Origin of the sequence: Thioalkalivibrio sp. ALJ12 (assembly GCF_000378305.1) — a bacterium.
In the GTDB taxonomy this organism is placed as follows: domain Bacteria; phylum Pseudomonadota; class Gammaproteobacteria; order Ectothiorhodospirales; family Ectothiorhodospiraceae; genus Thioalkalivibrio.
Window position 1 is genome coordinate 95,854 of record NZ_KB899539.1, and the last position, 115,343, is coordinate 211,196.

The window sequence follows — 115,343 nt, forward strand, 5'->3', positions numbered from 1 at the left end:
CCCGCCGGTAGGAGCGCAGCCCTCTGCGCGATGGGGTGGTGGGTGATGCCGATCGGCCGGCGTCGGTTGATTTGGGACTTTGGTGGCACCATTTGCATGAGCCGCGTCATCGCAGCCTGCTGTATTGCTGTTGATATCCGTGACCGGGCCGACAAGATCGGGATTTTCGAGCTGTCAGGTGCCATGAGGGGCGTAGTATCCTTGTCTCCTTTTCGCACACAGGAGCCGAGCCCCCTCGACGATCCTGTCTCCTTGATCCCGGCAGCGGTTGAACAGCTTGATTCGCGACATTCTGGACAGCCTGAGATGGAATAGCCGCCTGGGAGCCAAGTTTTTCTGGGCCGTCCCAACGGCTACCAGTGGGGTGGTGCTGTTTACCCTGGTATCGCAGCTGTCCATGCTGCTCGCCTTTTTCCTTCCGCTGAAGGTCATCATCCTGCTGGGTTCGGACGGCATCCCGCGGTATTTCCCGCCGGCCTTCGAGCAGTTTGACCGCGATGCGCTGATCGTCTGGCTGAGTATTGCCACCGTCGCGTTCTACGCCCTGTATCTGGTGGCGGAACGGATCGTGGAGTTTGGCGGCGAGCGGGGTTCCCGGGCCCTGCTCGCGCGCAGCCGCAAGATGGTCCTGTTCGAGAACCAGGACGAGCTCGCCGCCCGCGCGTACAAGCGCCATGCCGAGGTGATTGCGGGCGCCGTGTTCCTGCTGCTGGCGGTGGTGGTTCTGTTCTGGCTGTATCCGGGTGTGGCGTTCCTTGTCTCCGGCTACCTGGCCCTGGTAACTGCGGTGCTCGTGAGCATGCTTGCCACGAACACGGGTTTCCGCAACCGTTTTCAGGAGAACCTGAACGCTTGGCTAAGCGTCCTTTCGGGTACGGGTTTCATGCTGGCCTTTGCCTACCTGGTCATCGACTTCCTGTATCTGGATCCACCGGGGCTGATCCCCGCCATCATCGCGTTGTTGTTGTCGCGCCAGAGCTTTGGGCGGCTGTCGAGTGTGGTCTCGGGGTTGGTGGGGCAGCACAGCCAGAAGGCCAAGCTGAGCGCGTTGTTCTTCCACTCGACTGCCTTCAGCCCGGAAGGGGACGACAAAAAGGAATCGATCTGGACGCTGCTGGCGCCAAAAGCCCGACGGGAATGGGTGCCGGACCTGGTCGCGGAAATGCTTGGCGAGACTGTGCCCGCCGAATTGGATATCCAGTGGTGGCAGACAGACGTTTCCAATGTGGGTGTCCTGCGCTGCGTCGTGCCAGGGCAGCGGAGCCTCTTCATCAAGCTGTTCGCGCCTGGGCGCGCCTCGTACGCCCAGCACGAAGCGACCTTGCTGGCGGATTCGCCAGAAGGCCTGCCCGGGCTGAAATGGGTCGGCGCCACGCAGGTTCGAGGCTTTCATTGCCACGTGCTTCAGGCTCCCGAAGAGCTTCCGGAACGCCAGGGCGATGCCTCCCGGGGAGTAGAGGAGATTCGCAAAGCCCTGCTCCTGGTGCGTCCGCCGCAGTCCCTGCTGACCCGTTACCAGCGTTCCCGGCTGATGCTCTGGCAGCGCCTGCACGAAGGCATGCTGGATCGCCTGCAGATCGCCGTAACCGATCCGGCAACACAGACGAAACTGGATGCGCTTCGCGCCCAGCTGCAAAACTGGCGCGACCAGCTTGCGGCGCTGCCTCCTGCGCTCACAACCGCTGGCATAGGGCCTGGCAACATCGTGCTGACCCGCTCGGGGCAGGCGTGCCTGATCCACTGGGGGCAATGGGTGATCGAACCCGCAGGGGCCTCCTGGCCGGGCAAGCCGAAAAGCCTGCAGGCACTCGAGGAGATGAGCGACGAGCTCCGCTGCCCGCACCGCGGTTTGATACTCGCCGCCTTGAGCTATGAGTTCGAACGGCTCTTCGACCGGCAGCGCTATGCCCGGGCGCTCAGACTGGTGCCGCGAATCGCCGGGCTGCTGACAGCGGAGCACGAGGCCGCGGTTCTTGAGGTTGAGCCGTCATGACCGGGGCTCCTGCCGTGACTGCAACCGACGTGACATGTCAGTGCGAGGGGAAGCAGCCAACCCGCCCGGCTTACTCCGTCATTGTGCCGGTCTATGATCACTGGTCGCTTGTACCCGAGCTGCTGGATTGCCTGCGAGCGCAGACCCTGCCGCAAGACGAGTTCGAAGTCATTCTGATCAACAACGGCTTGAAGGCCTTCACGGCGCCCAAAACGCTTCCCCGTAACGTTCGTATCCTGCAGTGCGACAGGCGGGGTTCCTACGCCGCCCGAAACGCCGGGGTGTCGGCAGCCGCCGGGGACTGGCTGGTATTCACGGATGCGGACTGCCGCCCGGTGCCCGAGTGGCTCGAAGCCATGAGAGACGCAAGCAGAAAAGAGCCCGGAAACGTTCTGCTGGCCGGCCCCGTCGAGATGTATGCGGACACTCTTCGGCCCAATGCCTACCAGATCTATGACCTGATTCGCGGCATCCCGCAGGAGCACTACGTGCGCCGCGGGTATGCCGCCACCGCCAACCTTCTGATTCCACGACCGGTTCTGGAGGAATTGGGTGGTTTCGACGCCACGCGATTTTCGGGTGGTGATGCTGATCTTTGCCGCCGCGCGGTTGCCCGCGGGTATCCCATCCGCTTTGTCCCCGAGGCGCTGGTGTACCACCCGGCCCGCGAGTCCTGGGAAGAAGTGGTAGCCAAGGCGCGTCGAATCAAGGGTGGACAGATCTTGTGCGGCTCGAGCACCTCACGCACGTACTGGGTGTTACGGACACTGCTTCCGCCCGTAGCCCTGTATTACCGGTATGCGCTGGCGAGCCAATACCCCGTCCGGTATCGGCTGGTCAGCCTGGCTGTTCAGTCCCGATTGTGGGGCCACGAACTGATGGAGACGCTGCGCCTGCTGATGCGCCTGTCGCGCCGTCAGCGGTCATAGGGCGCTCGGCGCAGCCCCGCCGCGCCGAGTCGGTGTATAACCCAAAGTAACAACCGCAAAAGGATTCGCCACACAATGCCGACAGAAGCTCATCCTTCCGGTCCAGCCGAACAAGGTGGCGGTTTCGTCTCCATCGAGAAGGCGATTCTTCTGGACGTGTGTCTCGGTGTGCCGCTGGGCTATGTCTGGTTTCGGGTTCCCGCCGCTTATGAGGCCGACGTCTCGCTGGTCAAGCCGGATACCTGTCTGTTTCGGGGTGAGCAGCTCGCGTTCATGAAAGACCGGTACGAAGCCGGTGATCCCGAGATCGGCCGGGCAGTGGACAGCCTGTGCGAAAAAGCCGACCAACTGCTGGAGCGTGGCCCCTTCTCGGTGACGAACAAGCAGGGGAGGCCCGCATCCGGCGACCCACACGACTACCACAGCCTGGCCAAATACTGGTGGCCCAACCCGGACACCCCCGATGGTCTGCCCTTCGTCCGGGAGGACGGGCGGATCAACCCGGACTGCTATTCCGACACCTACGACTTCTCCGAGCTAGAGGCATTTGCCGAGGCCGTACTCGCGCTTGCGCTGGCGGCCTTCCTGACCGGCGACCGGCGTTATGCGGACCAGGGGGCGCGCTTGCTGCGCGCATGGTGCGTGGATGAAGAAACCCGGCAGAACCCGCACTTCGAGTATGCGCAGTCTGTACCCGGCGAGAAGGATGGCGGCTGGCAGGGCATCATCGAGGCCCGGCGTCTGATCTACATCACCGAGTCGGCCCGGCTGCTGGAGGCGGCGGGTGGCCTTGCCGCGGACGACGTGCACCACATCCAGAAATGGTTTTCCGAGCTGCTGCAGTGGATGATGGAAAGCGAGTTCGGAAAGGCCGCCGCCAGCCGCAACAACAACATCGCCTTCTGGTGCGACCTGCAGCGGATGGTGTACGCCGACTTCTGTGGCAAGGACGACCTGGCGACCGGCATCGCCCGCGATGTCTCCATCCCGCGCCTGCAGGAGCAGATGCTGGAGGACGGCAGCCTGCCCGCGGAGCTGGAGCGCGCGTACCCCCAGGACTACGTGGCATTCACGGTCATGGCCATGGCGCTGATCAGCCGCGTGGGAGAGAAGCACGGGCTCCAGCTATGGGAACCGCAGGAGGCCGATGGCCACGGCTTTCGGGTGGCGCACGACTGGCTGCGCCGCGTGACCCGCAGCCATCACCTGCTGGAGAATCTGTGGCAGCCGGACGGCAACGCGCTGTCCGGCGCGGCGGCCGCGGACGGCGGCCAAACCACGCCGCACTGGGACGGCGAGCAAATCGCCCGGCTGGAGGATCTGGGCGTTCAGTTGCGATCCCTGGCGCATATCGCCCAGGCGCGCGGTCAGCAACTCGCGACCGAACGCAAACGTGCGGCCGAACAGACAGACGCGACCTTTCGCGACATCCGGGAAGCGCACGTCCGCGAACGCCAGGGCTTTCAGGCTCAGCTGGACGCGGCCACTGCCACCGGAAACCGCCATGCCGAACAGGCAGAGGCCCTTGAGCAGCAGCTCGCGGACACCCGCAAAGAGCTGGAACAGCTTCGCGCAGAGCACAAAGCCGCACTGGAGGAAACCGAAGCCTCCAAGCTGCAGGAACTGCAAGACCTCCAGGACGCGCACGAGAAGGAAAAGCGCTATCTGCGGGCCCAGATCGAGGCCGCCAACACCATGTGGGGCCACCACGGCGAACAAGAGTCCGAGCTGAAGCACAAACTCGGGGAGCTGCGCAACGAGCTCAATGCCAGCCGCAAGGAGTGCGCCGATGCTCGCAAGGCGCTCAAAAACGCCCAGGAACGGCTGGAGGAGGCCCGCACGGAGCATCAGCAGTCCATCGAGGCGGCCGAGGCAGACAAGCAGCGGGAGCTTCAGGAATACCGGGATGCACACGAACGGGAGAAGCACTACCTGCAGGCCCAGATCGAGGCCGCCAACACGATGTGGGAGCGCAATGCCGAGCAGGAAAACGAGCTCAAACGGCAACTCCGGGATGCGCGCAAGCAACTGACCGAGCTGCGCAGCCGCCCGCCTGCCCCGGCCGAGCCCGGCCGCCAGGAGCCGGCCGAGGCCGATAGCCTGCAACAGGAGCATGAGAGGCAGCTGCAGTACCTGCAGGCGCAGCTGGATACCGCCAACGCGATGTGGGGGTGGTATGCCGCTCGCGCGGGCGATGCGGGCCCATCGGCCGATACTGTGGTGGCTCCGTCCACCGTCCACAATGACGCGGCCCCGGCAGGCCAGGGTGACGCGGCAGCGCCCCGGCGTGCGAAGCCGGCAAGTGCGAAGCAAGACGCCAAGCAAATCGCCAGGGCGAAAAAGGACCGCCGGGAGCGCGCACGCCACTACCTGGAAATGGTCCGCTATGCGGAGAAACTGGAAAAGCAGTACACCGCCCTGTTAAGCAGCCGGTCCTGGCGTACGCCCGGTGCGGGCCGGGTGCTCCATCGGCGGCTCAAGGGGCTGGTCGGTGGCCGGGTGCCCGGGCACAACCAGTGGCCTTCGCGCCCCGACGCGATGAACGCGGAATACGCCCGTTTAGGGCGGGACGAGCTCGCCAGGCGGATCACCGAAGGCGATATCCAGGCCATCCGTCGCTACGCCCTGGCGCTGGAAAAAAAGATCACCGCCCTGGTGAACTCCACGAGCTGGAAGGTAATGGCGCCGGTTCGGATAGCCGGCCGGGCCTATCGTCGGGTTATCATGCGCCGGCCAGCCGACCGCACGCGGCTGCCCAAACGACCCAAACGCTTCTGAACTGAGCTGGATCAATAGGTCCCATTGTGCCTGGCCCCATGGTTTCCGGGGTCATGCCTCGGTACGTGCGGACTACGGGCACGCCGGGCGCCGTGGGGAGACCGGCTTGGCACGATTTGCATACCTGGTTGCGCAAGTGTTACTGCGTGCCCGTACCCACTGATGAAAGGGTTTTTTACAGCCCCCGAACGGATTGAACGAGCAACAGAACCATGGACCTGGATAGCCTTCCTGACGAACTGAAAGCCCTGTACGCCCACCGCTGCCCGGCGGATGCGGAGCGGAAAGCTGCCTACGAGGCTTCGCCACTGAGTGAAGAGGCGGACACCTTTGTGCTGTACCGCATCATCGGTAACGACCTCTACCCGCGCCATGCCAAGGGCCAGTCGCGTCAGAACGTGCGCTTCATCCTGGAAAACGAGCCCGAGCTGGCAGGCTGCGAAAAGCGCTGGGTGCTCAACCGCATCTTCGATGCCGGCGAACGCCAGGCGATTATTGAACTGCTGGAGCAGCACGGCCAGTCGTACCTGGAGATCCCGTTCGACGCCGCGGCGTTCGCGCAGATCGGGTGGGACTACTCCGCCTATCCGGAGCCGGGCTTCCTCAGTTCCGCGGCCTTTCACAATCTGGAGCCGCTGCAGCAGGATCGAGTGCTCACCGCGGCCTACCGGAAGAAGAACCTTTACCTGATGAACAACAACGGGGCGCGCAATGCCGCGCTGGAGGACGGGCGCGGCCGCGCCAAATGGGTGCTGCCCTGGGATGGCAACTGTTTCGTCACCCCCTCCGCCTGGGATTCCATCCGCTCGGCCGTGCGCGCCGCGCCGTACCTGCCGTATTTCGCCGTGCCCATGCAGCGCATCACGGATAATGCCGAGCTGCTGCGGGACAACTTTAGCCCCAGTCCGGTGGAAGAGCCGCAGCTGCTGTTCCGTCGCGATGCCCGCGAACGCTTTGGCGAAAACCACCCCTACGGTCGACGCCCCAAGGTGGAACTCTTCTGGCGCCTGGGCATCCCGGGCAAATGGGATCGCTGGAAAGATGCCTCCTGGGACCAGCCGCGAGCCGAGCCTTCACCCGAGGCCGGTGCCTGGGGCGTGGCCGGCTGGGTGGCGCGCCTTGCCAGCGGAAAGGCCCATCTCGAGGCCTCTACAAACGAGAGCTTTCAGAATCGTGGTGTAGAGCGCCAGAAGGCGATTCGTGCCGCCATCAACCATGTGACGCGGCAAGTCTCCGCGCAGCCCGATCCCATCGGTCTGACCAGCTACCGTTTTGAAGCGATCGAAGCCCTGCGCGCCGAGTACCAGGAGCAGAGCGAGGCCGGCCCCCGGGCCGGGCTGTTGCAAACCCTGCTGCAGAATGCGGCGGATGCGCTGGAACGCCAGCCGGAATCGCCGGTGGACAAACCCGAGCCGGGCCCCTCCGGCGACCCGCAGGACTACTACCACCCCGCGCCCTACTGGTGGCCCAACCCGGACACGAAGGATGGCCTGCCCTACGTGCGGCGCGACGGTGAACGTGTGCCCGGTACCCGCATGTACGAGCCTGAGAGCCACCGCTACGACCGCACCCGGCTGCAGCGGCTGTTCGACGACACCACGACCCTGGCCCTGGCCGCCTTCGTGACCGGAGACCAGCGCCACGCCACTCATGCCGTTCGCTGGCTGGAGCGCTGGTTCATCGACCCGGCCACGCGCATGAACCCGCATCTCACTTACGCGCAGGTGCGTTGGGGCCGAAACGGGAACCGCGGTGCACAGACCGGCATCATCGAGATGAAGGACCTGTATTACGCCCTGGATGCCGTGCGCCTGTTGCACCATATCGGCGCGCTCTCCAGCGACCAACTGGAGCGCCTGCGCGCCTGGTTCCGCGACTATCTCGACTGGCTTCTCACCAGCGAGCAGGGCACAAAGGAAGCCCAGGCCCGAAACAACCACGGCACCTATTACGACCTGCAGGTGGCCGCGGTCGCCGCATTCCTGGACGAACACGATACCCTGTACGCCACGCTGGCCCGGGCCGAAGAGCGGATCCCGCTGCAGATCTCCCCGACCGGCATCCAGTACGAGGAGATGACCCGGACCATCACGGCCCATTACTGCTGCTTCACCCTGCAGGGCTGGCTGAACCTGCTGAACCTGGCCGCCCGTTTCGACGGCAGCTTTGTTGCGCGTGCCGCCGAACCCGACCATCCCTTACGCAAGGCCGTCGAGTGGCTGTTGGCGCACGAAGGCTTCCCGTGGCCTTATCCTCAGATCGACGAGTTCCATGATCTCCGCTTTTGGCCGTTGAAAGTTTTGGCAAAAGAACTAGGACTCGTGCTCGCCAAAATCTCGATTAACGAGCGTCCTGTGCGTGTCTCCTTCCCACCCCATGATGGGGTACAGGCCTACTGGCCGCTTTCCATTTCGTCCTTGCTAATTTCACGCCTCCCATCCACAAAGGTAAATACGCCATCGAACCACAGTGTCTTCGAAACGAAGTGCCGGAGACACAAACAAGACGAAAGATCGGCGATACCCCTGACAATTGCGTTTCCTCACCGTGGAGCAAAGAGGGTTCTTAAACCAAGCGGTTCTACAATCTCCATGATGCTACTAGCATCGGGCCTTCGTGCGGCTGGTATAAATGCTGTCGTCCTCTTGCACAAAGATGGAGCTTCTACCGCGGAGTGTTCTGGTGAGCTTCGTAAGACCGTTGGTCCGTGGGCAGAATACTGTAGTTCGTACGGCGTCCCTTGTTATACCGTCGATTCGCCCTATATGGGAAAGGATATGCCTTCTGATTCGGAGCAAGAGAAGAAAGTTCAAGAGTTTATCCCGGCATGGCGAAAAGCACTAAATACAATTGGGGTGGACGCCATACATACTAACGATGCCTCTATGCACTCGACTTGGGGCGTGCTTCTAGAACGATTGATGCTTCCTCACGTCTGGCATGAGCGTGGCTTATTCAAGCACAAGAGAGCTCACCTTATCCGGCAGGCTAGCGTAGTCCTCGCTATATCCGATTATGTACGTGGCCTAGCCGCAGAAGGCGAAAAAGAAAGGATCCTAGTAGTTGAGAATCCCGTCGATGTGCCGTCTGAGATCAATCCTGAAGAAGCTCACGCTCGCCTTCGGAGTGAGCTGGGACTTGAGTCAGGTGCGGTGGTTTTTGGCGCAGTCGCAAGTGCTAACCAAAGAAAGCGTTGGGATCGATTTGTCGAGCTCGCTCGACGCGTTTTTCTCGAATGGTCCTCTAGTAATCTGCGCTCGCCCGTTTATTTCGTGGCAATCGGGGGTGGGTGTGCAGAGGTGGCAAGAATCCTGCAATCCGAGAATTGTGGTGGAGAAAAACCATATAACATCGTTCTGGCCGGCTATCGGTCGCCTGCATTCGAGAGCATCGCAGGACTGGATTGCCTGTTGGCACTAGCGGACGAAGAACCGCTTGGGCGAACCTTGGTCGAGGCGGGCCAGTTAGGTGTCCCAGTCTTCGCGAATAAATCTGGTGGGCATGTCCATGTTCTTGAGCCTTACGCGCCGGACTGGTTATTTTCTCTTGATGATGGCCTGGACGATTTAATTAAAAGTTGTATAAGCCTTATCCGAGATCCCAATAAATTCAAGGAAAGGGCGACGCGGGAAGAATCTTCCTTAAAGCATCGGTTTAGTCCAAGTACCCATGTAAGGAACATTTTTGATATCTACAAAGAGCGCTTGGGGAATGGAAAAGGCTCTTCTGGGTCAGTCTTTAACAATATGTTAGCGAGGAAACATACCAATGATTGCTACGGTCAACTGGTGGGCCCTCAACCTGAGCGCGGCTTGGATGCGTTTGAGCATGGCACTGCCTTGATCGGTCGGAATGGATTCGAGGTTTTTGTTAATCCTGAGGATTCCCGGGTTGCAATGATGAAGAGAAAGGGCGGCCTGGGGCAGAAGGCCGTTTATAGGGTGTGGGATTGGGCGGCCCGAGAGAATTTCTCGACACATTTTCTGGATGTCGGAGCAAATTATGGGGAGATTGCGCTTGGCGTTCGTTACCCTGAGGGTGCTACGGTAAGGCTCTTCGAAGCGAATCCGGAATTGAGTGGATACTTGGAAACCTCTATCCGAAAACACCCAGATGGATTGAAGATGGCAAGATATATGGTTGCCATAGGAGATCAGGCGGGAACCGTGGAATTTGCAAAGAGTGAGCGATCGTCTGGTGTCTCTTCAGTTGTTTTTGATCGGAGCGAGGGAGAAGTAAAGGGATTTGAGGTAATTGAAGTTCCCATTGCCCGTTTGAGTGATTTGGCGCAATCATGTATGTGGTCGGATGATAGCGCTGTCTTGAAAATTGATGTGGAAGGGGCGGAGGTGGATGTTCTAAGCGGTGCATGCGATTGGCTGGAGAGGATGGAGAACTATCTTGCGATTATTGAGTTTAATCCGGAATGCATGAGGAAGGCGAGAGGCTCGTTGGAGAAATTTATTGGCGACATAGAGGAATTTGGAGAGTTGTTCGAAGTTTCTGGGAGTGGGCTTATTCCGTTTAGGGCCGAGAAGTTTCTGGCAGATGAGAAGAATCGGGATGTCGTTTTGGTGTCTGGGGCGGATTGGCTTGATCGTATCTCGCGCGCTCGATTATAGTGGCCGTATCCTATTATTGTTGTGCATAATTGAGGAGTTACCTGTCACGTCCCGGATGATTGCATTGATGCGACGCGACGTGCATTGTTTATAGGGGCGGGGTGATGGGAGACTTCTTGGGGAGCTAAACAGGTTCGCCTGATGGAGATCCGATTACACAAGAGCGGCACGACTACGCCGACCGTGTTAAAGGGGGCGGATTTAGTTTTCACTTGAATAGATGGGGTTCGGTGGCGCGACACGATGAAATGCAAAAAGTGTATGAGTGGTAGCGGTGCTGCAGGGGCGCAACGTTGCCTGGAGTGAAATATCTGCGTGCGAGAGTTATCGGCATAGGGGGCTGCATCAGGCGTTGGTTCAATATAGTCGGGCAGTCGCGGTTTGCCAGGGGTTGGGCATCCGATGGGGGCGTGCCGGGCGGGATGTATGCGGCGGTACTGTTCTTGACTGTGGGAGTCGTGAGTAGCCCTGCGGCGGCGGATAGCGAGGCGGTGCTTGAAACGCTGGATGGCCTGATGGCCGAGGTGGTCGAGCAGGGCCCGGAGGCGGAGCTGGACGGCGAGCCGGTGTTTACCGGGCGGGACCGTTTCCTGCCGGGCAAGGTGGCTCTGGGGTTTGGCTGGTTGCTGTGGGCAGACGAGGCTCCGGACGGGGAGGCGTTCGATGCGCGCCTGGGGCAGTATCGAACGCTGCTGGAGTGGACGCAGGATGAGCCGAATCGGAGCTGGGGGATCTATTACTCGCTGAGCGCGCTGAACCGGCTGCGCCAGGCAGGGCTGCTGGAGGACGCAGTGCCGGCGGAGGTGCTGAAGCAGATGCGCGCCGATCTGGACTGGCGGGGGCTCGTGGATGCGGAAACCTACGAGCTGAAGCGCTACCCGGCGAACTATTACGGGGTGGCGTTCAGCATCGCCCGCTTGCGGGCGACACTGGGATGGGACGATCCCGAGCATTCGGATGCGTTGCTGGAACGCAAGGTGCGGCACGACACGGAACACGCCGGAGATTCGGGCTTCTCGGACGAGGCGACCGATGGCGAAGGCCGTGTCGACCGACACAGCGTGGTGTTGTCGGCCGAGATGGCGCAGCGCTTTCGCGAGACCCGAACACCCCTGGACGATTGGGTGCGGCACCGGCTGGAGCGTTCGGGCGGGTTGGTGCTTGCAGATCCCTAGGGTACGCGGAAACCTGTTCATGAGCTGCGTAAGCTGAACCGAGACCTGGGTGAAATGCGATTATGTATAACGACGTAAAGGCGGACCTGCACGCGGCTGCGGACTCTTTCCTACAATATCGAGAAGGAATGTCAACCTCACGCCTCTACAAAGTTTTCGCGGACCTAGTGGCAAATGAAAGGCTGTGGTTCGGTACTGGCCTTTGTCCAGGTTCTAGAACAGACGTCCCTTTTGTATCCTTTGAGCGTGCGTGTAGATCGGAGGGTTCGTGTATCGAGATCGCGGAAAAGATCATCGGCGTTCGGCATGACCATGCTGGGCGCGGCGCGGTTCTTTTTGTGTTGGCAGCGCGTGCCATTCTTGCTCACAACAAGCCGGAATTAGCGGATCATTTAATTACTCGATGGAATGAATCGTGCGGGACGCCGCACAACGCCGATATTGACCGACTGTTCTTGCGGATCCGATGCCGTGTATGTGATTCCGAGACAGACAACATTTTCTACAAGCTATTGCAATTGAGGCCTCCAACGTTGGGCGACATTGTAGTGGAGTGGGTTTCCCACAAGTGGCGTTACGAAGGTCCCACCGAGAGTCTTTTCCAGTTTTTGTTTGACGTAATGGAGGACGAAAGGCTCCGAAACAAGCGGATGTTAGCCTTGGCTGTTGCGCTTGCTTTTCGTCTGGACTCACATTGGGGCGTTGATGCTGTGCTTTCAGCAAGTCCGGTCGCGGAATCACTGTACGATAAAGTCCTTCCCCTCGCTGCATATTTGGGCAGTCAAGGGAGAGCGACTCAAGAGACGCGACCGTTTGCTGATTTGAGCGAATCAATCGCCCAGACGAGTACCCATATGGAACAGCTCGTTAGTGAACGGGAACGAAGTATTGCTATTGTGGGAAACTCGGGGATAGAGCTGGGCCAAGGGAAAGGTGAGCTTGTCGATGGGCACGAAGAAGTGGTCCGTTTTAATTGTTTTAGCATGGACGGAAGATTTAAAAAAGACTATGGCGAAAAGTTCACCATCCATGCGCGCGGAGCACGTAATGAAAATGCTATGAATGCACGCAGCGAGATGGCGCGTTTAGCCGTTATTTGCTCTTACGATTTCGTTAATGTGCCGAGGGATTGGAAGCCCTTTGTTAAGCTATCCCTAACGGGCGCTAGGTTGGCCTGCCTTCCGGTAGGGTTTCATTTGCCAATTCAAAGAAAGTTAAACGCGGATCCAAGCATGGGGTTGGCATTTAGCGCCTATCTCAAGAGTGTGAGAGGTGAATTGCGCCGAGAATCCTGTTTTGGCTTCGGGTTTGTGGATCAGATAGGCGCCGGCGCGGCCTCTGCACATTATTTTGAGGACGCCAGACCAGCGTTGACCCATCGCTGGGAAAAAGAGCAGGAACTGTTTGTCTCCATGCTCTCATAGGAAGGGTCTAGAGTGCGTAATGTTTTCGGTAACTTATTAACGAACGCTTCAGGTTCAGTTGCCTTTCGATACCGTCAGTACTCGTAACTCCAGACGTTGGAGGTACCATGATTGCTTCGTTTTTAAGGAATTTCGTGTTTATCAAGACCAGAAAAACAGCGGGTACTAGCGTCGAGATTGTTCTTTCGCCGTTTTGCGCGGGCGACGATATCGTGTCGCCAATGGTTCCCGAGGACGAGCTGTTGCGGGCCGAGTGGGGAGGTCTCCCCATGAATTATTGTGAGCGGGCTAGCGAAGAGCAAGCCTACCGGAATGCAATAATCGAGGGCGACATGGGGTTGGTGGGCAAGATTCATCGCGAGCAGAGAAAAAGACTCCGTGCGAACGGCTACTACGGTCATATGCCCGCCGAGAGCGTTGCTGCGAAACTTCCCGAGCTCTGGGAGAATGCGCTCACGTTTACCGTCGAACGACACCCTTATGAAAAGGTCGTTTCTAGGGCGTACTGGTGGACACGGTCAAGGAACGATGATCGGAATATTGATGATATCATAGAGGACGTTATAGCTGATCCGCGTTTAAGCGATAAATACCTGTATGCCAGGGGCGATAGAATTCTGGTAGACCGTGTCATTATGTTTGATCGCTTGTGGGAAGAAGTTTCAGAGATAATCACCGCTTTTGGAGGGTCGGTATCACAACGAAGGCCGGCGGCCAAGGGATACACGCGCAAAGATCGGAGGTCCGCAGCGGAGATTCTAAGTGACTCGCAGAAACGAAGGGTGCGGGACAGATGCGCGTTTGAATTTGAGGTCTTTGAATTCGCTAGGTGAGGGGAATGATATGCGTCTGGTTCTGCATGCCGGAACTCATAAAACGGCTACAACATCGCTTCAAAGAGCGTTGCATGACAATGTGTCATGGCTTCGGACTTCCGGGGTGGAATATGCGCAGTTTTCGGATTGTAAGCGGAGCCACAATATGTTGGCCCATCGATTGGCGCAAGTGCTGCCAGCGGAAGTGGCGGATGTGCAACAAGAGATCATCAGGCAAGCGGAACGCGCAGATGTACTAGTTTTAAGTGCCGAGGAGTTTTCGGTGAGGGCGCTGGGTAAAGAGCACTGGCATGGTTTCGGTCGGGAGGATCATCGTGAAAAGAGGCTTCGTTACCTGGACCGGTTGGCGATGCTGGCCGATTCGTTTGATGATGTGTCGGTATACGTGTGCTTCCGTGAGCGGGAGCAATATGCGAAATCGCTCTACGCGACCAATCTGTTAAGCGGGCTTTTTAATTGGTCTTTGGACGAGTTTGTTTCGCGATGTGTGTCTATATTTGATTACGAGACTACGATCAAGGACTTTCGCGAGAGGTTTTCGAATGTGAATGTTGCTCGCTTTGAGGATGTGCGAAAAGGCAACGTAGTGAGTTGGTATTGCGATTGGTTTGGCATTCCTTGTCCGCCGGGTAGTCATCGGGTCGAAAAGGTCACTCCCGATTCACGGTTGGTAATGTGGGTCTACGAGCGCTCTAGAGATGGGGAGGCGGAAGCGCAGCGGTTAAGGGGGCGTTTTGCACGTTCAAAGTATGCGAAGGGGTTGTTTAGCGAGAATGGGGGCTGCACGCTTTGGTTGCGGGAGGATGAGCGCGTGCGGTTTCTTAGCAGTTTTCCGGTTTGGGAGGACGAGGCGAGTATATCGCGGAATGGTTGGGCTACTCGGTACGTCACCGAGGCGGAATTGAAGTGTATTGATGAGTCATTTGAAAGGTGGTGTTCGGGAAGTTCGCGATCCGCTCGATGATTGGTGACCCGAGAAGGCTTGGAGATGTCGCGGTGGTGATGAGGGCCTCGCGTTCGTGGTGCTGTGAACGTCCGGTGTATGCGCTTGTGGGTCCGTTTGTGAATGCAACGTGGCTGGTGTTCGGTTTGCAGGGCTTTGGCGGTCCGGCTGCGGCGGGCGATGCGGGGCGGGGGCCGGGGAGGACCGGCGCGCTGGGGCGAATCGGCAGTGGCGAGAGGGCGTGACCTTGCCCTTTGCGCCATTGGATAAGGGGCGATGGACGGGCTTTGAGTCCCCCAGGGCAGGTAGCAACCGCATAAGAGAGCGTGCGCGGTTTCGAAGTGCTCGGGGTGGATTCCTGAGTCTTTTCCGATGTCTCTGGCGACCCGCTCTACCGGAAGCCGCAGGGGACGAATGCAACCCGAAGTCGCTGCGAACGTGCGATGGGTGCGCCCGATTAGCACACGGTGGAATTGGGGTGGGGGTTTCCCTACGAGCATGCAGGGTGACAGGCCGAGCGTTGGCAGGTGAGACGGGCTTTGAAGAGTACAGGCCAAATGCACCCGTGGCAGTCCCGGACCAAGGATCGTGGGATCGTTGAACAGCCCATAGCTATCCTGCTGGATCCTGCCAAGACGAAAAGCGGGCGTTCGCGGTTCTTTTGCGATCTGGCGGGAATCCTGCGCGGGCTTGGGTATAGCGTTGGATTTGGTTATCCCGGCAGTGCCGTTCAGCGGCGTGAGTATCCGTATCCTCCAGAAGTTTTTGAGCGGACCCTGGAACGGCGCAGCACCACACCCGATGGTGGGGAGGGCTGGCTGAAGTGGGTGCCAGCCAAGTCTCATGTCATCACGCGCAGAAGCCTTTTCGCTGCGATTCATGATGCGGCCCTGGTCATCGTACCGGCGACGGTGGATGCCGAGATTGGGGCGGCAATCCGGTCCGCTCCGGAGTTCGCCGGTCGGTTGTTGTTGACCGATCACACGGGTTCGCGCTTGACGACGGGTACTGCCGAGGGCAGGCCTCTGGAGAGCTATCGGGCCTGGATGGATCTGGCGGATGGTGTGCATACGGTGAACGACGGGCTGGCCGAGATCGCCCGGCGCTACGGTGCGCGCCGCGTATTTACTATCCCGCCTGCAATCGACAACAGGGCGTTCGTCTCCCGCTGGCGTGTTGGTTTCGAGCGACTCCTGCCCCGTCGACGCGCGATTCTGGTACCGGGTGCTCTATCGGAATCCAAGGGCTGTGTGACAATGCTTCGCGCGTTTGCGGGTGTTAGCGCGCGGTATCCGAGCTGGCGTATGGAGTTTTTCGGCGAGGGACCCGAGCGATCGACCATGGAGACGCTCATTCGTGAGTGGAAGCTGGGCGATGTTGTACGTCTTCGCGGTTTTGATCCCGACCTTGTCACGCGCTACCGGGGTTACCCTATCGTGGCGTCGGCTACTGCGTTCGAGGCGTTTCCACTGGTTTTGACGGAAGCCATGGCGTCCGGTTGTATCGCCGTGTTTCCCGCTACGTCAGGCGGGCCGGCTGCGATTATTGGAAATGGGAACAACGGCCTGTTGGCGCAAACGGACAATGAGGCGGATGTGGCAGTGGCACTGATGGATGCGATCGAGCGATTCGAGTCGCGCTCAGGATCGTGGCGGGAGATGCAAGCACAGGCGATGAAATCTGCGCAGGTAGCCAAGCACTCGACGGTCACCGAAGCCTGGCGTGCGCAGCTAGGCGCACTGGGGTGCGGGGCAGAATGAACTGGCGCAGATCCGTTTCGCGGGCCGCGATGGCGGTCCGGTTTTCGCGTGCGTGGCCGTGGGTGCGTCCGGTGTATGCGCTGATGGGGCCGTTTGTCGATCTGAGGTCGCTGGTGTTCGGGTTGCAGGCCGGTGGCGGACCGGCGGCGTCGGCGATGCCGCGAGCGCGGGATCGGGGAGCACCGCCGCTCTGTGGCGAGCCGGCAGGGGGTGGCCGTGCGGATGCGCGGACAGGCAGCGACTTTGTGCTGTACCGGATCGTGGGCAATGACCTCTGGCCCCGGCACCGGGTGGGGCAGTCGCGGGAGAATGTGGCCTGGATCCTGGAGCATGAGCCGGAACTGGCCGGCTGCGAGAAGCGGTGGGTGGTCAATCGCATCGTGGATCCCGGCGAGGAGGAGGCGATCCTGCGGCTTCTGGAAGAGGCTGGGCAGCCGTATGTGCACATCCCGTTTCGCTGGGACGAGTACCGGGTGGTGGGCTGGGACGTGTGCGGGGTGCCGCCGGAGTACACGCCGGGGACGCGGGGCTTTCGCCAGCTTTCGGAGCTTATGCAGGGGCGGGTGCTGATGCGGCTGTATCGGCACAAGAACAACTATGTGATGAACAACAACGGGGCGCGCAACGCGGCGCTGCGGGATGGTCGCGGCCGAGCCGATTGGGTGTTGCCCTGGGACGGCAACTGCTTTGTAACGCGCGAGGCCTGGAGCGAGATCGTGGAGGGCGTGCGTGCGCGCTCGGAGCGGCCTTACCACATCGTGCCGATGGCGCGGATTACCCGAAACGAGGACCTGTTGAACGACGGCTTTCGCCCGGAGGCGCTGGAGGAGCCGCAGGTCGTCTTTCGCCGGGATGCGCAGGAGCGCTTCGACGAGGCGTTTTGCTATGGCCGCCGGCCGAAGGTCGAGCTGCTGTGGCGGCTGGGCGTGACGGGGCCGTGGGATGACTGGCCACAGGAGCCCTGGGACCTGGATTTCCCCGCGTTTGCGGCCGAGGCGGGTTGCTATACCGAGTGTGGCTGGGTGGCGCGGCTGTTCTCTGGCCGGGCGGAGCAGGAGGTTTCGAAAGGAGACGAGGCGTTCCAGAGCCGCGGACTTGCGCGGATCGAGGCCGTGGGGGCGATGCTGGAGCGTGTCGACGAGCTTGCCTTTGATGAGGGACGCGATCGGCTGGCGCTGTGCGTGTTCAACGAGGACCGGCTGAACGACGAAAGCCTGGCGCAGTCACTGCGCGAGCCGCTTCTGGCATACGCGGACGAGGCACTCGGGCGCGGGCCGTTCAGCGTGGTGGACAAGACGACACTGCCGCCCAGTGGCGATGGGCATGATTACTGGCATCCGGCGCCTTACTACTGGCCGCATCCGCTGCGTATTCCGGGCCTGCCGTATGTGATGCGGGACGGTGAACGGGTCCCGGGGACACGGTTGTACGAGCCGGAAAGTGATCGTTACGACCGCACGCGGCTGCAGCGCCTGTTCGACGATGGGCTGGTGCTGGCGATGGCGCACCACGCCACAGGAGACAAACGTTACGGCGAGCATGCGGCCAGGCTGGTGCGGCGCTGGTTCCTGGATGCCGACACGGCGATGCATCCGCACCTGGAATATGCGCAGGTGCGGCGGGGGCACAACCGGAATCGTGGTTCCAGTTCCGGCTTGATCGAATTCAAGGATCTTTACTACTTCCTGGATGGCGTGCGCCTGCTGCTACGGGGCGGCGTGCTGGGCGAGAGTGATCGCGCGAGGCTGGAAAACTGGATGGGCCGTTATCTCGACTGGCTGCGGACCAGTCCGCAGGGACTGGACGAGCGGGCATCGCAGAACAACCATGGCACCTACTATGACCTTCAGGTGGCCTCGATCGGGGCGTTTCTGGGGGAGTGGAAGGTCGTTCGCGAAACGCTGCGCGACAGCCGTTCGCGGATTCTGGGACAGTTCGCGCCCGATGGCAGCCTGCCCAAGGAGTTGGCGCGTACCACTTCGGCCCATTACGAGTGTTTTACGATCCAGGGCTGGATTCATCTGGCGCGGCTGGCCGAGTCCATTGGCGAGGATCTCTGGTCCTTCGAGGGGCCGGAAGGGCAGGGGCTGCGTCGAGGCATGGAGTGGCTGCTCGCGCACATGGGGAAGCCGTGGCCGTATCAGCAGATTGATGCGTTCGACGAGGCGCGCTTCCACCCGATTCTGTTCGCCTATCAGGAGAAGTACGGTGATCCACCGGTTGAGCTCGACGAGCTGCCAGCGCCCGGTGCGATTAAACCCGTGTTCTTCCCGCACGACGGGATCCCGCCATTCTGGCAGTACACGCTCAGATCAGACTCGTAATGTCGGATGGCCGAATGACGATGTAGCGGTCGTGATTCTGCTAGACGACCCGGCTGATCAGATGGTGGAGCGTGTGCTAATGCCTCTGAACATTAGGGCGTTGGCCTTTGGGTCCTGGTGTTGGGGATTAGATGTGGAAGCCGCATATTCGGCGGCTAACTGACTGCAGTTGATGCCTTGGTAAGCTACTTGGCGTGTGGCGGCTGGGTAGGGTGCACACTTTTGATCATGTGGGCCAGCGGGCGTGGGAGCCGTTGGCCTCGTCCGCATCGAAGAGCGCGTGCGAGGGATCTCCGTGAGAAATGGGGACAGACTTATTTGCTTACGTCCATCATCACGCCGGGCGTAAGCAAATAGATCTGTCCCCAGTTTCGCTGATCGTCGTACCGACTGGGCGGCTTGAGAACTGCGTTGCAAACATGCTCCAATCCGCCTGCGCGTCTTGGACGCGTACCCTTGCAGGAGGCCAGCCCCTGGCCGATCAGACGCCAAACCAGCCCCATCGACCTGAGGGCGGGCCTCCTGCGCAGGATCACGCCAACGGAACCCGCTCCTCGTGAACATCCCCACCAATGGCGCTGCTCTCTACCGCGCCGCGACCTTCCTGGTCAGCGCAATGTGGTGCGGCCTGCGCCCGATCCGCCAGGGCGCGCAAGCCCGTGGCTATGGCGCTGTAGGAGCGCAGCCCTCTGCGCGATGGGGCGTGTCTTGCGTCCAATCGGCCAGGGGGCTGGCCTCCTACGGTGTCCGGGGCCGCTACCCCTTTAGGAGCGCAGCCCCCTGCGCGATGCGGCGTGTCTTGCACCCGATGGTCCAGGTTGCGCAAGCCCGTGGCTATACCGCTGTAGGAGCGCAGCCCTCTGCGCGATGGGGCGTGTCTTGCATCCAATCGGCCAGGGGGCTGGCCTCCTACGGTGCCCGGGGCCGCTACCCCGGTAGGAGCGCAGCCCTCTGCGCGATGGGGCGTGTCTTGCGCCCGATGGTCCAGGTTGCGCAAGCCCGTGGCTATACCGCTGTAGGAGCGCAGCCCTCTGCGCGATGGGGTGTGTCTTGCGCCCAATCGGCCAGGGGGCTGGCCTCCTACGGTGCCCGGGGCCGCTACCCCTGTAGGAGCGCAGCCCCCTGCGCGATGCGGCGTGTCTTGCGCCCGATCGGCCAGGGGGCTGACCTCCTACAAAACCGGGCGTACCAGCGGGCGCTGGCACGATGAACACTTGGCGCAAAACGCTGGCGCTGCTCACCCCGAAGGAAAAACGCCGTGGTGGGCTTGTCCTGGGAATGGTGATCGTGATGGCCGTTCTCGAGACGGTCGGTGTCGCTTCGGTTATGCCGTTTCTGAGCGTGTTGGGCAACCCCGACGTGGTGCAGACCAATCCTGTGCTCAACACGGCCTACGAAGGCCTTGGCTTCACCTCGGTGGACGCCTTCATCCTGACGCTTGGCGCGGTGGCCTTCGGGCTCATTCTGTTTTCCGCTTTCTTCCGCTCGCTCACGCACTACGCGATGAATCGCTTCATCGAGATGCGCCGCCACAGCATCGGCAAGCGGCTGCTGGAGACCTACCTGCGCCAGCCTTATGCCTTCTTCCTCGACCGCCACAGCGGCGACATGGCCAAGAACATCCTCTCCGAGGTTGACCAGCTCGTGCAGAACGTCTTCCGCCCCGGCATGCAGATGGTTGCCTACGGTGTGGTGGTGATCGCGCTGGTGATTCTGCTGATCGTCGTGGACCCGTGGCTGGCACTGGGCGTGGCGGTAGTGATTGGTGGCATGTATGCGCTGATCTTCGGCACTGTACGGGGCGTTCTCGGCCGCGTGGGGCGTGACCGCGCTCGTGCCAACCAGGAGCGCTTCACCGCCGCCAGCGAGGCCCTGGGCGGTATCAAGGACATCAAGCTGTTGGGCCGCGAACACGCCTACCTTTCCCGGTTCGACGGCCCCTCGGCCCGCCAGGCCCGCCACCAGGCCACCAACCAGACACTCGGCGAAATCCCCAAGTTCATCATCGAGGCGATCGGTTTTGGCGGTGTGATCGCACTTACGCTGGTCCTGCTGGCCACCCAGGGCGGAACTGGCAGCAACGCCCTGGGCGACATCCTGCCCATTCTTGGCCTCTACGCATTTGCGGGCTATCGCCTGCTGCCAGCGGCCCAGCGCATCTATGCCGGCATGGCAAAACTGCGCTTTGGTGGGGCTGCGGTCGACAACGCCTACTACGATCTGCATCAGCGCGCGGCGTTGGCCGAATTGTACAAACGCGCGCCTCAACCGTTAGTACCCAGGCGGAACATCACGCTGCAGAAGGTCCACTACACCTACCCGAACGCCGAACGCGCGGCCCTGCATGGGATCAACCTGGAAATCCCCGTGGGCAGCTCCGTGGGCATCGTCGGCGCCTCCGGCGCAGGCAAGACGACGCTGGTCGACGTGCTACTCGGCCTGCTGCGCCCCACCGAAGGCGCCATCGTGGTGGACGGCAAGCCGATCACCGACGACAACCTGCGCGCCTGGCAACAGGCGCTTGGTTATGTGCCGCAGGACATCTTCCTGACCGACTCGACCGTGGCCGAAAACATCGCCCTGGGCGTGCCGCCCGAGCAGATCGATCACGAGCAGGTGGAACGCTGCGCCCGCATGGCCCAGGTGCACGACTTCATCGTCCAGGATATGCCGCAGGGCTACGAAACCCTAGTGGGTGAGCGCGGCGTCCGCTTGTCGGGCGGGCAGCGCCAGCGGATCGGCATTGCCCGGGCGCTCTACCATGATCCACCCGTACTCGTGTTCGACGAGGCCACCAGCGCACTGGACCACGAGACGGAAACTGCAGTCATGGAGGCCGTTGCCGTGCTGTCCAGCACCAAGACGATCATCATGATCGCCCATCGGCTGGGCACTGTCTCGCGATGCGATTCCATCGTGAAATTGCAGCAGGGTGCGGTGCAGTCATGTGAAGCACCCGTCACTGCGCCACCGGATGGTCAGGTCGTGGACAAAGACACCACCAAGCGAGCCCCGTGAGACGGGCCGGATAAGGAAAGCAAAACTGCCATGCAATACAGCCTTCGAAAGAAAGTCCTGGTCACGGGTGGCGCCGGGTTTCTGGGGTCCCGCTTGTGCGAGCGACTCTTGCAGGAGGGGCACGAAGTGTTGTGCGTGGATAACTTCTTTACAGGCTCCCGCGACAATATTCGAGATCTTGTTCCCAACCCGCTATTCGAAGTGGTGCGGCACGATATTACGCAGCCCCTGTATGTCGAGGCGGACGAGATCTACAACCTGGCATGCCCGGCTTCACCCGTGCATTATCAGTTTGACCCCGTTCAGACGACCAAGGTGTGCGTGCATGGTGCGATCAACATGCTGGGTCTGGCCAAGAGGACCGGTGCCCGGATCCTCCAGGCATCGACCAGCGAGGTGTACGGCGACCCGGAAGTGCACCCCCAGAAGGAAGACTACTGGGGCCGCGTGAACCCCATTGGCCCGCGCGCCTGCTACGACGAAGCCAAGCGCTGTTCCGAAACCCTGTTCTTTGACTATCGGCGCCAGCATGCGATGCCGATCAAGGTGGCTCGCATCTTCAATACCTACGGGCCAAGGATGCAGCCGCGCGATGGTCGAGTCATTTCCAATTTCGTCGTTCAGGCGCTGCAGGGCGAGCCCATCACGATCTACGGCAGCGGTGATCAGACGCGCTCATTCTGTTTTGTCGATGACATGGTCCAGGGCCTGATGGACCTGATGAAAACGGACGACGGCTTTACCGGCCCAATCAATCTGGGCAACCCGCAGGAAGTGTCAGTACTCGATCTGGCACGCCAGATTATCCGACAGACGGGCTCGAACTCACCGCTGGTCCACGAAGACCCGCCAGAGGATGATCCGCGGCAACGCCGGCCCGACATTTCCCTGGCGAGGGACGAACTCGGGTGGCAGCCTACCGTTCCACTCGAGGCGGGCCTGGAGCAGACGATCTCATGGTTCCACGACCTGCGCGCGCGAGGGTTGGCTTGAGCATGAAGATTGTCGACAAGGGGCCCGTTGGATGACACAGCACTTGAATCCCGTGCGTCTGGCCAAAACTGCAGCGCGCAGAGCACTGCATGCGCTGGAGGACATCACGTCGGTTCGGCCTGGTGACACTGGCCCGGTGCGCTGGATCGACGCGGAGCCGTCGGGCTGGGCCCCTGGTACAGGTTCGTACGCCCCAACCCGTGATCAGGACACACTCCGATGGGATGAGCAGCATTCCATTGGGCTCGCGGGAGTCTGTCACGTCGAAAGAGCCGATGTCCTCATGCTCCAGCCAAGTGCGACGGGGCGGCATCCACTGGATCGGCGGGCTGCCGTGCGCGTACACCCCTTTCGCAGAGTGAACTATCCAGGTGCTCTGTACCTGTCTTCCCGACGGATTAGAAGTGTCTTCCACAAGAGGCAGCGGCTTCCGCAAAACAGCCACCACCTTAAGGGCCGGGTAGCCTTGTTGGGCAATGAAGTGAGTGATGCCTGCAACTACTACCATTTCTGGCTGGATACGGTCGGAGACTTGCTGATGCTGCGCGATACGCTCCCTTCGAGCCTGCAGCCGGATCGCTTTTTGGTGTCCCATGCCGGAGCACCCTGGCAGGATGAAATACTGCACCGGATGGGCATCGCGCCGGAGCAAGTCACTCGATATGCCGACCACGAGCGGTTAACGGCTGATGAGCTTCTTGTGCCTCTCCGGGGCAAGGGTGCCGTAGGTGTCACGCCTGGGCTCGTCAACCGTATCCGCCGCGAGGTCAATCCGCGCATTGACGCGCCACAAGCCGGCCGCTTGCTCTATATCTCCAGGGGCGACAGCCCTCGCCGAACGGTCACAAACGAAGCGGAGGTTCGCGATCTGGTTCGGCGTTATGGCATAGAGGTGCTGGAGCTATCCGGCATGAGCGTAGCCGACCAGATCGACCTGTTCGCCTCGGCACGGCTAGTGGTCGCCACACATGGCGCAGGTCTAACCAACCTGATGTGGTGCCAGGAAGGGACCACCGTGATCGAACTGCTGCCGGACCGTCATCGAAACCCATGCTTTCGCGATATTTGTGCACAACGGCAGCTCAGGCATGACGCTATCCTTTGTCCGCAGGCCGGGGCCACGAAGGGACTTGATGCGCCTATGACGGTCACGCTTGACGAATTGCACGCGTTGTTACTCCGCTATGGACCACATGACTGCCGTTAAGGAAACGGGGACAGATTTATTTTCGCCTCAGTGAGCAGGTGGGTGATTTAGGGAGGAAGGTATGCCAAGGATGGCGCGACTGGTGCTGCCGCATATGCCGCACCATGTAATGCGGCGCGCACAACCGGCAGGTGTTTTTTGCCGGGGCGAGGATTGCGAGCGGTTCCTTGAAGGTTTGCGCGAGCTGAGCTGTGCGCTGGAAATTCGGGTGTATGCATACTGCCCGATGACTAACCATGTGCATCTGTTGCAGGGGCCGGGCGAGGAGGTCGCGGCGATAGGGTGGCTGACTAAGGTTCTGGCGGCGAGTACCACGCGGTATTGCAATCAGATCGAGGGGCTGATCCGGTACGTTGTGGGAAGGACGTTATAAATCCAGCCCGGTACAGACAGACACGTAGCTGCTCTCCTGCACGAGGTACATCGAGCTGAACCCGGTTCGGGCCAGCATGGTAGCGGCTGCCAACGAGTATCCATGGTGCAGCTACCGCAAGCGAACGGGCGAGACGGAGTCCTGGGTTGCTCTCGACCCGGCGTATCTCGACTTGGCGGCCCAAGAGGCCGAACGTCATGAATGCTACGCTCGCTTCGTGGAGCAGGGCGTCCCGCAGCAGGAGCTGACGCTGATGCGAGAGGCCCTCCAGCGCGGCCAGCTGATCGGAAACCGATGCTCCCTGGACAACGTGGAACAGATCATCGGCTGCCGAATCGAGCGACCCCGCACGGGCCACCCGTCGTCGCGTTGGACGTGAGAAAAATAAATCTGTCCCCGTTTTTTCCGTTTTTTGGAACCGCGATGCGATTACATCGTGAAACTGCAGCAGGATGCGGTGCAGCCATATGAAGCACCCGTCACTGCGTCACCGGGTGATCAGGCCAAGGAAAATGCAACGGACAAACAAACCATGTGAGAACGGCCGGCCAAGCAACGCAAAACTACCACGCCCTACAGACATCGGAAGAAAGTGCCGGTCACGGGGCCGCTAGGTTTTCCGGAGTCTCGCTGGTCTGACCGAATCTTAGACGAGGGGCATGACGTGTTGTGCGTGGACGGCATCTTTACAGGCTCCCGCGACGACACTCGAGATCTCGTTCACGACCCACTATTCCAAGTGGCCCGGCACGATATCATCCAGCCCTTGTGCGTCGAGGCGTACAAGATCTACACCCTTGCGGACGCGGCGTTCTCCGTGCATTGTCAGTTTGCTCCCATGCAGAAGACAAAGTTGTGATTGCATGGTGCGATTGACATGATAGGCGGGCACAAGAGGACCGGTCCCCGGATCCTCCCGGCATCGCCCGGCGCTTTGACGCCGAGAATTGATTTATCTGAAAATGGTTATCGAGTATGCCACCAAAAAGAATATTTATCGTAGGGCCTCCGCGTAGTGGCACTACACTGGTGCAGAGCCTTCTGGCAACGTCGGGTGCATTTTTAGCCTGCACTGAGTCTCACTTTCTCAGAAAGCTTCCGCACACATCCAACGCTGTCTCAGCTGTTAGGTGTTCGAAATCTTTCCTTAGTCTGCGATCATGGGCAAAAAGAAATCGATTCAAGGCCCGCCCGGAGATATTTTTCAATAAGAAAAGGGGGTTCGTGGTCTTTCAAGAGTTGCTTGATTCGGAAACCCGTATTCGCAAACTGAGCGGCTGGGTTGAGAAGACCCCCTCGCATCTTCATCAGGTTCAGTCTATAAGGGACAATATCGACAGCCCACTTTTTATTTTTACAAGAAGGTCCGCGCCTGGGAATATCGCATCGCTACATAAACTGCAACACGATTGGTATCGTGCTAACCCGGATAAACAAGATGTAGCGTATGCTGTTGGTCGTTGGGTATACGACACTGCTCTATCGGCTTGTCGTTATGGCCAAAACGATTCTTTCTGGTTCGATTATGATGAGGCGATATTAAACCCAGCGGATGCGATCGAAAAGCTAGAAACTTGGCTCAACTTAAAAGATGGTTATAAAATAAAAGAAGAAATGCTCGGCGAAGCTGCAAAACAACTTATAGATCGAGGAGAATATTGGAAAGACAATAACCTTCACTATATAATTAAGAAGAGAGAGCAATCAGGGATTGATAAGGTTGTGCAAGCCCAGTCAGAAAAAGCGCTAGATATGGTGTGTTATCTTCGTCAGGAGATGTAATGCGAATGATCTGTAACGAAACATCCCCCCCCCTCCTCCCTTTCTTGGTGCGTTAAGCATTGTCCGCGAATCCAATGAGCATTTGAGGGTATAAAACGCCATGTCGCAAGCTTCACACTACCCCTTCTCCACCTTGAATCCGTATCAGCGCCTGATGTTTGCGGGCCTCGCGGTTCATGGCTTCAGCGCCACCGGGATCGATAACGGACTCCGTGGGTTGATTGCCGAAGCCCGCTCCGGGTGCGCCAAGGTCGTTCATCTGCACTGGATCCATGGCGCGGTGACGTTTGACAAACCTTGGGGGGCATTGGCTAGGTTAAGCGTGTTTCACATTGCGATTTTAATTGCGCGTTTGCGCGGGAAACGCATTGTATGGACGGTTCACAACTTGATCAACCACGAGCGTAAGCGTGGCTGGCTCGACCGCTGGAACGCGAAGCTTGTTGCCCGAGAAGCGCATGCTATCCTCGTTCATGGCGAAAGTGCCATTGATGTAGCTGTGGCTCAGCTTGGCGTTAACAAGGAGAAGATCTACGTTGTTCACCATGGGAACTACGCAGGCGTAGTTTGTCCGCAGCCCCCACGTGCGCCCGCGGAAGGGGTGCGCTTCCTATTCTTTGGCATGATCCGGCCGTATAAGGGCGTAGAGGATCTGCTCGTCGCTTTCCGCCAGACGCCTGGGCCGCACGAACTGCATATTGCTGGGAAGGCCAGCTCGGGTGAGCTTCAGCAGGCCATCGAGGATTATGCCGCTCGAGACGCTGAGCGTGTGACTACGGAGCTTTGTTTCGTTCCGGATGGGCGACTACAGGAGCTGCTTGGCTGGAGCGATGTCGTCGTGCTGCCGTACCGAGATATCTTCACATCCGGAAGCCTTTTGATGGCGATGACCGCTGGGCGGCCGGTGGTCGCCCCCCGCGCTGGACTCATTCCTGAGTACATTGATGGTCGGGCCGCCTTTCTCTATGACCCCAACGAGCCAAATGCATTGGAGTACGCGATCGCCGAAGCTGCGCAATGTAGTCAACTGGATGACATGGCCCGGCAAGCGGCAGAGCGGGCCAAATACTTCGACTGGTCCTTGATTGGGGCCAAGTTGTCGGCGATTTACAGCGGACGGATGTAATACCAGGGGAGACCGGAAGCGCAGAATCTGCCGCAGAGTGAGTTTGGACGCATGGAGCATTTGAGATGATTCGCGGAGGCGCTATGCCAAGGATGGCGCGAGCGGTATTGCCGCGTATGCTGCACCATGTGGTGCAACGCGGGCACAACCGGCAGGTGGTGTTTGTCGGGGTCGAGGATTATGGGTGGTACATGGAGGGCCTGTGCGAGCTGAGCAGTGCGCTGGAGATTCGGGTGTACGCGTATTGTCTGATGACCAACCATGTGCATCTGCTGCTGGGGCCGGGCGAGGAGGTCGCGCCGATGGGGCGACTGATGAAGGCGCTGGCGGCGTGTGCCTCGCGGTGTCGCACTCTGCTGGAGGGGCGCTCGGGCACGTTATAGGAGGGGCGTTACAAGTCGAGCCCGGTGCAGACGGAGACCTGTCTGCTGGCCTGCACGCAGTACGTCGAGTTGAATCTGGTGCGCGCGCGTATGGTGGCGGCCGCCGGCGAGTACCCTTGGTCTAGCTACCTCCAGCGGATGGGGGAGACGGAGTGCTTGATCGACTTCGACCCGGCGTATCTCTACCTGGCGGACGAAGGGACCGAACGTCGTGAATGCTACGCCCGTTTCGTTGAGCTGGGCGTACCTCAGCAGGAGCCGACGCTGTTGCGTGAGGCCCTGCAGCGCGGCCATCTCACTGGGAACCAGCGTTTCGTGGACAAAGTGGAGCAGATCATCGGCGTGCGAATCGAGCCTCGCCGCTAGGGCCGCCCGTCATCGCGCTGGACGTGAGAAAATAAATCTATCCCCATTTCTCGATGTGCCGTTGGATTGTGGAAACATCCAGACCTATGAACTAACTGCGGAAAATAGGAAGGTTAATGTCGGGCATTTCTGTCGTGATACCGCTTTATAATAAGGCAATGACGATTGAGAGGGCGGTTCGTTCAGCACTGGCGCAAAGCGTTTCTCCAATGGAAATAATAGTGATTGATGATTGTTCTTCTGACGACAGCGCTGCGCGTTTAAAAAGAATCCCCGATCCGCGCGTTCGTTTGGTTGGTCGAACATCGCCCGGGCCAGGCGGCTACGCAGCGCGGAATCTGGGGTTAAGGTTGGCTTCCGGTGAATGGGTCGCATTCTTAGACGCCGACGATTATTGGGACGAAAATCACCTGGCGTCGCTATTGGAAGCTGCCGAAGCTGACACTCCTGTGCGCGTGGTGGCGTCTGGCGTGACGCGTGTTCGCGACGGTGAGGCACCGACGATCGATCCGTTTTCACAGGCGATGAAGACGGATGTGGAGACCATAGAGGTAGGCGCATTTCTAGCGGCGGCGTTTAGGAAAAGAAACCCCATGAAAACGTCTGCGGTGTTCATTCATCGCTCATGCGTGTTGGATTCCCAGTTGTTTCCAGAGCAGCGTACGGAGCGATCCGGAGATTTGTATGCGTGGGTCAAACTTGTTGCGAATTGTGGCCCGTTACGCCGAATTCGGACGCAGACTTGCGTTTCTGATAGGGATTCATCAACGGTTTCCCGTATGTGCGTGGCTTCACTAGACCTTCCGAGAGACATGGTCGAAGAGCTTTGTCCCAAGATGTCGGAGAAGGAGTGCTATTGGGTGCGTCGGTATGCAAATAAGATGATAAAAGATGCGTGGCTGGAGGGTGTCCGTTTGGGCCTGTATCGTGGAATGCTAATTGGTCGATGGGTTGAAGGCGGAGGGCGTCTGTACAAGATCGTTTGGAATGTGGTTTCCCTTTTCCCCGCTCGGTGGATTAATGGGCTTCGGGCACTGCGTGGCATGAGGTTTTGATGCGAGCAATCGGCTCCGATAAGGATAGATCCGAAGGGAGAGCCGTGGTTAACACTTCAGTGGCCGAGCGTTAGTGATGGAAGTTCGCTACGTTTTTATGCAATTCCCGGCGCCGTCCGAGGCGTTCGGTGCTGCAGAGATTGAGGCCTTGCGTGATGCTGGGATTGGGATCTCTGTCGGATGTATGAGGCGAAAACCGCGGAACTCGAACGGCCTGCTGGCAGAGAGGGGTTTGGCGGATCTGAGCGTCACGTACTCAGGTGTGGCGGCATTTGGTAGGGGTTTGGCTGTAATGGTGCGGAAGCCCGCGTCTGCGCTTAAGGTGATTGGCAAGTGTCTGTTGGGGACTTGGCGCTCGCCGAAAGAAATGGTGATTTCTCTTGCATTGCTGCCCAGGGCGTTCGGGATAGCGGAGGAGGCGGATGTTGAAGGCGTGGATGTGGTGCACCTGTTTTGGGGGCATTATCCGAGTTTAGTTGCCCTCGCGATTCGTGAGATGCGGTTGGGTACGAGTGTCAGCATATCGTTAGGGGCGTACGATTTGATCCGGGAATATCCACTTTCAAGGGTGGTGTCAAAAGCGGGATCGATCGTTACGCAGGCCGAGGCCAATCGTGGATGGGTTGCGCGAGTGTGTGGGGTCGGGGGCGACGATGTCCATGTCGTGTATCGAGGCGTGGCTGTCCCGCCGGACCCAGGTCCTGTAGGGAAGGAGGCTCTAATCTTGGTTGCTGAACGGTTAATCGCTCCCAAGAAAACCATTGATGCATTAAAAGTATTTGCCAAGATAGCACGGGGATATCCGGGATTGCGCTTGGAGGTGCTTGGGGATGGACCGGAAAGAGCAACGTTGGAATCGTGGGTAGAGAGAGCCGGGCTTTCGGAGCGAGTGCAATTTTTTGGACACGTTCCACACCATGAGGCGCTTTGGCGCATGGAGGTGGCTGGGGTGCTGTTAAGTATGTCGCAGTACCCGGGGGAAAGACTACCGAACGTAGTTAAAGAAGCAATGGTCCGTCGGTGCGCCTGCGTCGTGACACGAACGCCTGGTATCGAAGAGTTGGTGCGGCCGGGCTATACCGGGTTTATCGTGGAGCCGGGAGATGTCGATACGGCTGCGGTCCGGCTAAGGGAAATTCTCGGCGACGAGGCTGTCTTGGCTCGGATGGGAGGTTGTGGTCGCCGCCATATCAAAGAGTGGTTCGATCTTGAGAAAACAACGAAGCAGCGGATAGAGACTTGGGAATCGGTATTGGCGAACCGGAAATGCGGCGCAGGTATCAAGTGAACGCGGGAGGGACCGCCGCGCTGCGTCCCCTGAGCCCGCAAGCCTGAGGCGTGATGTATCGCCGTGTTGGAGCGATGAACACTGATGGCCTTGACCAAAGACTGGTGGGCTGGCTGCAGTTGAGGTTGCGACGTGGACCGGCGCAAGTGGGCCTAGAAGGCATCGGGGTCCTATGGGGCGTAACTAAGCGGCATGAGCCGAATTGGTGCATTGTCGGCTGGCACCGACGACGCAGGTGGACATCGCCGCCAAGATCCCTGGAAATTGGAGACTTCCGGGCGACAATGGTGCCGCCATGGGGGCGACCGGGCCGGAGTACATAGGTCGCGCGACACCCGAGTTAAAGCCGGGCGCAGGCCGTGCGGCGGTGCGGCGTGCCAACAGTGAATGGAACAGACCCACGAATGCGAATCACCTATCTGCATGCGTATTGGAGCACCCTCTGCCTGGCGGGTGGCGTGCGTTCGTACGACATGGCTCGGCGGATTTCCGTTCTAGCGGCGGTATTCGCATGACGCCGTTGGTGTCGGTTGTGACGCCTGTGCACAACGGGGCGGCGTTTATTCGAGAAACGATTGCCTCTGTCCAGGCGCAGACGTGGGGTGATTGGGAGCTTCTTGTTGTGGACGACGCTTCTGAGGACGATTCGGCTGAGGTCGTGGAAGCGCTGGCGGCCGAGGACGAGCGGATACGGCTGTTTCGGCTTGAGCGAAATGGAGGAGCAGCTGTAGCTCGTAATACGGCTATTGCGGCCGCGCGTGGTCGGTACATCGCGTTTCTGGATGGGGATGATTTGTGGTTGCCTCACAAGTTGGATCGGCAGCTGGCGTTCATGCGCGAGAAGGAGGCGGCATTCTCGTACGGGGCTTATGAGCGCGTTGATGAGAAAGGACGGCATCTCTCGCCAGTGGGGGTGCCTGACCGGTTGCGCTACGGAGAACTTCTGAAGACTTGTTACGTCGGGTGTTTGACGGCGATGTATGACACGAACGTGTTTGGAAAGCGGTATATGCCGTTGATTCGACGGCGGCAGGATTATGCTCTGTGGCTGGATTTGTTGCGTGACGGCGAGACGGCGATGGGCCTTAACGAAGTGTTGGGCATCTATCGAGTACGGTCTGGGTCGATTTCGGCTAACAAGGCTTCTACATCGTTGTACACATGGCGCATGTATCGGGAAGTTGAGGCGCTTTCTCTGGCGCGAAGTGCATGGTGTTTTACCCATCAGACTGGTCGAGCGGTGGTGCGACATCGGATGCCAGGGTTGGCGCGCCGGCTAGGGTGGTTACATTCGGTTGATGGGGCTTCGGCTGGCGATTGCCGCAGGCCTTGCGGGCCCTCGCAAGGACGGGATACGGAGTGATGGTAGGTCGGGTTCTGGTAACCGGAGCGACAGGCTTCGTGGGCGGCGCCGTGATTGAGCGGCTGGCGGTGGATGGCCGTCGGGTGCCGGTCGCAGCGTGTCGGCGCGGTGTCTCGGTGCCGGCGGGTGCGGAGCTGGCGGTAACGCCGTCGCTTGGCCCGGAAGCGGACTGGAGCGGCGCGCTGCAGGATGTAGAGGCCGTGGTGCATGCGGCGGCCCGCGTGCATGTGATGGACGAGGACGCCGCCGATCCGCTGGCGGAGTATCGACGCGCCAATGTGGAGGGCACGCTGGCGCTGGCGCGGCAGGCGGCGCAGGCGGGTGTGCGGCGGTTTGTGTTTGTCAGCTCCATCAAGGTGAATGGGGAGCAGACTGCGCCGGGCAGTGTGTTTTCCGTGGCGGATGCGCCGGCGCCGGTGGATCCGTACGGCGTCTCCAAGGCGGAGGCCGAGGCGGCGCTGTTTGCGCTGGGGCGCGAGACGGGGATGGAGATCGTGGCGGTGCGGCCGCCGCTGGTGTACGGCCCGGGTGTGGGCGGGAATTTCGCAAGGATGATGCAGTGGGTGGCGCGTGGTGTGCCACTGCCGCTGGGGGCGGTGGACAATCGGCGTTCGATGGTGGGTCTGGATAACCTGGTGGATCTGCTGGTGACGTGCCTGGAGCATCCGGCGGCGGCGAATCGGGTGTTTCTGGCGGGGGATGGGGAGGATCTTTCCACCACCGATCTGCTGCGCCGGGTGGCGGCGGCGATGGATCGGCGCGCGCGGCTGCTGCTGGTGCCGCCGGTGCTGTTGCGTGCCGGGGCGCGTGCGGTGGGGCGCGGGGAGATGGCGCGGCGGTTGCTGGATTCGCTGCAGGTGGATATTTCGCATACGCGGGAGACGCTTGGGTGGGAGCCTCCGGTAAGTGTGGATGAGGGGTTAAGGCGGGCGGTGGTGTCGTTGGTTGGGTAGGTTGGTGGTTTTTCCGGCTTTGGCGGGGGCTTCGCGGGCGAGCCCGCTCCCACAGGGGGTGTGATTTGGTGTAGGAGGCCAGCCCTCTGGCCGATGGGGCCTGTCCAACATCCAATCGGCCAGGGGGCTGGCCTCCTACACGGGGGGCATTGGTGTTGTGGTGTTGGGGTTAATGGGCGGCGAGTTCGTTGAAGAAGCTGGGGTTGTCGCGGATGGTGGCCAGGACCTTGGCGGCGAGTCCGGTGGGGTTTCGTCGTTTGGCTTCCCAGCTCTTGATGGTGTCGACGCTGGTTCCCATGGCCTTGGCGAGCTCGGCTTGCGAAACGTGCAATTGGGCGCGAATGGCCTTCACGTCCGCCACTTCGTGTCGGGTGATACGGCTGGCTGCTTTCCTGCCCTGTTTGATGTCGACCGCTTCTTGCAGTGATGTCTGGAGCTCGTCGTAGATGTTCATTCGAGAACTTCCTCTTTTAGTTGGGCGGTGAGTTTCTTGAGCGCAGCCTTCTCGGTGGCGGTGAGGTCGTCTTTCACATTCTTGGGGTAGGCTAGGATCAGGTAGATCGTCTCTGTGTTCGCGAGAAAGTAGATGACACGGCCGCCGCTACGCTTTCCTTGCCGCCCCAGCCCAATGCGAATCTTGCGTAATCCTCCCGTTCCCTGGATCAGGTCGCCTTTGTCGGGTTGGGCGATCAGGATGCGCTGTAGTTCCTTCAGCTCATCATCGCTGGCGATTGCCTGAAATTGCCGGGTGAATGTTGGCGTTTCAATAAATTCAATGGTATCGGGCACGTGAAGACATGTCCTTATGTCTGCGGTCCTTGGGGTACAGTGTACACCTGTTGGGGCGTGTGTCGAGTTCGATCGGGTTGGGGTGGGGCTGGTGGGGGTGATCGCGTGCGGGCCCCGCCTCTACAACGGGTATTCGGTGTAGGAGGCCAGCCCTCTGGCCGATCACCCACGCCAGCTCAATGCCCCATCGGCCAGAGGGCTGGCCTCCTACAGGGGTGGGTGGTTTTGTGATGGGGTTTGGATTAGCGTGCGGGGGATTGTGAATTGGAGGGGCTGTGATGGACGAGTGGGCCGAGCGTTTGGCGGGGTTGGGGACCGCGAGTATTGGGCGTGTGGTTGAAGGCTTGTTGCGCGGGATGGGGTATGTGCTGGTGGATGCGCCGGCGGATGGTCGCGATGTGTGGCAGGAGTATGTGGTGGCCCCGGCGCGCGGTGGCGACGATGCGCCGCGCTTGATTGTGGGGGTGGCGCGTGATCGCGACAGCGAGGTGGAGCCGCCGGAGCTGGAGGCCTTTGTCTCGGGACGCGAGGGTAGCGATCGCGGGATGTATGTGAGCCTGGCCGGGTTTGCGCCGGAGGCGCGTGAGCAGGCGGCGGAGCTGGCGATGCCGGTGATCTTGCTGGAGCCGGCGGATTTGGCGGAGCGGCTGCGCAGCCACTGGGGTGCGCTGGATGGCGAGACGCAGGCGCTGGTTGAGGGGCGTGGTTAGCGGTTTGTGTTTTCTTGGTCGAGTGTGAAGAGGGCCTTTCCTGTTGGGATGGGCCCTTTTTTGTGGGGCGGGTTTGGTGCGGTATTCGGGCGTGGGTATCGCCGAGGGGGCTCGGCTCCTACAGGGGCGGGTGTTGGCATGTGGATGGGTGGTCTTCTGGCTGATGGGGGTTATGTCTAATGCCGCATCGCGCAGGGGGCTGCGCTCCTACAAGGGGCGGGTGTGGTTGGTGTAGGAGGCCAGCCCTCTGGCCGATTTGGGTCTGTCCGGTAGCAGCGTGCGATCAGCCGGCAGGTTCCAGAAGGAGCGCGGTCAGCGGGGGCAGGTGGAGGTAGAGCGTGGCGGGGTGGCCGTTGCGCTCGATGGGTTCGGCGTGGGCGTGGGCGGGGCCGCGCGATTCGCCGCCGTAGGCCTGGGCGTCGGTGTTGAGGGCAACGCGCCAGGGACCGGGGTGCGGGGCCGGGACGGGGTGAGCGCCGCGTTCGATGGGGGTGAGGTTGAGCACGACGACGCATTCGCGGCCGTGGATGTCGCGGCGCAGGAAGCTGAGGGTGGAGTGCGAGGCGTCGTCGCAGTCCAGCCAGGAGAAGCCGTCGGGTTCGAATTCGCGGCCGTGCAGGGCGGCGTGGTCGCGGTAGACCTGGTTAAGGTCGCGCACGAGCTGCTGCAGGCCCTGGTGCAGCGGGTATTGCAGGACGTACCAGTCCAGTTCGCCATCCTCGGACCACTCCGGGCCCTGGCCGAATTCCTGGCCCATGAACAGGAGCTTCTTGCCGGGGTAGAGCCACTGCCAGGCATAGAGCAGGCGCAGGTTGGCGTGCTGTTCCCATTCGTTGCCGGGCATGCGGCCGCGCAGGCTGCGCTTGCCGTGCACGACTTCGTCGTGGGAGAAGGGCAAGACGAAGTTCTCGCTGTAGGCGTAGATCTGGCCGAAGCTGAGCTGGTTGTGGTGGTAGTGGCGGTAGATCGGGTCCATGCCGAAGTAGGTCAGGGTGTCGTGCATCCAGCCCATGTTCCATTTCATGGTGAAACCGAGTCCGCCCATGGACGGCGGGCGGCTGACGCCGGGCCACGCGGTGGATTCCTCGGCGATCATCACCACGCCCGGGTGCGCGGTCTGCACGGTCTCGTTCAGGTGGCGCAGGAAGTCGATCGCCTCCAGGTTTTCGTTGCCGCCGTGGATGTTGGGCAGCCAGTCGTGCGGTTCGCGGTCGTAGTCGCGATAGAGCATGGAGGCGACGGCGTCGACGCGCAGGCCGTCGAGGTGGAAGTCCTCGACCCAGCACAGCGCGCTGGAGAGCAGGAAGTTGCGCACCTCGGGGCGGGAATAGTTGAAGATCAGCGTGCCCCAGCCGCGGTGCTCGCCGATGCGCGGGTCTTCGTGTTCGTACAGTGCGGTGCCGTCGAAGCGGGCGAGGGCGAATTCGTCGCGCGGGAAGTGGCCGGGCACCCAGTCGAGCAGTACGCCGAGCCCGGCCTGGTGCGCCTGGTCGACGAAGTAGCGGAAATCGTCCGGGTCGCCGAAGCGCGAGGTGGGGGCGAAGAAGCCGGTGCTCTGGTAGCCCCAGGAGCCGTCGAACGGGTGTTCGGTGATCGGCAGCAACTCGAGATGGGTGAAACCCATGTCGCGGGCATAAGGCACGAGGCGCTCCGCCAGCTCGCGGTAGTTGGGCCACTGGCCCTCGGGGCTGCGCTGCCAGGAGCCGAGATGCACTTCGTAGATGCTCATCGGGCGGTGCTTCCAGCCCTCGGGATCTCGGTTCTGCAGCCAGTCGTCATCGCCCCAGGTGTAGTCGCTCTGCGGCTGGATGCGCGCGGCCGTCTCCGGGCGCAGCTGGTAGGCGCGGGCGTAGGGGTCGGTGCGGACGTGGATGGTGCCGTGGTCGCGGTTGCGGATCTCGAATTTGTACAGGGTGTCGCGGTCCAGCCCCGGGATGAACAGCTCCCAGATGCCGCTGCCCGGGTGCACGGTCATCGGGTGGCAACGGCCATCCCAGCGGTTGAAGTCGCCGACGACGGAGGCGCGCTCGGCGTTCGGGGCCCATACGGCGAAGCGCACGCCGTCGATCCCGTCGCGGGTCTCCGGGTGGGCGCCGAGCATGCGGTGGGCGTGCCAGTGCCGGCCTTCGGCGAACAGGTGGCGGTCGAACTCGGGGATGTCCGGGGTGAAGCTCCACGGGTCAACGGTTTGTAATGTCTGCGTGCCACCCTCGGGCTTCCAGCGGAGTTCGGGGTGCGCGGGGAGGGCATTCAGCTTGCCCTGCCAGGTGAAGAGCCCCGGGATTTTGGTACTGGGTGTGAGCGGTTCGTCGGATCCGCCCGAAAGTGTGATCGAGGCCTCGCTGGCGTGCGGCAGCCAGCCACGGTAGCAGGCAGTCTCTTGATCCAGCGCATGAAGGCCCAGGACGCTGTGTGGATCATGGAGGCGCGCCTCCGGCAAACGCGCGAGGGTTTCGGCAACGGGTGTGATGCATTTGCTGGAGGCTGTTGTCATACTCGAATCACGCTCGGTGTTTGATCGGGGTCACAGCCCCGGAGAGGTTTAATGGCAAGGATGGGTGCATGAATCCGCAACCGCAACGTTTTGTTAGTCGTCTGACCCGCGAGACCCTGGCTCTGATCCTCGCCGGTGGGCGCGGATCGCGGCTGAAGCAGCTGACGCTCTGGCGGGCCAAGCCGGCCGTACCGTTCGGCGGCAAGTTCCGCATCATCGACTTTCCACTGTCCAACTGTATCAACTCGGGCATCCGTCAGGTGGCGGTGCTGACGCAGTACAAGGCGCATTCGCTGATCCAGCATATCCAGCGCGGCTGGAGCTTCCTGCGCGGGGAGTTCGGCGAGTTTATCGAGCTGTTGCCGGCGCAGCAGCGCATCGAGACGTCCTGGTACCAGGGTACGGCGGACGCGGTGTACCAGAACATCGACATTATCCGTCAGCACGCGCCAAGTTACGTGCTGATCCTGGCCGGGGACCACATCTACAAGATGGACTACGGCCAGATGATCGCCTTCCACGTGGAGAGCGGGGCGGACATGACGGTGGGCTGCCTGGAGGTGGAGCGTGAACGCGCCAAGGCCTTCGGGGTGATGGGCGTCGATGCCGCGAGCCGCATTACCTCGTTTGCGGAGAAGCCGGATGACCCGGCGAGCATCCCGGGCAAGAGCACCCATTCGCTGGCCTCGATGGGGATCTACGTGATCAACACGCAGTTCCTGTTCGAGCAGCTGATCAAGGACGCGGATGACACCTTCTCCACGCACGATTTCGGCAAGGACATCATCCCCGGCATCATCGATCGCTATCAGGTGATGGCCTACCCGTTCCGCGACGAGCAGGGCGTGCGCCAGGGCTACTGGCGTGATGTCGGCACGATCGACTCCTACTGGCAGGCGAACCTGGAACTGATCGGGGTGACCCCCGAACTGAATCTGTACGACTCCGACTGGCCGATCTGGACGTATCAGGAGCAGCTGCCGCCGGCGAAGTTCGTGTTTGACGACGACGATCGCCGCGGCATGGCGATCGACTCCATGGTGTCGGGGGGCTGCATCATCTCGGGCAGCACGATCCGCCACTCGCTGCTGTTCTCCAACGTGCAGGTGAACGCCGGTTCGACGGTGGAAGACTCGGTGATCCTGCCCAGCGTGAAGGTGGGCGAGGACTGCGTAATCCAGAAGGCGGTGATCGACAAGGGTTGCAGGGTGCCCGACGGGACCCAGATTGGTGTGGACGACGAGGCGGATGCCCGCGACTACTACATATCGCCCGAAGGTGTACGGGTGGTAACCCCCGAGATGCTCGGACAGGCCACGCATCATGTGCGCTAGTACTGCACTGGTGCCGATCCCACCCAAACTCGATGTGGTGCTGTGCTGGCACATGCACCAGCCACAGTACTTCGAGAGCGGCGCGGGTGAATACGCGCTGCCCTGGACTTACCTCCATGCGCTGAAGGACTACACGGACATGGCCGCCCACCTGGAGGCCTGCCCGAAGGCGCGCGCGGTGGTCAATTTTGCGCCAATCCTGCTGGAGCAACTGGCGGACTATGGCGAGCGCCTGGACGCTTGCGTGCGCGAGCGCCAGCTTGTTGGCGACCCGGTGCTCGACCTGTTGCACATGGATGCGGTGCCGACGGACTCTGCGCAGCGCGAGGAGATCCTGCGGGTATGCCTGCGGGCGCATGCCCCGCGCATGATCGAGCCGTTCCCGCTGTTCCAGCGCCTCGCCGATATCGCGCGCAAGGCGATGGAGGAGCCGCTGCTGCTGGGGCATCTGGATGACCGCTTTTTCCAGGATCTGGCTACCTGTTACCACCTGGCCTGGCTGGGCGAGACCATTCGCTGGGCCTATCCCGAGGTGCGCGGCTGGCTGAAGGCGGATACGAACTTCGACCCTGCCATGCGTCAGCGTCTGTTGACGCTGATCCGCGACGAGGTCAAGGGCATCCTGCCGCGCTATCGGGAATTGGCGGAGAGTGGTCGGGTCGAGTTGTCGTTTACCCCGTATGCCCACCCGATCATGCCGCTGATGATTGACCTGGCCTCTGCCCGCGAGGCGATGCCGGAGGTGGAACTGCCCAAGGCCCCCGCCTATCCGGATGGGGAGGCCCGGGTGCGCTGGCACATCGATCGGGGGATCGAGGTCTTCGAGAAGCATTTTGGCTTCCGCCCGCGCGGGTGCTGGCCCTCCGAGGGCAGCCTGAGCGAGGCGACCATACGCCTGCTGGACGAATACAAGCTGTGCTGGACGGCCAGCGGCCAGACGGTGCTCGCCAACAGCCTGGCGGCGGCGGGCGAGACGGCCGAGTCCAACACCGGCTCCGCCGAAGAGGAAGGCTGGCTGCACCGCCCCTATCAACTGCAGGGCAGTGACATCGAACTGTTTTTCCGTGACGACGGGCTGTCCGATGCGATCGGGTTTCGCTATGCCGACTGGCATGCGGACGACGCGGTGGGGGACTTCATCCACCACCTGGAGAACATCGCCGCCGTTTCGCCCCAGGGTGGGGTGGTCTCGGTGATCCTGGATGGCGAGAACGCCTGGGAGTACTACCCCGAGAACGGTTATCACTTCCTCAATGCGCTGTACGAGCGCCTGGCGCAGCATGCCACACTGAATCTTTGCACCTTTGCCGACGTCTGCCGGCGCAGCGGCAAGGATCGCGATCGTGGCGAGCTGCCGGGGCTGGTCGCGGGCAGCTGGGTATACGGCACGTTCTCCACCTGGATCGGCGACCCCGACAAGAACCGGGGCTGGGACAGCCTGATCGCGGCCCGCAAGGCGGTAGACCAGGCCGTGGCCGAGGATCCCTCGCTGGATACACCGGAACTGCGCGAGCAACTGGCCATCTGCGAAGGGTCGGACTGGTGCTGGTGGTTCGGGGCGTATAACCCGGCCGGTTCGGTCAGTGACTTCGAGCAGCTTTATCGTCGACATCTGGCGCGGCTTTATCAGCTTGCCAACCTCACGGTCCCCGAATCGCTGGGCGAGGTGCTCTCGGTCGGCGGGGGTGATCCGTCCGCGGGCGGCACGATGCGCAAGGGGCAGGGCGACTGATGGTCGGCGAGGGCCATGCCAACCCGCTGATGCAGCGCCGGCGGGCGGGCGTGCTGCTTCATCCCACCTCCCTGCCCGGCAGCGAGCCGGTCGGGACGCTCGGCGGCGAGGCCTACGCCTTTCTCGATTGGGCTCGTAGGGCAGGCTTCACGCTGTGGCAGATCCTGCCGCTACACCCCCCGCATGAGGATGGCTCGCCCTACGCGTGCATCTCCGCCTTTGCGGGTGATGCGCGCCTGATCGATCCCCGGTTGCTGGCCGAGCGGGTTGGGCTGTCGGCGGACAGCGGCACCGGGGAGGCCATGCTGGCCCGGGCGCATGCCCGATTGAATGACACCCCGGCCGTCTGGCGAGAGGCCTATCAGCGGTTCTGTCAGGAGCAGGGGCCGGTCTGGCTGGACGACTACGCCCGCTTCGTGGTGATCCGCGCACGCGAGCAGGATCGGCCCTGGTGGGAGTGGGACCCGGTGCTGCGCGACCGCGACCCGGACGCAATGGAGCGGATCGAGGACGAGGCGCGCGACGAGCTGGAGCGGGTGCGCTTCGCCCAGTTCGTGTTCTTTGACCAGTGGCAGGACCTGCGTCGTCAGGCGAAGGATCTGGATATCCTCATCCTGGGCGATATGCCGATCTTCGTGGCGCACGACTCGGCCGATGTCTGGGCTCATCGCGACCTGTTCGCCCTGGACGAGACGGGCCATCCGGTCACCGTCGCCGGTGTTCCTCCGGACTACTTCTCCGAGACCGGGCAGCGCTGGGGCAACCCCCAGTACCACTGGGACCGGCTGGAGGCCACCGGTTACCGCTGGTGGGTCGATCGCATGCGCTGGGCATTGGAAACCCTGGATGCCGTCCGCATCGACCATTTCCGTGGCTTCGAGGCGAGCTGGGGGATCCCGGCCGAGGAACCGGACGCGACCAATGGCCGCTGGGTGCCGGGCCCGGGCGAGCCGTTCTTTCGCCGCCTGGAAGACGAGCTGGGCACGCTGCCGCTGCTGGCCGAGGATCTCGGGGTGATCACGCCTGAAGTCACCGCGCTGCGCGAACACTTCGACCTGCCGGGTATGCGTATCCTGCAGTTCGCCTTCGAGGGTGGCGAGGACAACCCGTACCTGCCGAACAACCACAACGAGGCCAGCGCCGTCTACACCGGCACGCACGATAACGACACCACGCTGGGCTGGTTTCAATCGCTCGCCCCCGAGATGCAGGAGCACGTGATCAACACCCTGAACGAGGGCGGGGCCGAGGAGATCCCGTGGCCGTTGATCCGCGCCGCCTACCGCTCCGTAGCACAGCTGGCCATCCTGCCGATGCAGGACGCACTCGGCCTGGACAACCGGGCCCGCATGAACCGACCCGGCACCATGGATGACGGCAACTGGCGCTGGCGCTTCTCCTGGAAGCAGGTGCCCGAGGACCGCGCCGCCGAACTGCAGGCCCTGGCGCGCGAAACGGACCGCCTGTAGCGACTTCCCGCCCGCCATTGCCAGCCCGCCCCACATCCCGGAGAATGCCGGCCACCGGAGGGGTGGCAGAGCGGTTGAATGCACCGGTCTTGAAAACCGGCAGGGATTCACGTCCCTCGTGGGTTCAACAAGGCGGCGCAGCCGCCGCAGGACGTCGCCGCGAGCGGCGACGCCCGAAGGGTGAGGGCGCGAGCCCGAATCAATCCCACCCCCGGGCGCCCGCAGGGCGCCGTGCGCGTACCCGGGCGCCATCATTGCCAGCTTGCCCCGTATCCCGGAGAATGCCGGCCACCGGAGGGGTGGCAGAGCGGTTGAATGCACCGGTCTTGAAAACCGGCAGGGATTCACGTCCCTCGTGGGTTCAAATCCCACCCCCTCCGCCATTTCCCAGGTGTTTCAAGCTTGTACGCGCCAGCCCGCCGCGGGATCGAGTGCGACACTCGTAGGGTGCGGTTGAGCACCGCGAAACGCACCATCCCCTGCGCCGAGCGAAACCCCGATGCGATTCGCTATGCTCATCGCATCCTACGGTGCTGCGGCGGGTTTACTCTCTTGGTAACTGTTCTCCCTTGACGCGGAACCCCGCTGGACGTAATCTTGCCGCCGTTCTGGGCGGTTAGCTCAGCGGTAGAGCACTGCCTTCACACGGCAGGGGTCACTAGTTCGAACCTAGTACCGCCCACCAGAAAATGACGCAAAAAAGGCGACCCACGGATTCCGGGGTCGCCTTTTTTGTGCGCAGGGGCTTCGCGGGCAAGCCCGCTCCCACAAGTCCCCCTCAAGATACTTCCCACAGGCTTCGGTTTCGAATTCCAGAAGGCTGGGGCCAGACATTCGAAAGGGGCCACTGGGCCCCTTTGCTTGAATCTGGCGGAGAGGGAGGGATTACGGCGACGTTGTCGCCGCCCTACGGGCCGCCTCCGCTGCGCTGCGGCGTTCCGATGTCGCGATGCGCCATCGGTCGAACCATCGTTTCGGATTCCTCGGGTTCGAATCCCGGAACGCTGGGGCTAGAAATGCAAAAGGGGCCACGCAGGCCCCCATGCTGAATCTGGCGGAGAGGGAGGGATTACTCGGCACGATGTGCCTCGCCCTGCGGGCCGTCGCCTGAGGCGACGTTCGGGTGCCGCTTCGCGTCACCCGTCGAACCATCATTTTCTATCCCTCGGGTTCGAATCTCGACACCTTAGGGGACAGACATGCGAAAGGGGCCACTTGGGCCCCCTTGCTTGAATCTGGCGGAGAGGGAGGGATTCGAACCCTCGGTACTCGCGAGAGTACAACGGTTTTCGAGACCGCCCCGTTCGACCACTCCGGCACCTCTCCGAATTGTTGCACCGTGCGGGGTCGAGCCGCGACGGCGGAGCGAATCCTAGCAGATTCGGAGGCTGTAGCGGTAGCGCGTCAGGGCATCAGGCGAGTGATGTGCCAGCCGTTGTCCGCGCGGTGGTACTGGAAGCGGTCGTGCAGGCGGCCGGCGCGCCCCTGCCAGAACTCGAACAGCTCGGGCTGCAGGCGGTAGCCGATCCAGGCGGGATCGCGGGGGATCGCGCCTTCGGGGTACTGCGTTTCCAGCGTCTGGACACGGGCCTCGAGCTCGGCGCGCGTGCCGATGGGCTGGCTCTGGATGGAGGCCGCTGCAGCCAGCTGGCTGGCGCGCGGCCGCTGGGCGAAGTATTCGTCCGCGGCCTCGCCGGGCAGGGCGGTTACGCTGCCTTCGACGCGGATCTGGCGCTCGGTCTCGGGCCAGTAGAACAGGAGTGCGGCGCGCGGATTCTCGGTGAGGTCCTGACCCTTGCGGCTGCGGGAGTCGGTGTACCAGCAGAGGTCTTCGCCCTCCACGTGCTTGAGCAGAATCGTGCGCGCGGAGGGCTGGCCGTCGGCGTCGGCCGTGGCGAGGATCATCGCGGTGGGGTCCGGGTTTCCGGCTTCGCGCGCGTCGACCAGCCAGCGGTCCAGCAGGGTCAGGGGGTTGTCGAGCAGGTCGCGGCGGTGGAGCTCGCCCTGGGTGTAGTCGCGGCGCGTGTGGCGGTGGTCGGTGGTGCTCATCGGGTCTCCCGGAGGCCTTTGTGTCCATAATAAAGGCTGCTATCGCGAACGGCACGGGAAATTTGCGGTGGCTTTGTTGTCACAGGGACAGTACACGACCTGTGTGCCCAAACAGCAAGGAGCGGATGATGGCTGGAGCGAAGATCGCGGCAGTGGAGCCCAAGGGTGTCGAGCTCAAGAAGGGGGAGGAGTACTACTTCTGCCGCTGCGGGCGATCCAAGGACCAGCCATTTTGCGACGGCTCGCACGAGGGTACGGGGCTGGAGCCCATCGCCTTTACTCCCGAGGAAGACGGCGAGGCGTTTCTCTGCCAGTGCAAGCAGTCGGGTGATCTGCCGTACTGCGATGGGACGCACCAGCAGTTCGACGAAGACGATATCGGCACGGAGCCGGAGGCGGACAAGGGTTCCAGCGAGGATGATAGTGACGGTGCACCGGACCCGCGTAACACGGAGACAGAGCCTCATGTCGAACTGATCCATCGCATGGCCCGTTCGGGGCTGGACGAAGTGGGCCACTACGGGCCGACAGTCGCCATGGGCGTGCCGCGCAGCCGGCTCCCGATCTGGGACGACCTGCAGCTGCTGGCGGCGCAACTGGCGAGTCGGCCGTTGCCGGATGGCGCTCCGGTCGAGACGGGGCTGGTGATCGGGCCCGAGGCGAAACGCCCGCTGCAGCTGGATATCCCGATGCTGGTATCGGACATGAGCTTTGGCGCGCTTTCGCGCGAGGCGAAGATTGCGCTGGCACGCGGGGCCGAGCAGGCCGGGACGGGAATCTGTTCCGGCGAGGGCGGGATGCTGGATGCCGAACAGGCGGAGAACTCGCGCTATCTGTTCGAGCTGGGGCCGGCGCGGTTTGGCTATTCCGACGAGGTGCTGGAGAAGGTACAGGCCTTTCATTTCAAGGCCGGCCAGGCGGCCAAGACCGGGGTGGGTGGTGTGCTGCCCGGGGCGAAGGTGAGTGACGAGATCGCCCGGGTGCGCGGGATCGACGCGGGGCAGGACGCCATCTCGCCACCCAGCCTGGACGGGTTCGAGACGCCAGCGGATTACCGGCGTTTTGCCGACGAGGTGCGGGAGAAGACCGGGGGCATCCCCGTCGGCTTCAAGCTCTCGGCCAACCACATCGAGGCGGATCTGGCCTTCGCCCTGGAGGCGGGGGCGGACTACGTGATCCTGGACGGTCGCGGTGGCGGGACCGGGGCCTCGCCTGCGCTGCTGCGCGACCACATCAGTGTGCCCACGATCCCCGCCCTGGGTCGCGCGCGGCGATTCCTGGACGCCAATGGCGCCAGTGGCCGGGTCACGCTGCTGGTGACGGGCGGGCTGCGTACACCTGCGGATTTCGTGAAGGCCCTGGCGCTGGGGGCGGACGGCATTGCGTTGGCGAATGCCGCGATCCAGGCGGTGGGCTGCGTGGGTGCGCGGATCTGCCACACGAATCGCTGCCCGTCCGGTGTGGCGACACAGGACCCGAAGCTGCGTGCGCGGCTGGATCCCCAGGAGGGCGGGGAGCGGCTGGGCCGCTTCCTGCAGGCCTCGAGCGAGCTGATGTGCGTACTGGCGCGGGCTTGCGGCCACAACCGTCTGGAGGACTTCGGCCCGAACGACCTGACGACGTTCGACCGCGAGCTGGCGGAACTGGCCGGCATTCAGTATGCGGGGGTGTATCCGAAGTCCTGACAGGGAGCACCCCGGCTGGCACGATGGGCCGCGTTAGCATGCGTTATCGCGGGGCATCGGCAGGCTGCGTAGCATCGCGGGTTTTGGAACGGAGTTCCGTATGTTCTTCCCCGATGTTCGCGCGAGCCATGATCGCTGCATGCGAACCGATGCCTTCCTGCGCCATTTCCGGCTGTTGTTGATGGCGGCGGACCCGCGGATCCCCGAAGTATTTGGCGACAGCGAACCCACGCACCAGGAGCATATCCTTAACGAGTCGGTGCTGGCGGCGCTGGATTTTGCCGAGCGTCGCAGCGATGGTCGGGCTCCGGTGCACACCATGGCCATGGTGCACGGCGCACATGGCCGTGTGCCGGTTGCGCCCGCGCTGAACGATTGTTGGGTCGAGGCCCTGATCGAGGCCGCACGGGATACCGACCCCGAGTGGCAAGACGAACTGGCCTCGCGCTGGCGCGCGGCGACGGCGCCGACGGTGGATCTGTTTGCCCAGTTGCACTGGGTGGACGCGACGGCTGCCAGGGAAGCTTGATCTGGCTCAATCGCTCGGTCTCCGAGAGGCTCTATCCTTGCGTCTTCTTACGGCGCAGGGATAGTCATGAATTTCTCCGACGTGCACCAGAGCTACGGGCGATGCCGCCGGGCGGGCGACTTCGTTACGCGTTTCTACGAACACTTCCTCCAGGCCGACCCACGGGTGAAGGCCGCGTTTGGCTCGACGGATCTCTCGCAGCAAAAACGTGCACTCGGGCAGGCCATCTCGACGGCAATCAGCTATGCCGAGGGCGAGAGCTTCGTGGCTTCCACCATGGAGCGCATGGGCCAGGTCCATTCCCGCGAAGGGCGTGTACCCGTGGAGCCGGATCTGTACCCGATCTGGCTGGACTGCATGGTGCGCACGGCTGCCGAGATCGATCCGCGCTGGGAGCCGGATCTGGAAGAGCGCTGGCGCGGTGCGATGCAGCCGGCGATTGATCTGTTTGTAAAGCTTTACTGAGGCTGGCCGTACTCGATGAGATTTCGGCCCCGCAAGCGCCGGGGCCGTTTGATTTGGCGGCGTTTCCGGCGTGTAATGCGCGGGTTTGAATCCACCGGCCCCGCGCCGGGAGCCCGAGCCCATGTCCGCTGTCCCTGATTTCCCGCCTTCGCTGTTTGCGCACAAGCCCTACTGGGCCAAGCGCTTCGGTACGGCCCCGTTTCTGCCGACCACCCGCGAGGAGATGGACGACCTCGGCTGGGACAGCTGCGACATCGTGCTGGTCACGGGGGACGCTTATGTTGACCACCCGAGCTTCGGCATGGCGATCATCGGGCGGCTGCTGGAGGCACAGGGCTTTCGCGTCGGCATCATCGCGCAGCCGGACTGGACCTCCGCCGAGCCGTTTCGCGCGCTGGGCCGCCCCAATCTGTTCTTCGGCGTCACTGCCGGCAATATGGACTCGATGGTCAACCACTACACGGCTGACCGGAAGATCCGCTCCAACGACGCCTATACCCCCGGGGATGTACACGGCCACCGGCCGGACCGTGCCGTGATTGTCTACGCCCAGCGCGCCCGCGAGGCGTACAAGGACGTGCCGGTGGTCGCCGGCGGCATCGAGGCGAGCCTTCGTCGCATCGCCCACTACGATTACTGGCAGGACAAGGTGCGCCGCTCGGTGCTGCTGGATGCGCGTGCCGACATCCTGCTGTTCGGCAATGCCGAGCGCGCCCTGGTCGAGCTGGCCCATCGCGTGGCGGCTGGCGAGCACCCGCGGGAGATCACCGACCTGCGGGGTACGGCGTTCCTGCGCGATGCGGTGCCGGGCGGTTATGTGGTGCTGGACTCCAGCGAAGTGGATACCCCGGGGCCGGTGGATGCCAACCCCGACCCGTACGCGATGGTCTCGCCGTCGACCTGTGCCGAGGCCGACACGAAGCAGGAATCGAAAGGTGCCGCCGAGGAGGGTGGCGCTCAGGTCGTTCGCTTCCACCGCGACATCCCGCGCGGGACCCCGCGAGACCAGACGGTCATCCGCATCCCGGCCTTTGAACAGGTCAAGGGCGATTCCGTGCTGTACGCCCATGCCTCCCGCGTGCTGCATCTGGAGACCAACCCGGGCAATGCCCGCGCGATCGTCCAGCGCCATGGCGACAAGGAGGTCTGGCTGAACCCGCCGCCGATCCCGCTGACCACCGCGGAGATGGATGCGGTGTTCGACCTGCCGTATGCGCGTGCGCCGCATCCCTCCTATGGCGATGCGCGTATCCCGGCCTGGGAGATGATCCGCTTCTCGGTGAACATCATGCGCGGCTGCTTTGGCGGCTGTACGTTCTGCTCGATCACCGAGCACGAGGGCCGCATCATCCAGAGCCGCTCCGAGGAGAGCGTGCTCAAGGAGATCGAGGAGATCCGCGACAAGGTCGACGGCTTTACTGGCGTGGTCTCCGATCTCGGCGGGCCGACCGCGAACATGTACCGTCTGGCCTGCAAGGACCCGGAGATCGAGCGCAGCTGCCGCCGGCTGTCCTGTGTCTATCCCGGGATCTGCAAGAACCTCGATACCGACCACACGCCGCTGGTGAACCTCTACCGCAAGGCACGCGCGCTGCCCGGGATCAAGAAGATCCTGATTGCCTCGGGCCTGCGCTACGACCTGGCCGTGGAATCACCGGAGTACGTGAAGGAACTGGTTACCCATCATGTGGGAGGTTACCTGAAGATTGCGCCGGAACATACGGAATCCGGGCCGCTTTCTCGCATGATGAAGCCGGGCATGGGCGCCTACGACCGCTTCAAGGCGATGTTCGAGAAATACTCGAAGCAGGCGGGCAAGGAGCAGTACCTGATCCCGTATTTCATCGCCGCGCACCCGGGTACGTCGGACGAGGACATGCTGAACCTCGCGCTGTGGCTCAAGCGGCACAACTTCCGCGCCGACCAGGTGCAGGCCTTCCTGCCCAGCCCGATGGCGCTCGCAACCGCGATGTGGCACTCCGGGCGGGACCCGCTGCGCGGTATCAAACGCAAGGCCGGGGACCGGGTGCCGGTCGCGCGCGGCGCACGGGCGCGGCGCCTGCACAAGGCGTTCCTGCGCTATCACGATCCGAACAACTGGCCGCTGCTGCGCGATGCGCTCAAGCGCATGGGCCGCGCGGACCTGATCGGCAATGGCAAGCAACACCTGATCCCCACCTGGCAGCCTGCCGGCACCGGCCAGGGTACCGGTGGTGCGAGGGCGGCCACCGGCGGCCGTGTGACCCGCGGCGGCAAGGCCCTGAATAAACGCGGCCAGACTTTCCAGACCCAGCACAAGGGCGTGGAGACCGCCGCCCGCCCGGCCGGACCCGGGCCGAAGAAGGGCCCGCCCCGGGCCAAATCCCGCCCGGGCAAGCGCCGCCCGCAGCGTCCGTAGAGCTCCACCTCCGCTACCTGAATTGCGTAGGAGGCCAGCCCTCTGGCCGATGGGGCATGTCCGACACCCGATCGGCCAGGGGGCTGGCCTCCTACAGGGGGTGAGGGCCGGGCCGGGGAAATGCGCTTATTCTGGCCGTTGGGGGTGTCCACCCTTGCCATCCTGCCGCCATGACCCGCGGTCCTAGTCATCGTGTTGCTCTGCCTCCCTGGCATCCCGGATAGCCGCTGCACGGTTGTTGGGGCGCCGGGAGAAGCAATGTCTTGTAGGAGGCCAGCCCTCTGGCCGATGGGGTCTGTCCGGCATCCAATCGGCCAGAGGGCTGGCCTCCTACAGGGGGGGCGCCCCGGGTTGTCAGGGGCGGTGGTTAGCCCTCCTGGGGCTGGCGGTGCGGGCGGGGCGCCGGCTCGGGTACGTGGCCTTCCAGCGACAGGTGCAGGCCGGTGTGTTCCGGGTCGGTGGTGTCCAGCAGGTAGAGGTACGGGCCGACGACGTCTTCCGGGCGTGGCAGTTTCTCGGCGTTCTCGGCCGGGTAGTGGCCGGCGCGGAAGCGCGAGCGCACGGGGCCGGTATCGATGCCGTTCACATGGATGAAGTGCTTCTCGTTGCGGTGTTCGCGCGCGAGGATGTCGATCATCGCGTCCTGCGCGGCCTTGGCCATGCCGAACGCACCCCAGAAGGCCTTGCGGCAGTCCTGGGTGGAGACGACCAGGCTGCCGTGCGGGCTGTCTTCCAGCAGCGGGAGCACGGCCTGAGAGAGGAAGAACGGGCCGTGCAGGTTGCTGTTGATGACCTTGAACCACAGCTCGGGGTCGTATCCCTTCATCGGCGTCAGCGTCCCGGCCCAGCCGGCGTGCAGCACCAGCCCGTCCAGGCGCCCGAGGGAGTCGCGGATGTTCTCGGCGAGGTCGCCGTAGTCCTTGACCGTGGCGCCCTCCAGATTGAGCGGATAGATGGCGGGCTGCGGGTGGCCTTCCTGCTCGATCAGGTCGTAGGTCTTCTCCAGCCCCTTGATGTCCTTGTCCAGCAGCACGACGACCGCGCCTGCCGCCGCGCAGGCCTGCGCGATCGCACGTCCGATGCCCGCGGCCGCGCCGGTCACCAGGACCACGCGGTCGTTGAAGGCGCCCGGTTCCGGGCGATAGTCCAGCAGGGCGGGGATGTCGAGATCGGTCAAGGCAGCGTCTCCAGTAGCTTGTGGGCTGATTCTAATCCAGACCGCACGGCGGCTTCGAGGGTCGAGGGCAGGCCCGGGGTCACATAGTCGCCGGCCAGGAACAGTCCGGGCCAGGGGGTGCCGGCCACCGGGCGCAGTGCGTCCAGATCGACGCGGGCATCGATCGTGGCGCGTCTCTCGCACACGACATGACCGGTCTGGGGGATTCCCAGTTCGCGGAAGGTCCGTTCCAGTTCTTCCGCGACGCGACGCCAGCGCTCCTCCGCCGTCATCGCCGGCAGGTCGTCCGCGGTGGAGATCACGACGGCCAGCCAGTGCGGCTCGCCGGCCACCCGGCGGGGAATGAGCCATTGTCCGTGCTGGTCGATGAGCCCCTGTAGCGGCGGGCGTTCCAGGATCGGGCCGGGGTAGCGCAGGTACACCGTGCAGATGCTGCGCTCGCCCATGGCCACCAGGGCCCGATGGTGGGGTTGCAGCTCGGGGGCCTCGGGCAGGAGCCGAGCGGCCGCGCTGGGCGCGGTGGCGAGGATCACCGCGTTGGCATGGGTGACGCGATGGTTGCGGTCGCGGAGCTGGTAGCGGGCCTCCGTGCCCCCGGATTCGATGGCCACAATGCGCCGCCCGGTCTCGACCGTGGCGCCGCGTTCGCGCAGTTCGCGCAGGGCCGGTTCCGGGTACAGCGATCCCAGTGGCCGGGTCGGGATGAGCAGCCGGGCGTCGTCCGGCCCGTGGTTGAGGGCCAGACGCAGCACGTTCTGGAAGATCTGTGCCGAGGCGCTGCGGGTCGGCGTGTTCATGATCGCGAGGCACAGCGGTTCCCAGAGCTGGCGGATCAGCGTGTCCGGCTGATGCCGCGCCTGCAGCCATTCGAGTACGTCGAGGTCCTCGTCCAGCGGCCGATGCAGGATCGAGGCCGCCCCCAAAAGGGCCGGGAGGCGCCTGTGCAGCGGGGTGCCCGCGAGGCTTTGCCACAGGCCCCTGGCGAGGGCGGGCAGGCGTGGCGACCGGGGCTCCAGGGCAAAGGCCGGATGAGGGCGGCCCGGTGCATGCATGCGCAGGCCGAACGGCAGCGCCGCAAAGGCGCGGTCCGGTTCGGTGCCGACCGAGCGCAGTTGTTCCAGGGTGGCGTGACAGGCGCCGACCAGCACGTGCTGGCCGTTGTCCAGTAAGGCGCCATCGCGGTTCAGGCTGCGGGCCCGCCCGCCCGCGGTGGCGGCGGCCTCGATCAGGTGGACCGCGATGCCGGCCCGGGCCAGGGTCAGCGCGGCGGTCAGACCGGCCCAGCCGGCGCCGAGCACGACGACCGGATGCGATGCGGGAACGGCAGCCATGGGGCGGGCCGGTCAGCCCGCGCGGCGGTAGTCGCGCTTCAGGCGGCGCGCGGTGCGCCAGGCGATCCACAGCTTGCGGATCGGGGTCAGGCGGACGCGGTGCTCCAGCACGCGATAGCCGTCGTCCTGGATCTCGTCGAGCAGGGTGCGGTAGATCGCGGCCATGATCAGGCCCGGGCGCTGGGCGTAGCGGTCCTCGGCGGGCAGGTGCTCCTCCGCGCGCTGATAGTAGCGGCGGGCCCGTTCGGCCTGCTCGGCGAACAGGGCGCGGTGGCGGTCGTCTGTAACGTTAAGCTGGAATTCCTCGGGCTTTACGCCGTGCTTTTTCAGCTCGTCCAGCGGGATGTAGACCCGGCCGCGCATCGCGTCTTCGTGGACGTCGCGCAGGATGTTGGTCAGCTGCAGGGCCATCCCCAGGTCATGCGCGTATTTCAGCGTGCGCCGGTCCGAGAAGCCGAAGATATGGGCGGACAGGATCCCGACTACGCTGGCCGCGCGGTAGCAGTACAGCGACAGTGTGGTGAAGTCGGGATAGCTGTCGTAGTCGAGATCCATCTGCATGCCGTCGATGATCTCGTCGAAATACTCGCGGCTGAGATCGAACGGCGCCAGATGCGGTTGCAGGGCCTGGGTGATCGGGTGGCGCGGCTGATGGTCGAACAGACGCTCGATCTCCTCGCGCCACCACTGGAGCTTGGTGCGCGCCACGCTCTCCTCGCTGACCTCGTCGACGATGTCGTCCACCTCGCGGCAGAACGCGTACAGCGCGGTGATCGCACGGCGCCGGTCGGGTTCCAGGAACCGGAATGCGTAGTAGAAGCTGGAGCCGCTCTTCGCGGCCTTCTCCTCGCAATATTCGTCGGGGGACATACGCGCTCGGGATCGGGGTTCCGTCTTGGGACGGCAAGGCTAGCACAGCGGGGCCGGGATGCGGATGGCGGCGGTGATCGAAGCCACGTTTGACATACATCAACCGTACCCGGCTGGAGGCCGCGTAGGGTGGGGGTGTCAGGGTGGCGCAAGGGCCCGCCCTCCCGTTGCGGAGAGTCGTATGGAACAACGTCTGGTATTCGATCCCGAGGTGCTGCGCCGCTATGACGTGAGCGGACCTCGTTATACGTCCTACCCAACGGCTCCGCAGTTCCATGAGGGGTTTGACGCGCAGGCCTATGCGCGGGTGGCGCGGGCGACGAATGCCGAAGGTGAAGCGCGCCCGTTGTCGCTCTACGTCCACGTGCCCTTCTGCGACACGGTGTGTTTCTACTGTGCCTGCAACAAGGTGATTACCGGCAATTATCGGCGCGCGACGAGCTATCTCGACTCGCTGGAGCAGGAGATCGCCCTGCAGGGCGGGCTGTTCGATCGCGATCGGCCGGTACGCCAGCTGCACTTCGGGGGCGGGACGCCGACGTATCTGTCCGACGAGGACCTGACCCGGGTCATGAAGGCCCTGGGCCGGCATTTCACGCTGGAGACCGGTCCGGAGCGGGAATTCTCGATCGAGATTGATCCGCGTGCCGTGCGCCCCGGCACCCTGCCGCTCCTGGCGTCGCTGGGCTTCAACCGCATCAGTGTCGGGGTGCAGGATGTCGATCCGGCCGTGCAGAAGGCCGTCAACCGCATCCAGCCGTTCGAGGTCACCGAGCAGGCGGTACGCCAGGCGCGCGAGCAAGGCTTTACCTCCACCAACCTGGACCTGATCTACGGGCTGCCCCTGCAGACGGTCGACACGTTCTCCGCGACACTGGACCGCGTGCTGGAACTGCGCCCGGAACGGCTGGCCGTGTACAACTACGCGCACCTGCCGGAGCTGTTCAAGACGCAGCGCCAGATCCGCGACGGCGACCTCCCGCCGGCCACGGAGCGGCTCGCGATCCTTGAGATGACCATCCAGCGACTGACCGACGCGGGGTATGTGTACATCGGCATGGATCACTTTGCGCTGCCCGATGACGAACTCGCGATCGCCCAGCGCGCGGGCACACTGCAGCGAAACTTCCAGGGCTACTCGACGCGCGCGGAGTACGACCTCGTGGCACTGGGGCCGACCGCCATTGGCAAGGTCGGGGACAGCTACAGCCAGAATCTGCGCGAGGTCGATGCCTATCAGGAACGGCTGGCATCCGGCCGGCTGCCCGTGTTCCGCGGCCTGGAGCTGAGCGCGGATGACCGCCTGCGGCGCGCCGTGATCAGCGAGTTGATGTGTCACTCGAGGGTCGACTTCGGCGGCATCGAGGCCGCATTCGGCATCGACTTCCGGGAGACCTTTGGCGATGCCCTGGACCGTCTGGCCGAGATGGAGGCCGACGGCCTCGTCACCATCGGCAGCGACTGCCTGGAGGTCCAGCCACGCGGCCGGCTCCTGCTCCGCAACATCGCCATGGCCTTCGACGCCTACCTGAACCGCGAAGCGCAGCGCCGCTACTCCAAGGTCGTCTAGCTAGTGTTACGCCTGCGGCGGCGGGGGCGCAGGCTGTGGGCGAGGATGATCCAGGCGTCGCGGGCGCGCAGGCGCGGGCGGGCGAAGACGTCGTCCTGCTGGCGCAGGCGCCAGAGTACGCGGGCGCCGCCGTTGATGATGGCGCGGATCTCCAGGCCCATGCGTCCGCGCAGCATGCCGCCGAGCGGTGCCCCGGCGCGCAGCAGGCGATCGGCGCGTGCGTACTGGAACTGCATCAGGTTGCGTAACTGAAAGGTCGTCTGGCCGCCCGTGATCATCTCCTCGCTGACGCCGTACTGTGCCATCTCGTTCTGCGGCAGGTAGATCCGGTTGTTCTCGGTGATGTCCTGGTGCAGGTCCTGATAGAAGTTGATCAGCTGCAGGGCCGAGCAGACCGCGTCGGAGTAGCCGATCATCTCCTCGGTCGGGTTGCCGTCGAGGTACAGCATCAGCCGCCCGACCGGGTTGGCGGAGCGCCGGCAGTACTCCATGACCTCGCCAAAGGTGGTATAGCGCGTCTGTTCCAGATCCTGGATGAAGGCGTCGACCAGATCGACGAACGGGGCGGCGGGCAGGCTGAAGCGCTGCCGTGCATCGGCCAGCGCGATCCATTCCGGTTCGGATTCCGCGGCCGGGTCTTCGAGGATCTGCACGCGTTCCTGCATTGCGATCAGGTCGGCCCGCCGCTCGTCGACGGTGCGCTGATCCTCATCGGCGAGGTCGTCGGCATCGCGAGCGAAGCAGTAGATCGCGGCGACCGGCCCGCGCAGGCGCGCGGGCAACAGCCAGGAGGCGACCGGAAAGTTCTCGTAGTGCTCCGCCGCACGGCGCTGGCAGTGGCGGTACGCGGCGCGGATGTCGGGGCGGCCCGCCATGCGGCTCAGTCCCGCGAGCCCGTGTCCGGAGCGGTGTCGCCGTCCGGGTTGTCGTCCGGGAGGTTCGCGTCGACGGGCTGGCGGGCGCGATTGTTCAGGGTATCCGGCGCCTCCGGGTTCTTGCGCGCGCGGATACCCAGCTCCTGGAACCGTCGGGCGCTCGGCATGACCTGGCGCTCCAGGCTGCCCACGGTCTTGTTGAAGGCGTCGGTGCTCTGGTCCAGCGCCTTGCCGAGGCGCGCCAGGTGCTCGGTCATGGTGCCCAGACGGTGGGAGAGTTCCGCGCCGAGGTCGCGAATCTCCAGCGCATGTTCGGTGAGCTGCGCCTGTTGCCAGCCGTACTCGACCGTGCGCAGCAAGGCGATCAGCGTGCTCGGGGTGGCCAGCAGCACCTGGCGCTCCAGCGCGTACTCCAGCAGACCGGGTTCGTGCTCCAGCGCGGCGGCGAGGAACGGGTCGCCGGGCAGGAACAGGACGGCGAATTCCGGGGATTGCTCGACGCTGGCCCAGTATTGCTTGCTGGAGAGCTCGGTAACACGCGAGCGCAGGTGCTGGGCGTGACGCTTGAAGGCCGCTGCGCGCGGTTCCGGGTCAGCCGCGGCGACGGCGTCGAGATAGGCATCCAGGGGGGTCTTGGCGTCCACGACCAGGGCGCGGTTGCCGGGCATGTGCACCAGCAGGTCCGGGCGCTGGCGGCCGCCGTCGCCGTCCAGCGCTGGCTGTTCGGTGAAGTCACAGTGCGCCGAGAGGCCGGCGAGTTCCACTGCCCGCTTGAGGGTCAGCTCGCCCCAGCGCCCGCGCACGCCGGGGCGGGACAGGGCCTGCACGAGGTTGTGTGCCTCGCGCTGGAGCGTGGCGTTGTCCGAGCTCAGGCGCTGGATCTGTTCGTTCAGTGCGGCGAAGGCCTGAGCCCGTGAGCGTTCCATCGCGTTGATCTCGGCCTCGGTCTTGCCCAGCGTCTCGCGGATGGGCTTGAGCATCGCCTCGACCTTGTTCTCCGAACGCTCGATCTCGTTCTGCCCCTCGTTGAGCTTCTGCGACAGGATTGACTGGGCCAGGCGCAGGAACTGGTTGGAGTTGGCCTCCAGCGCCTCGCTGGCGAGTGCCGAGAAGGAGCGGTCGAGTTCCTGGCGCGCGGTCTCGAAGCTCTGGCGCAGGTCCTCGCGGCGCTGTTCCGCGGCTTCGAGCTCGGCCTCCAGGCGGGCATTGCGCGTCTGCAGATCGCCTACGCGGCGATTCAGGCGCAGTCCGGCCAGGGCATAGCCGAGCACGAGGCCGACCAGGAGGGTCGCCCCGAGCGCGGTCCAGGCGGTGAGGGGGAGTGCGGTCAGCTCGCCAGCCATTGCGGGCCTGCCTTGGCCTGGTGCCAGTCCCAGAAGTCGCCCGGTTGATCGAGGGCGCCATCGGCGCCCCAGCGGTCCGGGTCCTGGGTGGCGTCGATGTAGCCCCAGCGCGCGATCAGCGTGGCCATGCCGGCGGCGCGACCGGCCGCGATATCGCGTTCGGCGTCACCCCAGTAGCAATGTTGTTCGGGCGGGAGCCCCGTCTGGCGTGCGGCCAGCCACATGGGCTCGGGGGCCGGTTTGCGTTGCGGGAGGGTGTCGCCGCTGACGATCGCGGCCAGCCGGGGCGTCAGGCCCAGGGCCTCCAGGAGCGGTTCGGTTAGCCAGGCGGGCTTGTTGGTCACCACACCAAGCGGCCAGCCGCGCTGCTCGCAGGCGTCCAGCACCTGGTCCAGCCCGGGGAAGAGGCTGGTGTCGATGCACAGGTCGCGGGCGTAGATCTCGAGGTAGCGCTGCTTGAGGGCCTCGCGGCGCGCACCCTCGACATCCGGAAAGCCCAGCTGCACAAGGGCCTGGGACCCGTGCGAGACGTGATTGCGCACGGCGTTGAAGGGCAGCGGCGGGCGATCGTTCTCGGCCAGCAGCACGGTGAGCGCGGCGTGCATGTCCGGGGCCGTGTCGAGCAGGGTCCCGTCCAGGTCGAACAGGACCCCGCGGATTTCGCGGCTCATGGGGTCTCGCTGTCGCTGTCCGGGCGGCGCGCGGCCATCAGGTAGTTGACGTCCGTGCGCGGGGCCAGCCGATAGCGGCCGGACAGTGGCGAGTAGGTAAGCCCCGTCATGTCGACGACCTCGAAACGGTGCTTGCGCAGGACCGCGCCCAGCTCCGAGGGGCGGATAAAGCGGCTGAACTCGTGCGTGCCGGTGGGCAGCAGTCGCAGCACGTATTCGGCACCGACGATCGCCTCGGCGAACGCGCGGGGGGTGCGGTTGATGGTCGAGAGGAACAGCCAGCCACCCGGGCGTACCAGCTGGACCAGGGCGTCGATGACCGCCTCGGGATCGGGCACGTGTTCCAGCATCTCCAGGCAGGTGACCACGTCGTAGTCGCCCGCATGATGCTCGGCATGGGCCTCGGCGGTGGTGTGCAGGTAGTGGATCTCCAGCCCGGAGTCGTGTGCGTGCTCGCGCGCGACCTCCAGGTGTTCGGCCCCGGCATCCAGTGCGGTCACCTGTGCACCGCGCACCGCCATCGCCTCGGACAGGATGCCCGCGCCACAGCCGACATCCAGCACCTTCTTGCCGGCCAGATCGGCGTGCTGGTCGATCCATTCCAGACGCAGGGGGTTGATCGCGTGGAGGGTGGCAAAGGCACCGTTCGGGTCCCACCACTCGTGTGCCCGATGCGTGAACTTGTGCAGTTCGGCGTGATCGACGTTGTCGCCAGTGCTGCTTTGGGATTCGCGGGTCATGGTTATCTCGATTACGCGGCCAGTTCGCGCTGGATTTCCAGCACGCGCGCGCCCCATTCGCGGGCCTCGGCCTGGAGCTCGTCCAGGTCCAGCGTAAGCAGTTCCCGGTCCCTGAGCAATGGCCGTCCTGCGACATGGACGTCGGTTACCGCCTCGCGGGTGGCGGCGTAGACGATCTGGGCGGCGGGCTCGTGCATGGGTTGCAGCTCGATGGCGCTAAGATCGATGCTGACCACGTCGGCCTGCTTGCCCGGTTCCAGGCTGCCGATGCGGTCAGCCAGGCCCAGCGCACGGGCGCTGCCCAGCGTGGCCATCTCCAGCGCGGCGGTGGCGGGCAGGGCCGAGGCGTCGCCACTGACGCCCTTGGCCAGCAGCGCGGCCGTGCGCATCTCCCCGATCATGTCGAGATCGTTGTTGGAGGCGGTACCATCGGTGCCCAGCCCCACGGTCACGCCGGCGCCCAGCAGTTCCGCGACCGGACAGAAGCCCGAGGCGAGCTTGAGATTGGATTCCGGGCAGTGTGCGACCGACACCGGACGCCCTTGCAACAACTCGCGGTCCTGTGCGCTGACCTGGGTCATATGCACGGCGATGAACGGCTGGTCCAGGAGTCCCAGGCGTGCCAGCCGGGCCAGCGGCCGCTCCCCGTGGTCACGTTCGGCATCGGCGATCTCGCCGGCGGTCTCGTGCACATGCATGTGGATGGGGACGGCCAGCTCGCGGGCACGCTCCGCCACGCGCTGCAGGCTCTCGTCCCCGACGGTGTAGGGCGCATGAGGTGCCACGGTGTAGTGGATGCGGTCGTGGTGCTGCCAGTTCTCCACGACCTCGGCGCCCCGCTGGAAGTACTCGTCCGTGGTCTGGGCCCAGGGCGTGGGGAAGTCGAACACGGTCAGCCCCAGTGCGGCACGGATGCCGGATTCGTCGACCACGCGCGCGGCATTGTCGACGAACAGGTACATGTCACTGAAGCAGGTAGTGCCGCCGCGCAGCATCTCGGCGACCGAGAGGCGCGTGCCCGCGCGTACGAACTCGGGTGACAACAGGCGCCCTTCGGCCGGCCAGATGTAGCGCTTGAGCCAGTCCATCAGCGGGCGGTCGCTGCCTACACCGCGCAGCAGACTCATGCCGGAGTGGGTATGTACGTTGACCAGGCCGGGGGTCAGGGCATGGCCCTCGCGGTGCAGATGTTCGGCATCGGGGTACTGCGCGAGGGCTTCTTCGCGCGGCAGCAGGGTCTCGATGATGCCGTCGCGAATCACCAGTGCGTGATCGACGAGCACCGTGTCGCGCGGGATCACCGGCAGAATCTGCGAGGCACTGAGAACCAGAGTTCGGGTTGTCGACATGGGAGGCCAGACCGAGGGAATTCGGCCGCGCATGGTACCGCAAAGGGGCGGCGAAGGCCGCCCCTTTGGGCAGGCCGATCCGGTTAGCTGGCCTGGCGTCCCAGGACCTGGGCGCGTGTGACCTCGGCGACATGTCGGCCCTGGGAGGCGGCCATCGCAAGTTCGTTCTCGCTCGGCTGACGCGAGCCGTCGCCATCGGCCAGGGTAGTGGCACCGTAGGGTGTGCCGCCGCTGATTTCGCTCATATCCAGCAGCCGCTTCTCGGTGTAGGGCAGCCCGACAATGGTCATGCCGTAGTGCATCAGGTTGACGATGGTCGAGACCAGCGTGGTCTCCTGGCCCCCGTGCTGCGAGGCGGTGGAACCGAATACAGAGCCAATCTTGCCGACCAGTTTGTCGCCAAACCACAGCGCACCGGTCTGATCGAGGAAATTGGCCATTTGCGCGGACATGCGGCCAAAGCGGGTCGGGGTGCCGATGATGACCGCGTCATAGTCCGCCAGTTCTTCCGGTCTGGCGATGGGGGCGGCCTGGTCCAGCTTGGCCCCGGCCTGCTTTGCGACATCCTCGGGCATTAGTTCCGGGACGCGCTTGATCGTGACCTCGGTGCCAGGGATCTCGCGGGCGCCACGGGCGACCGCCTCGGCCATCTGCTCGATATGGCCCCAGGTGGAGTAGTACAGGATCAGGACTTTGGTGCTCATGGGAAGGACCTCCGGGTTTAATCGAGGTCCAGCTTAATTCGCATTAAACCGAACAAAAATGGCCTTTTAATGGCTTTATCGTTCGATTAAGTAGAACCGTTAACGGGGTGACTGCGCGGCGCTTTGTTGCGCGGGTGATGTCCCGAGTACTGCCCTTTCCAGGTCCGACAAGTCACCCGGGTAGCCGTACAGGAAGCCCTGGAAGTGGCGGCAGCCCAGTCCGAACAGGAAGGCCCGCTGCTCGGCCGTTTCGACCCCTTCGGCAATCACGTCCAGGTCCAGCGTGTGGGCCAGATTGACGACCATCTGCGCAATCGCGGCGTCGTTGGGGTCGTCCAGCACATCGCGCACGAAGGACTGGTCGATCTTCAGCTGTGCCAGTGGGAGCTGTTTCAGGTAGGCGAGGGACGAGTAGCCGGTGCCGAAGTCATCCAGGGCGAATTCCACGCCCAGTGTGCGCAGTTCGTCGATGTGGGCGACGACGGTGTCGATCTCCTCGAGCAGCATGCTCTCGGTCAGCTCGAGTTTCAGCCGGTCGCCCGGGGCGCCGGTCTCCTGGAGGATCTCGCGCAGCTGCTGGACGAAGTGCTTGTTGCGGAACTGCCGGGCGCTGATATTGACCGAGAGGGTCAGTTCCCGGAAGGCGGCGATGTGCTGCCAGGCACCGAGCTGGGCGCAGGCGGTGCGCAGCACCTTCCGCCCGATGGGAACGATCAGGCCGGTCTGCTCGGCGATGGGGATGAACTCGCCGGGGGAGATCGCGCCGCGCTGCGGATGCGGCCAGCGCAACAGCAGCTCGGCGCCGATGACTCGGCCGTCGGCTTCGACCTGGGGTTGATAGACGATGGTAAATCGATCCTCGTCCAGGGCGTGGCGCAGCTCGTTTTCGAGTTCGAAGCGGGCCTCCACCGCGCGATGCAGCCCGGGGTCGTAGAAACGCACGGTATTGCGCCCGGCGTTCTTGGCCCGATACATGGCGAGGTCAGCCTGCTTCAGCACCTCTTCCACGCCGAGGCTGTGGCCGCTGAACAGGGTTGCACCAATACTGGGGGTGACGTGGCGGTTCTGGCCGGCCAGCTCGAAGGGCTCGCGCAATAGATTGATCAGCTTGCGTCCTACCGCCTCGGCCTCGGTGGCAGCGCGGGCCGGATCCGGGTGGAGGTCGTTGAGGATGACCACGAACTCATCGCCGCCCAGGCGGGCGAGCGTATCGGCCTCGCGCACGGAGTCCTCCATGCGGCGGGCGACCTGGCGCAGCAGATCATCTCCAACCGCGTGTCCCAGGGTGTCGTTGATGTCCTTGAAGTTGTCCAGATCGATGAACAGGACCGCGCCGTGGTGGCGCGAGCGCGCCGTGTTGGCGAGGGCCTGACCCAGACGGTCGTGCAGGAGCGTGCGATTGGGCAGCCCGGTCAGGCCATCGAAGAAGGCCAGGCGACGGATTTCCTCTTCGGCTTCCTTGCGGTCGGAGATGTCCATCATGGTGCCGAAGGTCGCCATGATCTGGCCGTCTTCATCAAAGCGCGCACTGGCGTAGATGCTGACCCAGCGATGACTGCCGTCGTGCGTGCGCAGGCGGATTTCCTCGGACTGCGCGTGGGTGCCCCCTTCTAGCAGGGTGTCACAGAAGTTCTGTGCGTCGTCTTGGTCCTCGGGATCCACGAAGGCACACATCGGTTTGCCGAGGGTCTCTTCGACCGGGAATCCTGTCAGGCTCTCCCAGGCTGGATTGAGCAGCGTCCAGCGGCCCTCGGCATCGGTGCGGAAGATCACCTCGGAAATGTGGTTGACGACATCCTGGTAGCGGTTCTCGCTCTCCTTCAGGGCCGCGGTGGCCCGTCGGTGGGCGGTGACGTCGAGGGTCAGGCCGCGCAGGCTGCGAGGGCTGCCCGTGCCCTCGGCCCAGGAAAGGATGTCGCGTAGCCAGATCCACTGCCCGTTGCGGTGCGCGAAGCGGTAGTCGACGACCTTGGGTTCGTTGCCGGGCTCGCGCGCAGCATCGCGTACACGGGGCAGATCGTCCGGGTGAATATGCCGGGCACGCAGTTCCCCCCGCCCCAGGTTGCGCGAGGGGAAGCCCAGTAGCTTGCGGGTGTCTCCGGCGACGAACTCCCATTCGTGGTTTTCGGGGTTCGCCTCCCAAAGGATGGCATTGGCCCCGCCCAACATGGACTCCAGGCGGGCGACGGAGCGATTCAACTGCAGGTTTTGCTGGAGCAGTGTGGACTGTGTGGTGCCCAGGTGGGCCGCCATGTCGTTGAAGGTCCGCGCCAGGTCGCCGAACTCGTCGCGGGAATCGATGCGTACCCGATGGTCAAGCTGCCCGGCCTCCAGGGCCCTGCCCCCTTGCAGGAGCAGACGCAGGCGGCGGGTCGTCATCAGGGCGAACAAAATGGCCGCGAGGATCGAGAGCCCCAGCACGCCCAGGGCCAGCAAGACATTGCGTTCCAGCAGGTTGGTCGAGAGCTGGTCGATGGCATCGGTCGAGTAGCCAACGGCGACGGTCCCCAGGGACTGACCGGAAAGCTCGATCTGCCGGGCAATCTCGACCTGGCCGGATTCACTGCGCACGCCCGCTTCGGCGGCCGGGAGGGTGTCCGGGGCGACACCGACCGAGGCCATGGGGCGCTCGCTAGCGTCGAGTACGACCGCGTACAGGACGTTGGAGTCGTCCCCCAGCAGGTCGAGGAGATCCTGGAGCATCGCGGGGTCGGCGTAGGCCAGGCCGGGCGTCAGGGCGGAGCCCAGCAGCCGGCTTTGTTGTTCGGCTGTGCGCTCCAGAACCTCCTGTTGGTTCTGCTGGACCTGGGTGATCCCGCTAAAGAGCAGCGCCGCGACCATCACGACCTGAATCGCGACGGTGCCGATGATGATCTGCCAGGCGACGTTCAGGCGCATGAAAGCGCCACAGGCCGGCCAGAGCGGGCAAGGAACGGCGGGACGCGGTGCGGCTTTGATGCGAGCAAGAGACGAAACATTGGCGTCCGGGGCAACCCGCGCCGAGCGGGATCATCGTAAAAAAGTCTTGCTACTCTACCTTAACGGGGGGTTGGTTTCTTCAATGCGAGACGGCGGACACGCTTTAGGTCGAACGCCTCAATCGCCGCACCGTAGTGGGCTCGTGCCGCAAGGTCGGCACGAGCCTTGGCGACTCTAATAGCGGTTGATCGCGAGGCGACCCGGGCCGGTAAGGGCGAGAGCGATCGCCGAGAACAGGAACATGGCCTGCAGTTCGATGGCCCAGCCGCCGTGCTGGGTCAGCTGGACGACCTCGTCGGCATGCGCCAGGCCAATGGCGAACAGCATGTTGACCGCGATGAGTACGGCGCCAATCCTTGCATACAGGCCAATGATCAACAGGACGGGTGCCAGGACCTCCCCGATATACGCGCCATAGGCCAGCGCGCCGGGTAGCCCGGCCCCGGCCAGCATCCCCTCGATATGTCCCACGCCTCCGGAGATCTTGTCGATCCCGTGCAGCAGGATCATGACGCCCAGCGCCAGTCGCAGGATCAGCTTCCCGGTGTCGTCCAGCATGTTATCCATATCGTTTTCTCCTGGTTCCCTGGTCAAGGGGAGGGTGTAGTTGATCGGTGTGGCCAACCTGTCGAGCGATCACATTCATAGGTCGTCCATGAGACTCTTGAAGGCCTGATAGTCCTCGGGGCTCGCCGGTTCAAAGCCACGGGGGTGGCCAAAGGTTCTGAGCTGTTGTTGCCCCTGAGTGGTGTCGGAGAGCTGCAGGAACAGCGTCTCCAATTCTAGAACATCCCTCTGCGCGCGTTCGTGCAACACGATGGTCATGCCGGGGAAGGGGTCCGACTGGGCCAGGATGCGGGCCAGGCTGCCATCGGCAAGGGCGATGGTGCGGGGTTCGTCCCGGAGCGGGCGAGGAGGGTCGAGGGCGCGGGCATCGATCACGAGCACGGCGGCTTCGGCAAGCCCCCGCTGCATGGCCGACACGGCGGCATTGTGGTGCGGGAACTCGAGGAATCGGACGGGTGGATCTTCACTGTCGAACACCGCGCCGACTCGCTCTCGAGCCAGCCGAGTGCCCAGACTGTGACGGGCGGGGGTTGCCAGCGTCGTGTCCTCCAGGTCCGCCAGTTGCCGGGGGGAGGTGTCCATGGGTACTACGATGATCATGGCCAGTTCGTCGCGTGAGCGTACGAGCGGTCGGTACGGGCTGCTCTCTCCAAGCGCGGGCACGACATGCGGGGCGACAATCGCCACGTCGTAGCGCTCAGTCTGCAGGCGTTCGAGAAAATGCAGGAAGTCCCGTGAGGCCTCCAGACGAACGGGCGCTTGCCGTACCTCCGCGAACCAGTCGCGTAGTGGTGCGTATCGCTGAAAGAGGTCGTGAGGGCTCGCGAATGGCTGCAGCCCAAGCTCCCAGGTGTCGTCCGCGAGCGCATGCCCGGTGAGTAGGGCGAGAGCCAGTATCAGTCCCGGCCCCCATCGGCGGGGCCGGCGACTCATGGCGGCTGGAGGGGGCGCTCCGGCACTGGCTTGGTCCATCGGGTGGGATCCCGGCGGCAGGGCTTACAGGTGTCTATAGTCAACCGCACTCGGTGTGTCCATGCGTCAATAAATCGGCGCCGCAGCCGGACGTTCGTTCGTGCTGCTGTCGGGAATCCGTTGAATCCGCCCGGGCGCGTCTCATCGGGCGGGTTGCGAGGGGGCTGGCGTCGAATTTGCATGAAGCGGTCTCGCATGCAGATGACCGCGTCGACGGGCGCGGCCGGAGGAATCAATATGACCATTTTCGACCGGGTAGCCGAGGCGTTGCTCGCCACTTTGCAGGGGCTGACCCCGCTCACCGTTATCGGGGCCTTTTCGCTGTTGCTGTTCGCGCTCTTTCTGGTGGCCCTGATGGCGCTGACGCTTCGCCGGGCGAACGCGTTTCAGGGTGCCGCGCCGGCGCTGCTGACCACGCTCGGGGTTCTGGGTACGTTCCTCGGGGTGGCGATCGGCCTGATCGACTTCGATGCGGCGCGGGTAGAGGCGAGCATTCCGGCGTTGCTGGAGGGGCTGAAGCTCGCGTTCGTGACCAGCATCGTCGGCATCCTGCTGGCGTCGGTATTGCGCGTACTGCAGGTGATGATGCCGGCGCCGGTGATGGCAACGGATGACGGGGGCGATCCCCAGGTCAGCGGTGATCCCGAGCGCGTGCTGGCCGAGCAGCGTGATGCGACGCGAGCCCTGCTGCAGGCGGTGCAGCAGATGGACCGTCGCCTGGACCAGCGTCTCGAGACCCAGCACCACGAACTGAAGCAGAGCCTGGAGGGGCTGGCGGATCGTATGAGCGAGCTCAGCAGCGGGCATCTAGTGGCCGCGCTGGAACAGGTCATTCGCGACTTCAATGATCGCCTGGGCGAACAGTTTGGCGAGAACTTTCGTCGGCTGGATGACTCGGTGGCGCGGCTGGTGGACTGGCAGGATCGCTATCGCGAGCAGATGGATACCCTGCACCGGGCGTTCGATCAGGCACGCGAGGGCGTCGAGCAGAGCGAGGGTGCCCTGGAGCGTCTGACCGGGCAGGCGCTGAAGATTACGCGGCATGTCGAGGAGCAGGATGCGACGCTGGCCAGTCTGCGCCGGGAGACGGTGGAGCTGGAAGCCCTGCTAAGTGCGATCGCCGCGCTGCGTGATCGAGCCACTGAGGCCTTCCCGGCCATGGATGCGCGGCTCGAGGCGATGCTGGAGAGCATCGAGAACGCCGTGCAGTCCGGGCGCGCGGCCGAGTCGCGCTGGCGGGGTGACGCGTTCGCGGTGGGAGTTGCGACGCCGGCGGATACCGTGGGAGCGCGGTCGTGATCCTGCGCTGGTTGCTGCGACGCCGTGCACGCACCGGCGGCGCAGCGCACGAGGCGGATCAGGGGTCGCACTGGCTGGCAGTGGCGGACCTCATGGCCGCGTTGATGATGATCTTCCTGTTCCTGGCGCTCTTGCATATGGTCCAGGTCGAACGCTCGAGCGCGGCGCATGTCGAGGTGCGTAACGAGGCCGCCGCGTTGCGGGCGGCAATCTACTCGGTGCTGGAGGAGGAGTTTCGCGAGGATCTGCCCCGCTGGAATGCGGAACTCGACCGCGACACCCTGACGCTGCGCTTTCGCGAGCCGGAGGTCCTGTTCGAGCGGAGTTCCGCGAGCATCCGCCCGCGCTTCGAGGCGATCCTGGACGATTTCATGCCGCGTTACGCCGAGCAGCTGCGCCCATTTGCGGACGTGATACGCGAGGTGCGTATCGAGGGGCATACCTCCAGCGAGTGGGCCGGAAGCGACGATGCGATCGATGCCTATTTTGGCAACATGGACCTGAGCCAGCGCCGCACCCGAGCAGTGCTGGAGCATGCCTACCGGCTTGAGCCCCTGCAGGAGGACGACTGGTTCCGCTCGCGCGTGGCTGCGGTCGGCTTGTCCTCGTCGCGGCGGGTGCTGGATGCCGATGGGCAAGAGGACCGCGAGGCCTCGCGGCGAGTGGAGTTCAGCGTACTGACGGACTTCGAGGCGCGGCTGCTGGGCAACGCCGAGGCCCGCCCGTCACCGGAACCGTTGGAGGCGCGTTCACCCTGATCGATGCACTGCGGACTTTTGACGCCGGTGGCCGTTAGGGAAACGCTGATTGTTCGGCGCTTCCTTAGATGCGTTCCAACAGGGCATCGCGCAGGCGGTCCTGCTGGTCTTCCGTGAGGGGGCCGCCGGCGTTGCATTCCAGCAGAAAGCTGTCTTCCACCTGCTCGCCGGCTGTGGCGATTCGGGCCGTGCGTACGTCGATGGCGTGCTCAGCCAGGATGTGGCCGATGGTCGACAGGAGTCCGGGGCGGTCGAGCGCGCGCAGCCGCATGCGTGTCGCCTGCCCACCGGAGGCGGGTTCGAATTCGATTCGCGTATCGACATCGAAGTGCTTCAGGCGGCGTGGTAACTGGCGGCTTACCGGGGACTTTTCGCCATCGGTGCGGGTGAGTTCGTTGGCAAGGTACTGGCGAATCTCGTCGCTGCGGTAGCCGGCATCCACAGTCTGGCCGCCGCCGCTCTCCAGCACCATGAAGGTGTCCAGCGTACGTCCCCCCGCGGTGGTGATGATGCGGGCATCGACGATGTCGAGACCCAGCTGGGTCAACGCGCTGGTGATGCGGGCGAACAGGTAGGGGTGGTCTTCCGCATAGACGAAGATCTCGGTGCTGCCACGCGAGGTCTTGGGCCTCACGAGAATCAGCGGCAGTTCGTCAGCCTTCAGTGGCAGCAGGGCCTGTCCGTGCCAGGCGACCTCGTCGGCGGAGTGGCGCAGGAAGTACTCGTCGTCGAGTTCGTCCCACAGGGCCTCGGCGTCGTGGGCCCCAAAGCCGCGCCCCTGGAGCAATTGCAGGGCCTCGCCGCGGGTCTCGCGGATCTGTGTGTCCATATTCGGGGCCGCGTCGAGCCCGCGTTCGAGGAGGTTGCGCGTGGCGTGATAGAGCGTCTGCAGCAGCGAGTCCTTCCAGCTGTTCCATAGCTCCGGGTTGGTGCCGCGGATATCGGCGATGGTCAGCAGGTACAGGAAGTCGAGGCGTTCGCGGGTGCGCACCTCGCGGGTGAAGGCCAGCACGACATCGGGATCGGAGATGTCCTTGCGCTGGGCGGTCAGCGACATCAGCAGGTGGGAGCGCACCAGCCAGGCCACCAGGCCGGCGTCTTCGTCCGACAGGCCGTGCTGCTGGCAGAAGTGCAGGGCATCGTGGGCGCCCAGCTCCGAGTGGTCGCCGCCGCGACCCTTGGCGATGTCATGGAACAGGGCCCCCAGTACGAGCCGTTCCGGACGTTCCAGCTCGGTGTAGATGCGGTGAGCGAGCGGCTGTTCGTGGGCGAATTCGGGCAGGGCCAGCCGGCGCGCGTTGCGCACGACGTTGAGGGTGTGCTCGTCGACCGTGTAGGCATGGAACAGGTCGTACTGCATGCGCCCGATGATGCGCCCGAAGGCCGGCAGGTAGTTGCCCAGCACGCCGTAGCGGTTCATGCGGCGCAGCTGGCTGGTAATGCCGCGGGGCGCGCGCAGGATGTCCATGAACAGGGTGCGGCAGACGGGGTTGCGGCGGAAGTGGCCGTCGATCAGATGGCGGTGGGCGCGGATCAGGCGGATGGTCGAGGCGCGGATGCCCTGGATCTCCGGGTGCTCCTGCAACAGGCGAAAGACCTCCAGCAGGGCCGGCGGGTAGATCATGAAGACCTGGTCGTGTGCCACTTCCAGATAACCGCCGCGAACCTGGAAGCGCTGATGGATGCGCACTGGATCCTGCAGGGCCTCCGGGTCGTCGAGGATGGCCTCGTTGAAGTGCTGCAGCAGGAGTTCGTTGAGCCGCTCCAGATCGCTGATCGTGCGGAAATAGCGCTGCATGAACTGCTCGACCGCGCGATTGTGGTTCTGGTCCACGAAGCCGAATGTGTTGGCCAGCTGGCGCTGGAGGTCGAACAGCAACCGATCCTCGCGGCGCCCGGCGAGCATGTGCAGGGCGAAGCGCACGCGCCAGAGAAAGCTCTGGCCCTCCAGCATCTCGTGAAGCTCGCCCTCGCGAAGGAAGCCCAGCGAGACCAGCTCCTCGATACGTTCCGCGCCGTAGTGGCGCTTGGTCACCCAGCCGATCATCTGGATGTCGCGCAGCCCGCCGGGGCCTTCCTTCACGTTGGGTTCCAGGCGGTAGCCGGTCTCGCCGAAGCGGCGGTGCCGGGCCTGTTGTTCCGCGAGCTTGGCCGCGTAGAAGCTACGCGAGTCCCAGATGCGATCGGAGTCGATCGCGGATCGAAAATCGTTGAAAAGACTTAAATTGCCACTCAAATAGCGCGACTCGATCAGGTTCGTCGCGACCGTGATGTCGTCGCGGGCCTCGCGGGTGCAGTCCTCGATGCTGCGCACGCTGTGCCCGACCTCGATCCCGATATCCCAGAGGAAGGTGACGAACGCGCTGATCCGGTCGAACACCTCTCGGTCCGCCGTGCCATCGATCACGATCTGGAGGTCGATGTCGGAGGCCGGGTGCAGCTCGCCGCGTCCGTAGCCGCCCACCGCGACCAGGCACAGGCGGTCGTCGTCGGCCAGGCCCTGCTGGGCCCAGATCAGCTTGAGCATTTCGTCGATGCGCCGGGCGTGACCGAGGATCAGGTCCTCGATCGGCATGCCGTCGCGAAAGCCCTGGTATTGCTGTTCGAGGATCGCATGCCGACGGTCGCGGAACAGGGCGATATTCCCGGGATTGCGGCTCAGACGCTGGTAGTCCTCGCCCCAGTCGGGCGAGAACGCGGGCGCGTCGGCCTCGCTGGGCGTGCCGCCGGCGGGCAGGGTGCTCATGGGCACCTCCTCAGGCCGCGAGTTCCTGGGGCGGTGTCTCGTCCTTGCGCAGGGTCAGGATCTCGTAGCCGTCGGCCGTGACCAGCAGGGTGTGCTCCCACTGTGCGGACGGACTGTGGTCCTTGGTGACGGCGGTCCAGCCGTCGGCGAGGATCCGGGTATGCCGGCGCCCGGCATTGATCATCGGCTCGATGGTGAAGCACATGCCTTCCTCGAGCTTGAGGCCGGTACCCGGCTTGCCGTAGTGGAGCACCTGCGGGTCTTCGTGGAAGCCCCGCCCGATGCCGTGGCCGCAGAATTCGCGCACCACCGAGCAGCGCTGACCCTCGGCGTACTGCTGAATCGCGTGCCCGATGTCGCCGAGGGTCGCGCCGGGGCGTACCTGCTGGATGCCGAGATACATGCTGGTGCGCGCGACGTCGATCACGCGCTGGGCCTGGATGCTGGGCTTGCCGATCACGAACATGCGGCTGGTGTCGCCGTGAAAGCCGTTCTTGATCACGGTGATGTCGATATTGAGGATGTCGCCGTTCTTCAGCTTGCGATCGCCCGGGATGCCGTGACACACCTGATGGTTGACCGAGGTGCAGATCGACTTGGGGAAGCCGCGGTAGTTGAGCGGCGCGGGGATCGCGTCCTGGGTCTTCACGATGTAGTCGTGGCAGATGCGGTCCAGCTCGCCGGTGGTGACCCCGGCCTGCACATGCGGCTCGATCATCTCCAGGACCTCGGCGGCCAGGCGGCCGGCGACGCGCATGTGTTCGATCTCTTCGGGGGTCTTGATGGTTACGGACATGGGGGCTCCGGTCGAGACCTGTGATAGCTCGCGCGACGGGTTTCGGGAGCCCGCGACACGGCGCCAATCAGGGCCCGGATAGTTGGTTCAAGTCAGCGTCCTATGCTATAAAGCGCGCGCCTCGCTGGCAATTCGGCGGGGCCGGGAGGCGGCCAACAGCCGGCGGTCTCGCGAACTTAAATCCACACACGCATCGACACGGTCTGTCGGGTGCCCGCCAGGAGGCTACGGTCTCGTGCTCGGGTTTCAGATCGGGATGCGTGGAGGCTCAACCCGTTACAGGAGAAACCTCATGTCCCTCGTGACTATGCGACAGATGCTGGAAGCCGGTGTGCATTTCGGCCACCAGACGCGTTACTGGCATCCCAAAATGGCCCCGTACATCTTCGGGGAACGCAACAAGATTCATATCATCAACCTCGAGAAGTCCCTGCCGATGTTCAACGACGCGTTGAACTTCCTCGGCAAGATTGCCGCGGACGGCGGCAAGATCATGTTCGTGGGCACCAAGCGCTCGGCGCGTGAAGTGGTGGGTGAAGAGGCGCGCCGTTGCGGCATGCCGTTCGTGTCCCATCGCTGGCTGGGCGGCATGCTGACCAACTTCAGCACGGTCAAGCAGTCGATCAAGCGCCTGAAGGACCTGGAGACTATGGACGCCGATGGCAGCTTCGAGGTGCTGAACAAGCGCGAAGCGCTGACCCGCCGCCGCGAGAAGGACAAGCTCGAGCGCAGTCTGGGTGGCATCAAGGACATGAACCGCATGCCGGATGCGATGTTCGTGATCGATGTCGGCTACGAGAAGATCGCGGTGGCCGAGGCCAAGAAGCGCGGTATTCCGGTCGTGGCGGTGGTCGATTCCAACCACTCGCCGGAAGGCGTGGACTACGTGATCCCGGGCAACGATGACGCGATGCGTGCGATCCAGCTCTACGTGGCTGCGATCGCCGACACGATCATCGAGGCCAAGGGCGCGGTGACCACGGGCGGCGTGTCCGAGGACGAGTTCGCTGGTGCAGACGCCGCTGCTGGTGGCAGTGCCGAATCCAGCGAGGCGGCCCCGGCCAACCCGGCCTGAGTCGGCATCGGGCCCGGTGCGCGATACCGCGCCCGGGCCACTTGAACCAAAGAGCCGGCCCCGGTTTGTTGCGTGGCCGGCTCGATTGACGAAATTTTCAGGAGTACTTCCCGATGCAGATTACTGCTGCCCAAGTGAAAGAACTGCGCGAGCGCACTGGCGCCGGCATGATGGAGTGCAAGAAGGCACTGACCGAGACCGGGGGCGACCTGGAAGCCGCCGTGGAGGCCATGCGCAAGTCCGGCATGGCCAAGGCCGACAAGAAGGCCGGTCGTGTGGCGGCCGAAGGTCGCGTCGAGATCGTCAGCGAGGGCAACAAGGCCGTGCTGGTCGAGATCAACTGCGAGACTGACTTTGTTGGTAACGACGACAACTTCCGTGCCTTTTCCGCGCAGTGCGCCCAGATTGCCCTGAGCTCCGGCGCGGGCGACGTGGAAGGCCTGATGGCCGAGACCGTTGATGGCCAGACCCTCGAGGAGCAACGCACCCAGCTGATCGCGAAGGTTGGCGAGAACGTGCAGGTCCGCCGCTTCGATCGTCTGCAGGCCGAAGACGCGCTGGGTTTCTACCAGCACGGCACGCGTATTGGCGTGGTGGTCAGCCTGAAGGGGGGCGACGAGGCCCTCGCGAAGGACGTTGCCATGCATATCGCGGCTTCGAAGCCGGTATGCGTGGACGAGTCCGGCGTGCCGCAGGAGCTGCTCGACAAGGAGCGCGCGATCTTCAAGGCGCAGGCCGAGGAGTCCGGCAAGCCGGAGAACATCATCGAGAAGATGATCGAAGGCCGCATTCGCAAGTACCTCGCCGAGATCACCCTGGTGGGTCAGCCGTTTGTGAAGGACCCGGATCAGACCGTTGCCCAGCTGCTGGAAGCGAAGGGCGCCTCGGTCACGGGTTTCCTGCGCTACGAGGTGGGTGAAGGGATCGAGAAGAAAAAAGAGAACTTCGCCGAAGAAGTGATGGCCCAGGCCCGCGGGGCCTGATTCGCCGAATCGCTTTGGCGTAGACTCCCGATGCGGGCGCAGGACGCGCCCGCATCGCTCGCCGGCCGGCATTCACGGCCATTGATGACAGGTGCAGGACCCGAGCCCGATAAAGGAGCCCAATGAGTCAGGACAGGCAGCCCGCGTACAGGCGCATCCTTCTGAAGTTGAGTGGGGAGGCCCTGATGGGCCAGCAATCCTATGGGGTGGACCCGGATGTCCTGGCGCAGGTCGCCGAAGAGGTGTCGGAGCTTTCGAGCATGGGTGTCGAGGTCGGCATCGTGATCGGAGGGGGCAACATCTTTCGTGGCGCCGGTCTCGCCCAGGGTGGCATGGACCGGGTTACGGGCGACCACATGGGCATGCTGGCAACGGTCATCAATGCCCTGGCCATTCAGGATGCGATCGAACGCGCAGGCCGCTTCTCCCGCGTGATGTCGGCCATCCGCATCAATCAGGTCTGCGAAGACTACATTCGCCGCCGCGCTGTGCGGCATCTGGAAAAGGGCCGGATCGTGGTGTTCGCCGCGGGAACCGGCAACCCATTCTTTACCACCGACTCCGCCGCCTCGCTGCGCGCCATCGAGATCAATGCCGAGTTGATGATCAAGGCCACAAAGGTGGACGGGGTCTATGATTCGGACCCGATGAAGAGCAAGGATGCCCGCCGTTATGAACGGCTGACGTTCGACGAGGCGCTGGAACGCCGTCTGGGTGTAATGGATACGACCGCGCTGGTGATGTGTCGTGACAACGGCCTGCCAATCCGCGTGATGAACATGTTTGCAAAAGGGGACCTCCGCCGGCTGGTGATGGGCGAGCCGGTGGGAACCCTGGTCGAGGGATCCCGAGATGACTGACGCCACGATCAAGGACGCGCGCCAGCGCATGGACAAGAGCATCGAGGCCCTGCGCAACGAGCTGGCCAAGATTCGCACGGGTCGCGCGCACCCCAGTCTGCTCGAGCATGTGCATGTCGACTACTACGGCATGGAAGTGCCGATCAATCAGGTCGCGAACATCAACGCAGAGGACTCGCGCACCCTGGCCGTGGTGCCGTACGAAAAGGACATGGTCGCGAAGGTAGAGAAGGCGATCATGACCTCGGATCTGGGGCTGAACCCGGCGAGCATGGGCACCGTGATCCGGGTGCCGCTGCCGGCGCTGACGGAAGAACGCCGCCGCGACCTGGTCAAGGTGGTTAGGGCGGAGGCCGAAAATGCGCGTGTTGCAGTGCGCAATATCCGGCGCGATGCCAACAATACCTTCAAGCAGGCGGTGAAGGACAAGGAGGTCTCGGAAGACGAAGAGCGCAAGGCACAGGAACAGGTGCAAAAGCTCACCGACGACCACATCGCCAAGATCGATGCATTGCTCGAGGACAAGGAAGCCGAGTTGATGGAAGTCTGACCGGCCACCCCTGTATGCCGGTTTCCTCCGCCACCGACCCCGCGCTGCCCGGCCACGTTGCCATCATCATGGATGGCAACGGACGCTGGGCCCAGGCCCGTGGCTTGGAGCGCTCCGAAGGCCACCGCGAGGGTCTGGAGGCGACTCGCCGGGCTGTGCGTTTCTACGCCGAACACGGCATTCAGTCCCTCACGGTATTTGCCTTCAGCAGTGAGAACTGGGGGCGCCCCCGTTCCGAGGTCGAGGCGCTCTTTGAACTCTTCGTCACAGCCATCGAGGGAGAGCTCCCCGAGCTGGTCGAGCGCGGCATTCGCCTGAGATTCATCGGCGATCGCGCCACTTTTCCCCCAACGCTACAAACCCGCATGTGCGAGGCCGAAGAGGCCACGGCCGGCAATGAGGGGATGTGCCTGGTGGTGGCGCTGGGGTATGGCGGCCGCTGGGACATCCTGCAGGCGGCCAGGAAGTGGGTGGCCAAGGGGGGTTCGGAGGCCGATGGTGATGCCGAGTCCGCCTTTGCGGCTGAGTTGAGTACGGCCGGTCTGGCCGACGTGGACCTGCTGATCCGCACCGGTGGCGAACAACGCATCAGCAACTTCCTGCTGTGGCAGGCGGCCTACGCCGAAATACTGTTCATCGAGACCTACTGGCCGGATGTTGGCGAGAAGGATTTCGAGCGCAGCCTGGCCTGGTATGCCCAGCGCCAGCGGCGTTTTGGGCGAGTGTCGGCCGGGGCCTATGCAGCGACCGAGGTCCCCGGTGCTTAGAACCCGTGTAATGACCGCCGCGGTAATAGGGCTGCCCGCGCTGGCACTGATCGCGTTTGGGCCCAACTGGGCGGTGCTGGCGTTGATGGCATTGGGAATTGGGCTGGCCACCTGGGAGTGGGGCGAGCTGACCGGACTGCACGCGGCCTGGGAACGTGCGGTTCTGGTCGTGCTGGTGCTGGTGCCACTGGTGGCCCTGGGGCTGACGCTGGCGCAGCCCATGCATTTATTGGTTCTCCTGTTTGCGGTTGTCTGGTGGCTGCTGATTGTGCTGGCGCTACCGTTTTACCGCTCGGGGATCGATGGGCGTGGTCCGCGCCCCAAGCTGCTCACCGTCGCGGCGGTGTTGACGCTGGTGCCCGCGGGGATGGCCGTCGTCTGGCTGCATGCGCTAGCGCCCTGGCTCGTGGTGTACCTGATCGTTCTGGTGGGCTTTGCCGATACCGGTGCCTATTTCGCCGGAAAGGCCTTTGGGCGTACCGCACTGGCTCCGCATATCAGTCCGGGGAAGACCCGCGAAGGGCTGCTCGGCGGTCTGGGCGCGGTGTTCGCTCTGGCCGTAGTGGTGGCCGGTGTCTGGGGGCTGGCGCCCATGGATGCGCTGGTGTTCGTGCTGCTGTCGATCCTGATTGCGCTGGTGTCGGTGGTGGGCGATCTGTTCGAGAGCATCCTCAAGCGCCAGGCGGGAGCCAAGGACAGCGGTTCCTTGCTACCCGGTCACGGGGGTATTCTGGATCGCATCGACAGCCTGATCGCGGCGGCCCCGATCTTTCTGGCCGGCTTGCTCTGGCTGGCCTTGTTGCCCGTCCCCGGGGCATGAGAATTCGCAGGTAACACGTTATGAGCCCCACGCGGATCACCATACTCGGTTCCACCGGCAGTATCGGCGTCAGCACGCTGGATGTGGTGTCGCGCCAGCCGGACCGCTTTCACGTCTATGCGCTGACCGCGCATCGCAATGTCGAACGTCTGAAGGCGCAATGTCTGCAGGTGCGACCGCGCGTGGCCGTCGTTGCCGAAGAGGACGCCGCGAGCGAGCTTCGGCGCGAGCTGGAGGCGGCCGGTTGTCCCACGGAGGTGCGAGCGGGGCCGAAAGCGTTGGCCGAGGTGGCGGAGGCGCCGGAGGTGGATGCCGTGATGGCGGCCATTGTCGGTGCGGCCGGGCTCCTGCCGACTCTGGCGGCGGCCGAGGCCGGCAAGCGTGTGCTCCTGGCCAACAAGGAGGCACTGGTCATGTCCGGGGCGCTATTGATTGATGCCGTGCGTCGTTCCGGGGCCTGCCTGTTGCCGATCGACAGCGAACACAACGCCATTTTCCAGTGTCTGCCGACGGGGTACGTCTGCGCGGACGAGGTGGCGCCGCATGGCGTCGAGCGCATCTGGCTGACCGCCTCGGGTGGCCCGTTCCGCGACCGGCCTCTCGATACCTTTGGCGACATCTCGCCGGACGAGGCCTGTGCCCACCCGAACTGGGACATGGGGCGCAAGATTTCGGTCGATTCCGCGACGATGATGAACAAGGGGCTGGAGGTGATCGAGGCCTGCTGGCTGTTCGCGGTGAAGCCCTCGGCCATCCAGGTCGTTCTGCACCCGCAAAGCATCGTGCACTCGATGGTGGCGTACAACGACGGCTCGGTGCTTGCCCAGATGGGCAATCCCGATATGCGCACGCCGATCGCGCATGCGCTGGCCTGGCCCGACCGGGTGGCGTCCGGAGTGGCGCCACTGGATCTTCTGGGTGTGGGGCCGCTGGAGTTTCGCGAGCCGGAGGCCGAACGGTTCCCGGCGTTGGGGCTGGCCTATCGGGCCATGGACCAGGGCGGTACCGCTACCGCCGTGATGAACGCGGCGAACGAGGTCGCGGTGGAGGCGTTCCTCTCGGGTGGCCTGGCCTTCAGCGACATCGCGGTGGTTATCGAGCGGACGCTGGACGCTCTGCCGACGCAGGCCGCCGATTCCCTGGAGCGTGTGCTGGCGGCGGATGCCGAGGCACGCGCTCATGCCGGTAGCGAGATCGGGCGTCTGCAACGCCGGGCGGTGTCATGACGCTGTTGACCAGTCTGCTGGCGTTTGCCGTGGCCATCGGTGTGCTGGTGACGGTGCACGAGTACGGGCACTACCTCGCGGCGCGCGCGATGGGAGTCAAGGTTCTGCGGTTCTCGGTCGGGTTTGGGCGGCCGTTGCTGAGCCGCCGGATCGGGCGGGATCGGACGGAATTCGTCGTGGCGGCTCTGCCGCTTGGCGGGTACGTGAAGATGCTCGACGAGCGCGAGGGTGATGTCGCGCCTGAAGAACTGGATCGGGCCTTCAACAACAAGGGTCTGAAGGCGCGCACGTTCATCGTGTCCGCCGGCCCGCTCGCGAATTTCCTGTTCGCGATCGTCGCTTATGGTGCGATGTTCATGATTGGCGTTGGCGGGGTGCGACCGGTGGTGGGCGACATCACCGCGGACAGCCCGGCGGCGGTCGCGGGCCTGGAGCGTGGCGAAGAGATTCTTGCGGTGGACGGGCGGGCCGTACGGGACTGGGAGCAAACGAACCTTCGGCTCCTTGACCACGCCGTACGGGGTGATACGGTGCCGGTTCTCGTGCGCGACCGCGATGGCCGCGAGGTGGAGCGCACGCTGGATCTGCGCGATCGTCAGGCGATCCTGGGCCAGGGGCAATTCCTGGAGCAGGTGGGGCTCGCGCCTTATCGCCCGGCACTGGTGCCGCGCATCGGCCAGGTCGAGTCGGGCAGTCCCGCGGCGGCGGCCGGGCTTGAGCCTGGCGACCGTGTTCTTGCCGTGGACGGTGATGCGATCGACGACTGGAACGACTGGGTCCGCCGCATTCAGGCGAGCCCGGAGCGTGAACAGGTCGTGCAGGTGGAACGTGGTGACCAAACGGTCGAGCTGAGGGTTACGCCGGAGGCAATCGCCACCAATGGCGAGACCATCGGGCGCATCGGTGCCGGGGTGGATCCGGACCAGCCCGCGGCGCGCGAGATGGCGGTACTGGTGCGCCAGGGCCCCGTGGAGGCGCTGGTTTCCGGGGCGGCCCGTACCTGGGATGTCTCGATACTGACGGTCGGCATCCTCTGGCGCATGGTCACCGGCGAGGCCTCGGTCAAAAACATCAGCGGACCGGTTACCATAGCCGAGTTTGCGGGCACCACAGCGGTGATCGGGATCTCGGCCTTCCTCGGGTTCCTGGCGCTGGTGAGTGTGTCGCTGGGGATCATCAATCTGTTGCCGATCCCGCTGCTGGATGGTGGCCACCTGCTGTATTACGCGGTGGAGGCGGTTAAAGGGAGTCCGGTGTCCGAGCGCGCCCAGATCATCGGGCAGCAGTTCGGCATCCTCGCGATCGCCGGGTTGATGTTGCTGGCCCTCTACAACGATTTGACACGTCTGTTCGGGTAACCCCGAAACAGCCCTTCTGAATTGGCGGAAAGCATGTCGCGAAACAGCTTGAGAGCAATAGCCCTGGTCGGTCTCCTGGGTCTGGCAGGTACGGCCTGGGGACAGACCTACCAGATCGAAGATATCGAGATCGAGGGGCTGGAACGGATTACCGCGGGTACGGCGCTCAGCTATCTGCCAGTTGAAGTGGGCGACACCTTCGACGAAAGCCAGAGCCCGGACATCATCCGCGAGATGTTCCAGACGGGGTTTTTCGACGACGTGGAGATTGCCCGGCGCGGGAATGTGCTGGTGGTGATTGTCTCCGAGCGTCCGGCGATCAACGAGATCAATTTTTCCGGGAATCGTGACATCCCGGACGATGGCCTGCGCGAGGCCCTTCAAGCGGCCGGCCTGCGCAGCGGTCGCGTGTTCAACCGCACGATGCTCGACCGGATCGAGAGCGAACTGCGACAGCAGTACTTCGCTCGCGGCCGCTACAACGTCGAGGTGGATGTCGAGATTATCGACCTGCCGCGCAACCGCGTGGATATCGAGATCGATATCGCCGAAGGCCCTGTGGCGCGTATCCAGCAGGTCAATGTGGTGGGCAACGAGACCTTCACCGACCGCGAACTGACCCGCCGGTTTGATTCGGGCGTACCCCGCTGGTGGGCCTTCTTCAGTCGGCGGGACCACTATTCCCGCGAGAAGCTGTCGGGCGACCTTGAGCAGTTGCGTTCGCACTACCTGGACGAGGGCTTTCTCGAGTTCGATATCGATTCCACCCAGGTGACCCTGACGCCGGACCGCCGCGATCTGTTCATCACGATTAACGTGGATGAGGGTGAGCGCTATACCGTCACCGGATTCGACCTGGCGGGTGATTTCGTGGTGTCGCGGGACGAGTTGGAAGAGCTGGTCGAGATTGATGTGGGCGAACCCTTCTCGCGCAGCCAGGTGACGCAATCCGCCGAGCGGATCACCAATCGCCTGATGCAGGACGGCTATGCATTCGCCAACGTGAATCCCGTGCCGGATGTCGATGAGGACAGCCGCGAGGTCGATATCACCTTCTTTATCGACCCAGGCCCGCGTGTATACGTTCGGCGCATCCAGATCACTGGTAACGAGAATACGGAGGAGCGCGTCTATCGCCGCGAGCTGCGGCAGATGGAGAGCTCCTGGTACAACGGGGCCCTGATCGAGCGTTCTCGCGTGCGGCTGCAGCGTCTGCCATTCGTGCAGAGCGTGAACGTGGAGACGCAGCGAGTCCCCGGTACTGACGACGAGGTGGATCTGAACATCACGGTGACCGAGCAGCAATCCGGCGCGTTGACGCTTGGGGCGGGCTTCTCGCAGAACCAGGGGTTGTTGTTGACCGCGGGGTTGCAGCAGGACAACTTCCTGGGTACGGGTAACCGCTTTAATGCGGAGGTCAGTACCAGCCGAGTGAACCAGATCTTCCGCATGAGCGTGACCAACCCGCACTACACCCCCGCCGGGGCCAGCCGTGGGTTCTCTGTCTTCTACCGCAAGATCGACGCCGAAGAGGCGAACATCTCGCGCTATTCCTCGAACCGCTATGGCTTTGACGTGAGCTACGGGATCCCGCTGTCGGAGTTCGACCGTGTTCGCATCGTACCCGGATTCGAACACATTGATATCGACACGGTCGAACGTGACGGCCGGCGGGGCAGCCCGGACGAGATCTTTGACGAGGTCGACGAGTTCGGTAGTTCGGCAAATTTCTACAAGATCGAGACGAGTTATATCCACGACACGCGCGATCGCACGACCTTCGCCACCCAGGGGCGACGCCACCGCATTGGTCTGGAACTGGCCGTGCCCGGCAGTGATCGGGAGTTCTACAAGCTGACCTATTCGGGCGAGGAGATCTTCCGCCTGTCGGATCGTTATTCCTTCAGTATCTCGGGTGGGATTGCCTACGCGGATGGCTATGGCGGCTCCGAGCTGCCGTTCTATGAACGGCTGTTTGCCGGTGGTATTCGTTCGGTGCGTGGTTACGAGGACAACCGCCTCGGGGATCAGCGCGAGCTGCGCGAATTCCGGGACGAGAATGTGCCTGCGACGCGCGACTCCAATGACGACCCGTATGGCGGCCGCTTCCGTACCACGATCTCAGGGGAGTTGTTCTACCCGCTGCCGTTCGCGGCTGACAACGACGCGGTGCGGATGAGCACCTTTGTCGATGCCGGTAATGTGTTCAACGATCCGGGCGACTGGGACGTCGGCGAGTTGCGGGCGTCCGCTGGCTTCGCGATAACCTGGTTCTCGCCGGTGGGGCCGCTGAGCTTTAGCGTGGCCGAGCCGCTGAACGACCAGCCGGAAGACGATATTCAGCGCTTCCAGTTCCTGCTGGGGGCGTCCTTCTGAGCGCGAGGAGCAAGAACATGAGTCAGCGCAGTGGGACCATGAAGGGCGGCGTCTCCCTGGCGCTGTCCGCCGTGCTGTTGTTGGCGGGCTGGCTGGCCCTCCCGGCCCAGGCCGGGGCTCAGAACGTGGCATTCGTGACGATGAACCGCATCCTGGAGGACTCGCCGCAGGCCGAGCAGGCCATGCGCGAGCTGGAGCGTGAGTTCTCCCCGCGTGACGCCGAGCTGGTGGCCGAACGCGAAGAACTCCAGCGCATGCGTGACCGGCTGGAGCGCGACGGCGACATGATGAATCCCTCCGAGCGGGCCGATCTGGAGCGGGAGTTTTCCCAGCGGTCGCGTGAGTTCCGGCGCGCCCAGGAGAGCTTTAGCGAGGACCTGAACGTTCGCCGTAACGAAGAGCTGTCCCGGCTGCAGCGGAGGATCAACGACGCGATTGTGGAACTGGCGCGCGAACGCGAGATCGACGTCATCCTGACTGAACGCAACGTGCTCTACGCCAGCGACCGGGTCGACATCACGGACGATATCCTTGCCGCAATGCAGCGCGACGACTGAGCGGGTGATCACCGCCGGAGACCTCGCCGTACATCTGGGCGGCGAGCTCACCGGGCCGGCCGAGATCCCGTTGCGAGGGCTGGCGACGCTTGCCCGGGCCGGGCCGGCGGATGTGTCCTTTGTTACGAATCCCGATCGCTATCGCGATGCCCTGGACTCTACCGAAGCGGGCTGTGTGTTGGTCCCCAGGGTGGGTGCCAAGTCGGTGAGCACGACAGCGCGTGCCTGGATTGCCGTCGATGATCCCTACCGCGCCTATGGGCAGGCGTCCCGCTGGTTTGGTGCCGGGCGCCGATGCGGTACTCCCGGTGTTGACCCAAGCGCGCGAGTGCATCCTGACGCACGCCTGGCCGCTGATGCGGAGGTTGGACCGGGCGTGGTGATTGGCGCCGGTTGCCGTATTGGTGCCGGTGTGGTGATTGGCGCACACAGCGTTCTGGGCGCGCGAGTTGAGGTAGGGGAGGAGAGCTATCTCTATCCTCGGGTCAGCCTGCTGAACGGAGTGCAAATCGGCAGACGTGCCATCATCCATAGTGGCGCGGTACTGGGTGCCGATGGGTTTGGATTCGCAAGCGGTCCGGATTCCACCTGGGAGAAGATCGAGCAGTTGGGGGATGTGCGCGTGGGCGATGATGTGGAGATTGGTGCCAACTCCACTATCGATCGCGGATCGCTGGAGTCCACGCGGATTGGCAACGGGGTCAAGATCGACAACCTCGTCCATGTTGCCCATAACGTTCAGATTGGCGACCATACGGCCATAGCGGGTTGTGTGGGGATTGCGGGCAGCGCACGCATCGGGGCGCATTGCGCCATTGGGGGCGGGGTCGGGATTCTCGGCCACCTGGCGATAGCCGATCGGGTGACACTGCACGCGATGACGCTCGTCACGCGCTCGATTGATCAACCAGGGGAGTATGCGTCCGGTGTCCCTCACCAGGAGGCCCGGTTGTGGAATCGCATGCTGGCACGGCTGCGTCGGCTCGCCCGGACACGGGATGCATGAAACCCGCTTGTGTTGGAGTCGTCCGTTGGTCTCGGCTCATCAGAATCAGCAAAAAAGGAATGCCGCGTGGATGACTTCAATGTCCAGGAGATCATGCGCTATCTGCCGCATCGATATCCGTTTCTCATGGTCGACCGGGTGCTGGAGTGGGAGGCCGGCGTCTACCTGACCGGGATCAAGAACGTCAGCATCAACGAGCCCTATTTTCAGGGGCATTTCCCGATCAAGCCGGTGATGCCCGGTGTCCTGATCCTCGAGGCGCTGGCGCAGGCCACGGGTCTCCTGGCGTTCAAAACCGAAGAGGCGCGTAACGAGAATCAGGACAAGCAGCAGCTGTACCTGTTTGTCGGCATCGACGAGGCACGTTTTCGCCGCCAGGTGGTACCCGGCGACCAGCTCCACCTGCGTGTGGATCTCAAGCGCACCATGCGCGGCATCTGGCGCTTTGACGCGGTCGCCCGTGTGGGCGACGACGTCTGTGCCACGGCGCAGCTGATGTGTTCCGGGCAGGAAATCCCCTCGTGATCGACCCTCGGGCTGACGTGCACCCGAGCGCGGAGCTGGACTCCTCGGTCGAGGTCGGGCCTTTCAGCGTGATCGGTCCGAATGTGCGAATCGGGGCCGGTACCCGCGTGGGTCCGCATGTGGTGATCCGCGGCCCTACCGAGATCGGTCGCGAGAACCGCATCTTCCAATTCTCCTCGATCGGCGAGGAACCCCAGGACACGACCTACAAGGGCGAGCCGACGAGGCTGGTGATTGGGGATCGCAACGTGATCCGCGAATCGGTCACGCTGCACCGGGGAACGGAGAAAGGGCTCGGTGAGACCGTGATCGGTCACGACAACCTGATTATGGCCTACGTGCATATCGCGCACGACTGCACCATCGGCAACAAGATCATCTTCTCCAACGCGACTTCGCTGGCGGGTCACGTCGAGATTCAGGACAACGTGACCCTGGGTGGCTTTACCCTGGTACACCAGTTCTGTCGGGTGGGGACCTTTGCCTTTACCAGCATGGGCGCGGCGCTTAACCGTGACCTGCCGCCCTACTGCCTGGCCAGTGGCAACTACGCGCGGCTGATCGGGATCAACAAGGTCGGGCTGCGGCGCAATGGCTTCTCCAACGAGGCGATCCAGGCGCTGCATCGGGTCTTTATCCTCGGCATGCGTGGTCGCGCCGGCCGCGAGCGCCATCTGGAGACGATGTTCGACGAGACCGAGGTCCCGGAAGTGCGCAACCTGATCGGGTTCGTGCGTAACAGCCAGCGCGGCATACTTCGTGGCGGGCGGCCGCACTAGGGAAACGCTGATCCCCGAGGCCGGATTCAACCTTGGGACAGATGCCCCTGGCTGAGCAGTTCCTGCGCCATCTCGGCGATACGGCGGTCGGCCCCGCCGTCTCCCAGACGTTCACGGATCGAGGCCAGGGACTCCCGCATCGCGCCGAGCCGCTCCGGGTGTCGCAGCAGGTCGAGCGCGTCCGACGCGAGGCGTTCGGGGTTCGCCTGGCGCTGAAGGTATTCGGGGACCAGTCGTTCGCCCGCGACGATGTTGACCAGGGCGATATTCTCCAGGCGGACCAGGCGGGAAAAGACCGCGTGGCTAAGCCCTCCCATTCGGTAGAACACCAGCATCGGCGCCTGGAGCAGTCCGGCCTCGAGCGTGGCCGTGCCCGAGGCAATCAACAGCAGATCGGCACCCGCCATCAGCGCGTGCGTGCCATCCTCGCCCGAGACAAACGAGATCGGCAGGCCGTCGCGCGGCGCCAGTGCGTCCAGGCGCGACGGGTCCACTCCCGGGGCCAGCGCGACCACGAAGCGCAGTGCGGGCTCCTCCCCGTGCATCCGTCGCGCGGCCTCGACCAGGAGCGGCCAGTGGCGCTTGAGCTCTCCGCTGCGGCTGCCGGGCAAGAGCCCGATCACGCGTTCATCTTCGGCGACGGCGATCTGTTCCGCTAACGGTACGGTGGGTTCCTGGACCCGGTCCACCAGTGGATTGCCCACGTAGCGCACCGGGACGCCGGCACGTTCGTAAATCTCGGTTTCGAACGGAAACAGCACCGCCATCGCATCGACGCACTGCTGAATCCGGCGGATTCGCCCGGATCGCCAGGCCCACAACTGGGGGCTGACATAGAACAGGACCGGGATACCCAGGCGTCGTGCATGTGCCGCCAGGCGCAGATTGAATTCGACGTAGTCGACCAGGACCAGCAGGTCCGGACGGTTGTGCTCCAGGTGGGTACCCATGCGCCGGAACAGTCGGCGCAGGCGCGGGTAGTTCACCAGGACGTCGACGAGCCCGACGACCGCGAGTTCCTCGACATCAATTAGCGTCTCGACACCCGCATCGCGCATCTGGGCGCCGCCCATGCCGGAGTATCGGACTTCGGGCTCCAGGATCGCGAGTTCGCGTACCAGCCCGGCCCCCAGGGCATCGCCGGAGCTCTCTCCGGCGCAGATGACCACGTGGCGTCGCATGGGGCCGGGTCTGTCTCGGCGCTTAGGCGAGGGCGCGCCGGATGGTGTCGCAGATCATCTCGATCTGGCCGTCCTCGAGCTCGGGGAACACCGGAAGGGACAGGCAGCGTGCGGTGACGGATTCGGTGACCGGAAGACTCGCAGGCAGGTTCGGCAGATCCGCGAAGGCTTTTTGCTGGTGCAGCGGGACCGGGTAGTAGATCGCGTGCGCGATCTCGGCCTCTTTCAGGGCTTGCATGATCGCGTCACGGTGATCGGTCAGAAGCGTGTACTGGTGGTAGACATGCGTACCGATACCGTCTTCGTGCGGGGTCTGAACTGGCAGGCCCTCCAAGCCCTTGCGGTAGCTGGCGGCGACGCGCCGGCGCTGGGCGTTGTACGCGTCGATGTGCGGCAGTTTCACCCGCAGGATTGCCGCCTGCATCTCGTCCAGGCGGCTGTTGTAGCCCACCTCGTCGTGGTAGTAGCGCTCGCTGGACCCGTGGTTGCGCAGTCGCTTCAGGGCCTCGGCCGAGGTCGGGCAGCTGGTGGTGACCAGACCGCCGTCGCCGAAGGCCCCGAGGTTCTTCGAGGGGAAGAACGAGAAGCAGCCAAAGGCATTGGCGGACCCGGTCTGCGCGCCATCGATGGCGGCGCCAAAGGACTGGGCGCAATCCTCGACGATCAGGAGCTTGTGGCGTTCGGCGATGGCCTGCAGGCGTGGCAGGTCGGCCGGCTGTCCGAACAGGTGCACGGGAATGATTGCCTTGGTGCGTTCGGTGACCGCCGCTTCGACCCGCTCCGGGTCGATGTTGAAGGTATCGGGATCGATGTCCACGAACACCGGATCGGCCCCCACATAGCGAATTGCCTCGGCGGTGGCGATGAAGGTGAATGGCGTGGTGATCACCTCGTCGCCCGGGCCGATGCCTGCGGCGGCCAGGGCCAGATGCAGCGCATCCGTCCCCGAGGCGCAGGTAATCGCATGTTCCACACCGAGATAGCGCGCCAGCTCGTCTTCCAGCGCCTGGACATTGGGGCCCAGGACGTAGCGGGCCCCGGCCAGGACCTCCTGCAGCGCGGCATCGATTTCGGGACGCAGGCTCTGGTACTGGCGCTGCAGGTCGACCATCGGGATCACGGCTTGACTCCTGTGCGAGTGTTTTCGAGGTGGCTGTGGGGGCCGTCGGCCTGGCCCATCACGTTGAGGTTCTGATAGACGAGCTTCGTGATTTGCTCGGCGGTGGCCAGCGCGCGCTGGCCGTCGCGGCCGCTGACCACGACCGGGCCTTCGCCGCGTACGGCGGCCACGAAGGCGCGGATCTCGGCGAGCAGGGCATCGGCCTCGTCGAAGACGCTCTCGTCCCGGTGGATCTCCGGGGCACCGGTCTCCGGATCGGGCGCGCCGATGTGGTTGAGCGACAGGATGCGGTTCTGAAAGTCCACCGAGGCATAGGCATGCGACTGGAAGATGCGCATGCGCCGCTCGGACTTGTTGCTGACGCGCGAGGAGGTGACGTTCGCCACACAGCCGTTGGCGAACTCCAGGCGGGCGTTGGCAATGTCGATGTCCTGCGTGAGCACACGGGCGCCAGAGGCACGGACCTCGGTTAGCGGTGAGTCCGTCAGGGACAGGATGATATCGATGTCGTGGATCATCAGATCCAGCACGACCGAGACGTCAGTCGCGCGGGGCTTGTAGGGCGCCAGACGGTGCGATTCGATAAAGCGCGGATGCAGCGGATCGTCGGTCAGTCGGCGCAGGGCGGCATTGAAGCGTTCCAGGTGCCCGACCTGCAGCACGACCCCTTTGGCCTCGGCCAGCTGGTTCAGGGCCTCGGCCTGTTCCAGCGTCGCGGTAATCGGTTTTTCCACCAGCACATGGCACCCGGCGTCGAGAAAGTCCCGGGCGATGTCGTAGTGCAGGGTGGTCGGCGCGGCGATCGAGACCGCATCGACCTGCCCGAGTAGTTCGCGGTGATCGGTGACCGCGGCGCAGCCATGTTCGGCGGCGACACGCTCGGCGGTGGCGGCATCGGCATCGGCTACGGCGACCAGTTCGGTCTCGGGCAGGGCGGCGTATTTGGCGGCATGCCATTTGCCAAGGTGACCGACGCCGATCGCGGCGCAGCGCAGGGGATTCTGAGACATGGGCGGGCTCGAGGTTCGTGGGGCGTGTGCTAGGATTTCCGGCGCTATTGTAACGGATCGCCCGGACTGCGCATGTCCGCGATCCATTCCCGCTATTGTCCAGGGAAACACGGGTTTCAGTGTTCCCTTGGTGTCCAGGCCCGATCGGGGGTTCGATGTCCGCAAACAGGGTGGCAAACGCTTGGGTCGCGGGCGTCGACGAGGTGGGACGTGGCCCACTGGCGGGGCCTGTGGTGGCGGCCGCGGTGATCCTGCCGGAAGGTTTTGAGGCACCGGGACTGACCGATTCCAAGAAGCTCTCGGCGCGTCGCAGGCAGGCGCTGGATGTCGAGATTCGCGAACGCGCGGTGGCCTGGGCGCTGGGGCGAGCCGAGGCGGCCGAGATCGACGCATTGAACATCCATCGCGCGACCCTGCTGGCGATGCAGCGCGCGGTGGCCGCATTGTCGCAGGTGCCCGATCACCTGCTGGTCGATGGGCGCTTTACGCCAGAGGGCCCCTGGAGCGCCGAGGCGATCGTCGGCGGGGATGGCTCCGTAGCAGCAATCAGCGCGGCCTCGGTCATCGCCAAGGTGGCGCGCGACGCGGAGATGACGGCCCTGCACGAACGCTATCCCGACTACGGCTTTGATCGCCATGCAGGCTACCCGACGGCCTACCACCGAGACGCGCTGGCGCGCCTCGGGCCGTGCGTGGAGCACCGTCGCAGCTTTGGGCCGGTGGCGCGGGCGCTGGCCGCTGTTACGGGGGAAGGGGCATGAGCAGCGAATGGCACAACCCCGGCTTTGTGCACCTGCGGGTGCACTCCGAGTATTCGCTGATCGACGGACTGGTGCGCCTGAAGCCGCTGGTCGCGGCGGTCGCGGAGAAGGGCATGCCCGCCGTCGCGGTGACCGATCACTGCAACCTGTTCGGGCTGGTGAAGTTCTATCGGGCGGCCATTGCCCAGGGTGTGCAACCGATCATCGGGGCTGATCTGCTGGTGCGGGACGCCCGTGCCGACGGGAGCGTGGCGCGCATAACCCTGCTGGCGCAGAACGACCCCGGCTACCGCAACCTCACCCGACTGATTTCGCGTGCCTGGCAGGAAGGGCAGGAAAAGGGCATCCCCAGGATCGACGCCGAATGGCTGGACAGCGCGGCCGAGGGCCTGATCGCCCTGTCGGGTGGCATCGATGGTCTGTTCGTGAGCGGCTCCGGGGTGGCGCGCGCACTGACCCAGGATGAGCTTGGCCCCTGGCTGAAGCGTTTTCCCGGGCGCTTCTATCTGGAGCTGACGCGCACCGAGCGCCCGGGCGAGGAGGCCTGGATCGAGCAGGCCCTGACAGCGGCGGAGCAGTTCGATCTGCCGGTGGTGGCGACCAACGACGTGCGCTTTCTCAAGGCCGAGGATTTCGAGGCCCACGAGGCGCGTGTCTGCATTCATGACGGCACCACGCTGGATGACCCCTCGCGTCCGCGGCGCTACTCGGAAAACCAGTACCTTGCCAGCCCGGAGGAGATGGCGGAACGCTTCTCGGATATCCCCGAGGCCCTGGCAAACTCGGTGGCAATCGCGCGGCGCTGCAGCGTGAGCCTGACGCTTGGGGAGTCAGTGTTGCCGGATTTCCCGGTGCCGGAGGGATACACCGTCGAGGATCACCTGCGGGAGACCTCCGCGAAGGGGCTCGCGGCACGGCTGGAGCGTTTCCAGTTCGCCGAGCGTTCGGAGTACGACGAACGCCTGAAGCTCGAACTGGACGTGATTTGCCAGATGGGTTTCCCCGGCTACTTCCTGATCGTGGCCGACTTTATCCAGTGGGCCAAGGACAACGGCATCCCGGTGGGCCCGGGGCGTGGCTCGGGCGCGGGTTCGCTGGTCGCCTATGTGCTGGGTATTACGGACCTGGATCCATTGCGTTATGAGCTTCTCTTTGAGCGCTTTCTTAACCCCGAGCGCGTCTCCATGCCCGACTTCGATGTCGATTTCTGCATGGAGAAACGCGACGACGTGATCGACTACGTGGCCGAGCGCTACGGCCGCGACAAGGTCTCGCAGATCATCACCCACGGCACTATGGCCGCGAAGGCGGTCGTGCGCGACTGTGGCCGCGTACTGGGCTATGGCTACGGCTTTGTCGACCGTATCGCCAAGCTGATCCCGTTCGAGCTGGGCATGACCCTGGGCAAGGCCCTGGCCGAGAGCGAGGACCTGAAGGCGCAGTACGATCAGGACGAGGAGGTGCGCGGGATCATCGATCTGGCGCTCAAGCTCGAGGGGCTTACGCGCAACGCGGGCAAGCACGCCGGTGGCGTGGTGATCGCCCCCTCGGCGCTGACCGACTTCTCGCCGCTGTACTGCGAAGACGATGGCGGCTCGCTGGTGACCCACTTCGACAAGGACGACGTCGAGGCCGTGGGCCTGGTGAAGTTTGACTTCCTCGGGCTGCGCACGCTGACGATCATCGACTGGGCGGTCGAGAACGTGCGCAAGATGGACCCGGAGGCCCGCATCGACCTGGATGCGGTCCCGCTGGATGACCCCGACACCTTCAAGCTGCTGAAGGCCTACCAGACCACGGCGGTGTTCCAGCTGGAATCGGGCGGGATGAAGGATCTGATTCGGCGCCTCCAGCCGGACAGCTTCGAGGACATCATCGCGCTGGTGGCCCTGTACCGGCCGGGCCCGTTGCAGTCGGGGATGGTGGACGACTTCATCGACCGCAAGCACGGTCGCGCGCAGGTGGAGTACCCGCATCCGGATCTGGAGCCGATCCTGCAGCCGACCTACGGCGTCATCCTGTACCAGGAGCAGGTCATGCAGATCGCCCAGGTCCTGGCGAACTACACCCTGGGCGGCGCCGACCTGCTGCGCCGTGCGATGGGCAAGAAAAAGCCCGAGGAGATGGCCAAACAGCGCCAGATCTTCATGGAGGGCGCGCTGGGGCGTGGGGTCGAGGAGGGGACCGCGACCTACATCTTCGACTTGATGGAGAAATTCGCCGGCTACGGCTTCAACAAGTCGCACTCGGCCGCCTACGCCCTGGTCGCCTATCAGACCGCCTGGCTGAAGGCGCATTATCCGGCGCCGTTCATGGCGGCGGTGCTGTCCGCGGATATGGACAACACCGACAAGGTCGTGGGCCTGATCGAGGAATGCCGGAACATGGGCCTGAAGGTCCTGCCGCCGGACGTGAACCAGTCGGACTACCGCTTTACCTGCCTCGATGCGCAGACGGTGGTCTATGGCCTCGGGGCGATCAAGGGCGTGGGTGAGTCTGCGATCGACACGCTGTTGAAGGCACGCTCGGCGGACGGGTCCTTCCACGGGCTGATCGACCTGTGCCAGCGCGTGGACCTGTCCAAGCTCAACAAGCGGGTGCTGGAGACGCTGGTGCGCGCGGGTGCGCTGGATGCGATCGGTGCGAACCGCGCGACGCTGCTGAACGACATCCCCACGGCCGTGGCCGCGGCGGAACAGACCGAGCGCAATGCGAGCCTGGGTGTGGTGGACCTGTTTGGCGATCCGGCGGCTGCGGTGGTCCCGGAGAGCGAGACCCTCCCGGAGATGGAGGACGACGATCGTCTGCGCGGGGAGAAAGAGACGCTCGGCCTGTACCTGACCGGACACCCGGTCGAGCGCTATCGCGCCGAGCTCAAGCGGTTGACGGGCAGTACGTTCGCGGATCTGGAGGCGAAGCTGGAGCAGCGGCCCGATGACAGCGGCCAGCAGGGGCGGCGTGGGCGCCAGGAGACTGTGCGCATTGCCGGCCTGGTCGTGGGGGTGCGGGTGCGTAATACGCAGAACGGGCGCATGGGCATCGCGACCCTGGATGACCGCAGCGGGCGTGCCGAGATCGTACTGTTCAACGACGACTTCACCACCTACCGCGATCGGCTGGAGCCGGACACCCTTCTGGTGGCCGAGGGGACGGTGGCGCTGGATGACTATGCCGGCGGCATCCGCATGCGGGCCCGGGCCGTGTACACCCTGGACGAGGCGCGGGCGCAGTGGGCGCGCGCCCTGCACCTGTGCCTGGAGGGGGTGCACGCCGAGCAGGTGCAGAACCTGCGCGGCCTGATGGAGGAATATCGCGATGGTCAGTGCCGAGTCCACCTGTGCTACCGGCGGGATGGTTTCGAGGCCGAGCTGAGCCTGCCCGAGGCCTGGGCCATTCGTCCGGACGAGCGGCTATTGCGCAATCTGCAGCAGAGCCTGGGCCCGGGCTGCGAGGCCCAGGTCCTGTACGGCCGTTGATTCTGTCGGCATCTACGCAATTAGGCGTTGTGATCAACAGCCCTGAGCCACCGCATGTCGCTGCACATCCGCCTCGGCCGGTCTCGAACGGGCAGCGAAGTGCGGGGTAATTGGTTACAATTCCGCGCCTGACGCCCATCTTTCCGACGCGGGACCCTGCATGAATCCGGATTTTCTCGACTTCGAACAGCCCATTGCCGAACTGGAAGCCAAGATTCGGGATCTGCGCTATGTGGGTGACGATGCCGAGGTCAACATCCAGGAAGAGATCCAGCGGCTGGAGGAGAAGTGCCGTTCGCTGACGGAGAGCATCTTCGCCAAGCTCACCCCCTGGCAGGTGGCGCAGATGTCGCGTCATCCCAAGCGCCCGTACACGCTGGACTACATCCCGCAGTTGTTCGACGAGTTCGAGGAGCTGCACGGTGACCGGACCTACGCGGATGATCCGGCCATCGTGGGGGGCGTGGCCCGCCTCGACGGGCGCCCGGTAATGATCATCGGCCATCAGAAAGGTCGCCAGACGCGCGAGAAGGTCTACCGCAACTTCGGGATGCCGCGCCCGGAGGGCTACCGCAAGGCCCTGCGGCTGATGGAGACGGCCGAGCGTTTTCGCCTGCCGGTCCTTACGTTCATCGACACCCCGGGTGCCTATCCGGGCGTGGGTGCCGAGGAGCGCGGCCAGAGCGAGGCGATCGCCCGCAACCTGATGGTGATGGCGCGGCTGGATACCCCGATCATCGCGACCGTGATCGGCGAGGGCGGCTCCGGCGGCGCGCTGGCGATCGGGGTCGGGGATGCCACGCTGATGCTGCAGTACTCGACCTACTCGGTCATCTCGCCGGAAGGCTGTGCCTCCATTCTCTGGAAGAGTGCCGAACGCGCGTCCGAGGCAGCGGAGGCGCTGGGCATTACCTCGCAACGGCTGCACGATCTGGGGCTGGTCGATCGCATCGTCTCCGAGCCACTGGGCGGGGCCCATCGCGATCCGGAGACGATGTCGGCACACCTGCGCTCGGCGCTGCTGGAAACCCTTGATGGCCTGGAGGCGCTGGACCCGGCCAAGCGGCTGGATCGGCGTTACCGCCGCCTGATGGACTACGGTGCCTTCCAGGAAGCCACTTCCTGAGACACCGGGCCGGGTGGGGGATCACACCCACCCGGTGATGGTCGCCATGCGGGCCTTTTTGCAGGACCACCCGGACTTCGCTTCTTTGCGCGTCGCCTTTAGCGGCGGCCGCGACTCCTCTGTATTGCTGCACGCGCTCGCGCGACTGCGCCCTCAAGGGCTTGAGGCCTGGCATGTGAATCACGGTCTGCGACCGGATGCCGATGCGCAGGCGGCGTTCTGTGTACGCGTTGCCGAGGCGCTGGATGTAGCGCTGACCGTACGCAAGGTGACCGTTCTTGATGATGCCTCCGAGGGGCCGGAGGCCGCAGCGCGCCGTTCACGCTACACGGCCCTGCGCGAGGGCCTCGGGGGGCGGGACCTGATCCTGACCGCCCAGCATGCCGACGACCAGGCCGAGACTTTTCTGCTCGCCGCGCTGCGCGGGAGCGGTCCGGAGGGCCTTCAGGGCATGCGGGTACTGCGTCGCGAAGGGGACACCTGGTTGGGGAGACCGTTGCTGGAGGTCCCGGGCGAGGCCATCGCGGACTACGCAGAAGCGGCGGGGCTCGGTTGGTACGACGACCCAAGCAATGACGACACCCGGTTCGATCGCAATTTCCTGCGCCGCGAGATCCTCCCGCGTCTGGCGGAGCGCTTCCCTGTTCATGCCTCCCTGGCGCGCAGCGCCCGCTGGCAGCGCGAGGCCGTCGACCGCCTGGAGAGCCTGGAGGATGAACGCATTCCGGATGAGGCCTCGCTCGAGCTGGCCTCGCTGGCCGAGCTGGACCGGCCCGCTCGACGCGCGCGATTGCGGGCCTGGCTGCGCGCGCAGGGCCTGCGACCGCCGGGCCATGCGCGGCTGGAGGAGTTCTGTCGGCAACTGGAGGTCCACGCGCCGGACCGGACTCCGGAGCTGCGCTGGGCGGATGGCTGGATGGGCGTTTATCGCGGAACGATTTGTGCCGAAGCCCCGGATGCAAAGTCGGCCGTGCCAGGTGACGTGATCCCCTGGCCGCCGGGGCATGCGCGCCTGACGCTCCCGGATGGTCGGGTACTGGAGCGCGCAGCGCTGGTGGCCCTGGGTGTGGACGCGCAGGAGGCGCTGGAGGTCGGTTTTCGCCGGGGTGGGGAAACCGTGGTGACGCCAGCGGGTCGCCGACCCTTGAAGAAGCGGCTTCAGGAGCGGGGGATCCCGCCATGGGAACGCGAACATCTGCCGTTGGTCAGGCGGCAGTCGGATGGGCTTGTCGTCGCCATTCTCTGGTCGCATGGAGACCTGGGTCCCTGAAGGCGGCACGTCCGGTGGATGGTGATCCGTCCAGAACCTGTAGTCCCCTTGCAGTTGACGGGGCGAGCGGAAAAGCCAATGCTTGAACTTCGTCATACTTTTGAGGGGCCGGGGTGTGAGAACCATCAGCCGGCAGACCAGGGCATATGTCCGGGGTATCGCTTGTGTGTTCGCGTTGCTGGGTATGGCAACGGCACAGGGCGGAACCCTCAGCCTGGCCACCGAGAGTTATCCGCCATTTAACTTCGAGACGCCGGAAGGCGGGCTTGACGGTATCTCTGTGCGCGTGATGAACCAGCTGCTCGAGGAAACCGGGATCGAGGCCGAGATCCGTTTGTTGCCCTGGAGTCGTGCTTACGCCGAGGCGCAGTCGAACCCCGATACCTGTGTGTTCTCGACGACGCGGACTCCGCAACGCGAAGAGCTCTTCGAGTGGGTAGGCCCGCTGGTGGAGAATCAGTGGCATGCCTATGCCCTTGAGGGCTCCGACGTCGCAGCGCAGTCGCTCGATGACCTTCACGACTATCGAGTGGGTGGTTATCGCGACGACGCCGTTGCGTTGTATGTCGAGGCCCGGGGGATTGAGATCGATACCGCCCCCAATGACCGCCTGAACGCGCGCAAGCTCGCGGCCGACCGGATTGACGTCTGGGTCAGTGGCGAGCACCTCGCACCCTGGTACGCGCGCCTGGAAGAGATCGGCGAACTGCGCTCGCTGTTTGCCTTCAACGACACGGTGATGTCGCTCGCCTGCCACCCGGATACCGATCGCGATCGGCTGGACCGCCTCCAGGCCGCGCTGGATGCCATGCGCGAGGATGGCCGCTACGCAGCGATCGTCAGCGAAGTACTCGAACGTAACGGAGACGCGAATGACTGAGTTCGCCACGCAGCGCGAAGCGGATCGCGGTGGCCTGATCGCCGAGGAGGTGCTGGATTTTCAGCGCAACATGACCCGGCGCGGCATTATCTTTTCGTTCACCGGCTATATCTCCGAAGGCATCCTGAAGGCGCTGGGCGACGCCCTGCGTCAGAAGATCCGGCTGGAGTCGACAGACAACAAGACCGTAAACCGAGTGTTCTCGGTGTTCGTCGAGCAGGTGCAGAACATCATTCGCTACTCGGCCGAACGGATCGAGCACGCGGCGGAACCCCCGGTGGAGCTGAGCTCCGGCATGATTACGGTCGGCTCCGAAAAAGGCCGATTCTTCGTGATCTGCGGCAATATCATCGCCCGCGAAGACGCGGATACTCTGGGCAGCCGGCTGAGCGAGCTTCAGGGGATGGACAACGAGGCCCTGCGGCGCTTCTACAAGGAAAAGCTGCGCGAGCCGCCGGACGAGGGCAGCAAGGGGGGCAGCATCGGGCTGATCGAGATCGCACGCCGAGCCAGCGAGCCGATCCAGTTCGACTTCGAGCACCTCTCCGACGCGTATTCCTACTTTGTACTGAAGGCCTACATCTGATGGCAGCACTGGACCCCATTCGACACGAGGCAACGGACCGCACCCCGGAGGTCCTGTTCGATTTCGCGGCGGGGCATTACCGCATTTCCGGCGAGTCCTACCCGGAAGACGCTGCGAGCTTCTATGGACCCCTGACCCAGGGCCTGCGACAGGCGGTCCAGGAGCGGGCCAGCGAGTCGCTGGAGTTCAGCGTCGAGATGATCTACTTCAACAGCTCGACCGCGAAGGCGCTGATGAACCTCTTTCAGATCCTCGAAGACGCCGCCGAGGCCGGCATCAACGTGCGCATCAACTGGTGCTACCACGAAGACGACGAGACGATGGAAGAATTCGGCGAGGACTTTTCCGAGGACTTTGCCCACGCGGACTACCGCATGTGCCCGACATCATGAACGCCTCTCACGACCCCAAGCAGCCAGTGCCGGTGCCAGCGACCGCACGCGACGGCGACGATCCGGAAGCGCTTGCCGACTTCTCTCTGTTCGAGCAGGAGAAGCAGATCATGCAGCGCTCCGAGCAGATGCTGGAGGCGCTGGACGATGTGGCCGAGGGCGTGCGCATGCTCGCCAAGGCCTATTCAGAGAGTTATCGCGTTCAGCGCCGCATGATGCGCATGAGTGATCGGATGCAGCTGGACCTGCAGGCCGCCAACCGTCAGCTGCGCGAGCAGGCCACCCACCTGGAGCAGCTCAACGGTGCACTGTCCGACGAGGTGCGCGAGCGCGAGCGCCTGACGGCCGAGCTCGAGCGCCTGGCGCTGGAGGATGCCCTGACCGGGCTGTTCTCGCGGCGCCGGGTAATGGACTGTGTCGAGGGGCTGGCCGAAACGGTGGGCGATCAGGCCCGCTCGCTCACTGTGATGATGCTCGACCTAGACGACTTCAAAGCCCTGAATGACACCCATGGCCATGCCGCCGGGGATTACGCCCTGCAGAGCTTCGCCGAGATCCTCCGCGGCGAGCTCGGCGCCGATCAGTACGCCGGGCGCATGGGGGGCGAGGAGTTCCTGGTGGTGGCCGCGGACCTCGAGCTTGATGCGGCCATGAGCTTGGCGGAGCGCATCCGCACCACTGTCGAGCAGACGATCCCGCGCTGGAAGGGCGAACCGCTGCATCTGGAGGTCTCGATCGGTCTCGTCGTGACGACCGAACGCTGGCCGGATGCCGGGGCGCTGGTCGCGGCGGCGGATGATCTGCTTTACCGCGCGAAAAACGAAGGCCGTAATCGCGTCGAGGTCCAGTTCCACGGCGAGTCGGTATGACAGAGCCCGGCCCGGCGCGCAGCCGCAGCCTGGTCGCGAAGCTGGCGCTCGCGACCCTGCTGGTTGCACTGGCGCTCAGCCTGCTGGCGAGCGCCTATGTGATCGCGGCCGACTCGCGTGCCTTTCGCGCGGACACCCTGGAACAGATCGAACGGCTGCAACGGCTGGTGGCCCCTCCCGCGGCCGAGGCGGCCTATCAGCTGAATGCCGATCAGGCGGAATCACTTGTGGCGGGCCTGCAGGCCTTTGACGAGATCCACCGCGCCGAGATACTCGACGACTTCGGGCGCACCTTGGCCGAGGTGGAACGCGAAGGTGGCGGCGCCTCCTGGCTTGGGGAACGCCTGTTCGGGGCGGATCGCCAGCACGAGCGCGAACTGCTCCACCCGGACCTGCGCGAAACCAATGGTGCAGTGGGGATGCTGCGTGTGGAGCTCGCCCCCGATGTGCTGGCTGCAGCCCTGATCGAGCGTCTCCGCAATAGCGTGATCACCAGCGTGGTGCAGGCGGTGATCGTCTCGCTGGTCGTCGTACTGCTGTTCTACGGCCTCATGCTGCGCCCGATGCTGCGCATCTCCCGAGCCGTGGCGGGTACCGATCCCGACCATCCGGCCCAGTGGCCGCGCCCCCGCATGGGCCACCATGTGGATGACGAGCTCGGTGCCCTGGACCGCTCGCTCGACCGCCTCCTGAATGCCTTTCAGCAGGGCCTTGATGCGCGGGATGGTGCGCGGGGCGAGCTGAAGGCCCTGAACGAGGACCTGGAGCGCCGCGTGGTCGAGCGTACCCGCGAGCTGGAGGCCGAGAAGCTGGAGACTGAACGTGCGCTTGCGCGGGTCGACGAGGCCAACCGCGAACTCGAGCGCAGCAACCGCCTTGTGGTGGAGAGCATCCGCTATGCGCGGCGCATCCAGACCGCGATGCTCCCGGACAAGCACGCCCTGGACGGACACCTGGACGAGGTGCAGGTCTACTGGGAGCCGCTGCACCTGGTTGGTGGCGACTACTTCTGGCTGGAGGCCATCGACGGGCGCAGCGTGCTGGTGGCCGCGGACTGTACCGGGCATGGCGTCCCCGGGGCATTCATTACCCTGGTGCTGGCCTCGGCGCTGGATCGCATCCTGCATGAACACCGGCTCCTGGAACCGTCGGCAATCCTGCGCGAGATGGATCGGCTGGTGCGCTCGCGCCTGCGCCAGGACGGTCATGACTCGGATTCCGACGACGGATTGGAGGCGGCGGTGTGCGTCTATGACCCGGATGCCCGGACCCTGACCTTTGCCGGCGTAGGGCTGCCGCTGATCATGGATCGTGCGGGACAGGTGGAAGAGATTCGCGGCGTCCGCGGTGGGCTGGGGTATCGCAGCCTGGAGCCCGCGCAGCCGGTGGATCATGTGGTGGCGGTCGAGCCGGGCATGGAGTTCTTCCTGATTACCGACGGAGCCCACGACCATGTGGGTGGCGAGCCGCCCCGACTGTTCGGGCGCCGTCGCCTGCGCCACGTGCTGGCGGAAAAGTCCCCGCGTGACCTGGCCGCCAAGATCGATTCCGTGGTCCGCGTACTGGAGGATTATCGCGGCGGCGAGCCACGGCGTGACGACATGACGCTGGTGGCCTTCCGGCCGCTCGCGGCGGACGCGCAAAACATGCCGCGTGGTGCGGCGGCCGATTGAGCCGTCAGGGGCTCTCTGGTAGCATTTCGGCCGATCTGAGCCGCCCGTGAGCCGTATGAGCGGGGCTACCGTAATTCCCTAGCCAGGTTTCCCGCATGACGCGTTATGTATTCATTACCGGAGGCGTGGTTTCGTCTCTGGGCAAAGGCATTGCATCCGCCTCGCTGGGGGCTATCCTGGAGGCGCGCGGCCTCAAGGTGACGCTGCTCAAGCTCGACCCCTATATTAACGTCGATCCGGGCACCATGAGCCCGTTCCAGCACGGCGAGGTCTTCGTGACCGATGACGGCGCGGAGACGGACCTGGACCTGGGGCATTACGAGCGCTTTGTGCGCATCCGCACCTCGCGGCGCAACAATTTCACGACCGGGCAGATCTACGAGAACGTGATCCGCAAGGAGCGCCGCGGCGACTACCTGGGCGGTACGGTGCAGGTGATCCCGCATATCACCGACGAGATCAAGCGCTCGATCCGCGAGGGTGCGGGCGATGCCGACATTGCGCTGATCGAGATCGGCGGTACGGTGGGCGATATCGAGTCCCTGCCATTCCTCGAGGCGATCCGCCAGATGGGTGTGGAGCTGGGACACGAGAATGCCCTGTTCATGCACCTGACCCTGGTGCCCTTTATTGCCGCCGCCGGCGAGATCAAGACCAAGCCCACGCAGCACTCGGTCAAGGAGCTGCGCTCGATCGGGATCCAGCCGGATATCCTGCTGTGCCGTTCGACCCAGGCGATCCCCGAGGGCGAGCGGCGCAAGATTGCCCTGTTCACCAACGTCGAGGAGAAGGCGGTCATCTCCGCGGTGGACGTGGACAATATCTACAAGATCCCGCTGTGGCTGCACTCGCAGAAGCTCGACGAGATCGTGCTGCGCAAGCTGCATATCGAGGCGCCGCAGGCGGACCTGTCGGACTGGAAGCACGTGGTCAACGCCATGGAGTTCCCGGAGTCCGAGGTCACCGTCGGCATGATCGGCAAGTACGTCGATCTCACCGAGTCCTACAAGTCCGTGAACGAGGCGCTGACCCATGCCGGCGTACAGGTCGGGACGCGGGTGCGTATTCGCTATCTCGATTCGGAAAAGCTCGAAGGCGCGGATGCCGAGATCCAGGGGGAGATGGAAGGTCTGGACGCGATCCTGGTGCCCGGTGGCTTTGGCGAGCGCGGTGTGGAAGGCAAGATCGCGGCCGTGCGCTATGCGCGCGAGCACGGCGTGCCTTACCTGGGTATCTGTCTGGGCATGCAGGTTGCGGTGATCGAGTTCGCCCGTGATCAGGCCGGCCTCGAAGGCGCGCACAGTACGGAGTTTGCCCCGGATACCCCGCACCCGGTGATTGCCCTGATTACCGAGTGGCAGGACCGCGAGGGCCGCATCGAACGGCGCGATGCCGAGAGCGATCTCGGCGGCACGATGCGTCTGGGGGCACAGTCCGCGCGACTGGCCCCGGGTTCGCGGATTGCGGAGGCCTATGGCCGCGAAGATGTCAGCGAGCGCCATCGCCACCGCTTCGAGTTCAACAACGCCTATCGCGAACGGCTGGAGGCAGCGGGCCTGCGCATCTCGGGTGTGTCCGAGTCTGGCGAACTGGTCGAGGCGGTGGAGCTGCCGGGCCACCCGTGGTTCATCGGTTGCCAGTTCCATCCGGAGTTCACCTCGACCCCGCGCGACGGGCATCCGCTGTTTACCGGTTTCATCCGCGCCGCGCGGACCTATCAGGACGAGCGCGAGCCGGAGACCACGACGGCGTTGACGGATTAGTGTTTGCCTAACGCGCCGTATGACGGCGCTTTGCGGCCGTGCCCGGAGGGTGGCGTCCGCCAGACAGGACATTGCATGCAGCTTTGCGGTTTTGAAGTCGGCCTCGACCGGCCATTTTTTCTGATTGCCGGCCCCTGCGTGATCGAATCCGAGGCGATGGCCCTGGAGACCGCGGGTGCGCTCAAGACGATCACCGACGAACTGGGCATCCCGTTTATCTACAAGTCCTCGTTCGACAAGGCCAATCGCTCGTCGACGAAGAGTTTCCGTGGTCCGGGCATCGAAGAGGGCCTGCGCATCCTGGAACAGGTGAAGCAGCAGTTGGGAGTCCCGGTGCTGACCGATGTCCACGAGGACACCCCGCTGGACGAGGTCGCGGCCGTGGTGGACGTGCTGCAAACGCCCGCGTTCCTGTGCCGGCAGACGAACTTCATCCAGAATGTCGCGCGCCAGGGGCGCCCGGTGAACATCAAGAAGGGCCAGTTCCTGGCGCCCTGGGATATGGGCAATGTCGTGGACAAGGCGCGCGAGGCCGGCAACGACCAGATCATGGTCTGTGAACGCGGCGTCTCCTTCGGCTACAACACGCTGATCTCGGACATGCGGGGTCTGGCCCAGATGCGCCAGACCGGTTGCCCGGTGGTGTTCGACGCCACGCACTCGGTCCAGCAGCCGGGCGGGCAGGGCGCGACCTCTGGTGGGCAGCGCGAGTATGTCCCCGTGCTGGCGCGGGCGGCCGTCGCCTCCGGGGTGTCGGGTCTGTTCATGGAGACCCATCCGGATCCCGAGCGCGCCCTCTCGGATGGGCCCAACGCCTGGCCGCTGCCGCGCATGGCGGAGCTGCTGACCACGCTCAAGGCGCTGGATACGGCCGCCAAGGCGCAGCCGTTTGCCGAGGCCGAGTACGGGCTGGGTTGATTCGCGCAGGATTATTTAAGAGTTTCATTTAAGTTCCGCCTCCAACCTTTGGGGCGGATGAGTTTATTTTTCAAGGAGAAAGCATGTCCCAGATTGCGGAGATTCATGCCCGCGAGATCATCGACTCGCGGGGCAACCCGACGGTCGAGGCCGACGTTGTCCTGGATTCCGGCGCGATGGGTCGTGCCGCGGTGCCGTCGGGGGCCTCCACGGGGGCCCGCGAGGCACTGGAGCTGCGCGATGACGAGCCGCGCTATGGCGGCAAGGGCGTGCAGAAGGCCGTGGGCCATGTGAATGGCGAGATCCGCGACGCCCTGCGTGGGATGGAGCTGGACCAGACGGCGGTGGACCGCCGCATGCTCGAGCTGGACGGCACCGAGAACAAGTCGCGCCTGGGCGCGAACGCGCTGCTGGCAGTCTCGATGGCGGCCGCGCATGCACAGGCGGCGGATCGCGAGCAGCCGCTGTTCGAGTCCATGGGCGGCGAGCAGGCGACCCTGCTGCCCGTGCCGATGATGAACATCATCAACGGCGGCGCCCACGCCGACAACAGCGTCGACATGCAGGAGTTCATGATCCTGCCGGTGGGCGCGGACTCCGTGCGTGAGGCCGTGCGCTACGGCGCCGAGGTGTTCCATGCCCTGAAGAAGGTGCTGGGTCAGCGCAACCTGGGGACGGGCGTGGGGGACGAGGGCGGCTTTGCCCCGGATCTGCCGTCCAACTCGGCTGCGATCGAGGTGATCCTCGAGGCCATCCACAAGGCGGGCTTCAAGGCCGGGCAGGACATCTGGCTGGGCCTGGACTGTGCCAGTTCCGAGTTCTATCGCGACGGCCGCTACCACCTCGACTCCGAGGGCAAGGCCTTCTCCGCCGACGAGTTCTGCGAGTACCTTGCCCACTGGGTCGACCAGTACCCGATCCTGACCATCGAGGACGGCATGGGCGAGGACGACTGGGATGGCTGGAAGGTCCTCACCGAGCGTCTCGGTGACCGCGTGCAGCTGGTCGGCGATGACCTGTTCGTGACCAATACGCAGATCCTGCAGGAAGGGATCGACAAGGGCGTGGCCAACTCGATCCTGATCAAGCTGAACCAGATCGGCACCGTAACCGAGACCCTGGAGGCCATCGAGCTGGCGCGCCAGGCGAAGTACACGGCGGTGATCTCGCATCGCTCCGGCGAGACCGAGGACGTGACCATCGCCGATCTGGCGGTAGCCACCGGGGTTGGCCAGATCAAGACCGGTTCGCTCTCGCGCTCGGATCGCGTGGCCAAGTACAACCAGCTGATCCGGATCGAGGAGCATCTGGGATCCCGGGCGCGTTATCCCGGCATGGATGCCTTCAACATCCGGCGATAATCCGCGATTGTTGCGTTTGTCGCGGGTTGGGTTCTCAGCCTGCAGAGCGTCTCCTGTGCCCGGCGGCCAAGGGGCCGTAGAATGCCGGGCATGGAAGCTCGACTCTCTCCCTGGCGGCTGGCCGTGGCGACCGGCCGCGGGAATCGCTGATGCGCTGGTTGCTGATCGGTCTGGCGGTGCTGCTACTGCTGTTGCAGTGGCCGCTGTGGCTGGGAGAGGGCAGCTGGCGCGATGTACGCGACCTGCGCGAGCAGGTAGAGGAGCAGCGTGCGGCCAACGCCGAGCTGGAGCAACGCAATCAGGCGCTGGAGGCCGAGGTACACGACCTGCGTACCGGTACCGATGCGGTGGAAGAACGCGCCCGCCGCGACCTGGGCATGATCCGCGAAGACGAGATCTTCTTCTTTGTGGTCGGCGAGGACGACGACCGGCGTCCAGTGCCGGAGCCGTTGCCAGACCCGGCGCGGGATGTGTCCCCGGGGCCCGCCGAGATCCCGGACCGCGAACGCGAGCCGGCAACCGATACGCTGCCACCCGAGGATCCGTTTGATGGCTGATCCCGACACCAACAACCCCTCCGCGGAACCCGCCTACTGGGCCCTGATCCCGGCGGCCGGCGTGGGCCGGCGCATGGGCTCCGATCGACCCAAGCAGTTCCTGACGCTGGGGTCACGCACCATCCTCTCGCATACCCTGTCGATCTTTCTTGAGCACCCGCGCATTCGCGGTGTGGTCCTGGTGCTCGGGCCGGATGTGGACCCGGACGCGCTGGATCTTCCAACGGCGGGCGGGCGCCTGTTTCGTGTGGCCGGCGGGGCCGAGCGGGCGGATTCGGTCCAGAACGGACTCGACTTCCTGCAGGAACGCGCGGCCCCCGATGACTGGGTGCTGGTGCACGATGCCGCGCGCCCCTGTCTGCCACGCGCGGATCTGGACCACCTTCTGAACGCGCTGCGGGACGATCCGGTGGGCGGTCTGCTGGCCACGCCCAGCACGGATACGGTCAAGTGGAGTGACGAGGACGGGCGCGTCGAGCGCACGCTGGAACGCGCGCGCGTCTGGCGCGCGCTGACACCACAGATGTTCCGCCTCGGCATGCTGCGGGAGGCCAATCGGGCCGCCCGCGAGGCCGGTCATGCGGTTACCGACGAGGCCAGCGCGATCGAATGGCATGGCGCCCGTCCGCGTCTGATCGAGGGCTCGATGATGAACATCAAGATCACCCGGGCGGAGGATCTGGAACTGGCCCAGCTATACCTGATGCAGCAGGGGCGCCTGGACGGCGGGTTCCGGCCATGAGCGGCATGCGCGTGGGGCAGGGCTTCGACGTGCATGCCTTCGGACCCGGCGATCACCTGATCCTGGGCGGTGTGCGCATCCCGTTCGATCACGGCTTTGTCGCGCATTCCGATGGCGACGTCTTGTTGCACGCGATCTGTGATGCCCTGTTCGGGGCGGCGGGGCAGGGGGATATCGGCCGCCACTTTCCCGATACCGACGAGCGCTTTCGTGGGGCGAACAGCCGCGACCTTCTGCGCGAGACCCTGCGCCGGGTCCAGGAGGCCGGGTGGCGCCCGGTAAATGTGGATGCGACCGTGATCGCCCAGGCACCGAAGATGGCCCCGCATGTGGCGGCGATGGAGGACCACATCGCTGCGGACCTGGGGCTGATGGCGGGTGCGGTGAATGTGAAGGCGACAACCACCGAGCGTCTGGGCTTTACAGGGCGCGGAGAAGGCGTGGCGGCCCAGGCGGTGGTGCTGCTGGAGCCTTCTTCGGGGCTGATGCACGTATGACGGCGGCTCGATCCCCCAGCGTGCTGGGTCTGGATCACGTCAGTGTCGTGATCGCCGATCTGGAGGCGTCCGCGCGGTTCTATGGCGAGATCCTGGGGCTGCGCCCCGTGGAGCGTCCGGATCTCGGCTTTCCGGGGCTTTGGTATGACCTGGGTGGCGGGCAGACCCTGCACCTGCTGGGCGTACCCAATCCGGACGCTACCGAACGCGACGTGCGCGGCGGTCGCGATCGCCACCTGGCCTTGCGCGTGCGTGGTCTGGACACCTTGCTGCAACGCCTGGAGAACGCCGGGCACTCGGCCGATCGCAGTCAGTCCGGGCGACCGGCCGCGTTCGTCCGCGACCCGGACGGCAACACCGTCGAACTGATCGAGGCGGGCTGACACCGCGCGGGTGCGCCGCGCCGAAATCCCCGCTGCACGAGGAGGGAACATGGACGGCGAGTACATCCTGGCCCTGGATCAGGGCACGACCAGCTGCCGGGCGATCCTGTTCGATCGTGAGGCGTCGATCATCGGTGTCGCCCAGCGCGAGTTCACCCAGCATTACCCCCAGCCCGGCTGGGTCGAGCACGACGCGATGGAGATCTGGGGCACCCAGATCGGGGCGGCGCGCGAGGTGCTGGAGACCCGCGGTATCAAGCCGGCCCAGCTCGCGGCCATTGGCATCACCAACCAGCGCGAGACCACCGTGGTCTGGGACCGGGAGACGGGCAAGCCGATCCACCCGGCAATCGTCTGGCAGGACCGGCGCACTGCGGGTTTCTGCGACGAGCTGAAGGCGCGCGGGCTGGAGGAGACCATCCGGGAACGCAGCGGGCTGGTGGTGGATGCCTACTTCTCCGGAACCAAGCTGCGCTGGCTGCTGGATCACGTGGACGGTGCGCGCGAGCGCGCGGAGCGCGGCGAGTTGCTGTTCGGCACCATGGATACCTGGCTGATCTGGAATCTCACCCGAGGCGAGCGGCATGTAACCGATGTCTCCAACGCCTCGCGCACGCAGCTGTTCAACATCCACGAGCTGGACTGGGATGACACGCTGCTGGACGAACTGGAGATCCCGCGGGCCATGCTCCCCGAGGTCCGGGGCTCCAGCGAGGTGCTGGGCCATACGGGCACCGAGATGTTTGGGGCCCACGAGATCCCCATCGCGGGCGTGGCCGGCGACCAGCATGCGGCGCTCTTCGGGCAGACCTGCTTCGATCGCGGCATGGCCAAGAACACCTATGGCACCGGCTGCTTTCTCCTGATGAACACCGGCACCGAGCCGGTCACTTCGCACTCGGGTCTGCTCACGACCGTCGCCTGGAGCGTCGATGGCCAGGTCGAGTATGCGCTGGAGGGCTCCATCTTCATTGCCGGTGCCGCGATCCAGTGGCTGCGGGACGAGCTCAAGCTGATCGATTCGGCCGAGGACTCGGAATACTACGCGAGCAAGGTGGAGGACTCCGACGGCGTCTATGTCGTCCCGGCATTCGCGGGGCTCGGGGCTCCGTACTGGGACATGTATGCCCGCGGGGCGATCTTCGGGCTGACGCGCGGTACGCGCAAGGAACACATCACCCGCGCCACGCTGGACTCCCTGGCCTACCAGACCAAGGACGTGATCGACGCGATGGAGCAGGACTCCGGCATCGCGCTGAAGGGCCTGCGCGTCGACGGCGGTGCGGTCGCCAACAACGTGATGATGCAGTTCCAGGCCGACATGCTCGGGGTGAATGTCGAGCGCCCGGTGGTCACGGAATCGACTGCCCTGGGGGCTGCCTATCTGGCCGGGCTGGCCGTGGGTTTCTGGACGCGCGACGAACTGGCGCAGAAGAGCCAGCTGGACCGGGTATTCGAGCCGCAGATGGATGCGGCCACCCGCGATCGCTACTACCGGGGCTGGAAGAAGGCCGTAAAACGCACGATGGGGTGGGCGCGCGAGGACGACCAAGAGGCGCCCAACTAGCGGGCGGGTGGTCCGGGGGAGCTGGCTGGCGTGGGCAGGGGCTTCGCCGCCAAGGCGGCTCCCACAGGGGGCAGTGGGTAGAGCGATGACTCTTACCCGGCGCTACCCTGAAGTCTGTGGGAGCGGGCTTGCCCGCGAAAGCCCCTGTCAGAGTCAGACCCTGCCGGGTCAGTCGATGCTGGCCGGTTCGGCCGCGAGCTGGCCGGACTGATAGTCGCTGATCGCCTGCTCGATCTCGTCGGAGGTGTTCATCACGAACGGGCCGTAGTGGGCGATCGGTTCGCCCAGCGGGCGGCCCTTGAACAGCAGCACTCGCGCATCCTGCTGGGCGATCAGGTGGATCTGCGTCTGTCCGCTCCAGGTGCCCAGTTCGCCCGTCTTCAACCCGGTCAGCTCGCCGTCATAGACATAGGCGAGCACCCGGTCGTCCAGCTGGACGGCCAGCGACAGGCGGTAGCCTGCCGGCAGGCTCAGATCCGCCATCGCCGCACCTTCTCCGATCTGTTCCAGCGGGCCTTCGGTATCCCCGGCGCTGGTCTGCCAGGAGCCGGCGATCGCCTTGAAGTGCAGTGGGCCGTCGTCTTCCGGCAGGTGGCGCATCGCGTCGGCGCGCACGTCGCGGTAACGCGGCGGGTCCATCTTGCGCCGAGCCGGCAGGTTTACCCATAGCTGGAAGCCGTGCAGCCCGTCCGAGTCCAGCAGGGGCATCTCGGAGTGGATGACCCCGCGCCCGGCGCTCATCCACTGCGCCTCGCCTGCCTCCACACGACCCTGGTTGCCCATCGAATCTTCGTGGGTCAGGCCGCCATGGACGAGGTAGGTCAGCGTCTCGAACCCGCGATGCGGGTGGGAGGGGAAACCACCGATGTAGTCCTCCTTCGCACTGGCCTTCAGCTCGTCCAGCATCAGGAAGGGATCCAGGCCGCCGCGAAAGTCATGGATGCGGCGAATCTTCACACCCGCGCCGTCCTGGGTCGGGTGGGCTGTGCGTACGCTGTCCGGCGGTGTGGGGGTCATGACTTCTCCTAGGGAAACACTGATAAATGTACACGCTCGCGCTCGAGTTGCTTTTGCGTGCGAACAAGGCGCGGTGACCGCCGTGCAGTCATTCTGCACAAGGGAGCCGCAACGCCGTGCGCGCGCAAAAGCGACTCGAGCCCTTGCATTCAATGGCTTGTGGGGTTGGCACCCCAGGTTCCCCGATCCTGCGTTGCGGCCCTTGCCGGTAGAACCACTACCGGCTGCGCACCGCGCCTTGTCTCGGAGAACCTGGGGTGCCAACGCGAGTGTGTACATTCATCAGTGTTTCCCTTGATTAACCCTGCAACCATACCGACCATAAAAGCAAAAGAAAATTGCAGTCAGGGCCTGTCATGGGGCGGTTGCAGCGATGTCAGCTCCAGCCAGCTATCGGCAAAGAATTCAAGACTCTCCACGAAATCCGGGTCGTGTTCCTGGCGGTTGATGGTCAGGTGCAGCATGACCGCCTCCGGCTTCGGCGGATGCCCGGTCGTCAGGGTCCAGGCGAGGGCGTTCGGGCAGCTCGGCAGGGTGAAGCGCACACCGCCATTGATGCACTCGCGCCGGACACGAAACTCGCCCCACAGGCAGTAGACGACGCCGGCATCGGGCCCGGTCTCTTCAACAAGGGCGTCAATGGCGGGGCAAAGCCGGGGCAGGGCCGGTACGGTCAGCTCGGCCTGCAGGGAATCGGCGACAGCTTGCAGGGGCAGGGTGCGAAAGAATTCCACCGGGATTCCTCGTTACGGGATGGTCGGCATGAAGACCGGCTGGCCGTCGATCTCGCCGGTGCTCAGTGGCTGGTTGTACAGCCGTTCCAGCGCGGAGGGCACCAGCATGGTTCGGGTGGGGCCCCAGCAGGCCTTTCCGTCGGGGAACATCAGCAGCAGGTGATCGCAGTAGCGTACCGCCAGGTTCACGTCGTGCAGCACCAGGATCGCGGCGCGGTTGTCCCGGGCGATGCCCCGTATATGGTCCAGCACCGCCACCTGGTGGTGCAGGTCGAGCTGGCTGGTGGGCTCGTCCAGCAGCAGGAGCCGCGGGTTCTGGGTGAGTACGGTGGCGATGGCCAGGCGCTGGCGCTCGCCACCGGACAGGGTATCGACCAGGCGGTGCTCCAGTTCCGCCAGATCCATGCGGGCCAGGGCGGCGCGGGCCTGGGCGTAGTCCTCGGCGGACTCGATGTCCCAGGGCCGCAGGTACGGGTGGCGGCCGATCAGAGCCGTCTCCAGTACTGTTGCAGGGAAGCCGTCGTGGTGCTTCTGGAATACCAGACCCAGTTCGCGCGCCAGGCGGGCACGCGAGTAGTCGGGGAGTGGGCGGCCGCGTACATGGACCTCTCCTGCGCGGGCGGCGCGCAGCCCGCCCAGTGTGTGCAGCAGGGTGCTCTTGCCCGCGCCGTTCGGGCCGAGGATGCCCCAGCACTGTCCCGGGTTGATGGTCAGGTCCAGGGGTGAGCCGCTGGCGCGTTCCGGAATATCGATGACCAGATCGTGGGTGGCCAGCAGGGTGTCCGGCCCCGGCGCCTCGTGCACGCTCTCGGCACCCGGCGCATGGGGGTCGCCGTGACGTTGGGGGTCGGCAGTGTGCGGAGGCATCAGCGGCTCCGGTACAGCAGGAACAGGAATACGGGGACGCCCAGCATCGCGGTGATCACGCCGACGGGCAACTGCTCCGGGGCGATCATCGTACGGGCGAGGGTGTCGGCCAGCGTCAGCAGGATGCCGCCGCCGAGTGCCGAGGCCGGCAGGATCACGCGCTGGTCGTTGCCGAAGATCAGCCGGAGCATGTGCGGCACGATTAGTCCGACGAAGCCCACCGCACCGACCTGCATGACCGCCGTGGCGGTGATCAGTGCCGCCGCGACGTAGATCGTCCATTCCACCGGCCGCACGGCCACGCCCAGTGCGGCCGCCTGCATCGGGCCGCGCGCCAGCACGTTCAGCGTCCGTCCCAGCGGCAGGGCCAGCAACACGACCAGCACCAGCACACCCCAGGCGGGGTAGGGGTTGCGGGCGTGGGAGACATCGCCCATCAGCCAGTACAGCATCCCGGGCAGCTCCGCGGTCGGGCTCACGGCGAGCAGGAAGCTGATCACGGCGCCCCAGCCGGCCGCCACGACTACGCCGGTCAGCAGCAATCGGGTCGGCGTCCAGCTGCCGGTGCCGTGCGCCAGGCCGAACACGATCACCGTGGACAGCAGCGCGCCTGCGAATGCGGCGACCGAGACCGAGAACATCGACAGCCCCGCGAGCATGGCCAGCAGGGCACCCACCGAAGCCCCGCCGGAGAGGCCCAGCACATAGGGATCGGCCAGCGGATTGCGCAGCAACACCTGCATCAGGGCACCGGCGACGCCCAGCAGCCCGCCGGCGGCGAATGCGGCCAGGGCGCGTGGCAGGCGCAGTTCCAGTACCAGCGTGTTGTGCAGGCGGCTCCCTTCGCCCTGAATCACCGCGAGCAGGTCGCCGGGGGCAATGGCGACGCTGCCATAGGCCAGCGCGATCAGGATCGCAAGCAGCGACGCCGGGAGCAGGACCCCCGTGGCGAGGAGGAAGGAGCGCGTCACGGCTGGTCAGTCGTCCCGGCGTGAACGGGCCCGTTCCAGCTCTTCGCACATCAGCCGGGTCCCTTCGGCAATCCGCGGGGTGTGACGCTGGAGCAGCGACGGCGGGATAAAGAACAGGTTGTCGCGCTGCACCGCAGTCATGTCCTCCCATTGTTCCCAGGCAATTACCCAGTCCGGCCGGTCTTCGCCCATGCCGCCACCGATGATCACCTCCGGGTCGGCCTCGATCACGGCCTCGCGGTCCATGCGCGGCACCAGGCGGTCCAGGTGACCGAACACGTTCTTGCCCCCGCACAGGCGGATGGCCTCGCCGATCAGGTGATCGTCGTTGACCGTCATCAGGGGCTGTTCCCAGACCTGGTAGAACAGCGGGACCGGGTCACGGTCGGAATAGTCCAGCCGCAACGTCTCGATCTCGTCGAGAAAGGCCTGCACCGCCTCCTCGCCGCGTTCCTCGGTACCGGCCAGCTGCGCCATGCGACGCATGCTGGAGGCCACGCCCTCGAAACTGCGCGGTTCCGAGACATAGACGTTCAGCCCCAGATCGCGCAGGCGCTCGATCTGCGAGATGGAGTTGCCACTGCGCCAGGCGACCACCAGGTCCGGGTCCATCTCGACCACGCGTTCCAGGTCGATGCGGCTGTAGCCACCGACTCGCGGGATCATCTCCGCCTCCGGCGGGAAGTCGCTGTGCTGCGTGACGCCGACCAGCTGCTCTCCGGCGCCGACGGCGAACAGGACTTCCGTGATGTGCGGGGCCAGGCTGACGATACGTTCGGCGGGCCGGTCGAGCGTGACCTCGCGATCGTCATCGTCGGTCACCGTGACCGGTTCGGCCAGTGTCGGCCCCGCGCACAGGAGTAGCGCGGCAAGGGCCGTTAACTGGCGTTTGAGGGAAGTGAAAGTCATTAAAAATCCGACTGTTGTGGATTGTTCGTAACGTAAACAATACTGTGTTTTCGGGGCGCCGCACGGGCAGCGAAAGCGCCTCATCATAGCAGCAAGGGCAAGATGGTTTGGTGCCCAAATTGGTCGGGGGCACCCTGAGCGCGTATCATGCTCCGCTTTCGTCAGGTGCCTGCAGTTGGCAGGTGAAACGGGAAGCTGGTGCAAGTCCGGCGCTGCCCCCGCAACGGTAAGCGAGCGGTAAATCGCTCGGCAGACTGGCCACTGGGTCCTGTGCCCGGGAAGGCGTCTGCCGGTCGGCATCCTCCGACGCTCGCAAGCCCGGAGACCGGCCTGGCGGTGATTCATCCTGCGACCGTGCGGCGGGCAACGGTCGAGGGCGCAGGTGCGTTCCTAAAAGCCTGTTCCTTCGTGTCTTCGCCGCGCCGTCGCCTCGACGGAACCTCATGACGGCCCCAGCTCCCAACCAGTCAGAAGAGAATCCGAACGCGTTCGCCTCGGCGGAGCGCGCAGCGGTCTATCGCGTGATCGGCGAGCGCCGGGACATGCGGCATTTCCGCCCGGACCCGGTGGACCCCGATACCCTGCGGCGCCTGCTGGAGGCCGCGCACCAGGCGCCCAGCGTGGGCTACATGCAGCCCTGGCGCTTTCTGCGGGTGACCGACGCGCGGCTGCGCGATGCGTTGCACGGGCATGTGGCGGCGGAGCAGACACGCACGGCCGAGGCCTGCGGCGAGCGTGCCGCCGAGGTGCACCGGCTGAAGCTCGAAGGTATCCGCGATGCGGGCGAGCTGCTGGTGGTCGCGTTGACCGATGGGCGCGAGCGCTACGTGCTGGGTCGGCGCACCATCCCGGAGATGGACCTGTGCTCCGCCGCGTGTGCGATCCAGAACCTGTGGCTCGCGGCCCGGGCCGAGGGCCTGGGCATGGGCTGGGTGTCGCTGTTCGACCCGGACTGGCTGGCCGGGGAGCTGGGGATGCCGAAAGGGGCCTGGCCGATCGCGATCCTTTGTCTGGGTCATGTGGATGCGTTCTACGAGCGGCCGATGCTGGAAACCGAGGGCTGGGATCAGCGACGGTCGCTGGACGAACTGGTGTTCGAGAATCGCTGGGGCAGCCGTACCGACGCACCCGGCGGTTCCTCAGCGAGTGGATGACCCGATGCTGATCGCGTTCCTCACGCTGCTTGGTGCGCTGGTGCTGGATCGCCTGATCGGCGATCCGCGCCGCTGGCACCCGCTGGCCGGGTTCGGGCTGCTGGTCCAGCGCCTGGAGGCCCGGTTCTACCGCGATGGTCGGGCCCGCGGCGCGCTGCTTCTGGCCGTCCTGGTGGTGCCCTTTGTGCTGCTGACGGTCTGGTTGCAGCAGCTCCTGCCGGTCTGGCTGGTAGGGCTGCTGGTACTGGCGTTGGCGCTGGGCTGGCGCAGCCTCGACGAGCACGCCGAGCGCGTGGCCCGGGCGCTGGAGGCCGGCGATCTGGGCCAGGCGCGGCAGCAGGTGCAGATGCTGGTCAGCCGCGACAGCGAGGCCCTGGATGTGGCCGGGGTCAGCGGCGCGGCGGTGGAGTCGGTACTGGAGAACGGCAACGATGCCTTGTTCGGCACCATTTTCTGGTTCCTGGTGGCCGGTGCGCCGGGGGTGGTGCTGTATCGCCTGGTGAATACGCTGGATGCGATGTGGGGCTACCGCAATGCGCGTTACACGCGCTTTGGCTGGACCGCGGCGCGGCTGGATGACCTGCTGAACTGGATCCCGGCGCGCATGACCGCGCTGGCCTATGCCCTGGCCGGGCGCACTCGCGATGCCCTGCAGTGCTGGGGCGAGCAGGCCGCGGCCTGGAAGAGCCCGAACGCTGGGCCGGTAATGGCCGCTGGGGCGGGCGCACTGGGGCTGGTGCTGGGCGGTGCCAGCCAATATCACGGCGAGCGTCAGTGGCGTCCGCGCCTGGGGATGGGCGCGGCACCGGATGCCGCCGGCATCCGTGCGGCGATGGGGCTGGTGGATCGGGCGCTGGCGCTGTGGATGGGCGTGCTTGTCATCGGGGTGAGCCTTGCGATCTTCTGAGCTGAACAGAGCGCGGCCGGCACCGACCGGGGCCGTGCTAACCCAGGTGCATGGTGGCGGACTGCGCGCAGCTGCCAGGCATTACGGGGTGGCGCCGGAGCAATGGCTGGACCTGTCTACCGGCATCAACCCGCACGGCTATCCGCTGCCCATGCCCCCGGCGGACGTCTGGGCGCGCCTGCCGGAGCCCGACGACGGTCTGGAGGCGGCCGCGGCGCGGTACTACGGCTGCAAAGGGCTGTTGCCCCTGGCGGGCTCGCAGGCGGCCATCCAGCTGCTGCCACAGCTTCGCCCAGCGGCTGCTCGGGTTGGCCTCCTCGCGCCCAGTTACAACGAACACGCGCGGGCCTGGCGCATGGCCGGGCATCGGGTCGAGGCGCTTCCTGCGCTTGGCGACGCGGCGCCGGCCGCGATCGAGGCACGCCTGCCGCAGCTGGATGTGCTGGTACTGGTCAACCCGAACAACCCGACTGGACTGCGCGTGACCGTGGAGACGCTGCTGCGCTGGCATAAGGGGCTCGCGGCACGCGGCGGCTGGCTGGTGGTGGACGAGGCCTTCATGGATACCAGCCCCCGGCACAGCCTGTTGGCGGCCGACCCGGGCACGGACCTGGGCCCGGGGCTGCTGGTGCTGCGGTCGCTGGGCAAGTTCTTCGGTCTGGCCGGGGCGCGGGTCGGATTCCTGGCGGCGGAGCCGGCGCTGCGGGCGGCGCTGGCGGAGCGGCTGGGTCCGTGGGCGCTGTCTGGCCCGGCGCGCTGGGCGGCCACCCGAGCGCTGGAGGATCGCGCCTGGCAGGAGCAGACGCGCGCGAACCTGACCGCGGCGGGTGCGCGGTTGGAAGAGCTGCTGCGGCGGTACGGAATCGCTACCGAAGGTGGCACCGCACTGTTTCGCTGGGGGCGCCGCGATGATGCGGTCGCGGTTCAGGATGCGCTGGCGCGACAGGCGATCCTGGTGCGGCGTTTCGACGACCCCGCCAGCCTGCGTTTCGGGCTGCCGGGCGACGAGGCCCAATGGCACCGCCTGGAACAGGGACTGGAGGCGTTGTGAGCGCGACCACGCTGATGGTGCAGGGGACCACCTCGGATGCCGGCAAGAGCGTGCTGGTGGCCGGGCTGGCGCGGGTGCTGCATCGCCGTCGGCTGTCGGTGGTGCCGTTCAAGCCGCAGAACATGGCGCTGAACAGCGCGGTCACGTTGGACGGCGGCGAGATCGGGCGCGCCCAGGCCCTGCAGGCCGCCGCCTGCGGCCTGGAGCCGCATACCGACATGAATCCGGTGCTGCTCAAGCCCAGCTCCGATCAGGGGGCGCAGGTGATCATCCACGGCCGTCCTGCGGCCGAGCTGGATGCTCGTGCCTACCATGACTACAAGCCCGTCGCCCGCGAGGCCGTGCTGGCCTCGCATCGACGGCTGACCGCGCAGTATGCGCACGTGCTGGTGGAAGGGGCGGGCTCGCCGGCAGAGATCAACCTGCGCGCAGGCGATATTGCCAACATGGGGTTTGCCGAGGCGGTGGACTGTCCGGTGATCCTGGTCGCAGATATCGACCGTGGCGGCGTGTTCGCGCATCTGGTCGGTACGCTGGCGTTGCTGAGCGCGACGGAGCGCGCGCGGGTGCAGGGCTTCGTGATCAACCGCTTTCGCGGCGATATCTCGCTCCTGCAGCCTGGACTGGACTGGCTGGAGCAGGAGACCGGCAAGCCGGTGCTGGGCGTGATCCCGTATCTCCACGGGCTGTACCTGGATGCTGAGGACGCCCTGCCGCGCGAGGCGGTGCCGGAAAAGGCGGTGGATGCCCTGAAGGTCGTCGTGCCGGCCCTGCCGCGCATCTCCAACCATACCGATTTCGACCCGCTGCGCCTGCACCCGGGTGTGGACCTTCGCTTCGCCGGCCCGGGCGAGTCGCTGCAGCCGGCGGATCTGGTCATCCTGCCGGGGTCCAAGGCCGTTCGCGACGACCTCGCCTGGTTGCGGGAACAGGGCTGGGAAGACGAGCTGCAGCGCCATGTGCGTTATGGCGGCAAGGTGCTCGGGATCTGTGGCGGCTTCCAGATGCTGGGCCGGGTCGTGCACGACCCCGACGGTGTCGAGGGGCGGCCCGGCTCCACGCCGGGGCTCGGCTGGCTGGACATCGAGACGCGTCTTGCTCCCGAAAAGCGTCTGGAACGTGTTCACGGGGACCGTGTGCTGGGCCGGGAGGCGCGCGTGGAGGGCTACGAGATCCATGCAGGAGTGACGACAGGGCCCGGGCAGGATCGCCCGCTGCTGGAGCTGCAGCATGGCCCGGACGGCGCGCGCAGCGAGGACGAGGCCGTGGCGGGGACCTATGTCCACGGGGTATTCGATACCTCCGCTGCCGCCGAGGCTTTGCTGCACTGGGCTGGCATGCGCAATGGGAAGGAGCACGGCGAAGACCTGGCGACCGCACGCGAGCGCGGCCTGGAACGCCTGGCCGATACCCTGGAGGCGCATCTGGACCTGGGGCGCATCCTCGCGCTGCTGCGCGCAGGGAACACGGAGACCGTGACATGAAGACGCTGGTGCTCGGCGGAGTGCGTTCCGGCAAGAGCCGACTGGCGGAGCAACTGGCCGATGCCAGCGGCCTGCACGTGACCTATGTCGCCACCGCGCGTGCCGACGACGCCGAGATGGCACGCCGCATCGAACGCCACCGCGCCGACCGTCCCGGAGACTGGGGACTGATCGAGGCGGGTATCGGCCTGGCCGCCGCGCTGGAAGAGGCCGCAAGGCCAGGTGAATGCTTGCTGGTCGATTGCCTGACGCTGTGGCTGACCCAGCTCCTTTGCACCGAGGACGAGGCCCTGATCGAACGCGAGCGGGAGGCCCTGATCGCCACCGTGCCGCGCCTGCCGGGCACCCTGGTGTTCGTCTCCAACGAGACGGGCATGGGCATTACCCCGATGGACGCGCTGTCCCGCCGCTTCGCCGACGAGGCGGGCTGGCTGCACCAGCGCCTGGCCCCCACGATGGACCGCGTCGTGCTGACCGTCGCCGGCCTTCCGCATGTGCTCAAGGGTGAACCGCTGGAATGAATAGACCAACGCGCGAAACAGGCACCGTCATTGCGAGGCGCGCAGCGTCGAAGCAATCGGCCCGGGGTGAACTGACGGATTGCCACGTCGCCTTCGGCTCCTCGCAATGACGGGCGTCATTGATGAAGGGTGTTGGTTTCAACATCGGAGGAACACGTGACCGAAGACTGTGACTGGCTGCAGGTGCCGCCGGCACCCCTGAGCGCCGAGGCGCGTCGTGCGGCAACAGAGCGGCAGGCCCAGCTGACCAAGCCGCCGGGTTCGCTCGGGCGACTGGAGGCGATCGCCGAGCGCCTGGCCGCCATGCAGGGCGTGGGCCAGCCCACGCTGGAGCGGGTTCATGTCGCGGTGTTCGCCGGCGATCACGGTGTGGTGGCGGAAGGCATTTCGCGTTTCCCGCAGGCCGTGACCGCGCAGATGGTCGCGAACTTCGCGAACGGCGGTGCGGCGATCTCGGTGCTGGCGCGGCACCTGGGCGCGTCCATCGAGGTGATCAACCTCGGTACCGTGGCCCAGCCTCCGGCCGTCGCCGGTGTGCAGCAGCTGAACCTGGGCCCCGGCACCGCAAACCTGGCCCGCGAACCCGCGATGACGTCGGCGCAGCTGGAACGCGCGCTGAACGCCGGCCGCCAGTGTGCCGAGCGCGCGCGGCGGGGCGGCACACAACTGTTCATCGGTGGCGAGATGGGCATCGGCAACACGACGGCTGCCGCCGCAGTCGCCTGTTCGCTGCTGGGTCTGCCGCCGGTGGACCTGGCCGGGCCTGGCACGGGTCTGGATGCGAATGGCGTGCGCCACAAGGCCGAGGTGATCGAGCAGGCCCTGCGCACCCACGCCGCGGTGCGCGGCGAGGCACTGGGTAGCCTGCGTTGTCTGGGGGGCTTCGAGATTGCGGGGCTGGCCGGCGCTTACATCGCCGCGGCGCAGATCGGGCTGCCGGTGCTGGTGGATGGTTTCATCAGCACCTCGGCGGCGTTGGTGGCCGAACGGCTGTGCCCGGGCACGGCAGACTGGTTCTTCTACGCCCACAGCTCGGCGGAGCCGGGGCACCGGCGACTGCTGGAATCGCTGGCGGCCGAGCCGCTGCTGGATCTCGGCATGCGCCTGGGCGAGGGCAGTGGGGCGGCCACGGCCGTGCCCCTGCTGCGCCTGGCCTGCGAGCTTCACGCCGGCATGGCGACCTTCGCCGAGGCTGGCGTGTCGGGCGATACCCCATGACCAAATCGGTCCGTATCGGTCTGCTGCGCCACGGCGAGACGACGGGTGCCGGCTTTCGCGGGCGCGGCTGCGATGATCCGCTGACCCCGGAAGGCGAGCGGGCGATGCGTGCGGCGTTCGAGTCCTCCGGCGAGTGGGATCGCGTCGTGTGCTCGCCACTGCAGCGCTGTCGACTCCCGGCCGAAGGCTTCGCCCGCGCGGCCGGGCTCCCCGTCCAGTGTGATCCCCGCCTGCAGGAGCTACATTTTGGGGACTGGGAGGGGCAAACGGCCGAGGCCCTGATGCAGACGGACGCCGAGGCGCTGGGTCGGTTCTGGGAAGACCCGTTCGGCTACCCTCCACCCAACGGCGAAGACCTCGGAAGCTTCCGCGACCGGGTGCTGGCCGGCTGGGAACAGAGCGTA

General features: G+C 64.6%; 96 protein-coding genes, 3 tRNA genes, 1 other RNA gene, 1 pseudogene and 1 riboswitch (1 of these 102 running past the window's edge). Of the genes and pseudogenes, 73 read left to right on the forward strand and 28 right to left on the reverse strand.

Translation table 11 applies throughout. The features are described from left to right. From F467_RS13810 to F467_RS0107980, 23 genes and pseudogenes are all read left to right on the forward strand, one after another. The coding region (locus F467_RS13810; protein ID WP_231366548.1) for a hypothetical protein at positions 1 to 315 on the forward strand (315 nt) is incomplete at its 5' end. Between the two features lie 49 nt (positions 316 to 364). Further along, entirely contained in the window at positions 365 to 1,993 is a 1,629-nt protein-coding gene (locus F467_RS0107890) for a hypothetical protein (protein ID WP_018139569.1), read from the forward strand. Beyond that, complete coding sequence (locus F467_RS0107895; RefSeq protein WP_018139570.1) at positions 1,990 to 2,922, forward strand: glycosyltransferase family 2 protein; 933 nt, start codon at positions 1,990 to 1,992, stop codon at positions 2,920 to 2,922. The genes F467_RS0107890 and F467_RS0107895 overlap by 4 nt, the downstream gene beginning before the upstream one ends. Positions 2,923 to 2,997: 75 nt before the next feature. Further along, a complete protein-coding gene (locus F467_RS0107900) occupies positions 2,998 to 5,700 on the forward strand; it encodes an alginate lyase family protein (protein ID WP_018139571.1) in 2,703 nt (900 codons plus the stop codon). A gap of 212 nt (positions 5,701 to 5,912) precedes the next feature. Beyond that, positions 5,913 to 10,322 (forward strand): FkbM family methyltransferase, encoded by a 4,410-nt coding sequence (locus F467_RS0107905; protein WP_018139572.1) that lies wholly within the window; start codon positions 5,913 to 5,915, stop codon positions 10,320 to 10,322. Positions 10,323 to 10,780: 458 nt separating this feature from the next. After that, on the forward strand, positions 10,781 to 11,497 hold the full coding sequence (locus F467_RS0107910) for a hypothetical protein (protein ID WP_231362275.1): 717 nt from the start codon (positions 10,781 to 10,783) through the stop codon (positions 11,495 to 11,497). A gap of 128 nt (positions 11,498 to 11,625) precedes the next feature. Then, on the forward strand, positions 11,626 to 12,921 hold the full coding sequence (locus F467_RS13475; protein WP_196799689.1) for a glycosyltransferase family 29 protein: 1,296 nt from the start codon (positions 11,626 to 11,628) through the stop codon (positions 12,919 to 12,921). Between the two features lie 107 nt (positions 12,922 to 13,028). Next, positions 13,029 to 13,754: a hypothetical protein gene (locus tag F467_RS0107915; protein ID WP_018139574.1), complete on the forward strand. Its 726-nt coding sequence runs from the start codon at positions 13,029 to 13,031 to the stop codon at positions 13,752 to 13,754. A 10-nt stretch (positions 13,755 to 13,764) separates the two neighbouring features. Further along, positions 13,765 to 14,721 carry a hypothetical protein gene (locus F467_RS13675; RefSeq protein WP_155987373.1) on the forward strand — a complete coding sequence of 319 codons (957 nt, stop codon included), beginning with the start codon at positions 13,765 to 13,767 and terminating at the stop codon, positions 14,719 to 14,721. Positions 14,722 to 15,257: 536 nt separating this feature from the next. Then, positions 15,258 to 16,460: a glycosyltransferase family 4 protein gene (locus F467_RS0107920; protein ID WP_018139575.1), complete on the forward strand. Its 1,203-nt coding sequence runs from the start codon at positions 15,258 to 15,260 to the stop codon at positions 16,458 to 16,460. A 29-nt stretch (positions 16,461 to 16,489) separates the two neighbouring features. Continuing rightward, complete coding sequence (locus F467_RS0107925; RefSeq protein WP_018139576.1) at positions 16,490 to 18,784, forward strand: alginate lyase family protein; 2,295 nt, start codon at positions 16,490 to 16,492, stop codon at positions 18,782 to 18,784. A 1,206-nt stretch (positions 18,785 to 19,990) separates the two neighbouring features. Next, the gene (locus F467_RS0107930) at positions 19,991 to 21,802 is read left to right on the forward strand and encodes an ABC transporter ATP-binding protein (protein WP_026182233.1); all 1,812 of its coding nucleotides are present in this window, start codon (positions 19,991 to 19,993) and stop codon (positions 21,800 to 21,802) included. 30 nt (positions 21,803 to 21,832) lie between these two features. Next, positions 21,833 to 22,795 (forward strand): UDP-glucuronic acid decarboxylase family protein, encoded by a 963-nt coding sequence (locus F467_RS0107935; protein WP_018139578.1) that lies wholly within the window; start codon positions 21,833 to 21,835, stop codon positions 22,793 to 22,795. 469 nt (positions 22,796 to 23,264) lie between these two features. Then, the gene (locus tag F467_RS0107940; protein ID WP_231362276.1) at positions 23,265 to 24,002 is read left to right on the forward strand and encodes a DUF563 domain-containing protein; all 738 of its coding nucleotides are present in this window, start codon (positions 23,265 to 23,267) and stop codon (positions 24,000 to 24,002) included. Between the two features lie 70 nt (positions 24,003 to 24,072). Further along, a complete protein-coding gene (locus tag F467_RS13910; protein WP_051068180.1) occupies positions 24,073 to 24,375 on the forward strand; it encodes a transposase in 303 nt (100 codons plus the stop codon). 76 nt (positions 24,376 to 24,451) lie between these two features. After that, complete coding sequence (locus F467_RS13915; RefSeq protein ID WP_051068179.1) at positions 24,452 to 24,754, forward strand: hypothetical protein; 303 nt, start codon at positions 24,452 to 24,454, stop codon at positions 24,752 to 24,754. Between the two features lie 596 nt (positions 24,755 to 25,350). Next, a complete protein-coding gene (locus F467_RS13485; RefSeq protein WP_081601227.1) occupies positions 25,351 to 26,157 on the forward strand; it encodes a sulfotransferase in 807 nt (268 codons plus the stop codon). Positions 26,158 to 26,257: 100 nt separating this feature from the next. Further along, positions 26,258 to 27,283: a glycosyltransferase family 4 protein gene (locus F467_RS0107955; protein ID WP_018139581.1), complete on the forward strand. Its 1,026-nt coding sequence runs from the start codon at positions 26,258 to 26,260 to the stop codon at positions 27,281 to 27,283. Positions 27,284 to 27,366: 83 nt separating this feature from the next. Then, a pseudogene (locus F467_RS13815) lies at positions 27,367 to 28,032 on the forward strand (transposase). A 116-nt stretch (positions 28,033 to 28,148) separates the two neighbouring features. Then, complete coding sequence (locus F467_RS13490; RefSeq protein WP_081601229.1) at positions 28,149 to 29,087, forward strand: glycosyltransferase family A protein; 939 nt, start codon at positions 28,149 to 28,151, stop codon at positions 29,085 to 29,087. Positions 29,088 to 29,163: 76 nt separating this feature from the next. Continuing rightward, positions 29,164 to 30,375 (forward strand): glycosyltransferase family 4 protein, encoded by a 1,212-nt coding sequence (locus tag F467_RS13495; protein ID WP_081601230.1) that lies wholly within the window; start codon positions 29,164 to 29,166, stop codon positions 30,373 to 30,375. 511 nt (positions 30,376 to 30,886) lie between these two features. Then, complete coding sequence (locus F467_RS0107975; protein ID WP_018139584.1) at positions 30,887 to 31,738, forward strand: glycosyltransferase family 2 protein; 852 nt, start codon at positions 30,887 to 30,889, stop codon at positions 31,736 to 31,738. Continuing rightward, positions 31,738 to 32,691: an NAD-dependent epimerase/dehydratase family protein gene (locus F467_RS0107980; protein ID WP_081601231.1), complete on the forward strand. Its 954-nt coding sequence runs from the start codon at positions 31,738 to 31,740 to the stop codon at positions 32,689 to 32,691. Before F467_RS0107975 ends, F467_RS0107980 begins: the two co-directional genes overlap by 1 nt. Positions 32,692 to 32,860: 169 nt before the next feature. On the opposite strand, the gene nadS is transcribed toward F467_RS0107980, so the two are convergent. Together nadS and F467_RS0107990 are read right to left on the reverse strand one after the other, a co-directional pair. Continuing rightward, entirely contained in the window at positions 32,861 to 33,145 is a 285-nt protein-coding gene (gene nadS / locus F467_RS0107985) for a NadS family protein (protein WP_018139586.1), read from the reverse strand. Continuing rightward, positions 33,142 to 33,480: a type II toxin-antitoxin system RelE/ParE family toxin gene (locus F467_RS0107990; protein WP_018139587.1), complete on the reverse strand. Its 339-nt coding sequence runs from the start codon at positions 33,478 to 33,480 to the stop codon at positions 33,142 to 33,144. Before F467_RS0107990 ends, nadS begins: the two co-directional genes overlap by 4 nt. A gap of 278 nt (positions 33,481 to 33,758) precedes the next feature. Between F467_RS0107990 and F467_RS0107995 the strand changes: the two genes are divergently transcribed. Continuing rightward, complete coding sequence (locus F467_RS0107995; RefSeq protein ID WP_018139588.1) at positions 33,759 to 34,190, forward strand: restriction endonuclease; 432 nt, start codon at positions 33,759 to 33,761, stop codon at positions 34,188 to 34,190. A 283-nt stretch (positions 34,191 to 34,473) separates the two neighbouring features. On the opposite strand, the gene glgB is transcribed toward F467_RS0107995, so the two are convergent. Further along, positions 34,474 to 36,684 (reverse strand): 1,4-alpha-glucan branching protein GlgB, encoded by a 2,211-nt coding sequence (glgB, locus tag F467_RS0108000; protein ID WP_018875301.1) that lies wholly within the window; start codon positions 36,682 to 36,684, stop codon positions 34,474 to 34,476. A gap of 68 nt (positions 36,685 to 36,752) precedes the next feature. Between glgB and glgC the strand changes: the two genes are divergently transcribed. From glgC to F467_RS0108025, 5 genes are all read left to right on the forward strand, one after another. Further along, complete coding sequence (glgC, locus tag F467_RS0108005) at positions 36,753 to 38,018, forward strand: glucose-1-phosphate adenylyltransferase (RefSeq protein ID WP_018139590.1); 1,266 nt, start codon at positions 36,753 to 36,755, stop codon at positions 38,016 to 38,018. Positions 38,019 to 38,070: 52 nt separating this feature from the next. Continuing rightward, positions 38,071 to 39,750 carry a glycoside hydrolase family 57 protein gene (locus F467_RS0108010; RefSeq protein WP_019592748.1) on the forward strand — a complete coding sequence of 560 codons (1,680 nt, stop codon included), beginning with the start codon at positions 38,071 to 38,073 and terminating at the stop codon, positions 39,748 to 39,750. Further along, entirely contained in the window at positions 39,750 to 41,219 is a 1,470-nt protein-coding gene (malQ, locus tag F467_RS0108015; protein WP_018139592.1) for a 4-alpha-glucanotransferase, read from the forward strand. Before F467_RS0108010 ends, malQ begins: the two co-directional genes overlap by 1 nt. Before the next feature lie 293 nt (positions 41,220 to 41,512). Further along, positions 41,513 to 41,602 (forward strand) — tRNA-Ser (locus tag F467_RS0108020). A 227-nt stretch (positions 41,603 to 41,829) separates the two neighbouring features. After that, positions 41,830 to 41,904, forward strand: a tRNA-Val gene (locus F467_RS0108025). A gap of 367 nt (positions 41,905 to 42,271) precedes the next feature. Here F467_RS0108025 and F467_RS13500 read toward each other — a convergent pair. From F467_RS13500 to pdxH, 3 genes are all read right to left on the reverse strand, one after another. After that, a non-coding RNA gene (locus F467_RS13500) (RtT sRNA) lies at positions 42,272 to 42,402 on the reverse strand. A 53-nt stretch (positions 42,403 to 42,455) separates the two neighbouring features. Next, positions 42,456 to 42,545 (reverse strand) — tRNA-Ser (locus F467_RS0108030). Positions 42,546 to 42,623: 78 nt separating this feature from the next. Then, on the reverse strand, positions 42,624 to 43,268 hold the full coding sequence (gene pdxH, locus F467_RS0108035; protein ID WP_018139593.1) for a pyridoxamine 5'-phosphate oxidase: 645 nt from the start codon (positions 43,266 to 43,268) through the stop codon (positions 42,624 to 42,626). 128 nt (positions 43,269 to 43,396) lie between these two features. Between pdxH and F467_RS0108040 the strand changes: the two genes are divergently transcribed. The 4 genes from F467_RS0108040 (at position 43,397) to F467_RS0108055 (ending at position 48,345) form a co-directional block, all read left to right on the forward strand. Beyond that, the gene (locus F467_RS0108040) at positions 43,397 to 44,953 is read left to right on the forward strand and encodes a glutamate synthase-related protein (RefSeq protein ID WP_018139594.1); all 1,557 of its coding nucleotides are present in this window, start codon (positions 43,397 to 43,399) and stop codon (positions 44,951 to 44,953) included. Positions 44,954 to 45,053: 100 nt separating this feature from the next. Further along, on the forward strand, positions 45,054 to 45,482 hold the full coding sequence (locus F467_RS0108045; RefSeq protein ID WP_018139595.1) for a hypothetical protein: 429 nt from the start codon (positions 45,054 to 45,056) through the stop codon (positions 45,480 to 45,482). A gap of 66 nt (positions 45,483 to 45,548) precedes the next feature. Further along, complete coding sequence (locus F467_RS0108050; protein WP_018139596.1) at positions 45,549 to 45,947, forward strand: globin; 399 nt, start codon at positions 45,549 to 45,551, stop codon at positions 45,945 to 45,947. Positions 45,948 to 46,068: 121 nt separating this feature from the next. Further along, positions 46,069 to 48,345, forward strand: coding sequence for a YgiQ family radical SAM protein (locus tag F467_RS0108055; RefSeq protein ID WP_018139597.1), 2,277 nt, complete (start codon positions 46,069 to 46,071; stop codon positions 48,343 to 48,345). A 367-nt stretch (positions 48,346 to 48,712) separates the two neighbouring features. Here the strand turns inward: F467_RS0108055 and F467_RS0108060 are convergent, their stop codons facing one another. The 3 genes from F467_RS0108060 to hpnD are packed head-to-tail and all read right to left on the reverse strand — an operon-like array spanning position 48,713 to position 51,723. Next, positions 48,713 to 49,522, reverse strand: coding sequence for an SDR family NAD(P)-dependent oxidoreductase (locus F467_RS0108060; protein ID WP_018139598.1), 810 nt, complete (start codon positions 49,520 to 49,522; stop codon positions 48,713 to 48,715). Continuing rightward, complete coding sequence (gene hpnE, locus F467_RS0108065; protein WP_018139599.1) at positions 49,519 to 50,853, reverse strand: hydroxysqualene dehydroxylase HpnE; 1,335 nt, start codon at positions 50,851 to 50,853, stop codon at positions 49,519 to 49,521. The genes F467_RS0108060 and hpnE overlap by 4 nt, the downstream gene beginning before the upstream one ends. 12 nt (positions 50,854 to 50,865) lie before the next feature. Next, positions 50,866 to 51,723 carry a presqualene diphosphate synthase HpnD gene (gene hpnD / locus F467_RS0108070; RefSeq protein WP_018139600.1) on the reverse strand — a complete coding sequence of 286 codons (858 nt, stop codon included), beginning with the start codon at positions 51,721 to 51,723 and terminating at the stop codon, positions 50,866 to 50,868. Positions 51,724 to 51,904: 181 nt separating this feature from the next. On the opposite strand from hpnD, the gene hemN reads away from it, so the two are divergent. Beyond that, positions 51,905 to 53,293: an oxygen-independent coproporphyrinogen III oxidase gene (gene hemN / locus F467_RS0108075; protein ID WP_018139601.1), complete on the forward strand. Its 1,389-nt coding sequence runs from the start codon at positions 51,905 to 51,907 to the stop codon at positions 53,291 to 53,293. Here hemN and hpnC read toward each other — a convergent pair. The 9 genes from hpnC to F467_RS0108120 form a co-directional block, all read right to left on the reverse strand. After that, the gene (gene hpnC, locus F467_RS0108080) at positions 53,290 to 54,168 is read right to left on the reverse strand and encodes a squalene synthase HpnC (RefSeq protein WP_018139602.1); all 879 of its coding nucleotides are present in this window, start codon (positions 54,166 to 54,168) and stop codon (positions 53,290 to 53,292) included. The genes hemN and hpnC overlap by 4 nt on opposite strands. 5 nt (positions 54,169 to 54,173) lie before the next feature. Further along, positions 54,174 to 55,511 (reverse strand): DNA recombination protein RmuC, encoded by a 1,338-nt coding sequence (gene rmuC, locus F467_RS0108085; RefSeq protein ID WP_018139603.1) that lies wholly within the window; start codon positions 55,509 to 55,511, stop codon positions 54,174 to 54,176. After that, positions 55,496 to 56,182 carry a phosphoglycolate phosphatase gene (gene gph, locus F467_RS0108090; RefSeq protein ID WP_018139604.1) on the reverse strand — a complete coding sequence of 229 codons (687 nt, stop codon included), beginning with the start codon at positions 56,180 to 56,182 and terminating at the stop codon, positions 55,496 to 55,498. The genes rmuC and gph overlap by 16 nt, the downstream gene beginning before the upstream one ends. Then, a complete protein-coding gene (gene ubiG, locus F467_RS0108095; protein WP_018139605.1) occupies positions 56,179 to 56,922 on the reverse strand; it encodes a bifunctional 2-polyprenyl-6-hydroxyphenol methylase/3-demethylubiquinol 3-O-methyltransferase UbiG in 744 nt (247 codons plus the stop codon). The genes gph and ubiG overlap by 4 nt, the downstream gene beginning before the upstream one ends. 11 nt (positions 56,923 to 56,933) lie before the next feature. After that, entirely contained in the window at positions 56,934 to 58,271 is a 1,338-nt protein-coding gene (locus F467_RS0108100; RefSeq protein ID WP_018139606.1) for a TRZ/ATZ family hydrolase, read from the reverse strand. Positions 58,272 to 58,354: 83 nt separating this feature from the next. Next, entirely contained in the window at positions 58,355 to 58,975 is a 621-nt protein-coding gene (gene wrbA / locus F467_RS0108105) for an NAD(P)H:quinone oxidoreductase (protein ID WP_018139607.1), read from the reverse strand. A 99-nt stretch (positions 58,976 to 59,074) separates the two neighbouring features. After that, on the reverse strand, positions 59,075 to 61,873 hold the full coding sequence (locus tag F467_RS0108110) for an EAL domain-containing protein (protein ID WP_018139608.1): 2,799 nt from the start codon (positions 61,871 to 61,873) through the stop codon (positions 59,075 to 59,077). Positions 61,874 to 62,128: 255 nt separating this feature from the next. Beyond that, positions 62,129 to 62,521 (reverse strand): DoxX family protein, encoded by a 393-nt coding sequence (locus tag F467_RS0108115; RefSeq protein WP_018139609.1) that lies wholly within the window; start codon positions 62,519 to 62,521, stop codon positions 62,129 to 62,131. A 75-nt stretch (positions 62,522 to 62,596) separates the two neighbouring features. Then, positions 62,597 to 63,454 (reverse strand): phosphate/phosphite/phosphonate ABC transporter substrate-binding protein, encoded by an 858-nt coding sequence (locus F467_RS0108120; RefSeq protein ID WP_018139610.1) that lies wholly within the window; start codon positions 63,452 to 63,454, stop codon positions 62,597 to 62,599. Between the two features lie 234 nt (positions 63,455 to 63,688). On the opposite strand from F467_RS0108120, the gene F467_RS0108125 reads away from it, so the two are divergent. Continuing rightward, a complete protein-coding gene (locus F467_RS0108125) occupies positions 63,689 to 64,792 on the forward strand; it encodes a hypothetical protein (RefSeq protein WP_018139611.1) in 1,104 nt (367 codons plus the stop codon). After that, positions 64,789 to 65,550, forward strand: a complete 762-nt coding sequence (locus F467_RS0108130; protein WP_018139612.1) for an OmpA family protein — start codon at positions 64,789 to 64,791, stop codon at positions 65,548 to 65,550. The genes F467_RS0108125 and F467_RS0108130 overlap by 4 nt, the downstream gene beginning before the upstream one ends. A gap of 64 nt (positions 65,551 to 65,614) precedes the next feature. On the opposite strand, the gene glnD is transcribed toward F467_RS0108130, so the two are convergent. After that, positions 65,615 to 68,296 (reverse strand): [protein-PII] uridylyltransferase, encoded by a 2,682-nt coding sequence (gene glnD / locus F467_RS0108135; RefSeq protein ID WP_018139613.1) that lies wholly within the window; start codon positions 68,294 to 68,296, stop codon positions 65,615 to 65,617. 10 nt (positions 68,297 to 68,306) lie between these two features. Next, a complete protein-coding gene (gene map, locus F467_RS0108140) occupies positions 68,307 to 69,092 on the reverse strand; it encodes a type I methionyl aminopeptidase (RefSeq protein WP_018139614.1) in 786 nt (261 codons plus the stop codon). 292 nt (positions 69,093 to 69,384) lie between these two features. On the opposite strand from map, the gene rpsB reads away from it, so the two are divergent. The 13 genes from rpsB (at position 69,385) to lpxA (ending at position 81,974) form a co-directional block, all read left to right on the forward strand. Continuing rightward, a complete protein-coding gene (gene rpsB, locus F467_RS0108145) occupies positions 69,385 to 70,167 on the forward strand; it encodes a 30S ribosomal protein S2 (RefSeq protein ID WP_018139615.1) in 783 nt (260 codons plus the stop codon). A 113-nt stretch (positions 70,168 to 70,280) separates the two neighbouring features. Further along, a complete protein-coding gene (gene tsf / locus F467_RS0108150; RefSeq protein ID WP_018139616.1) occupies positions 70,281 to 71,150 on the forward strand; it encodes a translation elongation factor Ts in 870 nt (289 codons plus the stop codon). A 122-nt stretch (positions 71,151 to 71,272) separates the two neighbouring features. Beyond that, on the forward strand, positions 71,273 to 72,010 hold the full coding sequence (gene pyrH / locus F467_RS0108155; protein WP_018139617.1) for a UMP kinase: 738 nt from the start codon (positions 71,273 to 71,275) through the stop codon (positions 72,008 to 72,010). After that, entirely contained in the window at positions 72,003 to 72,560 is a 558-nt protein-coding gene (frr, locus tag F467_RS0108160; protein WP_012982883.1) for a ribosome recycling factor, read from the forward strand. Before pyrH ends, frr begins: the two co-directional genes overlap by 8 nt. Positions 72,561 to 72,574: 14 nt before the next feature. Beyond that, positions 72,575 to 73,327, forward strand: coding sequence for a polyprenyl diphosphate synthase (gene uppS / locus F467_RS0108165; protein ID WP_018139618.1), 753 nt, complete (start codon positions 72,575 to 72,577; stop codon positions 73,325 to 73,327). Between the two features lie 10 nt (positions 73,328 to 73,337). Further along, positions 73,338 to 74,147 (forward strand): phosphatidate cytidylyltransferase, encoded by an 810-nt coding sequence (locus F467_RS0108170; RefSeq protein WP_018139619.1) that lies wholly within the window; start codon positions 73,338 to 73,340, stop codon positions 74,145 to 74,147. Between the two features lie 20 nt (positions 74,148 to 74,167). After that, positions 74,168 to 75,373 (forward strand): 1-deoxy-D-xylulose-5-phosphate reductoisomerase, encoded by a 1,206-nt coding sequence (gene ispC / locus F467_RS0108175; RefSeq protein WP_018139620.1) that lies wholly within the window; start codon positions 74,168 to 74,170, stop codon positions 75,371 to 75,373. After that, entirely contained in the window at positions 75,370 to 76,731 is a 1,362-nt protein-coding gene (gene rseP / locus F467_RS0108180) for an RIP metalloprotease RseP (protein ID WP_018139621.1), read from the forward strand. Before ispC ends, rseP begins: the two co-directional genes overlap by 4 nt. Positions 76,732 to 76,764: 33 nt before the next feature. Continuing rightward, positions 76,765 to 79,107 carry an outer membrane protein assembly factor BamA gene (gene bamA / locus F467_RS0108185; protein ID WP_018139622.1) on the forward strand — a complete coding sequence of 781 codons (2,343 nt, stop codon included), beginning with the start codon at positions 76,765 to 76,767 and terminating at the stop codon, positions 79,105 to 79,107. 17 nt (positions 79,108 to 79,124) lie between these two features. Next, positions 79,125 to 79,664 (forward strand): OmpH family outer membrane protein, encoded by a 540-nt coding sequence (locus F467_RS0108190; protein ID WP_018139623.1) that lies wholly within the window; start codon positions 79,125 to 79,127, stop codon positions 79,662 to 79,664. A gap of 4 nt (positions 79,665 to 79,668) precedes the next feature. Further along, positions 79,669 to 80,670 (forward strand): UDP-3-O-(3-hydroxymyristoyl)glucosamine N-acyltransferase, encoded by a 1,002-nt coding sequence (gene lpxD / locus F467_RS0108195; RefSeq protein WP_018139624.1) that lies wholly within the window; start codon positions 79,669 to 79,671, stop codon positions 80,668 to 80,670. A gap of 66 nt (positions 80,671 to 80,736) precedes the next feature. Then, positions 80,737 to 81,195, forward strand: a complete 459-nt coding sequence (fabZ, locus tag F467_RS0108200; protein ID WP_018139625.1) for a 3-hydroxyacyl-ACP dehydratase FabZ — start codon at positions 80,737 to 80,739, stop codon at positions 81,193 to 81,195. Further along, a complete protein-coding gene (lpxA, locus tag F467_RS0108205) occupies positions 81,192 to 81,974 on the forward strand; it encodes an acyl-ACP--UDP-N-acetylglucosamine O-acyltransferase (protein ID WP_017926286.1) in 783 nt (260 codons plus the stop codon). The genes fabZ and lpxA overlap by 4 nt, the downstream gene beginning before the upstream one ends. A gap of 26 nt (positions 81,975 to 82,000) precedes the next feature. Here the strand turns inward: lpxA and lpxB are convergent, their stop codons facing one another. Genes lpxB through F467_RS0108220 form a run of 3 tightly spaced genes read right to left on the reverse strand, consistent with a single transcriptional unit; the run spans position 82,001 to position 85,285 of the window. Further along, positions 82,001 to 83,155, reverse strand: a complete 1,155-nt coding sequence (lpxB, locus tag F467_RS0108210) for a lipid-A-disaccharide synthase (protein ID WP_018139626.1) — start codon at positions 83,153 to 83,155, stop codon at positions 82,001 to 82,003. A gap of 22 nt (positions 83,156 to 83,177) precedes the next feature. Next, positions 83,178 to 84,275 (reverse strand): DegT/DnrJ/EryC1/StrS aminotransferase family protein, encoded by a 1,098-nt coding sequence (locus F467_RS0108215; RefSeq protein WP_018139627.1) that lies wholly within the window; start codon positions 84,273 to 84,275, stop codon positions 83,178 to 83,180. Then, positions 84,272 to 85,285, reverse strand: coding sequence for a Gfo/Idh/MocA family protein (locus tag F467_RS0108220; protein ID WP_018139628.1), 1,014 nt, complete (start codon positions 85,283 to 85,285; stop codon positions 84,272 to 84,274). The genes F467_RS0108215 and F467_RS0108220 overlap by 4 nt, the downstream gene beginning before the upstream one ends. 155 nt (positions 85,286 to 85,440) lie before the next feature. Here F467_RS0108220 and rnhB point away from each other — a divergent pair, with 155 nt between their 5' ends. The 17 genes from rnhB to glpK all read left to right on the forward strand — a co-directional run bounded on the left by rnhB (position 85,441) and on the right by glpK (position 104,106). Beyond that, positions 85,441 to 86,046, forward strand: coding sequence for a ribonuclease HII (gene rnhB, locus F467_RS0108225; RefSeq protein ID WP_026182234.1), 606 nt, complete (start codon positions 85,441 to 85,443; stop codon positions 86,044 to 86,046). Beyond that, positions 86,043 to 89,522: a DNA polymerase III subunit alpha gene (gene dnaE / locus F467_RS0108230; protein ID WP_018139630.1), complete on the forward strand. Its 3,480-nt coding sequence runs from the start codon at positions 86,043 to 86,045 to the stop codon at positions 89,520 to 89,522. The genes rnhB and dnaE overlap by 4 nt, the downstream gene beginning before the upstream one ends. Positions 89,523 to 89,682: 160 nt before the next feature. After that, positions 89,683 to 90,648, forward strand: coding sequence for an acetyl-CoA carboxylase carboxyltransferase subunit alpha (locus tag F467_RS0108235; protein ID WP_018139631.1), 966 nt, complete (start codon positions 89,683 to 89,685; stop codon positions 90,646 to 90,648). Positions 90,649 to 90,661: 13 nt separating this feature from the next. Next, on the forward strand, positions 90,662 to 91,918 hold the full coding sequence (tilS, locus tag F467_RS0108240) for a tRNA lysidine(34) synthetase TilS (RefSeq protein ID WP_018139632.1): 1,257 nt from the start codon (positions 90,662 to 90,664) through the stop codon (positions 91,916 to 91,918). 184 nt (positions 91,919 to 92,102) lie between these two features. Then, positions 92,103 to 92,798, forward strand: coding sequence for an ABC transporter substrate-binding protein (locus F467_RS0108245; protein ID WP_018139633.1), 696 nt, complete (start codon positions 92,103 to 92,105; stop codon positions 92,796 to 92,798). Beyond that, complete coding sequence (locus F467_RS0108250) at positions 92,791 to 93,384, forward strand: SiaB family protein kinase (protein ID WP_018139634.1); 594 nt, start codon at positions 92,791 to 92,793, stop codon at positions 93,382 to 93,384. Before F467_RS0108245 ends, F467_RS0108250 begins: the two co-directional genes overlap by 8 nt. Next, a complete protein-coding gene (locus tag F467_RS0108255) occupies positions 93,384 to 93,776 on the forward strand; it encodes a DUF1987 domain-containing protein (RefSeq protein ID WP_018139635.1) in 393 nt (130 codons plus the stop codon). Before F467_RS0108250 ends, F467_RS0108255 begins: the two co-directional genes overlap by 1 nt. Continuing rightward, positions 93,773 to 94,645 (forward strand): GGDEF domain-containing protein, encoded by an 873-nt coding sequence (locus F467_RS0108260; RefSeq protein ID WP_051068182.1) that lies wholly within the window; start codon positions 93,773 to 93,775, stop codon positions 94,643 to 94,645. Before F467_RS0108255 ends, F467_RS0108260 begins: the two co-directional genes overlap by 4 nt. Beyond that, positions 94,642 to 96,318 carry a PP2C family protein-serine/threonine phosphatase gene (locus F467_RS0108265; protein WP_018139637.1) on the forward strand — a complete coding sequence of 559 codons (1,677 nt, stop codon included), beginning with the start codon at positions 94,642 to 94,644 and terminating at the stop codon, positions 96,316 to 96,318. Before F467_RS0108260 ends, F467_RS0108265 begins: the two co-directional genes overlap by 4 nt. 95 nt (positions 96,319 to 96,413) lie before the next feature. Continuing rightward, entirely contained in the window at positions 96,414 to 98,081 is a 1,668-nt protein-coding gene (locus F467_RS0108270; protein ID WP_018139638.1) for a CTP synthase, read from the forward strand. Positions 98,082 to 98,156: 75 nt separating this feature from the next. Beyond that, positions 98,157 to 98,999: a 3-deoxy-8-phosphooctulonate synthase gene (gene kdsA / locus F467_RS0108275; RefSeq protein ID WP_018139639.1), complete on the forward strand. Its 843-nt coding sequence runs from the start codon at positions 98,157 to 98,159 to the stop codon at positions 98,997 to 98,999. Positions 99,000 to 99,082: 83 nt separating this feature from the next. Continuing rightward, complete coding sequence (gene eno, locus F467_RS0108280) at positions 99,083 to 100,360, forward strand: phosphopyruvate hydratase (protein WP_018139640.1); 1,278 nt, start codon at positions 99,083 to 99,085, stop codon at positions 100,358 to 100,360. Between the two features lie 149 nt (positions 100,361 to 100,509). Next, positions 100,510 to 100,917 (forward strand): cell division protein FtsB, encoded by a 408-nt coding sequence (gene ftsB / locus F467_RS0108285; RefSeq protein WP_018139641.1) that lies wholly within the window; start codon positions 100,510 to 100,512, stop codon positions 100,915 to 100,917. Next, positions 100,910 to 101,659 (forward strand): 2-C-methyl-D-erythritol 4-phosphate cytidylyltransferase, encoded by a 750-nt coding sequence (gene ispD / locus F467_RS0108290; protein WP_018139642.1) that lies wholly within the window; start codon positions 100,910 to 100,912, stop codon positions 101,657 to 101,659. Before ftsB ends, ispD begins: the two co-directional genes overlap by 8 nt. Beyond that, complete coding sequence (ispF, locus tag F467_RS0108295; RefSeq protein ID WP_018139643.1) at positions 101,656 to 102,156, forward strand: 2-C-methyl-D-erythritol 2,4-cyclodiphosphate synthase; 501 nt, start codon at positions 101,656 to 101,658, stop codon at positions 102,154 to 102,156. Before ispD ends, ispF begins: the two co-directional genes overlap by 4 nt. Next, complete coding sequence (locus F467_RS0108300; RefSeq protein ID WP_018139644.1) at positions 102,153 to 102,539, forward strand: VOC family protein; 387 nt, start codon at positions 102,153 to 102,155, stop codon at positions 102,537 to 102,539. Before ispF ends, F467_RS0108300 begins: the two co-directional genes overlap by 4 nt. Positions 102,540 to 102,588: 49 nt before the next feature. Further along, positions 102,589 to 104,106: a glycerol kinase GlpK gene (glpK, locus tag F467_RS0108305; protein ID WP_018139645.1), complete on the forward strand. Its 1,518-nt coding sequence runs from the start codon at positions 102,589 to 102,591 to the stop codon at positions 104,104 to 104,106. A gap of 168 nt (positions 104,107 to 104,274) precedes the next feature. On the opposite strand, the gene F467_RS0108310 is transcribed toward glpK, so the two are convergent. The 5 genes from F467_RS0108310 to F467_RS0108330 form a co-directional block, all read right to left on the reverse strand. Then, the gene (locus F467_RS0108310) at positions 104,275 to 105,123 is read right to left on the reverse strand and encodes a pirin family protein (protein ID WP_018139646.1); all 849 of its coding nucleotides are present in this window, start codon (positions 105,121 to 105,123) and stop codon (positions 104,275 to 104,277) included. A gap of 344 nt (positions 105,124 to 105,467) precedes the next feature. Next, positions 105,468 to 105,857: a hypothetical protein gene (locus F467_RS0108315; protein ID WP_018139647.1), complete on the reverse strand. Its 390-nt coding sequence runs from the start codon at positions 105,855 to 105,857 to the stop codon at positions 105,468 to 105,470. A 12-nt stretch (positions 105,858 to 105,869) separates the two neighbouring features. After that, a complete protein-coding gene (locus F467_RS0108320; protein WP_018139648.1) occupies positions 105,870 to 106,724 on the reverse strand; it encodes an ABC transporter ATP-binding protein in 855 nt (284 codons plus the stop codon). Continuing rightward, positions 106,724 to 107,695 (reverse strand): iron ABC transporter permease, encoded by a 972-nt coding sequence (locus F467_RS0108325; protein WP_018139649.1) that lies wholly within the window; start codon positions 107,693 to 107,695, stop codon positions 106,724 to 106,726. The genes F467_RS0108320 and F467_RS0108325 overlap by 1 nt, the downstream gene beginning before the upstream one ends. 6 nt (positions 107,696 to 107,701) lie before the next feature. After that, positions 107,702 to 108,604 (reverse strand): cobalamin-binding protein, encoded by a 903-nt coding sequence (locus F467_RS0108330; RefSeq protein WP_018139650.1) that lies wholly within the window; start codon positions 108,602 to 108,604, stop codon positions 107,702 to 107,704. 146 nt (positions 108,605 to 108,750) lie between these two features. Continuing rightward, positions 108,751 to 108,953: riboswitch (cobalamin riboswitch) on the forward strand. A 94-nt stretch (positions 108,954 to 109,047) separates the two neighbouring features. Here F467_RS0108330 and bluB point away from each other — a divergent pair. The 7 genes from bluB to F467_RS0108365 form a co-directional block, all read left to right on the forward strand. Beyond that, entirely contained in the window at positions 109,048 to 109,758 is a 711-nt protein-coding gene (gene bluB / locus F467_RS0108335; RefSeq protein ID WP_018139651.1) for a 5,6-dimethylbenzimidazole synthase, read from the forward strand. A 4-nt stretch (positions 109,759 to 109,762) separates the two neighbouring features. Beyond that, positions 109,763 to 110,665: an adenosylcobinamide-phosphate synthase CbiB gene (cbiB, locus tag F467_RS0108340; protein WP_018139652.1), complete on the forward strand. Its 903-nt coding sequence runs from the start codon at positions 109,763 to 109,765 to the stop codon at positions 110,663 to 110,665. Positions 110,666 to 110,753: 88 nt separating this feature from the next. Continuing rightward, positions 110,754 to 111,716: a threonine-phosphate decarboxylase CobD gene (cobD, locus tag F467_RS0108345; RefSeq protein ID WP_018139653.1), complete on the forward strand. Its 963-nt coding sequence runs from the start codon at positions 110,754 to 110,756 to the stop codon at positions 111,714 to 111,716. Then, positions 111,713 to 113,200 (forward strand): cobyric acid synthase, encoded by a 1,488-nt coding sequence (locus tag F467_RS0108350; RefSeq protein WP_018139654.1) that lies wholly within the window; start codon positions 111,713 to 111,715, stop codon positions 113,198 to 113,200. The genes cobD and F467_RS0108350 overlap by 4 nt, the downstream gene beginning before the upstream one ends. Beyond that, entirely contained in the window at positions 113,197 to 113,721 is a 525-nt protein-coding gene (cobU, locus tag F467_RS0108355; RefSeq protein WP_018139655.1) for a bifunctional adenosylcobinamide kinase/adenosylcobinamide-phosphate guanylyltransferase, read from the forward strand. Before F467_RS0108350 ends, cobU begins: the two co-directional genes overlap by 4 nt. Before the next feature lie 156 nt (positions 113,722 to 113,877). Continuing rightward, complete coding sequence (cobT, locus tag F467_RS0108360; protein WP_018139656.1) at positions 113,878 to 114,939, forward strand: nicotinate-nucleotide--dimethylbenzimidazole phosphoribosyltransferase; 1,062 nt, start codon at positions 113,878 to 113,880, stop codon at positions 114,937 to 114,939. Beyond that, a protein-coding gene (locus tag F467_RS0108365; RefSeq protein WP_018139657.1) for a histidine phosphatase family protein crosses the window boundary here: on the forward strand, positions 114,936 to 115,343 show its 5' portion. The gene runs 165 nt beyond the window's last position; 408 of the gene's 573 nt are visible here — the first part of the coding sequence; the start codon lies at positions 114,936 to 114,938; its stop codon lies off the right edge, out of view. Before cobT ends, F467_RS0108365 begins: the two co-directional genes overlap by 4 nt.

Bases quoted from the DNA above. Each gene is read 5' to 3' on its own strand.
- F467_RS0108040 (WP_018139594.1), top strand. From the start codon at position 43,397: ATGGCTGGAGCGAAGATCGCGGCAGTGGAGCCCAAGGGTGTCGAGCTC.
- F467_RS0108220 (WP_018139628.1), bottom strand. From the start codon at position 85,285: ATGTCTCAGAATCCCCTGCGCTGCGCCGCGATCGGCGTCGGTCACCTT.
- F467_RS13490 (WP_081601229.1), top strand. From the start codon at position 28,149: ATGTCGGGCATTTCTGTCGTGATACCGCTTTATAATAAGGCAATGACG.
- hemN (WP_018139601.1), top strand. From the start codon at position 51,905: ATGGAACAACGTCTGGTATTCGATCCCGAGGTGCTGCGCCGCTATGAC.
- F467_RS0108170 (WP_018139619.1), top strand. From the start codon at position 73,338: ATGACCGCCGCGGTAATAGGGCTGCCCGCGCTGGCACTGATCGCGTTT.
- glgB (WP_018875301.1), bottom strand. From the start codon at position 36,684: ATGACAACAGCCTCCAGCAAATGCATCACACCCGTTGCCGAAACCCTC.
- F467_RS0108190 (WP_018139623.1), top strand. From the start codon at position 79,125: ATGAGTCAGCGCAGTGGGACCATGAAGGGCGGCGTCTCCCTGGCGCTG.
- F467_RS0108050 (WP_018139596.1), top strand. From the start codon at position 45,549: ATGAATTTCTCCGACGTGCACCAGAGCTACGGGCGATGCCGCCGGGCG.
- F467_RS0107925 (WP_018139576.1), top strand. From the start codon at position 16,490: ATGGCGGTCCGGTTTTCGCGTGCGTGGCCGTGGGTGCGTCCGGTGTAT.
- frr (WP_012982883.1), top strand. From the start codon at position 72,003: ATGACTGACGCCACGATCAAGGACGCGCGCCAGCGCATGGACAAGAGC.
- rnhB (WP_026182234.1), top strand. From the start codon at position 85,441: ATGTCCGCAAACAGGGTGGCAAACGCTTGGGTCGCGGGCGTCGACGAG.
- F467_RS0107895 (WP_018139570.1), top strand. From the start codon at position 1,990: ATGACCGGGGCTCCTGCCGTGACTGCAACCGACGTGACATGTCAGTGC.
- bamA (WP_018139622.1), top strand. From the start codon at position 76,765: ATGTCGCGAAACAGCTTGAGAGCAATAGCCCTGGTCGGTCTCCTGGGT.
- glgC (WP_018139590.1), top strand. From the start codon at position 36,753: ATGAATCCGCAACCGCAACGTTTTGTTAGTCGTCTGACCCGCGAGACC.
- ispF (WP_018139643.1), top strand. From the start codon at position 101,656: ATGAGCGGCATGCGCGTGGGGCAGGGCTTCGACGTGCATGCCTTCGGA.
- F467_RS0108320 (WP_018139648.1), bottom strand. From the start codon at position 106,724: ATGCCTCCGCACACTGCCGACCCCCAACGTCACGGCGACCCCCATGCG.
- hpnC (WP_018139602.1), bottom strand. From the start codon at position 54,168: ATGGCGGGCCGCCCCGACATCCGCGCCGCGTACCGCCACTGCCAGCGC.
- tsf (WP_018139616.1), top strand. From the start codon at position 70,281: ATGCAGATTACTGCTGCCCAAGTGAAAGAACTGCGCGAGCGCACTGGC.
- rseP (WP_018139621.1), top strand. From the start codon at position 75,370: ATGACGCTGTTGACCAGTCTGCTGGCGTTTGCCGTGGCCATCGGTGTG.
- cbiB (WP_018139652.1), top strand. From the start codon at position 109,763: ATGCTGATCGCGTTCCTCACGCTGCTTGGTGCGCTGGTGCTGGATCGC.
- ubiG (WP_018139605.1), bottom strand. From the start codon at position 56,922: ATGACCCGCGAATCCCAAAGCAGCACTGGCGACAACGTCGATCACGCC.
- glpK (WP_018139645.1), top strand. From the start codon at position 102,589: ATGGACGGCGAGTACATCCTGGCCCTGGATCAGGGCACGACCAGCTGC.
- F467_RS0107975 (WP_018139584.1), top strand. From the start codon at position 30,887: ATGACGCCGTTGGTGTCGGTTGTGACGCCTGTGCACAACGGGGCGGCG.
- nadS (WP_018139586.1), bottom strand. From the start codon at position 33,145: ATGAACATCTACGACGAGCTCCAGACATCACTGCAAGAAGCGGTCGAC.
- pyrH (WP_018139617.1), top strand. From the start codon at position 71,273: ATGAGTCAGGACAGGCAGCCCGCGTACAGGCGCATCCTTCTGAAGTTG.
- F467_RS0107980 (WP_081601231.1), top strand. From the start codon at position 31,738: ATGGTAGGTCGGGTTCTGGTAACCGGAGCGACAGGCTTCGTGGGCGGC.
- hpnE (WP_018139599.1), bottom strand. From the start codon at position 50,853: ATGGCTGCCGTTCCCGCATCGCATCCGGTCGTCGTGCTCGGCGCCGGC.
- F467_RS0107995 (WP_018139588.1), top strand. From the start codon at position 33,759: ATGGACGAGTGGGCCGAGCGTTTGGCGGGGTTGGGGACCGCGAGTATT.
- F467_RS0107920 (WP_018139575.1), top strand. From the start codon at position 15,258: ATGCACCCGTGGCAGTCCCGGACCAAGGATCGTGGGATCGTTGAACAG.
- F467_RS0108235 (WP_018139631.1), top strand. From the start codon at position 89,683: ATGAATCCGGATTTTCTCGACTTCGAACAGCCCATTGCCGAACTGGAA.
- lpxB (WP_018139626.1), bottom strand. From the start codon at position 83,155: ATGCGACGCCACGTGGTCATCTGCGCCGGAGAGAGCTCCGGCGATGCC.
- rpsB (WP_018139615.1), top strand. From the start codon at position 69,385: ATGTCCCTCGTGACTATGCGACAGATGCTGGAAGCCGGTGTGCATTTC.
- F467_RS0107955 (WP_018139581.1), top strand. From the start codon at position 26,258: ATGTCGCAAGCTTCACACTACCCCTTCTCCACCTTGAATCCGTATCAG.
- F467_RS0107915 (WP_018139574.1), top strand. From the start codon at position 13,029: ATGATTGCTTCGTTTTTAAGGAATTTCGTGTTTATCAAGACCAGAAAA.
- rmuC (WP_018139603.1), bottom strand. From the start codon at position 55,511: ATGGCTGGCGAGCTGACCGCACTCCCCCTCACCGCCTGGACCGCGCTC.
- F467_RS0108265 (WP_018139637.1), top strand. From the start codon at position 94,642: ATGACAGAGCCCGGCCCGGCGCGCAGCCGCAGCCTGGTCGCGAAGCTG.
- wrbA (WP_018139607.1), bottom strand. From the start codon at position 58,975: ATGAGCACCAAAGTCCTGATCCTGTACTACTCCACCTGGGGCCATATC.
- F467_RS0108045 (WP_018139595.1), top strand. From the start codon at position 45,054: ATGTTCTTCCCCGATGTTCGCGCGAGCCATGATCGCTGCATGCGAACC.
- F467_RS13475 (WP_196799689.1), top strand. From the start codon at position 11,626: ATGTCAACCTCACGCCTCTACAAAGTTTTCGCGGACCTAGTGGCAAAT.
- eno (WP_018139640.1), top strand. From the start codon at position 99,083: ATGTCCCAGATTGCGGAGATTCATGCCCGCGAGATCATCGACTCGCGG.
- F467_RS0108260 (WP_051068182.1), top strand. From the start codon at position 93,773: ATGAACGCCTCTCACGACCCCAAGCAGCCAGTGCCGGTGCCAGCGACC.
- F467_RS13675 (WP_155987373.1), top strand. From the start codon at position 13,765: ATGCGTCTGGTTCTGCATGCCGGAACTCATAAAACGGCTACAACATCG.
- F467_RS0108300 (WP_018139644.1), top strand. From the start codon at position 102,153: ATGACGGCGGCTCGATCCCCCAGCGTGCTGGGTCTGGATCACGTCAGT.
- pdxH (WP_018139593.1), bottom strand. From the start codon at position 43,268: ATGAGCACCACCGACCACCGCCACACGCGCCGCGACTACACCCAGGGC.
- map (WP_018139614.1), bottom strand. From the start codon at position 69,092: ATGTCCGTAACCATCAAGACCCCCGAAGAGATCGAACACATGCGCGTC.
- F467_RS13495 (WP_081601230.1), top strand. From the start codon at position 29,164: ATGGAAGTTCGCTACGTTTTTATGCAATTCCCGGCGCCGTCCGAGGCG.
- F467_RS13915 (WP_051068179.1), top strand. From the start codon at position 24,452: ATGGTAGCGGCTGCCAACGAGTATCCATGGTGCAGCTACCGCAAGCGA.
- bluB (WP_018139651.1), top strand. From the start codon at position 109,048: ATGACGGCCCCAGCTCCCAACCAGTCAGAAGAGAATCCGAACGCGTTC.
- F467_RS13485 (WP_081601227.1), top strand. From the start codon at position 25,351: ATGCCACCAAAAAGAATATTTATCGTAGGGCCTCCGCGTAGTGGCACT.
- F467_RS0107930 (WP_026182233.1), top strand. From the start codon at position 19,991: ATGAACACTTGGCGCAAAACGCTGGCGCTGCTCACCCCGAAGGAAAAA.
- F467_RS0108120 (WP_018139610.1), bottom strand. From the start codon at position 63,454: ATGAGTCGCCGGCCCCGCCGATGGGGGCCGGGACTGATACTGGCTCTC.
- hpnD (WP_018139600.1), bottom strand. From the start codon at position 51,723: ATGTCCCCCGACGAATATTGCGAGGAGAAGGCCGCGAAGAGCGGCTCC.
- F467_RS0108330 (WP_018139650.1), bottom strand. From the start codon at position 108,604: ATGACTTTCACTTCCCTCAAACGCCAGTTAACGGCCCTTGCCGCGCTA.
- F467_RS13910 (WP_051068180.1), top strand. From the start codon at position 24,073: ATGGCGCGACTGGTGCTGCCGCATATGCCGCACCATGTAATGCGGCGC.
- F467_RS0108310 (WP_018139646.1), bottom strand. From the start codon at position 105,123: ATGACCCCCACACCGCCGGACAGCGTACGCACAGCCCACCCGACCCAG.
- ispD (WP_018139642.1), top strand. From the start codon at position 100,910: ATGGCTGATCCCGACACCAACAACCCCTCCGCGGAACCCGCCTACTGG.
- F467_RS0108100 (WP_018139606.1), bottom strand. From the start codon at position 58,271: ATGTCGACAACCCGAACTCTGGTTCTCAGTGCCTCGCAGATTCTGCCG.
- F467_RS0108010 (WP_019592748.1), top strand. From the start codon at position 38,071: ATGCACCAGCCACAGTACTTCGAGAGCGGCGCGGGTGAATACGCGCTG.
- uppS (WP_018139618.1), top strand. From the start codon at position 72,575: ATGCCGGTTTCCTCCGCCACCGACCCCGCGCTGCCCGGCCACGTTGCC.
- ispC (WP_018139620.1), top strand. From the start codon at position 74,168: ATGAGCCCCACGCGGATCACCATACTCGGTTCCACCGGCAGTATCGGC.
- kdsA (WP_018139639.1), top strand. From the start codon at position 98,157: ATGCAGCTTTGCGGTTTTGAAGTCGGCCTCGACCGGCCATTTTTTCTG.
- dnaE (WP_018139630.1), top strand. From the start codon at position 86,043: ATGAGCAGCGAATGGCACAACCCCGGCTTTGTGCACCTGCGGGTGCAC.
- F467_RS0108110 (WP_018139608.1), bottom strand. From the start codon at position 61,873: ATGCGCCTGAACGTCGCCTGGCAGATCATCATCGGCACCGTCGCGATT.
- F467_RS0108255 (WP_018139635.1), top strand. From the start codon at position 93,384: ATGGCAGCACTGGACCCCATTCGACACGAGGCAACGGACCGCACCCCG.
- F467_RS0107900 (WP_018139571.1), top strand. From the start codon at position 2,998: ATGCCGACAGAAGCTCATCCTTCCGGTCCAGCCGAACAAGGTGGCGGT.
- glnD (WP_018139613.1), bottom strand. From the start codon at position 68,296: ATGAGCACCCTGCCCGCCGGCGGCACGCCCAGCGAGGCCGACGCGCCC.
- gph (WP_018139604.1), bottom strand. From the start codon at position 56,182: ATGAGCCGCGAAATCCGCGGGGTCCTGTTCGACCTGGACGGGACCCTG.
- F467_RS0108055 (WP_018139597.1), top strand. From the start codon at position 46,069: ATGTCCGCTGTCCCTGATTTCCCGCCTTCGCTGTTTGCGCACAAGCCC.
- F467_RS0108115 (WP_018139609.1), bottom strand. From the start codon at position 62,521: ATGGATAACATGCTGGACGACACCGGGAAGCTGATCCTGCGACTGGCG.
- cobU (WP_018139655.1), top strand. From the start codon at position 113,197: ATGAAGACGCTGGTGCTCGGCGGAGTGCGTTCCGGCAAGAGCCGACTG.
- F467_RS0108250 (WP_018139634.1), top strand. From the start codon at position 92,791: ATGACTGAGTTCGCCACGCAGCGCGAAGCGGATCGCGGTGGCCTGATC.
- F467_RS0107905 (WP_018139572.1), top strand. From the start codon at position 5,913: ATGGACCTGGATAGCCTTCCTGACGAACTGAAAGCCCTGTACGCCCAC.
- malQ (WP_018139592.1), top strand. From the start codon at position 39,750: ATGGTCGGCGAGGGCCATGCCAACCCGCTGATGCAGCGCCGGCGGGCG.
- ftsB (WP_018139641.1), top strand. From the start codon at position 100,510: ATGCGCTGGTTGCTGATCGGTCTGGCGGTGCTGCTACTGCTGTTGCAG.
- F467_RS0108245 (WP_018139633.1), top strand. From the start codon at position 92,103: ATGGCAACGGCACAGGGCGGAACCCTCAGCCTGGCCACCGAGAGTTAT.
- F467_RS0107935 (WP_018139578.1), top strand. From the start codon at position 21,833: ATGCAATACAGCCTTCGAAAGAAAGTCCTGGTCACGGGTGGCGCCGGG.
- F467_RS0108125 (WP_018139611.1), top strand. From the start codon at position 63,689: ATGCAGATGACCGCGTCGACGGGCGCGGCCGGAGGAATCAATATGACC.
- F467_RS0108270 (WP_018139638.1), top strand. From the start codon at position 96,414: ATGACGCGTTATGTATTCATTACCGGAGGCGTGGTTTCGTCTCTGGGC.